Here is a 111,359-nt window from a genome sequence, read left to right on the forward strand (position 1 = left end):
GCTGCACACAAGCAGCGGACCGGCGGTCGTCGTTCGGTGATATACCCTCGAGGCGTGAGTGAAACGCCTTCTGGCGGGGTGGATCCGCGGCAGCGCGACGCTGCTGCGGAGGTGGTGATCCCGTTGGAGCCCACCGGGAGTGGGCAGTCCGATGCGTCGCAGGCGGAAGCCGACGACGCCGGGGCGCGATCCGGTCGGCGGCGCGCCCAGATCTCGTCGAAATTGCAGGCCGCCAACCGTCGCGCCGATGTGATCGGCGCGGTGCGCAAGGCCCGCCATCAGCTCCCCGGTGACCCGGCGTTCGGCGATCCGCTGTCGGTGTCAGGCCCCGGTGGCGCTCGCGCGGTGGCCAGGGCGGCGGACAGGTTCGTCGGCGGCAGCCCGAGCGTGGGCAGGGAGATCGGGTTCGGCGCGCTGCAGGTCTGGCAGGCCGCGCTGGAGCGGATCGGTCGTGGCCGTGGCACCGAGGAGGTGACCATCGTGTTCACCGACCTGGTGTCGTTCTCGAGCTGGTCGCTCGCCGCGGGTGACGAACGCACTCTGGAACTGCTGCGCAAGGTCGCCAAGGCCATCGAGCCGCCGATCGCCGAGCGTGGCGGTCAGGTGGTCAAACGCATGGGCGACGGCCTGATGGCGGTATTTTCGTCCCCCGACCGCGCGGTCCGCGCCGCGATCGCCGCCCGCCGCAATCTGGCCGGGGTCGAGATCGACGGCTACAAGCCCCGCATGCGCGTCGGCCTGCACACCGGCTCCCCCCGCGAGATCGGTGGCGACTGGCTGGGCGTCGACGTCAATATCGCCGCCCGCATGATGGAGGCAGGCGGCAACGGCAACATGATGCTCTCCAGCACCACCCTGGCCGCCCTGCGCCCGGAAACCCTCGCCGAACTGGGCGCCACCGTCAAGCCCTACAAACGCAATTTCTGGGCCGCCCCGCTCAACGGCGTCCCCGAGGACGTCCGGATCTTCAAACTCAGCGTGTAGCCTGCCTCAGCCCCGCTGCTGTTCGCGCTGGTAGGCGCGCCAGGCCTGCTGGGTGGGGGTGGGCCTGGCTGTCAGCGCGGTCCCAGAGCTAACTGCGCTCGCCTTGCCCGGGGCTTTCGAAAACCTTGGCTACTGCAACCAGAGCACCGCGCCGACCGCGGCGAGCACGGCGGCGGCGATCAGGGCGATCGACATCGCGCGGTTGTTCTTCCAGGTCGTGTAGGCGCCGCCGAGCAGGAATCCGGCCAGGGCGAAGAGGAGGACCGATGACATGGGTTCCATCTTGCCTGGTCGATTGCCCGCAATTAACAAGCACGCATGCTTGCTTTTTTTCTGAACCGGTGTGATCCTGGGGTTCATGAGTGCACTCTCGGCGGACCCGGACCTGATCCGGATCGGCAACTGTTCCGGCTTCTACGGCGACCGGCTCAGCGCGATGCGCGAGATGCTGGAGGGCGGGCAGCTCGACGTGCTGACCGGCGACTACCTCGCCGAGCTCACCATGCTGATCCTCGGCCGCGACCGGATGAAGGATCCCAGCCTCGGCTACGCCAAGACGTTCGTGAAGCAGATCGAGGACTGTCTCGCCCTCGCGCTGGAGAAGAACGTCCAGATCGTCACCAACGCGGGTGGCCTGAACCCGGCCGGGCTGGCCGAGCGGCTGCGCAAGGTCGCCGCCGACCTCGGCCTCGACGCCAAGATCGCGCACGTCGAGGGTGACGACCTGGTCGCCCGCGCGGGCGAGCTCGGCCTCGGTCAGCCGCTCACCGCCAACGCCTACCTCGGCGCGTGGGGCATCGTCGAATGCCTGAACTCCGGCGCCGACATCGTCGTCACCGGCCGGGTCACCGACGCCTCGGTGATCGTCGGTCCCGCGGCGGCCCACTTCGGCTGGGGCCGAACCGATTACGACGCTCTGGCGGGCGCCGTCGTCGCGGGTCACGTGATCGAGTGCAGCACCCAGGCCACCGGCGGCAACTTCGCCTTCTTCACCGAACTCGGTGACATCGGCCGCCCCGGCTTCCCGATCGCCGAGATCCGCCGCGACGGGTCGAGCGTCATCACCAAGCACGACGGCACCGGCGGCGCGGTCACCGTCGACACCGTCGAAGCCCAGCTCATGTACGAGATCCAGAGCGCGCGCTACGCGGGCCCCGACGTCACCACCCGCCTGGACAGCATCACCCTCAGCCAGGAGGGCAAGGACCGGGTGCTGATCAGCGGTGTCACCGGTGAGGCGCCGCCGCCGCAGCTCAAGGTCTCGCTCAACACCCTCGGCGGCTTCCGCAACGAGATGGAGTTCATCCTCACCGGACTCGACATCGAGGCCAAAGCCGCACTGGCGCGACGACAGCTGGAAGCCTGGCTGCCCGCCAAGCCCGCCGAGCTGTCCTGGACGCTGGCCCGGCTCGACCGTCCCGACGCCGACACCGAGGAGCAGGCCAGCGCGCTGCTGCGCTGTGTGGTGCGCGATCCCGATCCGAACAAGGTCGGCCGCGGATTCTCCAGTGTCGCCGTGGAATTGGCGCTGGCCAGCTACCCGGGCGCGACCTTCACCACGCTGCCAGGCAACGGCGCGCCCTACGGCGTCTTCACGCCGGGCTTCGTCGACGCGCACGAGGTGCCGCACACCGCGGTCCTGGCCGACGGCACCCGCGTCGCCATCGAGCCCGCGGCGGAAACGGCTGTGCTCGAACCGGTCTCCGAGCCGGAACTGCCCGTCGACCCGCCGCCGTCGGAAACCACCCGCGTCCCGCTCGGCACCATCGCTCTCGCCCGCAGCGGCGACAAGGGTGGCGACGCCAACATCGGCGTCTGGGTGCGCACCGACGAGCAGTGGCGCTGGCTGGTGCACACGCTCACGGTCGAGAAGCTGCGGGAACTGCTGCCCGAGACGGCCGACCTGACCGTCACCCGGCACGTGCTGCCGAACCTGCGGGCCGTCAACTTCATCATTTCCGGCCTGCTCGGCAAGGGCGTCGCCTACCAGGCGCGTTTCGACCCGCAGGCCAAGGGGCTCGGCGAATGGCTGCGCTCCCGCCACATCGATATGCCGACGGAGCTGCTCGCATGATCGGTCAGCGCCCGGAGGCGGCAGCGGAGCGTAACCACGGAGGGCGCCCGATCATGCGACAGGAGACAGCAGCATGACGTCTGTTTGGGACACGCCGGAACGAAAAGAGCTGCGCGCCAGCGTGCGTGGGTTCGTCGAGCGGGAGATCCTGCCCGGCCTCGACACCTGGGAACGCGAGGGGTCGCTGCCCCGCGAGCTGCACAAGAAGGCCGGTGAACTCGGCCTGCTCGGCATCGAGTACCCGGAATCGGCGGGTGGCGAGGGCGGCAGCATCATCGACACCGTCATCGTCGGCGAGGAGATCCACCTCGCCGGCGCCTCCGGCGGGCTGTGGGCGTCGCTGTTCACCTGCGGAATCGCGTTGCCGCACATCATCGCCTCGGGTAACCAGGACCAGATCGAGCGGTGGGCCAAGCCGACATTGCGCGGTGACCTGATCGGCTCGCTGGCCATCACCGAACCCGGCGGCGGCTCCGATGTCGGCCACCTCACCACCACGGCGGTGCGCGACGGCGACGACTTCATCATCAACGGCGCCAAGACCTTCATCACCTCGGGGTGCCGCGCCGACTTCGTCGTCACCGCGGTGCGGACCGGTGGCGCGGGCGCGGCGGGTGTCTCGCTGATCATCGTGCCGACCGATACGCCGGGCTTCACCGTCAGCCGCAAGCTGGAGAAGATGGGCTGGCTGGCCTCCGACACCGCCGAGCTGTCCTACGTCGACGTGCGGGTGCCCGCGGCGAACCTGGTCGGTGGCGAGAACACCGGTTTCGCGCAGATCGCCAACGCGTTCGTCAGCGAGCGGGTCGGCCTCGCGGTGCAGGCGTACGCGCTGGCCCAGCGCGCCCTGGACCTCACCGTGCAGTGGTGCCGCGACCGGGAGACCTTCGGCCGCCCGCTGATCAGCCGCCAGAAGGTGCAGATGACGCTGACCGAGATGGCCCAGCGGGTCGACGTGTCGCGCACCTACACCCGGGCCCTGGTCGAACGCTTCGTCGACGCGTCGCGAGCGACGGGCCCGGAGGAGGCAGCGCGCGTAACCACGCAGGGCACCGGGAGCGGCGCCATCGAACACAGTGATCAGAACCTGATCGCCCAGGTGTGCTTCGCCAAGAACAATGCCGTCGAGACCGCCGAATGGGTCGCCAACCAGGCGGTCCAGCTGCACGGCGGAATGGGCTACATGCGCGAGTCCGAGGTGGAGCGCATCTACCGCGATGTGCGCATCATCGGCATCGGCGGCGGCACCAACGAGATCCTGACCATGCTGGCGTCGAAAGTATTGGGGTACCAGTCGTGACGACCTTCCGTTCCATCATCGACACCGCGTCGCCGGAGTACACCGCGGCCGCCGAGGCGATGGCCACCAAGCTCACCGAGGTCGAGGCCGAGTTCGCCAAGGCGATCGCCGGTGGCGGCCCCGAGAAGGTGGCCCGGCACCACAAGCGCGGCAAGCTCACCGCTCGTGAGCGCATCGAACTGCTGCTCGACGAGGACTCGCCGTTCCTCGAGCTGTGCCCGCTGGCGGCCTGGGGCAGCGACTTCCATGTCGGCGCGTCCACGATCGCCGGTATCGGCATCGTGGAGGGTGTCGAGTGCATGATCGTCGCGCCCGATCCGACCGTGCGCGGTGGCACGTCCAACCCGTGGACGCTGCGCAAGACCCTGCGTATCAACGAGATCGTCAAGCAGAACCGCCTTCCGGTGATCTCGCTGGTCGAGTCCGGCGGCGCGGATCTGCCGACGCAGAAGGAAGTCTTCATCCCGGGTGGCGCGATGTTCCGCGACCTCACCCAGGCCTCGGCGGCCGGAATCCCCACCATCTCCCTGGTTTTCGGCAACTCGACGGCCGGTGGCGCCTATATCCCCGGCATGTCCGACTACGTGGTGATGGTCAAGGAGGGCGCGAAGGTCTTCCTGGCGGGCCCGCCGCTGGTGAAGATGGCCACCGGTGAGGACTCCGACGACGAGACCCTCGGTGGCGCCGAGATGCATGCCCGCACTTCGGGTCTGGCCGACTACATGGCCGCCGACGAGCAGGACGCGATCCGCATCGGCCGCAATATCGTGCGCAGGCTGAACTGGAAGAAGCAGGGGCCCGAGCCGCGCGCGGAGGTCATCTCGCCGCTCTACGATCCCGAGGAACTGCTCGGCATCGTGCCCTCGGATCTGAAGATCCCGTTCGACCCGCGCGAGGTCATTGCCCGCGTCGTCGACGGTTCCGATTTCGACGAGTTCAAGCCGCTCTACGGCTCGAGCCTGGTCACCGGCTGGGCCGAGATCAACGGCTTCCCGATCGGCATCCTGGCCAACGCGCGCGGCGTGCTGTTCTCCGAGGAATCGCAGAAGGCCACCCAGTTCATCCAGCTGGCGAACAAGAAGAACACGCCACTGTTGTTCCTGCACAACACCACCGGCTACATGGTCGGCAAGGAGTACGAGCACGGCGGCATCATCAAGCACGGCGCGATGATGATCAACGCGGTCGCCAACTCCACGGTGCCGCACATCTCGCTGCTGGTCGGCGCCTCCTACGGCGCCGGGCACTACGGCATGTGCGGGCGCGCGTTCAACCCGCGCTTCCTGTTCGCCTGGCCGAGCGCGAAGTCCGCCGTGATGGGCGGCGCGCAGCTGGGCGGTGTGCTCACCATCGTGCAGCGCGGCGCGGCCGAGGCCAAGGGCATGCCCTTCGACGAGGAGGCCGCCGCCGGTCTCGCCGCGATGGTCGAGGCGCAGATCGAGGCCGAGGCGATGCCGATGTTCCTGTCGGGCAGGCTTTTCGACGACGGCATCATCGACCCCCGTGACACCCGCACCGTGCTGGGAATGGCCTTGTCCGCCATTCATTCGGCACCGATCCAAGGCGCCGAGGGCTTCGGCGTCTTCCGAATGTGAGGCGCGACATGGCAATTACGAACGTTCTCGTTGCCAACCGTGGTGAGATCGCGCGCCGCGTGTTCGCCACCTGCCGCCGGATGGGCATCGGCACCACCGCGGTGTACTCCGACGCGGATGCCGCGGCGCCGCACGTGTCCGAGGCCGACGCCGCCATCCGACTGCCCGGCAACACCCCCGCCGAGACCTACCTGCGCGGCGAGCTGATCATCGAGGCGGCGCTGTCGGCCGGTGCCGACGCCATCCACCCGGGCTATGGATTCCTCTCGGAGAACGCCGAATTCGCGCGATCCGTGCTCGACGCGGGCCTCGTGTGGATCGGCCCGCCGGTCGCTGCCATCGAGCAGATGGGCTCGAAGGTCGAGTCGAAGAAGATGATGGACGCCGCCGGTGTCCCCGTCCTCGCCGAGCTCGACCCGGCCGAGGTCACCGAGGCGCACCTGCCGGTGCTGATCAAGGCCTCCGCCGGTGGTGGTGGTCGCGGCATGCGCGTGGTGCGTGAGCTGAGCGAGCTCCAGGATCAGATCGCCGGCGCCCGGCGCGAGGCCGAGTCTGCCTTCGGCGATCCGACCGTGTTCTGCGAGCGCTATCTCGAGACCGGCCGCCACATCGAAGTGCAGGTCATGTCCGATACCTTCGGCAAGACCTGGGCCGTCGGTGAGCGTGAGTGCTCGATCCAGCGGCGTCACCAGAAGGTCGTCGAGGAGGCACCGTCTCCGCTGGTCGAGAAGATCGACGGCATGCGCGATCGGCTGTTCGAGGCGGCCCGGCTGGCCGCCGAGGCGATCGGCTACGAGGGTGCGGGCACCGTCGAGTTCCTGGCCGACGAGAAGGGTGACTTCTTCTTCCTGGAGATGAATACCCGTCTGCAGGTGGAACATCCGGTCACCGAGCAGACCACCGGCCTCGACCTGGTCCGCCTGCAATTGCAGGTGGCCTCGGGCCTGCCGCTGCCCGCCGCCCAGCCCGCCCAGCGCGGTCACTCGATCGAGGTCCGCCTCTACGCCGAGGATCCGGCCCACGATTGGCAGCCGCAGAGCGGTCCGGTGCACAAGATCGAGATCCCGTTCACCACCGGCGAATTCACCGTGCTCGACCAGCCCGGGGTTCGCCTGGACACCGGTGTCGTCGACGATTCCGTGGTCGGCGTGCACTACGACCCGATGCTGGCCAAGGTGATCTCCTACGCCGAAACCCGCGTAGAGGCGGCGCATCTGCTGGCTACCGCGTTGCAGCGGGCCAAGATCCACGGTCTGGTCACCAACCGCGACCTGCTCGTGCGGGTGCTGCGGCACCCGGCGTTCCTGGCCGGTGACACCGACACCGCCTTCTTCGCCACCCACGACCTGGCCGCGCTGTCGGCGCCGCTGGCCTCCGAGGCCGACGAAGCGCTGTCCATCGTGGCCGCGGCCCTTGCCGATTCGGCCGCCAACCACGCCGCGAGCCGCTACACCCGGCTGGCGCCGAGCGGCTGGCGCAACCTGGCCTCGCTGCCGCAGACCAAGTCCTACGAGAGCCGCACCTCCGGCACGCACGAGGTGCGCTACCGCATCACCCGGACCGGCGTCGCGGTGGAGGGCCACGATGGCCTGGAGCTGATCTCGGCGACGCCGCAGCGCGTCGTCCTGGCGGTGCCGGGCGAACGTGGTCCGGTGCGCAGGCAATTCGAGATCGCCCGCTACGGCGACCTCGTCGCGGTGGATTCCCCGCTCGGCCCGGTGGCCGTGCGCAGGCTGCCGCGCTTCACCGATCCTTCCGAGCAGGTCGCGGCCGGTTCGCTGCTCGCGCCGATGCCGGGCAGCGTGATCCGCCTCGGTGCCGCCGAAGGCGATCAGGTGCAGCAGGGTCAGCCCATTCTGTGGCTCGAGGCGATGAAGATGGAACACACCATCGCCGCGCCGGCCACCGGCATTCTCAGTGCACTCAATGTGACCGTCGGCCAGCAGGTCGAGGTCGGAACCGTCCTCGCCGTCGTCGAGGAACAAGAGCAGGAGCAGGAGCAGGCATGAGCTTCATCGAAACCGAAGAGCAGAAGGCGCTGCGCGCGGCGGTCGCCGCGCTGGCGTCGAAGTACAACTACCGCGACTACGTGCTGCCGCTCTCGCGCAAGAACGAGCCGCTCACCGAACTGTGGGACGAGGCGGGCAAGCTCGGCTTCCTCGGCGTGAACCTGCCCGAGGAGTTCGGCGGCGGTGGCGCGGGCATGTACGAGCTGGCGCTGGTGCAGGAGGAGCTGGCGGCGCAGGGCGCCGGGCTGCTGCTGATGGTCGTCTCCCCGGCGATCTGCGGCACCATCATCACCAAGTACGGCACCGACGCGCAGAAGCAGACCTGGCTGACCAAGCTGGCCGACGGCTCGTCGAAGATGGTCTTCGCGATCACCGAGCCCGACGCGGGCTCCAACTCGCACCAGATCACCACCACCGCCCGCCGCGACGGCGGCGACTGGATCCTCAACGGCCGCAAGATCTTCATCTCCGGTGTCGACCAGGCCGAGGCGATCCTGGTGGTCTCGCGCACCGAGGATCACAAGACCGGCAAGCTCAAGCCCGCGCTGTTCATCGTGCCGGTCGACGCGCCCGGCCTGGTGAAGAACGTCCAGGAGATGGACATCGTCGAGCCGGACAACCAGTTCACGCTGTTCTTCGACGATGTGCGCCTGCCCGCCGATGCCCTCGTCGGCTCCGAGGACGCCGCCATCGCGCAGCTGTTCGCCGGCCTGAACCCCGAGCGCATCATGGGCGCGGCCATGGCGGTCGGCCTCGGCCGCTACGCCATCGACCGGGCCGTGGAATACGCCAAGGAGCGCACGGTCTGGAAGTCGGCGATCGGCGCGCACCAGGGCATTTCGCATCCGCTGGCACAGGTCAAGATCGAGCTGGAACTGGCCAAGCTGATGATGCAGAAGGCCGCGACGCTTTACGACGCCGGTGACGAGTTCGGCGCCGCCGAGGCGGCCAATATGGCCAAGTACGCCGCCGCGGAAGCCAGCATCAAGGCGCTCGACCAGTCGATCCAGACCCACGGCGGTTCGGGTCTGACCCGCGAGGTCGGCCTCGCGGCCATGCTGCAGGCCGCGCGCATCTCGCGCATCGCGCCGGTCAGCCGCGAGATGGTGCTGAACTTCGTGGCCCAGCACTCGCTGGGTCTGCCGCGCTCGTACTAGGCACAGCGGTGGTCGCCCCTGTGGTGGGGCGACCACCACACCCCTCTCGGATGAACAGGAGTCCCGATGAGTGACGTGACGGAAGCACCGTTCGTCCGCTACGAGGTCGTCGACGGGTTCGCGACGCTGACCTTCGATTCCCCCCACAACCGCAATGCGTTGTCGTCCAAGCTCGTTCGTGAGCTGCTGGCCGGACTGGACGCGGCGAACGCCGATCCCGCCGTGCGCGGCATCGTGCTCGCGCACACCGGCGACACCTTCTGCGCGGGCGCCGACCTGAAAGAGGCGAGCACCGCCGATCCGGCGACCGCGGCCGATCAGCGCACCCGCGTGATGATCGACGTGCTGCGCGGCATCCTCGCCTCACCCAAGCCTGTCGTCGCGCAGATCGAGGGCAATGTGCGCGCCGGTGGTATGGGCATCATCGGCGCCTGCGATCTCGTCGTCGCCGGACCCGGGAGCAGTTTCGCGCTCACCGAGGTGCGCATCGGGATGGCGCCGTTCATGATCTCGCTCACGCTGGTGCCGCGGCTGGACCAGCGCTCGGCGAGCCGCTACTTCCTCACCGGCGAGAAGTTCGACGCCGCGACCGCGCGGGAGATCGGGCTTGTCACCGTCGCGGCCGCCGATGCCGCCGCCGAGGTGAAACGCCTGTGTGGCGAGCTGCGCAAGGGTTCGCCGCAGGGTCTGGCGGAGTCCAAGAAGCTGGTCAACGCGGTCCTGCTCGCGCGCTTCGACGCCGAGGCCGAGGAGCTCGCGCAGCGCTCGGCAGGCTTCTTCGGCACCCCCGAGGTGATCGAGGGCATGACCGCCTTCTTCCAGAAGCGCCCGCCCAGCTGGGCACAATAGTCCGATGGCGACACCCCACGAACCCAAGCAGGATCGCAGCCGGGCCACCCGGCAGCGGCTGCTCGAGGCGACCATCGACTGCCTGGCCGAGACCGGCTGGGCAGCCGCCACCGTGTCGGTGGTCGCCGAACGGGCCGGGGTGTCGCGCGGTGCGGCCCAGCATCATTTCCCCACCAGAGAAGACCTGATCACCGGCGCGCTCGAGTACATGTTCGACACCAGGATGGATCAGTCGGCCGCCGAGGCCGCCGCCATCAGCGCGGTCGCCGAGGGCGTCGGCCGCACCCGCGCGGTCGTCTCGGGCCTGGTCGAGTCCTACACCTCGCCGCTGTTCAAAGCGGCGCTACAGGTGTGGACCCATGCCGCCGCCGACCCGGCCCTGCGCGAGCGGATCGTCCCGCTCGAGGCCCGGTTCGGCCGGATCGCGCACCGTCGCGCGGTCGAGGCGCTCGGGGTCGACGACTCCGATCCGGTCAACCATCACCTGGTTCAGGCGACCCTCGACCTTGCCCGTGGACTCGGCCTCGCCGATGTCCTCACCGACGACTCCGCACGCCGCAAACTGATCGTCGAACAGTGGGCCGCCACCCTCCACGCGGCCCTCAACGCCTAATTTCAGCACTTGTGACCTGCATGTTCTCGGGTATATAGTCCCCGCATGGGGGAATATATATCGAGGGATTGCGGCATGACCAAACGACTGATCGAGATCGACGACGAACTACTCGAGTCGGCGCAGGACGCCCTCGGGACTTCGGGTGTCTCCGACACGGTTCGGGCGGCGCTGCGGTCGGCGACGGTCGCGGCTGCCCGCGCACGCCACGTCGAATGGTTGATCAACGGCGGCATGGCAGAGATGGCCGACAAGGATCGGCGCAACGAAGTATGGCGATAACGGCGCGGTACCTCGTCGATACCAGCGCGCTTGCGCGGATGCGTCACTCCGAAGTCGCCGCCCAACTCATCCCGCTGATCGAGGCGGGTGTGGTTGCGACCTGCGCCGCCATCGACTCGGAGGTGCTCTACAGTGCACGAAATCCGGTCGAGTACGAACAAGTCAGGGCGGACCGACGGGCGTTGTTCGAGTACCTGCCCACCAACGACGAACATTGGCAGAGTGCCTTCGCCATCCAGCGTGAACTCGCCCGATCGGGTCGCCATCGCGCGGTCGGCATCCACGACCTGCTCGCGTCGGTCCTTGCGATAGAACACCGCGTCGTTCTCTTCCACTACGACGCGGACTTCGAAACTGTCGCCTCGGTCGTCGACCTCAATCACCGCTGGGTAGCGCCACGGGGAAGCCTCGAACAATCCTGATGTCACACTCCGCCACTCCGCTTCGTCGTCTCTGTGAACGCGAAAGAAGCGACGAAGGAGCAGATCATGGGTAAGCAGAAGAAGATCGCGGTGGCGGGTGCGACCGGTCGGCTGGGCAAGCACGTCGTGGACGTGCTGACCGAGCGCGGCCACGAGGTCGTGGCGTTCTCCCGCGCGAACGGCGTCGATATCGAGACCGGCGCGGGCCTCGACGAGGCGCTGACCGGCGTGGACATCGTGATCGACGCCTCCAGCACCCCCTCGGCCGACCAGCAGGTGGCGACGGAGTTCTTCACCGCCTCCGCCCGCAACCTGCACGCCGCCGGCGAGCGGGCGGGAGTGGAGCGCCTGGTCGTGGTCTCCATCATCGGCATCGACGGTTCCCTCGCCGGCTACAACGCCGCCAAGCTCGCCCACGAGCAGGAACTGCTGAAAGGCTCTGTGCCGGTGCAGATTCTGCGCGCCGCTCAGTTCCACGAACTCGTCGAGGTGATGGTGCAGTGGGGTACCCAGGGCCAGATCGCCTACCTGCAAGGGATGCGCACCCAGCTGGTCGCCGCCCGCACGGTAGCCGAGGCGCTGGTCGATCTCGCGACGAATCCGATTCCGGCCGAAGATGTTCCGTTCCCCGAGATCGCGGGCCCGCAGCCGGAGACCATGGCCGCCGCTGCCACCACCCTGCTCGCGGCCCGCGGCGCCGCCATCCAGGTCATCGAGGTCTCCGACAATGCCAACCCCGATCGCGAGCAGTTCGAGAACGGCACCCTCCTGCCCTCCGCCCACGCCACCCTGGCAGGCCCGACCTTCGCCGAATGGGTCGCCGCGACCGTTGCGTCCGGTCGGTGACCGCACCCTCTGCGTGAGAACCGTTGCGTCACAGGGTGACTGCTGGTCCAGCGGCCCGCCAACGCCCGCCGCGCAACTGGCGGGACCAACAGGTACGCCGACTCGGCGACGCGAACAGGCCTGGTGGATCGGGGTGATCCACCAGGCCTGTTCGCTAGCGCCGGGCCGGTCCAGAGCTTCGTGGTGACTACGACTTCGGTTGGGTCAGGTCGTAGAGCGTCACTCCGTCGACCGTGGTCGCGGTGTAGTTCGCCGTCACCCAGGCGGTGATCGCCGAGCTGGTCGATTCGCTGTTCCCGCCGGGTCCGCCCCGGCCGCCCGCTACGAAGTAGTGGATCTTGCCCTCGGCGACATAGGTCTTGAACTGTTCGAGGGTGGGGGACGGATCGCTGCCGTTGAAGCCGCCGATCGGCATTACGGGCAGTTCGGTGGCCAGCTGGTATCCGGCGGCGCTGTTGGAGCCGACCGTCGCGGCGACCCAGGTGTAGTCGCCTCCGTTCTGTTCGAGCAGCGTGACGATCTGCTCGCTGGGGCGTGAGCCACTGAGCAATCCGCCTGCACCGCCCATCCGACCACCCTGCATGGCACCGTCCGGCTGCGACCCGCCTCCCTGACTCGCCGAACCGCCTGACGGCGTGCTGCCGCCGAGCGCGGCAGCACCGTCCGAGGCCGTACCGCCCTGCGCGGTGGTGCCGTTCGGGGGCATGGCACCGCCTGGGATGGTGGAGCCATCCGACGGGGTGGAGCCGCTGCCCGGGGTAGTCGAGCCATTCGGTGGCATGGGGCCGCCCTGTCCGGTGGAGCCGTTCGGCGGTGTGGCGCCGGTTCCGGTGTTGCCGGGCGCTGCGCCCATCCGTCCGTCGCCTCCGTCGGGACGCATGCCGGGTCCACCCATCCCACCCATCCCACCGGCACTCGGTCCGGCGGACGGGATCGCACCGGAATGCGCGGTGGCGATGGTGTCGATCGAATAGGCGACCGGCCCGGCGAGGCCGATGAACGCGGCGGCGATCGCGGCGATCACCGATTGGCTGCGCGCGAGCGGGAAGGCGACCGCGACGGCCGCGAGGACGCCGACCACCAGGATCGTCCAGCGCAGCCCTGGCTGGAAGGAAGCGCTGCGTGACAACAACACCCACGCGGTCGCCGTGGTGAGGCCGATGGCGAGCGCGCAGGTGAGGCGCACCCACAGTCGGTCCCTGGCACCCCACAGATACACGGCGCCGATGCCGACCAGCGCGGCGACGGCGGGGGCGAGGGCCACCGTGTAGTACTGGTGGAAGATCCCCGCCATGTAGCTGAACACCAGGCCGGTGACGAGTAGCCAACCGCCCCACAGGATCAGCGTCGCGCGGCGGCGATCGGTGCGCGGGGCGCGTCCGCGCAGGACGAGTCCTGCGACCAGGGCGACCAGCGCGGCCGGGATCAGCCAGGCGATCTGACCGCCCTGCGCCGGCTCGAACAGCCGGGTGATTCCGGTGCTGCCCCACATCCCGTTGCCGCCCGCGGGGAGTTCACCGCCGGGTCCGACGCTGCCGCGCTCGTTGCCGTTCAACCGGCCGAGCCCGTTGTAACCGAGGGTGAGTTCGATGATCGAATTCTCGTGCGACCCACCGATCCACGGCCGCCGATCGGCAGGCCAGAGTTCCACCGTCAGCAGCCACCAGCCCGCCGCGACGACTATCGCCGCACCGGCGGCGAACAGTTGCGCGATGCGCTTGCCCAGCTTGGGCGGGCCCGCGATCAGATAGGTGAGCGCCAGCGCGGGCACCACCAGCAGCACCTGCAACTGCTTGGCGAGGAAGCCGAAGCCGATCAGCCCGCCGGTGAGCAGCAGCCAGCGCCACCGGCCGTCGGCTACGGCGCGGGTCATCGCCCAGGCCGCCGCGGTCATCAGCAGCACCAGCAGGGCGTCGGGGTTGTTGAACCGGAACATCAGCACCGCGACGGGAGTCACCGCGAGCACGGTGCCCGCGATCAATCCCGCGGCGGGTCCGAACGTCCGCCGCACCGCCGCCCACAGCGCCGCGACCGATGCGACGCCGAGCAGCACCTGCGGTACGAGCATGCTCCAGCTGTTGAGCCCGAACAGCCGCACCGACAGCTCCATCACCCACAGCGAGGCGGGCGGTTTGTCCACGGTGATCGAGTTCGCCGCATCGGAGGAGCCGAAGAAGAACGCCTCCCACGATTGCGAACCCGCTTGCACGGCAGCGGCGTAGAAGTCGTTCGCCCACCCGTTGGCGCTCAGATTGATCAGATAGGCGATGGCGGTGACAACCAGCAACACCGCCAATCCCGGTAATTCCCAGCGTGTTCGAGCCACATCGGTGGCCACAGCGCCGCTGGATACCGGTCGCGCGATCGTGGCAGTCATCGACGTACCTCCAGGTCCGGGCGGTGTGTCGAATCCACGCCAATGGTGGTGGTCGCTGGGCGGTCGGCGGCCGGATTGCCGGTGGTGGTGACACATGCAGCGGGCTCAGTGGCCGAGTGTCGGCAGACCGAGCCGTCAGCGGTGCTCACGGCGCGGTCGGAGCCCGCATGCCGGAAGACCCAGCGCAGGCCGACGAAACGGGCGAGTGTCGCAACGAGATTGGCGGTGACGAGGACGCCGAGTTCCACCGCGACGGGTGCCTCGGGTGCCCAGCGGTGCAGGGCGAACAGCGAACCGCTGGTGATCGCCAGCCCGAACCCGAAGATCGCCAGGCCCTGGAACTGGTGTGACACCGCGTCCCTCCGGCCGCGCACGCCGAACGTGAAGGTCCGGTTGGCCGCGGTATTGCCCACCGCGGTCACCAGCAGCGCCACCAGATTCGCGCCCTGCCCGCCGAACAGCGGTTGCAGCAGCAGGTACAGCACGATGTAGGCCAGTGTCGAGCTCACGCCGACGATCGCGAATCGCACCAGCTGGCCGACCATCCCGAGCGGCACCCCGGCCACCAGCGGTTCCCGGCCGACGGCGGCGCGCAGGTCGTCCAGCGGCAGCGCGCCGGTGGCCAGCGCCCTGGTCAGCCGCCAGATTCCGCGCAGGTCCTTGCGGGCGGTGTCGATGATGTCGACCCGGCTGTCGGGGTCGTCGATCCAGTCGACGGGTACCTCGTGGATGCGCAGCCCGGCGCGCTCGGCCAGGACCAGCAGTTCGGTGTCGAAGAACCATTCGCCGTCGCGCACCAGCGGCAGCAGCTCACGGGCGACCTCGGTGCGCACGGCTTTGAAACCGCACTGGGCGTCGGAGAAGTGCGCGCGCAGTGTGGTTTTCAGCAGCAGGTTGTAGCAGCGGGAGATGATCTCGCGCTTGGGTCCGCGCACCACCCTGGCCGCCGCGTCGAGCCGGGTGCCGATCGCCAGATCAGAATGTCCGGACACCAGCGGCGCGACCAGCGGCAGCAACGCGTCCAGATCGGTCGACAGGTCGACGTCCATGTACGCCACCACCGCCGCGTCCGATCCGGTCCACGCGGTGCGCAGCGCTCGCCCGCGGCCTTTGGCGTCCAAGTGCAGGACCCGGACGCCGTCGAGTTCGGTCGCCAGCAGCTGCGCCACGGCCAGGGTGGCATCGGTGCTGGCGTTGTCGGCGATCGTGATCCGGGCGGTGAACGGGAATCCCGCGCGCAGGTAGGCGTGCAGCCTGCGCACGCACACCCCTAGATCGGTTTCTTCGTTGTAGACGGGAATCACCACGTCGAGCACCGGCGCGCGGGTGCTCTGCGTGGTCTGTGGCTCGGCCTCGATCTGGGTCATGGCACCACCCTCGGCGGCGGCGCTGCCACCGAGCTGGGACCGAGCTGGGAGGTTGCTGGGGATCGGCGGCAGCCGCCGAGCTGGCTAAGCTGGGAGGGTTCGACGACATGCTGGAACAGTGATCGCCTGGAAGCATGGAGGCATTTTCGATGCCAACGATCATCGCGGTGCTGGTCGCCCTCATCGGCGCGTTCGTGCAGATCCGACGCAGGCCGGGCCGCCCGGCGGCCGACATCCACATGGTGTGGTGGATGGTGGCTGTTGTCGGCGTCGCGTCCGTTCTCGGCGCGGCCGCGCACATCTTCGACGGCGCGAATGTCGCCGAACAGATCGGCTACACCCGCGGCGACGGTGGCTTCCAATGGGAGAACGCGATGGGCGACCTGGCCATCGGCGTGGTCGGCATCATGGCCTATTGGTTCCGTGGCCACTTCTGGTTGTGCGTGATCGTCGTCTTGACCATTCAGTACTGGGGCGACGCGGCCGGGCACATCTACTACTGGGTGGCCGAGGACAACACCAAGCCCTACAACATCGGGATCCCGCTGTGGACCGACATCCTGCTGCCGATCGTCATGTGGGTGCTCTACGTGCTGTCTCGACGCAGCGACGGCGACGCGGTGCCGAAAGCCGCGGCGGGCGCCCAGGGTAGCTGACCACCCCCGCTAGCCGCGACGAATGCGCAGCACGCTGTCGGCGCGTTCGCCCTCGACGCCGTCGGGGCTCTTCGACGGGCTGGTGATCAGTCCCGCGGCCTCCACCTCCCACTCGGGGCCGAGGTCGAGCTGCGCGAGCATCTGCTCGATGGTCGGGAAGGAGACGTCGTGCGGCGGGGTGGTCACCCAGGTCGGCCAGTGCGCGTGGCTGCCGATCACCAGCACGCCACCAGGCGCGACGGCGGCCGCGGCCTTGCGCAGGATGGTCGGGCGCTCGTCGGGGCGTTCCACCGGTGAGTGCAGGAACTGCGCGGAGACCAGGTCGAAGGTGCCCGCCGGGAAGCTCGTCTGGAGGTCGTGGCGCTCCCAGGTGATCCGCACGCCCGCGTCGGCCGCGTGCCGGGCGCCGCGTTCCAGCGCCGTCGCGGAGACGTCGACCGCGGTGACCTGCCAGCCCTGCTGAGCCAGCCAGATCGCGTCGCCGCCCTCGCCGCAGCCGAGGTCGAGCGCGGTGCCCGCCGGCAGCCCGGTGACCTCGCTGACCAGGGTCTTGTTGGCGTTGCCGGTCCAGATCTGGTCCCGCTCGCGGTAGAAGTCTTCCCAGAACTGTTCGGGGGTCGGTGCGGTCTCGGTCATCGGGGCTCCTGTCGGTTGGCGGACGCGTAGACGATTCGATGGTGCGGGAGCTCGCGGAAATTCCGCAAGAAAGCTTGCCGGTCCGGCAAATGTTGCCCCGCGCAGCGCACGGGCCGACCGCGCCAATAAGCTGCTGACCGTGACGCGCGGTTACCGGAAGGCAGACGAGCCGGTCCGTCGTGTCGATGCGCGGACCGAGCGGTGGCGCGAACACCGGGTTCAGGTGCGCATCGAATTCGTCGACGCCGCTTTCCGTGCCCTGGATCGGGTCGGACCCGATGTGAGCATGGGCGATATCGCCAAGGAAGCGGGCGCGGCCAAGCCGAAGCTCTACCGGCATTTCGAGGACAAGACCGACCTCTACAACGCGATCGTCGACCGGGTCCGCGACATGCTGTGGGAGCGCATGCTCAGCGGGGTGAATCTCACCGACGATTCCGTCGCCGACCTGGTCCGTCGCGCCGCCGCCGAATACGTCGCGGTGGTCTCGGAACACCCGAATGTCTTCCGGTTCATGCTGCACAGTCATTTCAGCCAGCAGGCCAAGGAAACGGAACGGGCGTTGGTCGCCGCCAGGCAGTCCGCGCGGCGCGCTGCCGAATTCTTCGCCGGTCTGCTGCCGACCGAATCGGTCGACGTGGCCGGGATCGAACTGGTGAACTATTCGATTTTCGGTGCGGTGGCCTCGGCAACGGACTGGTGGCTCGGCGCGAATCAGCGCGAAGTCTCGGCAATGCCGGTCGAGCGATTCGTCGAGTATTTGGCCGAGAGCATCTCGGCGCTGGCACAGGCGCACGCGCGCTTCAACGGAGTCAGGATCGACCCGTCCAAGCCGCTGCGCGACGCGTTCGTCGTCGACTGAACGCTTCTGCTGCCGCGCCCGGCACGAACTCCGTTGTTCTCGCCGGCTACGTCGTTGGAGCCGGTGGGGGTGCGGCGAATTCAGTATGAACCTGCCCACCGACAAGTTCGCGACGCCACGCTAGGCGTCGGTGTGCAACCGCCACAGCGGCGAAACAGGCCCGTGGCCTGCGCCGAGATCATAGGAAGCGGCCAGGCAGCGATAGGTCCACTCCTTGGCGAAGGCGACCGCGTCGGGCACCGAGTACCCGTTGGCGAGTGCGCTGGCGATGGCCGCGGCGAGGGTGTCGCCGCCGCCGTGATCGTTGCCGGTGGCGATGCGCGGCGCGCTGAACTCGCGGAAGGTGTCGCCGTCGTAGAGCAGGTCGGTGCTGTACTCCGAGGCGCGCAGGTGGCCGCCCTTCACGATCGCCCACTGCGCGCCCAGCGCGTGCAGCGCCTCGGCGGCCTTGCGGGCGGTGGCGTCGTCGACGACCTCGACGCCGGTGATCAAGCGGACCTCGTCGAGATTCGGGGTGACCACCGTCGCCAGCGGGATGAGCGTGTTGCGCACCGCGTCGAGTGCCTCGGCGTGCAGCAGCGGATCGCCGTGCATCGACGCGGCGACCGGGTCGACGACGAGCGGAACAGCGGCCTCGCGCCCGATCCCGACCTCGCGGCACACCTCGGCGACGGCCTCGATGATCGCGGTGGAAGCCAGCATGCCGGTCTTGGCCGCGCCGATCCCGATATCGCGGACGACCACCCGCACCTGATCGGCCACGATCTGCGGCGGGATCTCGTGAAATCCGCTGACGCCCACCGTGTTCTGCACGGTCACCGCCGCCACCGCGACGCAGGCGTGCACACCGCACAGCGCCATGGTCCGCGAATCGGCCTGGATGCCAGCGCCGCCACCGGAATCGGTGCCCGCGATGGTGAGCGCGCGGACGGGGGTCTGGCCATCGGGGGTCAGCGGCAACATCTTCACGCCCCAACCCTACGACCGGCCGTCCGGTTCCGAGACCCCACCTACGAACAGCAAATGAAAACCATTACCATTAACTGGTGACCAACTCCGCCGCCACCGCACCCCTGCCCGTCACCGTCCTGTCTGGCTTCCTCGGCGCGGGCAAGACCACCCTGCTCAACCACATCCTCGCCAACCGGGACGGTCGCCGGGTCGCGGTCATCGTCAACGACATGAGCGAGGTCAATATCGACGCCACGCTCGTCGCAGGCCAGGGGCATCTCGACCGCACCGAGGAGAAACTGGTCGAGCTGACCAACGGCTGCATCTGCTGCACGCTGCGCGAGGACCTGATCGAGGCGGTCGCCCGGCTCGCCCGCGACGGCCGGTTCGACCAGCTGGTGATCGAGTCGACCGGCATCTCCGAGCCGATGCCGGTGGCCGCGACCTTCGACTGGGAATTCGAGGACGGCTTCCGCCTCGGCGACCTCGCCCGCCTCGACACCATGGTGACCGTCGTCGACGCCTCGACCTTCCTGGCCGAGCTGGTCAAGGGCCAGGCGCTGGCCGAGCGGGAACTCGAAGCGGGCGAGGGTGATTCGCGCACCATCGCGGATCTGCTGGTGGACCAGGTGGAGTTCGCCGACGTCCTGCTGATCAACAAGACCGATCTGGTGAGCGCGAACGCCGCGGCCACCGTGGAGGCTACGGTGCGGCGGCTCAATCCGCGTGCGCATGTCCTGCGTACCGAGAAGGGCGTCGTCGCGCTGGACGAGGTGCTCGGAACCGGCCGCTACAACCCGGTGGTGGCCGCTGAGGCCGAGGGCTGGGCGGAGGAACTGGCGGGCGGCCACATTCCCGAAACCGAGGAGTACGGGATCAGCAGCCTCACCTATACCGCCGACCGTCCGTTCCATCCGGAGCGGCTCGGTGCCGCGCTGTCCGGATTGCGGGGGATGTTGCGCAGCAAGGGATTCTGCTGGATCGCGAGTCGTACCGAGCTCGCCGCGATCTGGTCGCAGGCCGGTCCGAATCTGACCTTCGAGCCGGGGGCGTGGTGGTCGTCGCTCGGGGTGCCCGCGGGGCAGGAGCTCGTCTTCATCGGGGTGCGTCTCGACAAGGCCGGGGTCCGGCGCGAACTCGATGCCGCGCTGCTCACCGACGCGGAGTTCGCGGCGGGGCCAGTCGCCTGGACCGGCTACGCCGATCCCTTCCCGGCCTGGGGTGACCTGCACGAGCACCACTGATTGCCGCCTTTGGGGCGCGTATCACACTGTGCTGGTGCATGATTCGAATGGGTCGCGACCCACGCACCGATGAGGGGAGCGTGGGCCGCGGCACCGAAGCCGAATCAGGCGAGGCCGGCGAAGAACCGGCGGATATCGCCGACAAGCACCTCGGGCGCCTCGTGCGCGGCATAGTGCCCGGCCGCGTCGTTCGCGCCGCCGGATGCCGCGGCGGTGTCGTAGGAATTCCAGCTCACGATGTTGCTGTGGTCGCGCTCGGCGAACCGGCGGATCGACTGGAAATCGCCGGCGAACATCGCCAGCCCGGTCGGCACGACGGTCGGCTCGGCCGGGTGCTCGGTGGCGTGCGCGTCCTCGTAGTAGAACCGCAGCGAGGAACCCGCGGTCCCGGTGAGCCAGTACAGCGCCACATTCGCGACGATGAACTGCGCGTCGAGCGATTCGCCGAACAGCTGGGAGTTCCAGCCGAGCAGGCCGATCGGGGAGTCGGCGAGGGCGTAGGCCAGGGTCTGCGGCTGCTGGCTGTGCAGGGTGTTGAAGGCCATCTTGTTCTCGTGGAACCACTGAAGGTGCTGCAGCGCGGCCATATCCGCCTCCGAGAGACCCTCGAACTCCGCCGGGTCGCCGGACGGGAACGAGAACAGCTGGGTGACGTGCACGCCGACCACCTTCTCCGGCGCGATCCGGCCGAGCTCGGGCGAGACCATCGAGCCGCCGTCGTTGCCGATGGCGCCGTAGCGCTCGTAGCCGAGGCGCGCCATCAATTCCGCCCAGGCGCGGGCGGTGCGGTAGCGGTTCCAGCCGGTGCTGCGGGTCGGGGCGGAGAACCCGAAGCCGGGCAGCGACGGGATGACCAGGTGGAAGGCGGGATCCTCGGCCGATTCCGGCTCGGTGAGCGGCGCGATGACGTCGACGTATTCCAGGATCGAGCCGGGCCAGCCGTGGGTCAGGATCACCGGCGTCGCGTCCGGGCGCGAGGAGCGGATGTGCAGGAAGTGGATGTCCTCACCCTCGATCTCGGTGGTGAACTGCGGGTACGCGTTCAGCTCGGATTCCAGTGCGCGCCAGTCGAACTGCTCGAGCCAGTACTGGGCGAGGCTGCGGACGCGATCGGCCGGGACGCCGTAGGAATCGCCGACGCCGGGCAGCTCGTCCGGGTACAGCGCGCCGCGCAGGCGGGCGGCGAGGTCGTCGAGACGGGCCTGGGGGACATCGATGCGGAAGGGGGTGATGGTGGCCGTGGTGGTCATGACGACTCCTTCTATTGAAACGGAATGTTTCGTTCTGTTCCAACCGTAGCAGAACGGATCATTCCGTTTCAAGTGGTAGGCTGATATTCATGCCGAAGCAGACCGAAGCCGCAGCTCAGCCCCGCTTACCCGGCCGCAAGGCGCAAGCCGCGCGCAACGACGGGTTGATCCTCGACGCCGCCCGCGCCGTGTTCCTCGACGATCCGAGCGCGCCGATCGCGGCCGTCGCGGAGCGGGCCGGCGTCGGGATCAGCGCGCTCTACCGGCGTTATCCGAGCAAGGAGGTGCTGCTGCGCACGCTGTGTCACGAGGGGCTGCGCCGGTTCAATGCCGAAGCCGATGCGGCACTGGAGGATTCGGACGGCTGGCGCGGATTCGTCGGGTTCCTGGAACGGGTGGTCGATGCCGACGTGCACTCGCTGACGGTGAAGCTCGCCGGCACATTCACCCCCGACGAGTCGATGCTGCCCGACGTGACCCATTCGGGCGAGGCGGCCACGGAGCTGGTGCGCCGGGCCCACGCGAGTGGACGGCTGCGGGCCGATTTCGACGCGCAGGACGTCGGACTGCTGCTGGAAGCCTGCGCCGCCGTCACGATGCCCGATCCGGTGCGGACCTCCGAGCTGCGGCAGCGGGTGCTGGCCCTGCTGATCGACGGCATGACGGCCGAGGGTGACTTGCCAGGCCCACCTCCAGCCGTCGGCGAGTACGCCTGGCGCTGGGAACGCAGGCCGTGAGCAGTCCGTTCGGCCGCGACGAGGCGGGGCTGGTGGCAGACTTGGCGCGACCATCCGACACCGCAGGAGGCACGTCGTGAACTGGACCTTGGAAGTGGTGATCGTCCCGGTGTCCGATATCGATCGGGCCAAGGATTTCTACGCGAATCAGCTCGGCTTCGTCGTCGACCACGACACCGTGATCTCCGACGACGTGCGCATCGTGCAACTCACCCCGCCCGGCTCCGGCTGCTCGATCGTCATCGGCAAGGGCGCGGTACCCGAGATGCCGCCCGGCTCGCTGAAGGGGTTGCAGCTGGTGGTGCCCGATATCGAGCAGGCGCACGCCGAATTGGTGGCGCGCGGCGTCGAGGTCACCGACGTGCAGTCGCTCGGGCAGAACCCGTCGCCGACACCGCATCCGCTCGACAATGTCGGCTTCGTCTTCTTCAGCGATCCCGACGGCAACGGCTGGGCCGTCCAGCAGATCTCCAGCCGAGCCGACAAATCCTCGAGCTGATTCGAACCCTGTCGGCGGACAGGTCCCGGCGGGCACCATGCACGAATGCTGTTGGCGAGCCCCACCGAAACCGACGAGCGACGGACCCCGCTGTACCGTCGCCCGGGCTTCCTGCGCGCGCTCTCGCCGATCGTGCTGCTGCTCGTCTGGCAGATCGGCAGCACCAGCGGCTGGATCCCGGCCAAGAAGCTGCCCGCGCCGTCGGTCGTCTTCGACGCGGGACTGGAGACCTTCCGATCCGGCCAGCTCAGTGAAGCGCTGCTGGTCTCCGGCCAGCGCGCCCTGTACGGCTTCGCGCTCGGCGCGGTGCTCGCGCTGGTGCTCGGAGTCCTGGCCGGGCTGAGCAAGCTCGGCGAATACGCGGTCGACCCGCCGCTGCAGATGATCCGCACCATCCCGCTGTTCGGCCTGATCCCGCTGTTCATCATCTGGTTCGGCATCGGTGAGGAACCGAAGGTCTATCTGATCGCGCTCGGCGTGTTCTTCCCGCTGTACCTCAACACCTTCGCCGGCATCCGCCAGCTCGATCCCACACTGCTCGAGCTCGGCAGCGCCCTGCAACTGGGCCTCGGTGAGCGGCTGCGGCTGCTGATCCTGCCCGGCGCGCTGCCGCAGATCCTGGTCGGTGTCCGGCAGAGTCTCGGCATCGCCTGGCTCTCGCTCATCGTGGCCGAACAGATCAACGCCAGCGCGGGTCTCGGCTTCGTCGTCAACAATGCCCGCGAATTCCTGCGCACCGACATCGTCGTGTTCGGCCTGGTGATCTACAGCCTGCTCGGCCTGCTCACCGACTCGATCGTCCGCCTCCTCGAACGCCGCGCCCTGCGCTGGCGCCCGGCGGTGCACCGCTGATGTCTGTCTTCGTCGCCTCCGCCAACCGGGGACCTACTCCGTCCCGGTTGTCGGCCGACCCCGCCACAAGCCGCCGTTCGATCGCGAGGATCTCGTCATGACCCCGCCACCGCCGGTCTCCGGACCCACCCTGTCCCGGCTATCGGCAGGCCTGCCACCCGCCGCCGCTCGACCGTGAGGATCCCGTCATGACCGCTGCTACCGTCACATCCCTTTCCGCGAGACCCGCCGTCAGCCCAACCGCCGCGCGAATCGCCGGTCTGGGCAAGCGATTCGGTAACCGCACAGTGCTCGACGGCATCGATCTCGAGATCGGTGCGGGCGAGATCGTCGCGCTGGTCGGGCGCAGCGGATCGGGCAAGTCCACCTTGTTGCGGATCATCGGCGGGCTCGATACCGCCAGTCGCGGTGAGGTTTCCGTCGACGGCAGGCCGACAATCGTGTTCCAGGAACCCCGGCTCATTCCGTGGCAGCCGGTGGTGCGCAATGTCGCCCTCGGCAGGCCCAAGCCGCGCAATCGCCGCGCCGGCGAGCAGGCCGCCCGCGACCTGCTCGCCGAGGTCGGCCTCGCCGGTCGCGCGGACGCGTGGCCGCTGACGCTGTCCGGTGGTGAGGCGCAACGCGCGGCACTGGCACGCGCGCTGGTGGCCGAGCCGACGCTGCTGCTGCTCGACGAGCCCTTCGGCGCCCTGGACGCGCTGACCCGCCTGACCATGCACGAACTGCTGCTCGGCCTGCACGCCCAGCGCGCGTTCGGCGTGCTGCTGGTGACCCACGATGTGCTCGAGGCGATCACCCTGGCCGACCGCGTCCTCGTCCTGGACGAGGGGCGCATCGCCGCCGACGTGCCCATCGACCTGCCGCGTCCGCGCACCGCGGGCGCCCCGGAAATCGCCGACTACGCCACGCGGCTGCTCACGCTGCTCGGCGTCACCCACTGACCATCCCCAGCGCGAAAGTTGTTCCCGTGAAACGCACTCCGAAGACCCGCCTGGCCGGGCTCGCCCTCGCCGTCGTCGCCGCGCTCTCGCTGAGCGCCTGCGGTGACGACGCGGCAACCGACGCGGTGGCATCGGGACCCGTCGATCTGAGCACCGTGACGCTGAAAGTCGGGGACCAGAAGGCGATCTCGATCGAGGTGCTGCTCAAGGCATCGGGTCAGCTGGAGAACCTGCCCTACAAGATCGAGTTCTCCACCTTCACCGCGGGCCTGCCACTGGTCGAGGCGGCCAGCGCCGGTGGCATCGACATCGCCCAGACCGGCAACACACCGGTCATCTTCGGGGCGGCGTCCAATGCCGACATCAAGATCGTCGGTGCGCTCTCGGCCACCGGCAAGGGTGACGCGATCCTGGTCGGCAAGGACTCCTCGATCAGCTCCGTCGCTGCGCTGAAGGGCAAGAAGGTCGCCGTCTACAAGGGCAGCTCGGCCAACGCCAATCTGCTGTTGCAGCTGCAGAAGTCGGGTCTGTCGCTCGGCGATGTCGAGCCGGTCTACCTGGCTCCCGCCGACGGCTACACCGCGCTCACCCGCGGTGACGTCGACGCCTGGGCGACCTGGGACCCCTACACCGCCATCGCCGAGAAGGAGATCGGCGCGAAGTCGATCGCCACCGCCGACCAGGCCGCCAACGGCTTCAACTTCTGGGTCGCGGGCAACAAGGCCGTCGGCGACGCGGGCAAGTCCGCCGCCATCGCCGACTTCTTCCAGCGCTACGCCGCCGCCACCAAGTGGTCGTCGGACAATCTCGACACCTGGTCGACCAGGTACGCCGAACTCACCCAGATCAGCGTCGACGCCTCCCGCACCACCTGGACCCGCTCGATCAAGGAACCGATCAAGCTTACCGACCAGGTGATCGCCTCCGAACAGGAGATCGCCGACGCCTTCACCAAGGCCAAGGCCATCCCGGGCAAGGTCGACTTCGAGTCCTTCGTCGACACCAGGTTCGACAAGGCCTAGTACCTTCTCGCTCCCACGGCCGGTCCGGTGCTTCGTCACCGCACCGGCCGTCGGTCATGCCGGACCTGCCGCAGCCATTACCGGGAGGGCCCGGTCGCACTCGGTAGCTTGTCGACAACGGACGTCGACGGCCTAGCGGCCGGTGAGGTGGCCAGCGTGAGCGACACACAGGAGAAGACCTACGGTGCCATCCGGTGGGTGATGCTCGGTGTGCTGTGCGCCAGCCTGTTGCTGGTGGCGATGGATGCCACGATCCTCAATATCGCGCTGCCGTCGCTGATCGACGACCTGCAGGTCGGGCCGCTCGAGCAGCTGTGGATCATCGACATCTACGGTCTGGTGCTCGGCGGGTTGCTCATCACCACGGGCGCGCTCGGTGACCGGGTGGGCCGAAAGCTGTTGTTCATTGTCGGTTTCGTGCTGTTCGGCATCGCCTCGGTGATCGCGGCGACCGCCGGGAGCGCGGCCCAGCTGATCGGCGGCCGCGTGCTGCTCGGCATCGGTGGCGCGATGGTGATGCCGTCGACCCTCTCGCTGATCCGCAATATCTTCACCGATGTGCGCGAGCGCACCATGGCCATCGGGATCTGGGCGGCGGTGGCAGGCGTCGGCGCCACGGTGGGGCCGATCGTCGGCGGGTTTCTGGTCGAGCACTTCGGGTGGTCGTCGGCGTTCTGGCTGAATGTGCCGGTGGTGCTGGTGACGGTGGTGGTCGGGCTGTGGGTGCTGCCGGAATATCGTGCGCCCCAGGCGGGCGGCCTCGACTGGTTCGCCGCGGCGCTCTCGATCGCGGGCATCGTGTGCCTGGCCTGGGGGATCAAGCATCTCGCGAAAGGTGAAGCGAGCGTAGTCGACTGGGCGATCCTGCTGGTCGGTATCGGCGCGCTGGCGTGGTTCACCCGGCGTCAGCTCACCGCCACCGACCCGCTGCTGGACGTGCGGTTGTTCCGCAACGGCGCGTTCACCGCGGCCGCCGTCGCGACCCTGCTGGCCATGATGGCCATCGGCGCGGCGATGTTCCTGATCTCGCTGTGGTTGCAGTACGTCCACGGCTACAGCCCGTCGCAGGCCGGCATCCGGATGCTGCCCGCCGCCCTCACCCTGCTCACCGCCTCGCTGCTGACCCCGATGCTGATGGAGAAGTTCGGTGTCCGCACCGTTCTCGGGGTCGGCCTCGGCGCGGTGTCGCTGGGCTTCCTGTTGTTGGCGGTGAGCCCAGAACCCACGACCTACCCGGTGGTCGCGCTGGTCCTGGTGTCGTTCGGGCTCGGCGACGGCATGGCGGTGACCGCGGCCGCGGCTGTCCTCGTCGGCGCCGTGCCCGCCGATCGCGCGGGCCAGGCGGGGGCGGTCGAGGAGACCAACTACGAGGTCGGTGTGGGTTTCGGTGTCGCGCTGCTCGGCAGTCTGCACGCCAGGATCTTCAGCCAGCACATGGCCAACCTGCCGGTTCCCGCCGACAAGGTGGACCAGGCGAGCGGCTCGGTGGGCGGTGCGGCCGAGGTGGCGACGGAGCTCCCCGAACCAGCCCGCACCCAGCTGGTAGCCGCCGCGAGCCACGCCTTCGACACCGCCCTCACCACCACCGCCTACCTCTCCGCCGCGGTGGTGGGGATCGTCACCGTCGTCACGGTCTGGCTGGTGCCCAGAGGCTTTCGCGTCACCGGTGGCCACTGATTCCGGCGTGACCGTGCAATCCGCCGCCGCTCAGTCAGAAAACTGACTCCCGAGCGTCGTTTTGCACGCTTACGCCGGTTGATCCACAGGCCGCAAACTATCCACAGGGCCCACCTTTTGCGGGGGTTCCCCACCCGCCGGGCACGCAGAATTCCCCCATGGACAGAGTCGTCACCCGGGCGCAGTTGGCCGCGGAGGGTGTTGCTTCGAGCACGATCGGTGACCGGTGCAGGCGAGGTGTCTATCTCAGGTTGCTGCCGGGGGTCTTCTGCGTGGGTGAGCCGACGGCGTTCGCGCGATGTGCCGCGATCATCGAATGGCTGCCCGACGCGTGCCTCAGTCACCGAACCGCGGCGTGGTTGCGGGCGATGCTGCCCGAGCCGGAGTTGTTCGAAGCGACCGTGCCCTCTTCGCGTTACCGCAAGACGCCGCCGTGGCTACGCTTGTATCGACGCGACCTGCCCGAAGACGCGGTCGACCACACTGCCGAGCTGCCGATGACAACAGCGGCGCACACGGTGCTCGACTGGGAGTTCCACAGCGACCGCGTGACCTTCCGCCGTGATCGTCGCAGACAGAACTGGCTGGTTATCCATGGCTGGTTCGTATTGCGGTACTCGGCCCACGATGTCCTGCGCAACCTCGATGAGTGTGTGGACGAGGTCGAACGGGTTGTCCGCCGTCGGCGATTCGGGCGTGGACTGGCGTAATCGTGCAATTCGAGGTCATCCGGTCAGGAAACTGACTGGGAGGGGGCTGATTGCACGATTAGGCCGGAACACCCTTGACGCAACCAGTAAGTTGCAATAACCTAGGTTGCAACCAATCGGTTGCAATAGATGGAGGCGTCATGGGATTCCCTGATCAGATCGTGCGGACAGTCGAGCTCGCGCATCCGCCCGCCACGGTGTGGGCGGCGATCACCACCGCCGAAGGGCTGGCGAGCTGGTTCGGCAATACCGCGGAGATCGACCTGCGGCCCGGTGGGGATATGCGGATGACCTGGAACGAGGGGTTCGCGGCGGATATGCGGGTGGAGCGGGTCGAGGAGCCGACCGTGTTCGGCTACACCTGGCCGATCAACGGCCTGCCCGACGACGATCCGCGGCGCACCTATGTCGAGTTCACCCTCGAGCCGGTCGGGGCGGGCACCCGGCTGACCGTCGTCGAGACCGGGTTCGCCCAGCTGCCCGACGACCTCCACAAGGAGGCGTTCGAGGGCAATGTCGGTGGCTGGAAGAGCGAGCTGGGTGAGCTCGTCGAGTACCTCGATGCGGCCTGAGCTGGAGGCCACCGCCGAACGGGTCTTCGTCGCGCTGGCCGATCCGAGCAGGCGGTCCGTGCTGGCCGCACTCGCCGCACATGGACCGTCCACCGCGACCGACCTCGCCGATCGCCTGCCCATCACGCGTCAGGCGATCGCGAAACACCTTGCCCTGCTGACTGATGCGGGCTTGGTGATCCCGGAACCGGGCGAGCGGCGTCGCGTGCGCTATCGCCTCGACTCCGCGCCGATGCAAGTGGCACAACAATTCCTGGCTGCCCTCTCGCGCGACTGGGACGGCCCCCTCGACGCGCTCCGCCGACATCTGGACGGCTGAGCCGGAAGGAAAAGCAATGAGCGACAACGATTTCACCGCCACTATCACCGTGGGCAAGTCACCCGACGAGGTGTTCGCCGCCATCAACAATGTCTGGGGCTGGTGGTCGGAGACCATCGAGGGCACCACCGGTTCGGTCGGCGACAGCTACCTCTTCGAGGTGCCCGGCATCCATCGCTGCACGATGACGACCACCGAATCCGTCCCCGGCCGCCGCCTGGTCTGGCACGTGAGCGACTCGCACCTCACGTTCGTCGAGGACACCACCGAATGGGAGGACACCGACGTCGTCTTCGACATCACCGAAACCGCGGACGGCACCCAAGTCCGTTTCACCCATGAGGGTTTGGTGCCGGCGGGTGAATGCTACGAGGTGTGCTCCAACGCGTGGGGCGCCTACATCACGACGAGCCTGCGCGGCCTTCTCACCACCGGGGAGGGTGACCCGTTCCGGCGCACCAGCACCGGCGAGTCGGAGCTGCGCAAGCACGGCAATACCGACCTCGTGAACCTGGACGCGCTGCGCTGATCAGCCGCGCGGCGCGATGAGCAGTGTCTGCGTGCTGCGCCCGATCGGCCCGGTCTCGTCGAACAACGCGGACTCGGCGAGGCCGATGCCGTGCGGCTGCGGATGGGTCACCGCGTCCAGGCACACCCACTCACCGACCGGCTGCCGGTGCAGGGTGACGGTCAGGTCGGTATTGATGAACAGGTACTTCGACCAGTCGAGCACCGAACTCACCCCGTTGCCCGAGTCGGCGGCGGCCAGCGTCCGCTCGAGGGGACTCGGGGTGGTGCCCGCGACGATCGGATACTTCAACCGGATCCAGCAGATCGCGGGCCCCGGCCGTCCGAAAGAGCCGGAGGCGAAACGGTATTCGATACCGGTGTGGAAACCGATCCGCTGATCGGAGGGGAACACCTCGGGTTCCGTCGCCGTCGGCAGCGGACGTGTACCACTGGGCAGGAACTCGACCGGCAGATCGAGCGCCGGCTCACTGAGCTTGAGCCGCCACGCATTGGCCTGCATGACCGGGCCGCGCTCCGACGACAACGTCGCCTGGATCAGCTCCACGCTCCGCCCCGACCGCACCACCTCGGCGGTCGCCGTCAACGGCGCCAGCGGCACGGGCCCGAGGATCTCCACCGCGACCCGCCCGACCTGGAACCCCGCCCGCGGCGCACACCGCTCGATCACATGCCCGAGCAGCGCCGAGGGCGGCCCCGCGTGCTGCGCGTCCGGCGACCACGGCCCACGAGTGAGCTCGGTCGACTCGAACCGGTTCGGATCCGCCGGGTCGGGGCGATAGAAGGCTTCGGCCATATCGCCGACGCTACCGCAGGGGACGCGCGGCTACTGCCCACCTCCGGCGGAGCCGCTGGTCAGAGCGGTGAGGAGGTCGAGGAGGGGGCGGATAGGGCAGGGGTTGATGTCGGTCGACGTGCAGCCGAGGGATGCGGAGCCGGAGTCCGCGATGGGGGCGGCCGCCTGGGCAGTGCCGAGCGGAGCGGCGAGGGACAGGGCGGCGGCCACGACGGCACCGGCGACGAAGCGTTTCGTGCGAGCTTGCATGTCAGCACCCTACTGACCGGGGCGTGTGGGGAAAGCCCCCGAAATCCTGGGCTCGCTCAGTGCCCCGCCTCGTGGGCGAGGGTGGCGGCCTGCACCCGATTGGTCAGGCCGAGTCGTGGCAGGATGCCGCTGGCGTGCGGTTACGCCGATACCACGTTGAGCTGGGAGAGGACCCCGTTCGGGTCGCTGAGATAGCGATATCCCTCCACCGGGGGTGAAGCGGTGGTCCGACTCGATGACCACCTCGACGACTACGTCACGCGCGGTCGGCCGATCCGGATCGCCCAGCGTGTCCAGCAGCACCGTGGTGAGAACGGCGCCAGCCAACCCGGGATCCGTACGCCCGTGACCGAAGAACATCTGTGGACGGAGCCGAATGGTGTCCTCGAACGAGCGCACCTCGATCTGCGCGGACGAGTAGCGGTTCGGTTGTGCTGCCACGTCCTCGATCTTCCCAGATCGAGACCGGGACGAGGTCGGTCAGGACGACGGGGTCACGTCGACGAACCAGGTCGAGCCGGTGTCGATACAGCGCGCCGAAATACAGACCGGCCTCGTTCACACCGTCGAGCAGGCAGTCGCGGTCCAGCAGATTCATGCCGACGGTGCCGTAGGACCCGCGCCAGGAATAGCCGGGGGCTTCGGGGTCGGGACAATGCTAGCCCCGGAAACAGCCGGGACCGGCGCGGCAGAGCCGTGCCGGTCCCGGGGATCTGTCGGGTCAGACGACCGGCAGGTACACCTGGCTGCCGTGGTCGGCGAACTCGGCCGACTTCTCGGCCATGCCCGCTTCGATGGCGGCGACGTCGGTGAGCCCCTGCTTCTCGGCGTATTCGCGCACGTCGGCGGAGATGCGCATGGAGCAGAACTTGGGACCGCACATGGAGCAGAAGTGGGCGGTCTTGGCGGGTTCGGCGGGCAGGGTCTCGTCGTGGTATTCGCGGGCGGTGTCCGGGTCGAGCGAAAGCGCGAACTGGTCGTGCCAGCGGAATTCGAAACGCGCCTTGGACAATTCGTTGTCGCGGTCCTGGGCGTGCGGGTGGCCCTTGGCGAGGTCGGCGGCGTGGGCGGCGATCTTGTAGGTGATCACGCCGACCTTGACGTCGTCGCGGTTGGGCAGGCCGAGGTGTTCCTTGGGGGTGACGTAGCAGAGCATCGCGGTGCCCGCCTGGGCGATGATCGCGGCGCCGATGGCCGAGGTGATGTGGTCGTAGGCGGGTGCGATATCGGTGGCGAGCGGGCCCAGGGTGTAGAACGGCGCCTCTTCGCAGAGCTCTTCCTCCAGGCGAACGTTCTCGACGATCTTGTGCATCGGCACGTGGCCGGGACCCTCGATCATCACCTGCACGCCATAGGATTTCGCGATCTTGGTGAGCTCGCCGAGGGTGCGCAGTTCGGCGAACTGGGCCTCGTCGTTGGCGTCGGCGATCGAGCCGGGACGCAGGCCGTCGCCAAGGGAGAAGGTGACGTCGTACTTCGCGAGGATCTCGCAGAGCTCACGGAAGTGCGTGTACAGGAACGATTCCTGATGATGGGCCAGACACCACGCGGCCATGATCGAACCACCGCGCGAGACGATGCCGGTGACGCGCTTGGCGGTCAGCGGGATGTAGCGCAGCAGCACGCCCGCGTGCACGGTCATGTAGTCCACACCCTGCTCGCACTGCTCGATCACGGTGTCGCGGTACATCTCCCAGGTGAGCTTGGTCGGATCACCGTTCACCTTCTCCAGCGCCTGGTAGATCGGCACGGTGCCGATCGGGACGGGGGAGTTGCGCAGGATCCACTCGCGGGTCTCGTGGATGTTCTTGCCGGTCGACAGATCCATGATGGTGTCGGCGCCCCAGCGCGAGGCCCACACCATCTTCTCGACCTCTTCGGCGATCGACGACGACACCGCCGAGTTGCCGATATTCGCGTTGATCTTGACCAGGAACTTCTTGCCGATGATGGTCGGCTCCAGCTCCGGGTGCTTGTGGTTGGCCGGGATCACCGCGCGACCGGCGGCGACCTCGTCACGCACCAGCTCCGGCGAGACGCCCTCGCGAGCGGCGATGAAGCGCATTTCCGAGGTGATGATGCCCTGGCGCGCCCAGGCGAGCTGGGTGGGCGGGCCGTCGACGCCTGGCTTGTCCCACTCGTCGCGCAGCTTCGGCAGACCGGCCTCGAGGTCGATCACCGCGTTGTCGTCGGTGTACGGGCCGGAGGTGTCGAAGACGTCGAAATGGTCGCCGTTGGTGAGGTTGATCCGGCGCACCGGAATGCGCAGGCCGTCGACCTCCTGGTAGTGCTTGACGCTGCCCTGGATCGGCCCGGTGGTGACGGTGTCGACCGGAGCGGTGCTCCCGTTCGAAGGCGTGGCTGTGCCCATGATGTTCCTCCCTACGCCGGCATTACCCGGTCAGGTTCATACGGTCGACGGCCCTGAGCGCCCTGTGCGAATGGGCTAGCCGTCCTCTCAGCCCGCTGGTGCGAGCCCCCGTTGGCGTGTGAAATTTTTCGAGGCCGACCATACCTGCCGTGGTTCGCGACCCGCCCGGGAAGTCCGGGGCGGGCCGCGAACAGCTCAGACCGAGACCGGTGCCGGCACGGGCTGCTCGACCTTGCCGGTCTCCGGCTCGTCCGCCTCGTGCAGCCCGAACCTGTTGTGCAGCTTGACCAGTGGCTTGGGCGACCACCAGTTCCAGGTGCCCATCATCCGCATCAGCGCGGGCGCGAGCAGCCCGCGGATGACGGTGGCGTCGCTGATCACGGCCAGCGCGCAGCCGAGGCCGAACAGCTTCATCATCGACACGCCGGAGGTCGCCACGCCGAGGAACACGATGCTCATCAGCAGCGCGGCGGCGGTGAAGATGCGGCCGGTGCGGGCCACGCCCATGGCGACGGCCTCGGTATTGCCCTCGGTGGTCTTGGGTCCGGCCAGCCATTCCTCGCGAATCCGGGAGAGCAGGAACACCTCGTAGTCCATGGAGGCGCCGAAGGCCAGGCTGAACATGAGGATGGGCATGGCCAGGTTGAGCGTGCCGGTGGAGGTGAAGCCGAGCAGCCCCGACAGGTTCCCCTCCTGGAAGATCCACACCATCGCGCCGAACGTCGCGGCCAGCGACAGGATGTTCAGCGCCAGCGCCTTCACCGGCAGCACCACACTGCCGGTGAACAGGAACAGCAGCACCAGCGTGGTGATCGCGATCAGCGCGCCCGCCAGCGGCAGCTTGCCGGTGATCGCGGTGACCGAGTCCTGATTGAGGGCGGCCGGGCCGGTGACCAGCGCATCGGACGGAGCCGGGACGGCGCGCATAGCGTCGAGCTGGGTGCGGCCCGCCTCGGAGTACGGGTCGAGCGTGGTCGCGACCGACAGGTACGCGCCCGCCGACGGGTCCGACATCTCCGGCACGCCGGCGGCCACCCGCAAACCGTTGCGGTAGACGGCGGAGCTGCTGAGCACGGCAGGCACATCGGGCACCGTGGACAGCTCGCGGGCGTAGGCGTCCAGGTCGGCGGGGGTGCCCCGGAACTCGGGCAGCACGATGGTCGCGCTCGACGCCATGTCGGCGTCGAACTCGGTGCGCAGCACGTCACCGACCTCGCGACTGGCCACGCCGGTGGGCAGCGAGCGGTCGTCGGGGTAGCCGAACTGGACCCCGAGGAACGGCGAGCCGAGCAACAGCAGGAACGCGGTGGTCGCCAGCGCGATCGGCAGCGGCCGCTTCATCACGGCGGTGACCAGGCGGTACCAGAACGTCTGCTGCGGCTGCTTCTCCGCGCGCGGCGCCAGCCGGAACAGCTTGCGCAGCGGTGCGCGCAGATCGATCGCATCGATCCGGTGTCCGACCAGGATGAGCAGCGCGGGCAGCACGATCACGGCCGCGGCGGTGGCGGCCGCGACGACCGCGATGCCCGCGTAGGCGAACGACTTGAAGAAGTACTGCGGGAACACCAGCAGCGCCGACAGTGACAGCGCGACGACCAGCGCCGAGTAGACCACCGTCCGGCCCGCGGTGCGGATCGACCGGATCACCGCATCGGTGGGGGTGGCGCCCGCGGTCAGTTCCTCGCGATACCGGCTGACGATGAACAGGCTGTAGTCGATCGCCAGCGCGAGGCCGAGCGCGGTGGTCATGTTCAGCGCGAAGATCGACACATCGGTGACCGCGGTCAGCACCCGCAGGATGCCCAGCGCCGCCGCGATCGCGAACAGGCCGATCGCGATGGGCAGCGCCGCGGCCACGACACTGCCGAACACCAGCGCCAGCAGCAGACCGGTCACCGGGATGGCGACGGCCTCGGCGATCACCAGATCCTTGCTGATCTGGGTGTTGATATCGGAGAACGACGCGGCGAGACCGCCCGCCTCGATCGTCACCGGCCCGCCCGCGACCCGCACTTGTTCGCTGAGCTCGGCCGCGCGCAGCGGCAGCTCCGCGTCGTCGCCCTCGATGGTGGCCAGGATGAGCGCTCGCTTGCCGTCCTTGCTGCGCAGGGCCTGCTTCAGATCGGGGCGCGAGGTCCAGTACGACTGCACACCGCTGACGATCTCGGGATCTTTCCGCAGCTGGGCGATCGCGGTATCGGCGGCGGCGCGGGCCGCGGGCGAATCGGCGCCGTCCTCGGCGGTCACGAGCAGGACGTAGTTCGGCTCTGAGCCGGGGAAGTGCTCGCTCAGGTACTGGCTCGCCTGCACCGAATCAAGATCCTCGGTGACGAATCCGCCCGATTTCATATGCGAGTGCACGGTGGCGCCGATCGCGCCACACAGGATCATCAGCAACAGTGCGACCGTGACCACCAGTCGTGGTCGGCCCACGGCGGCGCGGGCGATTCTCGTCAACATCGTCGGGGGGCTCTCTGCTAGGGATCGTCGAAAGTCACCGTATCCCGCAATGAATTTTGCCCGATACCACCCCAAGGTGGAGGATGGACCACTACCATCTCCGCCCCTGGGCGGTTGCCGAGTGGATTCCGCTGCTCGCTACGGCGTGGACGAACCGCCGAACAGGGCCTGCCGCAGCAGGGCGAAGACGTCCGAGATCTGCTCCGAGGAACTGGGTGCGCAGGGCACGGGATAGGGACCGCATGTTGCCGCTGCCGCCGGCGCCGCCAACGGCAGCTGAACGAGGCCGATGAGGGCGAGACCTGCCACGGCGGTGATGGTGGATTTCATGGATGTACCTCCGGATGCGTTGTTCGGACGCGGTCACGGTATCGATAGGTGCGGTGGCCGCGGCAGACCCGAGTTCCGGTGGCATCAAGTGTTGCGGGCGGGCAGGATTCGTCCACTGACGTGGCCGAGGCCGATGCGGCGGCCCGCCGTGCCGGGGGCGGTGGCGGTGATCGTCACCTCGTCACCGTCGGCCAGGAAGGTACGGGATTCGCCGCGCACGGTGACGGGTTGCGTTCCGCCCCAGGACAGCTCGATGAACGAACCCCGCTGGGTGGGTTCGGGGCCGGAGATGGTGCCGGAGGCGTAGAGATCGCCGGGGCGGATCGAGGCGCCGTTGGCGGTGAGGTGGGCGAGCATCTGCGCTGGGGACCAGTACATGCGCGAATAGGGCGGGTGCGCAACGACTTCGCCGTTCCAGCTGACGGTCAGATTGATGTCGAGGCCGTGGTTTTCGGTGCCGCGCAGGTAGGGGAGTGGTTCCGGCGACTGCGCGGGCAGGGGAATCCGGGCGTCGGCCAGCGCGGCGAGCGGGGTGATCCAGGCGGAGATCGAGGTGCTGAACGACTTGCCGAGGAACGGGCCGAGCGGCTGGTACTCCCAGGCCTGGATGTCGCGGGCCGACCAGTCGTTGACCAGGGCGACACCGAAGACGTGCTCGGCGAACTCGTCGACACCCACCGGAACACCGAGCGGCGAGCCGGTGCCGACCACGAAACCCAGCTCGGCTTCGATATCGAGCCGTTGCGAAGGCCCGAATTCCGGTGCGCCGGAATCGGTGCGGCGCTGTCCCCGGGGCCGGACCACCGGTGTCTCCGACACGACGACCGTCCCCGCGCGGCCGTGATATCCCACGGGCAGATGCCGCCAATTAGGCAGCAGCGGTTCGCTATCCGGCCGGAAGAGCCTGCCCAGGTTCGTGGCGTGGTCGATACTGGCGTAGAAGTCGACGTAGTCGCCGATCCGTACCGGCAGCGCCAGGTCGACCGCGTCGACGGGATGTAGCGCGTCGACCGGCAGTTCGGTCTCGGCGAGCTCGCGCAAGCGGTCACGCACCGTGCGCCAGCGGGCGGGCCCGGCGGCGAGGAAGGCATTGAGATCCGGTCGGGCGAAGATCGGATCACCGAGCAGCACAACCAGATCCAGCACGGTATTGCCCAGTCTGACCCCGACCCGGAACTCACCTTCCGGCGGCGCGAAGACCCCGTACGGCATGTTCTCCGGCCCGAACAGCGAGTCCGGGTGCACGTCGACGCGCAGCAGCCGGGCGCTCATCGCAGCCCCGGCCCTCGCCCGGACCAGGTCCAGGCATACGCGGGATCCTCGCAGGCCAGCGCGCCCTCCCCGAGTTGCAGCGGCCGGAAGGTATCGACCATCACCGCCAGCTCGTCGAAGAATTCCGCGCCGATACTGCGCTCGTAGGCGCCCGGCTGCGGGCCGTGCGCATAGCCGCCCGGATGCACCGACACCGAACCCTGGGTGATCCCGGAACCCCTGCGCGCCTCGTAGTTTCCGCCGCAATAGAACATGATCTCGTCGGAATCCACATTGGAGTGGTAGTACGGCACCGGAATCGACAGCGGGTGGTAGTCCACCTTGCGCGGCACGAAATTGCAGACGACGAAGTTGATGCCCTCGAACGCCTGATGCGCCGGCGGCGGCTGATGGACCCGGCCGGTGATCGGTTCGAAGTCGGCGATATCGAAGGTGTACGGGTACAGGCAGCCGTCCCAGCCGACCACATCGAACGGGTGCGTGGCATAGGTCAGCCTGGTGCCGACCACTTCGGTTCCAGGCCGGTGCTTGACCAGCACCTCCACCTCGGTGCCCTCGGCGAGCAGTGGTTCGGACGGGCCGTGCAGGTCCCGCTCGCAGTACGGCGAATTCTCCAGCAGCTGACCGAATTTCGAGAGATACCGCTTGGGCGGCGTGATGTGGCTCGACGCCTCGATCACATACGCGCGCAACGGTTCCTCACCCGTCGGCAGCCAGCGATGGGTGGTCGCGCGCGGCATGATCACCTGATCGCCTTGCTTGACCGGCACGGCGCCGAACACGCTCTCCACCACGGCCGCACCGGATTCCACGTACACCAGCTCGTCGCCGATGGCATTGCGGTACAGCGGGGACGCCCCCTTGGCGACCACATACGAGATCCGCACATCGGCATTGCCGAGCAGCAGCCTGCGGCCGGTCACCGGGTCGGTCGTGGCGGGCATATCACCGGGGAAGAGATCGGGAAGACGCAGGTGCCGATGGCGCAGTGGATGATTCGGCGTCAGTGACTGATCGGGCAGTTCCCACACAGCCGCATCGACGATCGCGGGTGGCAGGCCACGGTGGTAGAGCAGCGAGGAGTCACCGGAGAACCCCTCCTCGCCCATCAGCTCCTCGTAATAGAGGTTGCCGCGCTCGTCCCGATGCTGCGTATGCCGCTTCGGTGGCACCGCGCCGATCTGCCGATAAAACGCCACAAGCACACCTCCCGCTACGTCGCAGGCCGGATGGTCCTGTCATCCACGGTACCGCTCACGGCGCGGGAGCCGGGTCAGTCGGTGAACTCCGCGATGACCGGGGCGTGGTCGCTGGCGCCCTTGCCCTTGCGCTCGTCCCGGTCGACCGAGGCGTCCTTGACCGTGTCGGCGAGGGCGGGGGAGGCGAGGATGAAGTCGATGCGCATGCCCTCCTTGCGGGGGAAACGCAGCTGGGTGTAGTCCCAGTAGGTGTAGACGCCGGGTCCCGGGGCGAACGGGCGCATCACATCGCGGAAGCCGGTGTCGAGCATGCTCTGGAACGCGGCGCGCTCGGGCTCCGAGGTGTGGGTCTTGCCTTCGAAGAACTCCGGCGACCACACATCGTCGTCGGTCGGCGCGATATTCCAGTCGCCGACCAGGGCGATCTTCGCCGCCGGATCGTCGGCCAGCCAGCCGGTCGCCTGCTCACGCAAGGTCGACAGCCAGTTCAGTTTGTAGGCGTAGTGCGGGTCGGCGAGCGCGCGGCCGTTGGGCACGTACAGGCTCCACACCCGCACTCCGCCGCAGGTCGCGCCGATCGCCCTCGCCTCGACCACCGGCGACTCGATCAGCGAGTCGCCCGCGTTCTTGTCGAAACCGGGCTGGTGCGGGAACGCCACCTCGACGTCGGTGAGGCCGACCCTGGACACGATGGCGACACCGTTCCACTGATTGAGCCCGACGTGGGCGACCTCGTAGCCCGCCGCGTCGAACTGCTCGTAGGGGAACTGGTCGTCGCGGCACTTGGTTTCCTGGATCGCCAGCACGTCGATGTCGTTGCGGTCGAGGAAGGCGGTCACCCGATCGACGCGGGAGCGGACCGAGTTGACGTTCCAGGTGGCGAGACGCACTGTCGCGTTCCTTTCCTACGTGGCGCTGGGCGGCGCGGCGTAGCGGTAGCTGTGGTGTTCGAGGAAGCCGAGCTCGCGGTAGAGCGCGAGTCCGGCAGAATTACCCATTTCGACCTGCACGTAAGCGTGGGTGGCACCGTGCTCGGCGCCCCAGCGGATCAGTTCGGCGCACAGCAGCGCGGCGAGTCCGTTGCGGCGGTGCGCGGTCGCGACGGCGACACAGGTCAGGCCGACCCAGCGCCTGCCGTCGGGTGCGGTCGTCACCGCGCCGCGGCCGATGGCCAGCGGCTCCGGCATGCCGAGCGAGGCGAAGCCGAGCGCGCCGTCGAGGACCGAGGTGAGCACGGTCCGCTCCGGTGCGCGCACGGCGGGATCGAGCGGGATCTCGCCGCGGTAGCGGTGCACCGCCAGCCAGCCGTCGTCGGGTTCGGCGGCGATCCGCACCATCGACGGGCCTTGCGGCAGGACGAAATTCGCGATGTCGAGACCGAGGACGACGGTCTCGCTCCAGGTGTTCCACCCCGGCGGAACCGGGGCCAGCCGATCGGGCAGCTGCAACAGCAGCGGCAGCCCGTTGGCGGTGTACCAGTCCGCGATCCGGTGCATGGTGTCGATCGACAGCACCGCCGGAATGCCGGATTCACCGAGCGGCACAGCGGAATTCGCGCGCCCGGTGTAGCCGTTGCCTGCGCGGACGAGCCAGCCGTCGATCCACAGGTGACTGTTGCCTGGCCACGCCGCGGCCGCGGCGGTCTCCAGCGACCGGATCTCCTTGGTGCGAATCGGCCTGGGCCCCAGGGCTTTCAGCGCGACGACCCGATCGGCCGCGACGGAGACCAGCTCACCCTCGGCGGTGCGCACCGACGGCGGGTTCAGCGACACCAGTTCGCCGATCACATCGGTGAGCGGCTGTGGATAGCCCTCCGGCAGCTGGTACCGCATCACCACGCGGCGGCCGAGGGGGATCTCAGTCGTCATGACCGAACGGGTCGGGCACCGTGCCGGGGATCCAGCTCAGACCCGGTGTGCCCCAGCCGTTGCGCTTGATGGCCTTCTTCGCCGCGCGGGCGTTGCGGCCGATCAGCACGTCGACGTAGAGGAAGCCGTCGAGATGGCCCACCTCGTGCTGGAGCATCCTGGCGAAGAAGCCGGTGCCCTCGATGTCGACCGGCTCGCCCTTCTCGTCGGTGCCGGTGACCCTGGCCCAATCGGCGCGGCCGGTCGGAAACTGCTCGCCCGGCACGGACAGGCAGCCCTCTTCGTCGTCGTCGGGATCGGGCATGGTCTCCGGGATCGCGGAGGTCTCCAGCACCGGGTTGATCACCACGCCCTTGCGGCGGATCGGCTGGCCCGCCGCGTCGAAGTCGGGGCAGTCGTAGACGAACAGCCGCTTGCCGACGCCGACCTGGTTGGCCGCCAGGCCGACACCCTTGGATTCCTCCAGGGTGTCGTACATGTCCGCGATCAGGTCGGCCAGCTCGGCCGGCGCCTCCGTCACCGGTGCGGTGGGGTTGTGGAGGACGGGGTCACCGACGATCACGATCGGGAGAATTGCCATGGCCGCCATTATCGCCGTTCGCGCGGCTCGCCGAGCGGCGACCCCTGTGGCTTGCGCCACCACGCGAAGCGCGCACACCCCTACTGGCCCGTAGTCAACACGCCGGGACATCGCTCGGACGATCCGGCCGCTACATGGTTGAATGATCCGCGACGTGCAAGCGTCATTTTCATCTCGTGATACTCGGCGAGGGAGCAAGATGGACGGCGCAGCGGCTCGCAACATCATCGACGAAGGCAGTGGTCTGAGTCGCCGTGAGCTCGACATCCTCGATTTCGAACGCAAATGGTGGAAGTACGCCGGCGCCAAGGAAGACGCGATCCGCGAACTGTTCTCCATGTCGGCGACCAGGTATTACCAGGTCCTCAACGCCGTCGTCGACAAGGAAGAAGCGCTGGTGGCCGACCCGATGCTGGTCAAGCGTCTGCGCAGGCTGCGGGCGAGCAGGCAGAAAGCGCGTGCAGCGCGCCGACTCGGTTTCCAGGTCTGACTGTGTACACGGCGCCGCTCACAGGCCCTGCGTGGTTACGCACGCTGCCGCCTCCGGGCCGTGAGTTCGCGTCGCGGAAGGCCACAAAGCCGTCGTTGCGACTAGGGTTGCGCGGGTGAGCAACCCTACTCCCACCCCCGGCGGCCCACCGCTGCGCGCGCTGGCGATGGTGTTGATCGCGCTGGCCATCGTCTTCGCCGGTCTGGGTGCGATGTCGTTGTCGAACTCCGGTGCCGAGGTATCCGATTCGGCCGAGCAGACCGAGACGACGACCTCCAGCGTGGTCGCGCAGGCGCCCGCGACCACGGCCGCCGCGACGACCACCAGTGCGACCGCCGCCCCGACCACGACGGCTGTCGCGCCGACGACCACCACGGCGTCCACCACAACGGCACCCACCACCACGGCACCCACCACAACGGCACCCGCCGCGCCCGCGGCCACCGTCGATCAGAGTGTGCCGGTTCGGGTGCTGAACAACAGCCTGGTCGCCGGTCTGGCAGCCCGGACCGCGAGCGAACTGACCTCGGCGGGCTGGAGCAATGTCAGCACCGGCAACTACAACGGCGAGAACCTGACCACCACGACGGTGTTCTACGGCAGCGGCGCGGGTGACAAGGCCGCGGCCACCGAGATCGCCGCGGAGATCGGCGGAACGGTCGCGGCGAAGTCCGGTGACACCTCGCCGGGCGTCGTGGTCGTGCTGACCGGTCGCTGAACGAGGCACGGCACGCGGTGCCGGGGGCTGTGCCTGCGCTGTGGCATCATCTTGAGCGGTACAGCCCTGTCCACCCAGCTTTACTCGTTAAACTCGGTACTCGTAAAGGAGTTCCCTGATGGCCACGTCGACAACTCGTCGCCCGTCCTGGCGCATTGTGACCCCGGTGCTGGCGGTTGCCGTGTTCGGTCTCACTGCTTGCACCAACAGCCAAGAGTCGAGTGACGTCAAGGGAACCACGCCGCCGGTGTGGACCAGCTCGCCCGCGCCCGCGGGTACCGGCGATGCGCACGGCGGCGGCCACGCCGCGCCGACCACCGCCGACAGCCACGGCGGCGGCGATCACGGCGCCCCGGCGGCCGGTGGTCTGAAGGCCGACCTGAAGAACAGCTCCGGCGCGAACGTCGGCACCGCGACCATCGTCGCCGAGGGCAACCACCTGGTCGTCACCGTCGAGGCGCAGGGTCTGACCCCCGGCTTCCACGGCCTGCACTTCCACCAGAACGGCACCTGTGAGGGCGACTTCGCCTCCGCGGGCGGTCACCTCCAGGTCGGCGCGGCCAACGCGCACCCGGCCAGCGGCGATCTGACCTCGCTGCAGGTCAACGCCGACGGCACCGCGAAGCTGGTCACCCGGACCGACACGGTCACCCTGGACAACGTCAAGGGCAAGGCCCTGATCGTGCACTCCGGCGCCGACAACTTCGGCAACATCCCGACCCGGTACTCCCGCGAGGGTGGCACCGGTCCCGACGAGACCACGCTGTCCACGGGTGACGCTGGAACCCGGGTCGCCTGCGGCGTGGTCGGTTAGCGAGACGCACATGGCCGGGGCAATCCAGTCGGTACCGTTCCCTGGTTCGCCCCGGCCGACCATCGGCATCGAGTGGGAGATCGCGCTCGTCGACAAGGTGACGCGTGATCTGTCCAACACCGCCTCGGCGGTGTTCGACGCCGTCGGCGATCTGCGCGCCTATGACGGCACGCCGCAGGTCACCAAGGAATTGCTGCGCAACACGGTCGAATTGGTGACCGGCGTGCACGACACGGTCGGCGGCGCGGTCGACGATCTGCGCGGCACCATGGACGCGGTGCGCCGCGCGGCCGATCCACTCGGTGTCGACCTGTTCTGCGCGGGTACCCATCCGTTCGCGCAGTGGTCGGCCCAGCAGCTCACCCGCTCACCGCATTACGACGAGCTGATCGAGCGTACCCAGTGGTGGGGCCGCCAGATGCTGATCTGGGGCGTGCACGTGCACGTGGGAGTCTCGCACCGGGACAAGGTCTTTCCGATCCTGAACTCGCTGCTGCTGTCGTATCCGCATCTGCTCGCGCTCTCGGCGTCCTCGCCGATGTGGTCCGGCGACGACACCGGCTACGCCAGCAATCGCGCGCTGATGTTCCAGCAGCTGCCGACCGCCGGTCTGCCGTTCCAGTTCGAGAACTGGCCGCAGTTCGAGGGTTTCGTGCACGACCAGCTCAAAACCGGTGTGTTCGAACAGCTCGGCGGTATGCACTGGGACATCCGGCCCGCGCCCAAGTGGGGCACGATCGAGATCCGGGTCTGCGACGGGCTGTCCAGCCGGGCCGAGCTGGCCTCGGTGGCCGCGCTGATCCACTGCCTGGTAGTCGATCTGGAGCGCAGGCTCGACGCGGGCGAGGACCTGCCGACGCTGCCGCCGTGGCATGTGCAGGAGAACAAGTGGCGGGCCGCGCGGTACGGGCTCGACGCCATCGTGATCGTCGACGACGCCAGTAATGAGCGTTTGGTCACAGACGATCTGATGGATCTGCTGAACAAATTGGAGCCGACCGCGAAGCGGCTCGGCTGCGCCGACGAGCTGGCCGCCGTCGCCGACATTCCCCGCCACGGTGCCTCCTACCAGCGGCAACGTCGCGTCGCCGCGCAATCGCAGGGTGATCTTGTCGCGGTCGTCGATTCGCTGGTGCGCGAGCTGGATCAGTAGCGTTCAGCTTCTCGGCGGGGTGGTGTTAACCCGCCGTTTACGATGTCGGAATGCTTGTCGAACATCCGCGTGGCGCTGCGGGGGGTGCCGTCCTCCGGAACCGTCTCCGTGAGCCACGCACACTCGCCGTCGTCGGGATGTCGTCGGTGCTCGTACTTCTCGTCGGATTGCAGATCGCCGCGTTCGTCAACGGTTTCGACGGACCGCTGGCGAGTCTGGCCCGTGACTACATCGGCACACCGAAATCGATGTCGGTGCCGTGGGCCGGGCTGGTGCTCGCGCTGGTCGGGGTCAACGCGCGCAGGCGGGTGTTCGCGGTGTTCGCTGCGGTCGGGATCGACGCCGTGTGCGCCGCGCTGCGGCTGCTCGACGGCAAGCCGTTCACGGTCGGCAACGGGCCGACGATCGTCTTGACCGTGCTCGCGATCGTCGCTGCGGTGAGCTGGAGCGGTCGCGAACGCACGGACGCGTTGAAGGCGGCGACACTGGGTGCGCTGCTCGTGCTCGCCACCAAGGTCGGTGACGTGTGGTTGCACGTCACCTCGGCGGTGCGGCCCGCGGTGCTCGACGAATACCTCCTGCTCGCCGATCACGCGCTCGGTGATCCGTCGTGGGTCCTCGGCCGGGTACTGGATGTGCTCGGGCCCGAGGTGTACGCGGTGCTGCACTGGGTGTACATCGAGCTGCCGGTGGCGGCGATCGTGGTCGCGGTGTGGCAGTTGCGCAAGGTCGTCCCGACCGGGGAATGGCCGTCGCACTACCTGGTTCGGACGTTCCTGGTGCTCGGGCTGGTCGGGCCGCTGTTCTATGTGCTGTTTCCCGTCGTCGGGCCGATGTTCGCGTTCGGCGCGGACGGGCACGGTTTCCAGGTGGGCAATTTCTGGCCGACGGCGCTGCCGCCGATCGACCGCAGCCCGGCGGCGTTGCCGTTCGACGCGTTCACCCCGCGCAACTGCATGCCGTCGATGCACACCGCGTGGGCGCTGTCGCTGTTCATCCACACCCGTCGTGATGTCGACGGGTCACGCGCGCCCGCCTGGCTGCGCTGGGGTGGAGCGTTCTGGCTGGGCGCGACCGTGGCCGCGACGCTCGGATTCGGTTACCACTACGGCGTCGACCTGGTGGCGGGCGCGGTGCTGTGCCTGACCGTCGAGTCGGCATTGCGGGCGCCCGAACGTGGCTGGGGTGCGTTCCGGGTGCGGATGGTCGGCTTCGGCGCTGCGGTGTTCGCCGGGCTGCTGCTGTCCTACCGGTACCTGGCGGTGCCGATGGCGGAGCACCCGGTGCTCGCGGGCGCGATCGTCATCGGGTCGCTGGCCGCGGTGGCCGCCGCGTTCCATGCCACCTGGTTCGCCACGGCGCCCCAACCTGCGATGGAGCCGGTGCGGGTGGGCGGTTAGTCGTCGGCCGCGTTGCCCAGTTCGTTGATCCGCAGCAGGCCGTCGCGGTGGCGCTGTTCGCGGTAGGCGGTGCGGCCGATGAGATGGGCGATGACGGGTGCGGTGATGATGGTGAACAGGCCGGTCAGCACCAGCATCCACACATTGACGTCGTTCCTGATGTCGATCCCGGTGCCGACGAGGACCAAGACCAAGCCGACCACCTGGGGCTTGGTCGCGGCGTGCATGCGGGTGAGGGTGTCTGGGAACCGCACGATGCCGATGGACGCGGTGAACGCGAGCGCGCAGCCGGTCAGGATCAGCACGGCCGAGACCCATTCCCATGCCGTCATCGGTCGTCCCTGACGCGGAAGCGCGACACCGCGGCCGAGCCGAGGAATCCGACCAGGGCCAGCGCGACGATCGCCGGGATCACCGTGGTGTCGTTGCTGTAGGCGGCCCAGACCGCGAGTCCGGCGGCGGCGATGGCCATCAGCGAGTCGATCCCGACGACCCGGTCGAGGGTGCTCGGGCCCGCCAGCACCCGGTAGCTGGTGATCACCGCCGCCGCGGTGAGCAGGATGCCTGCGATGACGGCGACGACGGTCACGGGCGCTCCTCCGGATCGAGGCGCAGGCGTTCGCTCGGCCGTTCGAAGGCGTTGATCAGCAGATGCTCCAATCGCCGGGTGGTGCTGTAGAACTTCACCACCGACTTCTCACTGCCCACGTCGAGCACGTGGACATAGACCACACACCGCGCCCGGTCCAGCTCGAGCACCATGGTGCCGGGGATCAGGTTGAGCAGGTCGGTCGCCATCACCAGGACCAGATCGGACTGGATGCCCAGGTGCACCCGCAGCACGCCGGACACGGGCGGCCCGGCGGGCCGAATCGCGAACCAGGCCACTTGCAGGCTCGATTCGAGCGCGTAATAGACGCTCACCACGATCAATTCGAGGAACGACAGCGGGTGAAAGCGCCCGGTCACCGGTACGAGCGGCAGCGGCAGCGCGAAGACGACGATCAGCGCGACCACGAAACCGGCGATGACATTGGCCGCGCTGAGGTCACCCCACAGCGCGACCCACACCCAGGTCAACCACGCGAGCACGCCGACCCGCAGCACGTTGTCGCGGTTGATCAACATCCCGAGCGTATTCATCGCGCCTCCGGCCCGAGCACCGAGTCGATGTAGACCGACGGGTCGTTCAGGTCGGCGGCCGCGCGTTCGGCGATGCCGAGAATCGGCCCAGCGAGCACCGTCAACGCGAGTCCGGCGGTGATGAGACCGGCGGTCGCGAGCACCATGAGCACCGGCATCCGGCCGGGGTCGGTGCGGTCCTCGTAGTGCACGTCGGTCGTATCCTCCACCAGGGTCGGTGGTTTCGCGGCGGTGAGATGGCCCTCCGGCGCTTCCTCGCGCGGCCGCCAGAAGGCCTTGCTCCATACCCTGGCCACCGCGTACAGCGTCAGCAGGCTGGTGACGACCGAGCCCGCGACGAGCACCCAGGCCAGCGCACTGCCGTCGGCGGCGCCCGCTTCCAACAGGGCGACCTTGCCGATGAATCCCGAGAACGGCGGAATACCACCGAGATTCAGCGCGGGCACCAGGAAGAGAACGGCCAGCAGCGGACTCGCGGTGGCCAGCCCGCCGAGCCGGCGCAGCGACACCGAGCCCGCCTGGCGCTCGATGAGGCCGACCGCGAGGAACAGTCCGGTCTGCACCAGGATGTGGTGGGCGACGTAGAAGACCGCGCCGGTCAGGCCCGCCGTGGTGGCGAGCCCGATACCGAATATCATGTAGCCGATGTGACTGACCAGGGTGAACGAGAGCAGTCGCCGGATGTCGGTCTGCGCGATCGCGCCGAGGACGCCGACCAGCATCGTCGCCAGCCCGCACACCAGCAGGATGTCGTCGAACGCGCCGTCGGGGAACCACAGGGTGTGGGTGCGGATGATCGCGTACACACCGACTTTGGTGAGCAGACCGGCGAAGACAGCGGTCACGGGCGCCGGGGCGGTGGGGTAGGAGTCGGGCAGCCAGCTCGACAGCGGGAATACCGCCGCCTTGATCCCGAACGACACCAGCAGCACCGCGTAGCAGGCGGTGCGCACACCGCTCGGCGCTGCTTCCAGCCGAACGGCCAGCTGCGCGAGATTCAGTGTCCCCGTGGCGGCGTAGGTGATGCCGATGCCGATCAGGAAGATCAGCGACGACACCATCGACACCATCACATAGGCGATGCCGGTGCGGATGCGCGCCTCGGTGGCGCCGACGGTCAGCAGCACGAACGATGCCGCGAGCAGGATCTCGAAGCCGACGAACAGGTTGAACAGGTCGCCGGCCAGGAACGCCGTCGACACCCCCGCGGTCAGCACCAGGTAGGTGGGCCGGTAGATCGAGGTCGGCTGATTTTCGTCGCCGTCGGAGATGTTCTGTCCCGCACCGTAGATCGACACCGCCAGCAGCACGAACGCCGACACCAGGAGCATCGCGGCAGAGAGCCGGTCGACCACCAGGGTGATGCCGATCGGGGTCGGCCAGCCGCCCACCTGGACCGCGGTGGTGCCGTCGCGGTCGGCCAGGTACAGCAGCAGCGCGCTGACCACCAGCACGCACGACAGCGCGCTCAGCGAGATCATCGCCTGCAGCCGGGGGCGGCGGCCGAACACCAGCGTCGCCGCGGCACCGAGCAGCGGGATCAGCACCGGCAGTGCGGCGATGGCGGGCAGCAGCTCCGGGGACAGGGTCACTGTTCGGGATCCTCCTGTTCCCGCCGGGCGGCGATCTGGGCGTCCTCGGGGTCGTTGCGCACGTCCTCGGTGGTGGTCAGCGTGTAGGAGCGGTAGGCGAGGGCTAGCACGAACGCGGCCAGCCCCATGGTGATCACGATCGAGGTGAGCACCATCGCCTGGGCCAGCGGGTCGGCCATGCCGTCGTGCGCGGTGTCGGCGCTGCCGAGGATCGGCGGTTTCCCGTCCGGGCCACCCATGGTGAGGATCAGCAGGTTGACCGCGTTGCCGAGCAGGATCATGCCGAGCAGCATCTTCGAGACGATCCGCTCGAGCAGCAGGTAGACACCGCACGCGGTGAGCGCGCCGATGGTGATCAGCAGAATCAGGTTGGCGCTCATATTAGTTCCTTGTCCAGGCGGGCGCCGAGGCTGCGCAGCACGTCGAGTGCCAGCCCGACAACGACCAGGTAGACGCCGAGGTCGAAGAACAGCGCGGTGACCAGTTTGATGTGGCCGAGCACCGGCAAGGTCACCTCGACGATCGCCGAGGACAACGGTGGCGCGCCGAGCAGCAGCGACGCGGTCGCGGTGCCAGCGGCCAGGGTGAGACCGGCGCCGAGCAGGTGCCCGGCGTCCACCGGCAGCGCCTCGCCGAGTTCGTAGCGTCCGCCCGCCAGATAACGCAGCGTCAGGGCGAGTCCGGCGATCAGGCCGCCGGCGAAGCCGCCGCCGGGGGCGTTGTGGCCGGAGAAGAAGAAGTACACCGACAGCACCATGATGGTGGGGAAGATCAGGCGGGTGGTGATCTGCAGGACCATCGAGCGTTCGCGCCGGTCGACCAGCCGGGCCGCGGGCAGCCAGCTCACCGCGTCGGGGTCGTAGTGGGGTGAGTCGGCGGCGCGCGGCGCGCTGCCGAAGCGGCGGCTGCGGAACACCAGCGAGGCGACGCCGGTCGCGGCGACGACGAGCACCGAGATCTCGCCGAGGGTGTCCCAGGCGCGGATGTCGACCAGCAGCACATTGACCGCGTTCTTGCCGCCGCCGATCCGGTAGGCCGCGTCGGGAATGGCCTGCCAGATCGGTTCGCTGCGCCGGGCCGCGGTGGCGAAGGCGGCCAGGACCGCGACGGTGACCCCGACGCCGATCGCCAGCAGCGCCCGCCTGACCTTGAACGCGGTGGCCTGGTCTTCGGCGATCTCGGCGGGAAACGCCCGCAGTACCAGCACGAAGATCACCAAAGTCAGTGTCTCGACCAGGAATTGGGTCAGCGCCAGATCGGGTGCGCCGTGCAGGGCGAAGATGACGCCGCAGCCGTAGCCGGTGACCCCGACGACGAGCACGCTGGCCAAACGGTTGCGCAGCACCGTCGCCGCCAGCGCCATCGCGATCATGATCGCCCCGATCGCCGCCTGCAACGGCGAATCCCACAGGCGCAGTTGCACTCCCGTGCGGGTGCCGAGGGCGAGCAGGATCGTCGGCAACACGATCAGGGTGCCGAGGATGGCGGCCTGGCTGGCTGGCAGCGAACCGGACTGCACGGTACCGGTGATGCGCAGCGAGAGCCGGTCCATCGCGCGCAGGGCCGCGTCGTAGTTGCGGTCGGCATTGCCCAGCCGTGGGTGCGCCGGTTCGCCGATCCGGCCCCGGATCAGGAACAGCGCGAGACCGGCCGCGACGATCAGCACCGTCAGCGCGAGCGGTCCGGTGAAGTCGTGCCACAGCGCGAGGTGGGTGTCCAGGACACCGGGCAGTGACGTGGCGTAGGGACTCAGCCAGCGGTCGACGGCCGGGGTGTCGAGACCGCCCGCGAGCCCGGCCACCGCGAGCACCGCCGGCGGGCCGAGCAGCAGCGGACCCGGCGCGTGCCAGGTCACCACGCGCTCGGGATTGGCGGTGACACCGAAAGCGCCCCACACGAATCGGATGCTGTAGGCCACCGTGAACGCCGACCCGACGGCAACGCCGGCCAGCAGTGCCACCCTCGCCGGTGCGCTCAGCACCTCGGTCGACCACAGCGCGCTCAGCGCCGACTCCTTGCCGACGAACCCGAGCAACGGCGGCAGCCCCGCCATGCTGAACGCCGCGAGCACCGCGACCGCGCACAGCCACGGCGCCCGCCTGCCGAGCCCGGACAACCGGCGCAGGTCCCGCGTGCCCGCGCCGTGGTCGATGATGCCGACCACCATGAACAGGCTCGCCTTGAACAGGGCGTGCGCCACCAGCAGCGTGATGGCGGCCAGCGCCGCGTCCGGCGTGCCGATCGCCGTCATCGTGATCAGCAGACCCAGCTGGCTGACGGTGCCGAACGCCAGCACCAGCTTCAGATCGTGCACCTGGATCGCCCGCCAGCCCGCCAGTAACATCGTGGCGATGCCGAGCGGCAGGAGCAGCACATGCCACGGCGCCGTCTGCGCGAACGCGGGCGCTAGCCGGGCCACCAGATAGACGCCCGCCTTCACCATCGCGGCGGCGTGCAGATAGGCGCTCACCGGGGTCGGCGCCGCCATCGCGCCGGGGAGCCAGAAGTGCAGCGGCACGATCGCCGATTTACTGATCGCGCCGATCAACACGAGCGCGATCCCCACCGAGACCGCGGTCCCGGCGGGCGGTGCGGTCGCGAGCAGATCGGAGAGCAGGAAGCTGCCGTAGCGCGTCCCGAGGATGACGATCCCGACCAGCATCGCCAGCCCGCCGGCACCGGTCACCAGCAGCGCCTGGATCGCCGCCCGGCGGCTGACAGCGCGTTCGGCGTAATGCCCGACGAGCAGGAACGACAGCACCGTCGTGATTTCCCAGAACACGTAGAGCAGCAGCATGTTGTCGCTGGTGACCAGGCCGAACATGGCGCCGGCGAAACCGATGAGCTCGGCGGCGAATACGCCGAGCCTGGCTTCGTCGCGCTCGAAATAGCGGCCACAGTAGGCCAGGATCAGCGCGCCGATGCCGAGCACGAGCACACACATCACCGCGGCGAGCGAGTCGAAGCGCAGGTCGATGTCCATCGAGATCTGCGGCGCCCATTGGGTATGCGTGCGCACCGTCGTTCCCCAGTGCGCGATCACCCAGCCGAGGCTGCCGAGCGGGACAAGGGCCAGCGGGTAGAAAGCGTTGCGGCCCAGCACTCGTACGCACAGCGGTGCCACCAGTGCGGCCAGCGCGTGGACGAGCAGTACGGCGAGCAACTCTCCTCCGTCGGGTCGGTAGCGGTCGAGTAGCTCGCTCCGATCCTACGGGCGATGCCGGGATGTGTGCCGGTACCGCGGATGTCGCGTCGGCCATGTCGGGTGGGGCTCGGCTATGGCACGGCCGCTTCTTCCGATGCGGCGGGACGGATCCGGTACAGCAGGGCCAAGCTCGCCGCGGCGCCGACGGTGATGGCGAGCGCGACCCTGGCCGGCGTGCTCTCGTCGGCGACAGTCGTGCTGGTCGGCCACTGCCGTTCCCCGGTGGGAATGGACCACAGGATCGACGGCAGGTACAGCGCGCCGAGTCCGAGCACGGCGCTCGGCAGGTAGCTGACCCGGATCGAGCCGACCGCGAAACCGGCGACGCAGGTCAGCAGGACGGTCCCGGCCGTCCAGGTGTGCGACCACGGGATCCGTTGTGCCACCGAGGCGAACACGCAGATCACGGCGGCGCCGAGCAGGACACCCCACGATGTCCCCCAGCGCAGACCGGCCAGGACGGCGGCCGTGCCGATCACAAGGACGAGCACGAGATGCCAGCCGAGACGGCTGCCGTCACCGAGCGCGTCGGCCGCCGCGGCCACGCTGACCGCGATCAGGACACCGGCGCCGTCGCGGCCGGGCAGCAGGGTCGCCGTGACGAACGCGGCCACGATGGTGATCGCCACGGCGGTGGCGATCTGCCAGAAGTTCCCGCGGCGACCGTCGAACTCACGGCCGAGCCATTCGGTGGCGACCAGCAGCGACAACGACAGGATGGTGGCGGCCACGATCGGGCTGATCGGCAGATCGGCGGCAATGCGCGGCACCGCGGGCAGCATGACGCCGTGCCGATGGCGCACGGTGTTCACCGCGAGCAGCACGACCGCGGCGCCGGTCAGCCAGGCCTGGATGCCCACCGACTTGTCCACCGTCGCCGCGGAGTTCGCGGTGAACAGGGCGACGACCTCGCCGTAGATGAACACCACCACCACGCCGAGCGCGAAACCGGTCGCGGGCCAGCGCATCCGCCACGCGCAGATGCCCAGCGCGCCGAACAACACGCCGCCGCACAGCGAGTCGATGTAGTTCTGGGTGGTGAGCACGTCGGCCGAGACCATCGTCCGCCCGACGAAGTAGTTGACCGCCAGCGCCGCCGCCCCGGCCGTCGCGGTGAGCCAGATCAGCCCGGGCCGGTTGATCGGCCTGGCCAGCACGGCGACGACGACGGCCACGATGAGCCCGAGCGCGGCCGCGCGCGGCACGCTGTTGATCAGGCTGGTGACGTGGTAGGGCGAATTGTCCTCGGCGCCTGACCCGAAGGTGAACGGCAGGAACAGCGACATTCCGGCCGCCGCGGACCCGGCGAAGGCCGTGACCGCGTCCAGACCATCCCCGATCTTGGGCACCGTTCGACGATACCGGCGCGCACCCCGCTCACCTGGGATGTCGCGATCAGCGGGCGGCGCGCCCCGGGAGCCGGGATCACGCCCTGTCCCGCCGGGTACGGCTATGGCGTGACCGCGGGCGTCGGCTCGGCGGATCGGATCCGGTACAGCAGCAGCAGCGCGGCCGCGCCGCCGATCGTGATGGCCAGCGCGGCCCGGCCTGCCGTGGCTTCGGGCATCGGATCCGCGCCGGTCGGCCAGTTCCGCAGACCGGTGGGAATCGACCACAGGATCGACGGCAGGTACACCGCGCCGAGTCCGAGCACGGCGCTTGGCCCGTAGCCGACCCGGATCGAGCCGAACGCATACCCGGCGACCACGGCCAGAACCAGCGTGCCGACCGTCCAGACGAAGGTCCACGGCAGGCGTTCGGAGAACGTGACGAACACGCAGATCGCGGCGGCGCCGCACAGGACGGCCCACGGCGAGGCCCAGCGCATGCCTGCCAGGATGCCAACCGCCGCCGCGCCGAGCACGAGCACGATCCGCCAGCCCAGGCTCGGGCCATCGATGACCGAGTCGCCCGCGGCGGCCAGGCTGACGGCGACCAGCACAGCCGTCCCGTCGCGGCCGGGCAGCAGCGTGGCCGCGACGAACGCGGCGACGACCGTGACCGCCACCGCGAGCGCGATGGGCCAGAAGCCCCGATGGAGCTCGGCGAACTCACGCTGGAGCCATTCGGTGGCCAGCAGCACCGACAGCGCGAGGACCGTCGCGGACACGATCGGGACCATCGGCAGATCGGCGGTGAGCGGCGGCCCGGCGGGCGGCTTGATGGTGTGCCGGTGCCGGACGGAGTTCACGGCGAGCAGCACGACAGCGGCGATGATCAGCCCCGAGGGACTGTGCACGGCCTGGTCCGTCGTGGTCAACATGTTGTCGGCGACCAGCGCGATCACTTCGCCGTACACGAACACCGCCACCGAGCCGAGTGCGAAACCGGCTGCGGCCCAGCGCAGCTGCAGCGAACAGAGGCACAGGGCGCCGAAGATCACGCCGCCGAACAGCGCGTTCACATAGTTCTGGGTGGTGAGCACCTCGGCCGAGTCCATGGTGTGGCCGACAAAATAGTTGAGCCCCAGCGCCGCGGCGGCACCGGCGGCGACGAGCCAGTCGAGTCCCGGCCGGATCAGCACGGCCACGACGACGGCGACGATCAGCCCGAGGGTCGTCGCGCGGGGAATGCTGTTTGCCCAGCTGGCCATCTGATAGGGGGTGTCGATCACCGAGCTGGAGCGGGAGGTGACCGGCACGAACAGTGCGATTCCCGCGATCGCGGCGCCCGCGAACGCCGAGACCGCATCCACACCGTCCCCGAACGTGGCCACAGCTTGACGATACTCGCCGAAACACCCTTCTAGCTGCGACGTCGTCGATGACGCTGGGTGGTCGTCAAGCCCGGCTCTCGGCGTACCGGCGCAGCGACTCGACCTGATCGGGATCCAGCGACGGCCGGACGGTGCGGCGCGCGGTGGCCACGTCGTCGGCGGTGACGTCGGCGGCCGCCATATCGCGGCGCAGGGCCGACAGCGCGGCCTCGCGCAGCAGGGCGGCGCAGTCGGCGGCGGAGTAGCCGTCGAGGTCGGCGGCCAGGGCGGACAGGTCCACATCGTCGGCCAGCGGCACCGACCGGCCCGCGGTGCGCAGGATGTCGAACCGGGCGGCCGCGTCCGGCGGCGGCACGAACACCAGCCGGTCCAGCCGACCGGGGCGCAGCAGTGCCGGGTCGATCAGCTCGGGCCGGTTCGTCGCGGCGACGACCACCACGTCACGCAGCGGTTCGACGCCGTCGAGCTCGGTGAGCAGCGCGGCGACCACCCGGTCCGAGACACCGGAGTCGCTGCTCTGGCCACGGCGCGCGGCGAGCGCGTCGACTTCGTCGAGGAAGATCAGCGACGGCGCGGAATCGCGGGCGCGCTGGAACAATTCGCGGACAGCGCGCTCGGAGGAGCCGACCCATTTGTCCATCAGCTCCGCGCCCTTCACCACGTGCACGCTCAGCTGACCGGTGCCTGCCAGCGCGCGCACCAGGAATGTCTTGCCGCAGCCGGGCGGGCCGTAGAGCAGCACACCACGCGGCGGGTCGATGCCGAGCCGGGCGAACGAATCGGGGTGGCGCAGCGGCCACAGCACCGCCTCGGTGAGCGCCTGCTTGGTCTCCACCATGTCGCCGACGTCGTCGAGGTTGAGCGAGCCGATCGCCAATTCCTCTGTCCCCGAACGCGACAGCGGCCGGATGACATCCAGCGCGCCGACCAGATCGTCCTGGGTGAGCTCCGGCTCGGCCTGGTCGCGGCTGGCCCGCCCCGCCGCCCTGACCGCCGCTTCCCGGCACAGTGCCGCCAGATCGGCGACCACGAAACCCGGTGTCCGCGAAGCGATCATGTCGTAGTCGAGTGTCTCGGCAGGCACCTTGCGCAACAGCTGCTCCAGCAGCGCGCGCCGGACCACCGCGGTCGGCAGCGGCAGTGCCAGTTCGCGATCGCACAGATCCGGCGCGCGCAACCGCGAATCCACCTGTGCGGGATGGGCGGTCGTGGCCAGCAGGGCGACGCACGGCGCGCGCATCGCGGCCCGCAGCTGGTCGAGGATGAGGGTGGCGACCGGTTCGGCGTCGGCGGGCAGCAGCGCGTCGATATCGGTGACGAGCAGGATCCCGCCCCGCCCTGCGGCGACGTCGCCGACGGCCTCGGCGACCTCGCGCAACCGGGTGCCGCTCTCCATCGCGCCGACACTGGGCCCGTCGAGCTCGACGAGGCGGCGCGGCGCCGCGACCGCCCTGGCCAGCGTCGCCTTGCCGACCCCGGCCGGGCCGGTGACCAGCACGCCGAGATGAGCGGGTGCGCCGAGTGTCTTCAGCAGTTCGGGTTCGTCGAGCGCCAGGCTCAGCCACTCGGCCAGCTTGGCCGCCTGCCCCTGCACCCCCGCCAGATCCTCGACCTGGATCGGCGCGCTCCCCGAACTCACCGACACCATATCGGCCGGTATCCCGTTCTGGTCGGCGTCGGAGTCGCGCTCCATCGCGTGCATGATCGCGGCCGCGCCGCGACCCCAGCCGACGGCCGAATTGGGTTGCACGCTCACCGGTCCCGGCATCGGCTCGATCGCGGTGACGGTGAGCAGTTCGGTGGTCCAGGCGATGCCGAACGCGCGCGAGAGCGCCTGCGTGGCCGCCGCCGAGCTGATATCGGGCCCGAGATCGCGCGGCAGCAGCGACACCGTGTCGCCGACCGTCACCACCTTGCCGAGCAGCGCCTGCCGCAGGGTGGCCGCCGGAATACTGGCCGTCGCATGCGTCGACCCGCTCAGCGAGATCTGCTTGGCGCCGTAAACCGTCACCGGCGCGACGGTGACCGCCGCGTTCTCCCGCAGCCCCACATTCGACAGCGTCACGTCGTCGAGCAGCGCCACCCCCGGCGGGGTGCCCGCAGGGGCCTTGGCGACCACCGCCGCGGTCCGGCGCGCGCCGGTCAGCGCGATGCCGTCCCATTCGCGCAGGCCGAGTGCGGTGAGCGTCTCGGGATGCAGACGCACCACGCCGCGCCTTGCGTCGGCTGCCGAGGGGTTGAGCCGGGCGGTGAGCGATAGTTCAGCCACTGCCCCATTCTGCCGCGTTCCGGCGATTCCGCCCGGACGATCAGGGATCGTTTGGCAGACCGCAAGGTCGAGGGCCGAAAGTGGCTGACATGACGAACCACCGCAACCAGCCGGTAGGCTCCACCGGACGCGCCGGAGGTGCCGGCGCAACGACCCACCGGGGAAAGCTGCAGATGAATCGAATCTCCCTCGTCGTCCTGGCTGCTGGGGCGCTGTGCCTGACGGTGGCCGGATGCGGTTCCGACGACGCCGCCGACGCGAACGGGCTGCGCAAGGGCACGCCGACCTCCAGCGCGAGTGCCACCACCACCAAGCCCGCCTCCGCGACGGGCGCGCCCGCCGCGGGTGCCGCCGTCACCTGCGCGCAGTTCAACGAGCTCGACAGCGACGGCGAGAAGCAGGCGATCGAGCAGATCCTGGCCGCCCACCCCGGCGGCCCCTTCGAGGGCAGCCCGAATGTGGCGCTCGGTACCGCGAAGCTGGTTTGCCTCGCGCCGGGCAACGCCGACAAGACCGTCGCCGAGGCCGCCGGGATCAAGCTCAGCTAGCGCAGCGGGCGCAGCCGGCGCCAGACCTGCGCACGGCCGGAGCGAAGCGGAGATACGCCTGAGCGCTGCTCAGTGGACCAGTGACTGCCAGTTCGCGGGCACCCGGTCGGCCGGTCCCGGCGCGGGCTGATCGATCGGGTGACTGGTCGGCGCAGCGAGTTCGGGCCCGCCGCTGTACATCTCGCTGGTGGTGAAGTTGTAGAACCAGTCCTCGCCGGGCTCGTAGCTCTGCATGAACGAGTGCCCGGTCGAGGCGAAATGCTTCGACGCGTGCTGACTCGGCGAGCTGTCACAGCAGCCGACGTGCCCGCATTTCGCGCAGCGCCGCAGATGCACCCACCAGCCGCCCGCGGCGTCGCACTCCGCGCAACCGGCCCCGCTGGGCGGCACGTTCGGGTCGATTCCTTCGAACTCTTCAGACATCACTGATCTCCTGTGTTCGACGGTGTGCTGTCGTTGTCCGCCTGCGGATCGAGCGGCAGGCGGACGATGAAACGGGTGCTGCCCGGTTCGGATTCGACCCGGATATCGCCATTGTGCTTGTTGACCACGATCCGGAACGAGATGTCGAGGCCGAGTCCGGTGCCGTCGCCGACGGGTTTGGTGGTGAAGAACGGCTCGAAGATCCGGCTCCTGACCTCGGGCGCGATGCCAGGCCCGGTGTCGCCGATCTCGACGGCGGCGCAGTCGTTCTCCTTGTAGGTGCGCACGGTCAGCGTGCCGGTGCCGCCCATCGCGTAGACCGCGTTGTCGATGAGGTTGGTCCACACCTGGTTGAGTTCGGCCGCGAAGCACGGGATCGGCGGCAGCGCCCGGTCGTAGTCCTTGACCACCCGCACGCCGTCGCCGAGTTTGCGGTTGAGCATCACCAGCGTGGAGTCGAGCAGCTCGTGCAGGTCGACCACCTGGTAGGGCGCGCGGTCCATCTGCGAGTACTGCTTGGCCGCGCCGACCAGGGTGGAGATGCGGGTCGTCGAGTCGGCGATCTCGTTCATCAGCAGTTCGGTCTCGATCGTGTAGTTCAGCCAGCGGATCGCGCCCTCGAACACCTGCGCCTGGCAGGCCTCGAGGGTCGCGTGCACGCCTTCGAGCCAGTCGATGTCGAGACCGGCTTGCACGAAGGTCGGCGCGAGGTTCCAGCCGTCGGCGATGCCGTGCTCGTCGAACCAGTCGGCCAGGCCGTCCTCGCGGTCGGCCGCCTCCAGCGGGGCCAGCTCGGGCGCCTTGGCGACCTGCTCGGCGGCCTGCTCCTGCAGTTCGACCAGCTTCACGAACGCCTCGGGCGTGAACTTGCCCTCGGCCATCATCTTGAGCTTGTGCCGCATGCCCGCGACGCGTTCGCGCAGCCCGGCGGTGGCGCGCACGGCGGCGGCGGCCGGATTGTTGAGCTCGTGGGTCAGCCCCGCCGACAGCGAACCCAGCGCCAGCAGCCGCTCCCGTTCCGCGATCCGCTGACCCGTCTTCTGCCCGCCGAAGAACGCGCCCTCGAGCAGGTGCACCGCCATCGGGAACCAGTCGGTGACCATGCGCGCGAAGTCGGCGGCGTCCAGCACGAGGAACCGGGAGCTCCGCAGGACATACATCGAGCCCGCGTAGTCCTGGCTCACCTTGTCGCCGAGGTAGGCCATCCACGCGCCCGCGTATACGCCGCGGTGGTCGGTGCGGTTGATCTCGATCTCGGTGCCGCCGGACAGCTTCGTCAGCCGCACCTCACCGTCGATCAGCACGTAGAAGCAGGTGGCGGGCTCGCCCTCGCGGTACACCGGTCCCGGGTCGATGTACTCGATCCGGCCTGCGGCGCACAGCTGCGCCAGCTGGTCGTCGTCGAGCTTCTCGAACAGGAACAGCGTGCGCAGTTCGTTCGGATCGCAGATCAAGGTCATTCCCGCTCCTAAGCCAGGTACCGATGCACGAGCATGACCGCCATCGCGCCCTCACCGACCGCGGAGGCCACCCGCTTGGCGGATTCGGCGTGCACGTCGCCTGCGACGAACACGCCGGGCACGCTGGTCTCGAGGTGGTGCGGTGGCCGTGGCAGTTCCCAGCCCGGCGGGCGGGCGCCGTCGATCATCAGGTCGGGGCCCGCGAGCACGTAGCCCGCCTCGTCCCTGGTGACGACGCCGTCGAGCCAGCCGGTCTGCGGCGCGGCGCCGATGAACAGGAACAACCGCTGCGCGTCGACCTTGTCCTCGGTGCCGGTCCGGTTGTCGCGCAGGATGATCCGCTCGAGGTGATCGTCACCGTCGACGCCGACCACCTCGGTCTCGGTGTGCACCACGATGTTCGGGATCTGCGCGATCTGCTGGATCAGATAGTGCGACATCGACTTCTCCAGCGCGTCGCCACGGACCACGATGTGCACGCGACGGGCGTTGCGGGACAGGAACACCGCCGCCTGCCCGGCCGAGTTGGCACCGCCGACGATGTAGACGTCCTGTTCGGCGCATTCGGCGGCTTCGGTCATCGCCGAGCCGTAATACACACCGCGCCCGGTGAATTCGTCCACACCGGGCGCCGGGTGCCGCCGGTAGTCGACGCCGGTCGCGATGAGTACCGTGTGCGCGCACAGCTTGCCGCCGTCGGCGAAGCGCACCGTGCGCGCCGATCCGTTGACCTCGAGCCCGACGACATCGCGGGTGGTGATGACCTCCGCGCCGAACTTGGCCGCCTGCCTGCGCGCCCGGTCGGCCAGCTGCGCACCGGACAAGCCGTCGGGGAAGCCGAGGTAGTTCTCGATCCGCGAACTCTGCCCGGCCTGCCCACCGGTGGCGGTGCGCTCGACCAGCACCGTGCGCAGACCCTCCGACGCGCCGTACACGGCGGCGCCGAGCCCGGCCGGTCCGCCGCCGACGACGATCAGGTCGTAGAAATCGCCGCTGGGTTCGACGGTGAGCCCGACGTTTTCGGCGAGCTCGCTGTCACTGGGCTGGATCAGCGCGGTGCCGCCCGCGGTGATCACCACCGGACAGGTCAGCGGATCGGCGCCCGCCGCCTCGAGCAGCCGGGCGCCCTCCGGCTCGTCAAGGGGGTACCAGCGGTACGGCAACTGATTGCGCGCCAAGAACTCTCGCACCTGCGAGGACCGTGGTGACCACCGATCGCCGACGACTTTCGTCTCGTGCACCGGCCGCTGTTCGGCGCTGCGCCAGGCATCGAGCAGTCCGTCGAGGACCGGGTAGAGCTTCTCCTCCGGCGGGTCCCACGGCTTGAGCAGATAGTGGTCGAGATCGATGACATTGATCGCGTCGATCGCGGCATTGGTGTCGGCGTAGGCGGTCAGCAGGACCCGGCGGGCATAGGGATGCAGGTCCATCGCCTGCTCCAGGAATTCGATGCCGTCCATGCCGGGCATCCGGTAGTCGGCGATCAGCACCGCGACCGGCTGGCCGCGCAGTTTCATCTCCCGCAGCGCCTCGAGCGCCTGCGGTCCCGATTCGGCCCGCAGAATCCGGTAGTCCGCGCCGTAGCGGCGGCGCAGATCGCGCACCACCGCCCGGGAGACACCGGGGTCGTCGTCAACGCTCAGAATGGCCGGTTTGGTTACCGCTGGAGTGCTCACCCGTAGAAGTATCCTCCTCGCCCGCGGTACCGCGGTGGTCAGAGCTGGTGATGCAGCACCAGCTCGAGTTCGCTGGGGGTGAGCAGGCGTTCGAGGCGTTCGTCGCGTTTGCGTCGGGTGAACGCGGCGCGCAGCGCGAAGCTGTCGTCCGGCTCGATGGTCGGCAGCAGGGGGACGTCGTTGGTGTGCCTGCGTGGCAGGAATGAGCGCAGTTTCACGGCCGATCACCTCGGGTTGACGACGGGAACGCTGGGAGCTGAGCATCGTCGATCAGCAGCGGTGGTAGCGAAAAGTTTGCCAGCATGTCCGGGTTGGTGCAAGTGGGACAGGGTGGACATGGCGAGCCCACCGCTCGGTGGCCTGCGGGAAGGCAGACCACCGCGGCGGTGGGCGTAGTTGCTGGTCGGTTATTGCCAGACAGGCAGCGTGACAACCTGTGCGGCGTAGGACAGTCCGGCGCCGAAGGCGATCAGCAGGGCCGTATCGCCCGGCTTCGACTCGCCCTTGCGTAGTAGGGCCTCCATGGCCAGCGGGATCGATGCTGCCGAGGTGTTGCCGGATTCCTCGATGTCGTTGGCCAGCGCGCAGTCCTCGGGCAGCTTGAGCACCCTGGCCATGATCTCGATGATCCGGCCGTTGGCCTGGTGCGGGATCATCGCGTCGAGCTGGTCGGTGGTCAGGCCCGCGCGGTCGATCGCGTCGCGGCAGACCTTCTCCAGTGAGTGCGCCGCCCAGCGGAACACCGCGGTGCCCTCCATCGCGAGGTAGGGACGCACCGCGTCGGTGCCCTTCTCCTCGATCTCGGCGAAGAACTCCATCCAGTCCTTGTTCTGGCGGATGGCGTGATGCTGGGTGCCGTCCGAGCCCCAGACGGTCGGGCCGATGCCCTGCTCCTCGGCCGGGCCGACGATGACGGCACCCGCGCCGTCGGCGAACAGGAACGCCGTCGCGCGGTCGGTGAAATCGACGGTGTTGGTCAGCTTCTCGACCCCGATCACCAGCACGTTCTTCGCCGTGCCAGCGCGCACGAGATCCGAGGCCATCGCCAGGGCGTGACAGAAGCCGGCGCAGCCGGCGGAGATGTCGAACGCGGCCGCGCCGGTCATGCCGAGATCGGTGGCGATCTGCGGCCCGATGGCGGGGGTGAGTAGGAGATGGGTCGAGGTCGCGACCATGACGCAGTCGACCTGATCGGCGGCCACACAGGATGAAGCCAACGCGTCCTTCGCGGCGGCGACACTCATGCTCTGGATGGTTTCCTCGGCGGAGGCGAAACGCCTGGTTCTGATTCCCGATCTGGTGCGGATCCACTCGTCACTCGAGTCGATCGGGCCCGCGACCTCGTCGTTTGTGACCACCCGGACGGGGCGATAGACGCCCAAACCGAGAATCGCGGTGTGCTCAGCTCCAGTCGTCTGGGCGATTCGAGCAGCCATTATGCGTCTCCTCTGTACCTGTCAACCTGCGGTTGCACCGCTGGGTGTACCCGAAGCATCGAAATCCGTCGCTCATCGCCCATGACCCGCGCATGGACAACATGTGAACGTGCAGACATGAGGCGTCCTCATATTAACGGCTTCGGTCCGCGAAGTCGTGTCATATGTCACAACCGTTACAGGTACCTTGGAGGCAAGGCGATTGCTCGCCGACCCATCGAGGGAACGAGGACACCATGCTCGGACTCGGGATTATCAGCTGGATCATCATCGGCGGCCTCGCCGGTTGGATTGCGAGCAAGTTCATGAAGACCGACGCGCAGCAGGGGATCCTGCTCAATATCGTCGTCGGAATCGTCGGTGGCCTGCTCGGCGGTTTCGTGCTCAGCCTCTTCGGCGTCGACGTCGAGGGCGCTGGCTGGATCTTCAGTTTCTTCACCTGTCTGGCGGGCGCCTGCGTCCTGCTGTTCCTGGTGAAGCTGTTCACAGGACGTAGAGCGGCACACTGACCACGGGTGGAAGCGGTGGGGTTCCCGTAAGGTGTGAACGCTTGCGTTGTCGTCACATCACGAAAGAGGGAGCCCGTGGCACGCCGCCCCACCCCGCCCGGCACGCCCGACACCACCGCCGTCGGCCACATGGTCGACCTGGTGCGGGCCGCTGTACCTCCACTGCACCCCGCCGGCCTCCCGTTTGTCGCGGTGCCGCTGGCGGTCGCGGTCGTCGGCGGACGGAACAAATGGGTGCGCCGGGCAGGTCTGTCCGCCGCTGCCGCCTGTGCCGCCTTCTTCCGGCACCCGCACCGGGTGCCGCCGAACCGGCCGGGCATCGTCGTCGCGCCCGCCGACGGTGAGGTCGCGCTCGTCGATACCGCGGTGCCGCCCGCCGAGCTCGGACTCGGCGATCAGCCGCTGCCGCGCGTCAGCATCTTCCTGTCCGTTCTCGATGTGCACGTGCAGCGCGTTCCCGTGTCCGGGACCGTGCGCGAGGTGCTGCATCAGCCGGGCAAGTTCCTCTCGGCCGATCTGCCCGAGGCCAGCGACGCCAACGAGCGCAACAGCATGCTCATCGACACCGACGGCGGCAAGCAGGTCGTCGTCGTGCAGATCGCCGGTCTGCTGGCGCGCCGCATCGTCTGTGACGCGCGCGTCGGCGATGTGCTCACCATCGGCGACACCTACGGCTTGATCCGGTTCGGCTCCCGTGTCGACACCTATTTCCCGGTCGGCACCGAACTGCTGGTCGCCCCCGGCCAGCGCACGATCGGGGCCGAAACCGTCCTGGCTGTGCTGGGATGATCGAACAGGCCGCACGCCGAAAGCACCGGCGCTCGGTGCGGTTGCTGCCGAGTGTCGTCACCATCCTCGCGCTGTGTGCGGGCCTGTCCGCGGTGAAGTTCGGGCTCGACGGCGAGCTGGACGTGGCGCTGGCCATGGTCGGCGCCGCCGCCGTGCTCGACACCCTCGACGGCCGCCTGGCCAGGATGCTCGACGCCACGAGCAAGATGGGCGCCGAACTGGACTCGCTCTCGGACGCGATCTCCTTCGGCGTCGCGCCCGCGCTCGTCCTCTACGTCACCCTGCTCGACGGCTACAGCGCGGGCTGGATCGTCGCCCTGCTGTACGCGGTGAGCCTGGTGCTGCGCCTGGCTCGCTTCAACACCCTGCTCGACGACGATTCCCGCCCGAACTGGGCGCGGGAGTACTTCGTCGGCGTGCCCGCCCCGGCGGGCGCGTTGATCGCGCTGGTCCCGATCGCGCTGAAGGTGCAGTTCGGCGACGGCTGGTGGGACAGCTTCGCCTTCGTCGCCGCCTGGACGATCTTCGCCGCGCTGCTGTGCGTGAGCACCATCCCGACCCTGGCGATGAAGTCGGTGTCGGTCGCTCCCCAGGCGGCCGCGGGCCTGCTGGTGCTGACGGCCCTGGCCGCCGCCCTGCTGGTGACCTACCCGATCGTCCTGCTGCTCATCCTGGTCGCCCTCTACCTGGCGCACATCCCGTTCGCCTGGCGCTCGGCGCGCTGGGTGGCGGCGCGGCCGGAGACCTGGCAGCACAAACCGGCCGAACGCCGGGCCCAGCGGCGCGCCCAGAGCCGGATCCCGCAGATCCGCCGCCCGGCGATCCGTGGGTCCGCCCGGCTGCGGCTGCGTCGTCCGCGGGACTGAGTTTCGGCGGCCGACGGGCCGCGGGATTCGACTGTCGGCCCGGTATCCGGGAAGCGGGATATCCGGCCGACAGCGTCGCGCCGAACGGGCGGGTCAGGGTGTAGATCGGTTTCGCCGTAACGCCGCGACGAGTCTGCCTGTCCAGGGGGCAACGGCGATCAGCACGAGCACGATCGACCACGGCACCCGCCACCACCAGCGCAGGCCGTCCTCGCCGGTCGGCGGTTCCCCGGTAAGCAGCCGAGCCGTCGACGACCACACCACAAACGCGTCCCCGATCGGCGACACCCCGAACGCATACCGCTTGGACCCGGGCAGACTGACCGGCAGACCGAGCAGCTCACCTTCGGCGCCGATCGCGGCGGCCAGCTCGCTGTCGCCGTTCACCCGGGCAGCCCCGAGCCCGACCACGGTGGCGGACAAGCTGATTCCGGCTACCAGCGGCCCCGAATCCACGTCGCCGACACCGTCGACACCCTTGGGGTATTCGCGCAGAGCAGGCCCGAAACCGCCTGGATAGGACAGGTACTGCTCGCGATACAGGGCGTACTGACTGCGCGCGAAGGCCGGATCGATCTCCGGCAGGAACCGGTGGATCACCGATTGCGAGGTCGCCCGCGCACCGTCGAGCTGTGACCCGTCCGGCGACACCTCGTGCGGCATCAGCCCGGTGGCGGGATCGAGCCGGCTCTGCACCGCCCCGAGCCACCGTGCCGTCACCGCCCCGAACTTGTCGTCGAACAATTGGTCGTGCAATTGCAGCGAGGCCACGGCCACAGTGGAATCGACCGGCCAGGCTTGTCCGTGATAGGCCTGCAAGAACGGCGTCTCCGATGCGGCGAAAGCCTGCGCGATCTCCGCACTGTGCGCGGAAAACCGCTGCACCTCAGCGGAATCAGACGCATCGAGCGACAGGATCGCCCCACGCAACCAGTTGGTCCACCCGGCCCAGAACACCCCATACGCAGGCTGCAACGTCGGACTGAACACGGCCCGACCCTCCTCGGACTCCAATCGATCCAGCGCCCACCGGGATTCGCGCAGCGCGTCCTCGCGAAGACCCGGATCGGTGTGCGCCGCCTGCACCCACGAGAGGCCGTAGAGCGCGTTCAGAAAGAAGTGCCCCTCCGGAAACTGCGCCTGCGCAGCGACATCCGCCCCATCGTCGAGCGCGTCCCGGACGAACGCCAGCTGCCGCTCGGTCGACTCGGGCTGGTCATCGATTCCCGGCTGCGGCCACAGGAACCTGCCCATGCCGACCACGCAGGCCAGCGTCACGACAATCCCCACGATGCGCAATCCCCACCGGGCCGAGCGCCGAAATCTCCCCATGCCGACACTCTGCCACCGATTGGTCGTCAACTAACGATTGACGATCAGGAATCGTCAACCTAGAGTTGACGCATGAGCACACCGAATTTCCGCCTCGACGATCTGATCGACGGCATCAAGAAGGCCCGCCCCGACAACGTCCTCGACCAGCTCACCGACGCCGTGGTGGTCGCAGGCAACCTCGGCGAGACCGCCGATCACCTGATCGGCCACTTCGTCGACCAGGCCCGCCGCTCCGGCGCCTCCTGGACCGATATCGGCGCGAGCATGGGTGTCAGCAAGCAGGCCGCGCAGAAGCGCTTCGTCCCCAAGCAGCCCGGCGACGCCGCGGCCATGGACCCGCAGGCCGGGTTCGCCAAGTTCACCGAACGCGCCCGGCAGGTGGTCGTCGGCTCCCAGGAGGCTGCCCGCGAGGCCGGCAACGGTCAGATCGTGATCGGGCATCTGATCCTCGGCCTGATCCGCCAGTCCGAGGGATTGGCCGCCAAGGAGATCATCGCCCGTGGCGTCACCCCGGAGTCGGTCCAGGCGGCGGCCACCGCGTCGCTGCCGCCGGCGGGCGGGGAGATCCCCGCGCTCATCCCGTTCGACGGTGAGACGAAGAAGGTCCTCGAACTCACCTTTCGCGAGGCGCTGCGCCTCGGTCACAACTACATCGGCACCGAACACATCCTGCTCGCGCTGCTCGAACAGGAGAACGGCACTGGCGTGCTCAGCGACCTCGGCCTGGACAAGGCTGTTGTAGAAGCCGAACTCGTCGAGCTGCTGAATCAGTTCCTGGCGGCGTCACAGGACGAGTCCTGACGCGGGGCGCGCCCGGTGTGTTCCTCCGCGCCGGGCGCGACCTTGCACTCTCACCACCCGAGTGCTAAAAATGCTTTGGCACTCGCGTCTGTTGAGTGCCAGGTCGGGACGGTGAGGCCGGGTTCCATCGACACCCTCGGTCGTCCGTCGCGGGCACCGCACCTGGCCAGCGTACTTTGGGGCGATCCAACCTGTGGTCGTCTCGTGTGTCAGCCATAGACATGTGGAGGATCTCAACGCAATGGCCAAGACAATTGCGTACGACGAAGAGGCCCGTCGCGGTCTCGAGCGGGGTCTGAACGCCCTCGCCGACGCTGTCAAGGTGACGCTGGGCCCGAAGGGTCGCAACGTCGTGCTCGAGAAGAAGTGGGGCGCCCCCACGATCACCAACGATGGTGTGTCCATCGCCAAGGAGATCGACCTCGAGGACCCGTACGAGAAGATCGGCGCCGAGCTGGTCAAGGAAGTCGCCAAGAAGACGGACGACGTCGCGGGCGACGGCACCACCACCGCCACCGTGCTCGCCCAGGCGCTCGTGCGTGAGGGCCTGCGCAACGTCGCGGCCGGCGCCAACCCGCTGGGCCTGAAGCGCGGCATCGAGAAGGCCGTCGAGGCCGTCACCGCCAAGCTGCTCGACACCGCCAAGGAGGTCGAGACCAAGGAGCAGATCGCTGCCACCGCCGGTATCTCGGCAGGCGACTCGTCCATCGGTGAGCTCATCGCCGAGGCCATGGACAAGGTCGGCAAGGAAGGCGTCATCACCGTCGAGGAGAGCAACACCTTCGGTCTCCAGCTGGAGCTCACCGAGGGCATGCGCTTCGACAAGGGCTACATCTCCGGTTACTTCGTGACCGACCCCGAGCGTCAGGAAGCGGTCCTCGAGGACCCGTACATCCTGCTGGTGTCGGCCAAGATCTCGACCGTCAAGGACCTGCTGCCGCTGCTGGAGAAGGTCATCCAGGCCGGCAAGCCGCTGCTGATCATCGCCGAGGACGTCGAGGGCGAGGCCCTGTCGACCCTGGTCGTGAACAAGATCCGTGGCACCTTCAAGTCCGTCGCCGTCAAGGCGCCCGGCTTCGGTGACCGCCGCAAGGCGCAGCTCGCCGACATCGCCATCCTCACCGGTGGCGAGGTCATCAGCGAAGAGGTCGGCCTCTCCCTGGAGACCGCCGGTCTGGAGCTGCTCGGCCAGGCCCGCAAGGTCGTCGTCACCAAGGACGAGACCACCATCGTCGAGGGCGCTGGCGACGCGGAGGCCATCAAGGGCCGCGTTGCGCAGATCCGCACCGAGATCGAGAACTCGGACTCGGACTACGACCGTGAGAAGCTGCAGGAGCGTCTGGCCAAGCTGGCCGGCGGTGTCGCGGTGATCAAGGCCGGTGCCGCCACCGAGGTCGAGCTCAAGGAGCGCAAGCACCGCATCGAAGATGCCGTGCGCAACGCCAAGGCTGCCGTCGAAGAGGGCATCGTCGCCGGTGGTGGCGTGGCCCTGCTCCAGGCCGCCCCCGCGCTGGACGGCTTCAGCGGCCTGTCGGCCGACGAGGCCACCGGTGTCAACATCGTGCGCGTCGCGCTGTCGGCCCCGCTGAAGCAGATCGCCTTCAACGCCGGCCTCGAGCCCGGCGTCGTCGCCGAGAAGGTCTCCAACCTCCCCGAGGGCGAAGGCCTGAACGCCGACTCCGGCGTCTACGAGAACCTGCTGGCCGCCGGCGTTGCCGACCCGGTCAAGGTCACCCGTTCGGCCCTGCAGAACGCGGCCTCCATCGCGGCCCTGTTCCTCACCACCGAGGCCGTCGTCGCCGACAAGCCGGAGAAGGCCGCCCCCGCGGGCGACCCCACCGGCGGCATGGGCGGCATGGACTTCTGATCCCCCCGGATCACTAGTTCTCGCGAAGTCACGAAGGCCGGTCCACTCCCGAGTGGACCGGCCTTCGGTCTGTCCGGCGAAGAAGGAACTCGCGCCGCCATCCGGCGAGTAGACCGTTCGCTGTCGCCGGCGTAACCCGGTGTCGCGGAAGCTGTCTCACCCCACCGGCGTCAGCCGCAACCTCTCCGCCAGTTCGTTGAAGATGTAGAAATTGGGGATGGTGCCGACCGGGGCCAGGGAGCGCCAGGTGCCGGTGAGCTTGAGGCGGATGTGGCCGCTGCGGGCGTCGATGAGCTGGATGTTCTCCCAGGGGAAGGATTCGCCCTGGAAGTGGAGGGCGTCGAGGGAGAGGCCGATGTCGCCGAAGGACACGGTGTCGCCGTTGTCGATGGCGTCGACGGCGGCGGGGAGTTGCGTTGCGGTGACCGCGGATTGGATGGCGCGGGCCCAGTCGCGGGCGCGGGCGAAGCCTTCTTCGTCGATGCTGGCTTCGACACCGCCGGGGCCGGTGAGCGCGAGGTAATAGGACACCGCCGTGGTGTCGTGGAAGGGGATCATCTGCTGGCGCACTTCGGTACTGTCCCAGCGGAATCCGGCGACGCGCTGGCCCGAACGGTAGACGGTGACGCCGTGGTCGAAAAGGTCGATGCGCGCGGCGCGGTTCTGCCGGTTGAGGATTCCGCGACGGAATGCCAAGAGAACAGGGAGCGCGGCGATCACGAGTAGCGCGACGCCACCCTGCCAGGCGCCGACGGCGGCGCAGATGACGCCTATGGTGGCTGTGGTGCCCGCCACGATGCCGCAGCCACGGACGAATGTGTCGTCGGCGGGGGTCGCGAGGTAGGTATCACGGTGCGCGCCGAGCTGCTGATACTCCGCCATCAGGTGTATCAGCTGGGTCAACGGCGCCCTGTGCCGGACTTCGGCTACGTCCTCCGGCCTGTTCGGAGTGATCAATCGTCCCTCCATGAGGCGTTTTCATCCGCGGCGAAGCGTATTCGACGAGGCCGATTACCGCCACTGGTGGGCCGACAATGCGGTAAACCCAGCTGGACATGCGACTGTTCAGCGTTGCGGATCGAGCAGCCGGGAGACCACCGCGTCCACCAGTTCGTCGGTGGCGGGCAGGGTCTGCGGCGCGATCCTGGCCAGCTGATTGAACCCGTGATAGATGCTGACGGCCACGCTCGCGCGGGTGTAGGCCTGCGGATCGGGCACCCCGAGCAGCCGCAATTGCGCGGCGACATAGTCGATCCGGCGTTCGGCGACCCGGCTCATCGCGGCGGCGACGGCGGGCTGATCCACCGAGGCGAGCAGCGCGAGATCCTCCCTGCCGTGCGCGGCGTACTCGATGACGTGGGTGAAGAGTTGCCGCAATCGTTGTGCGGGCCCTGGCAATTGATCGAGCTCGTCGATGACGTCCTGCGTGCCGCGCTGCTCCCACCGCGCGAGCACGGCCTCGACCAGTGCGGCGCGATCCTTGAAATGCCAGTAGAAGCTGCCCTTGGTCGCACCGAGTCGTTTGGCCAGCGGTTCGACCGCCACCGCGGCCAGCCCGCCTTCGCCGAGGGCGTCCAACGCGGCCTGCGCCCAGTCGTCGGCGGTCAACCTGCGCGCGGCCGACCTCACGTTCTCCTCCTGCGGCATCCCCATACGCTACCGTATGGTCGTTGGTGCGTACTCGATAGTCTGGACAGGTGCTGTTTCTGGACGAAGGCTCGCGCACCGGCCCGGTGATCGTGTTCGTGCACGGCATCCCCGGCTCGGTCGACTGGTTCGCGGCGGTCGCCGAACGGCTGGCCGGCGACTACCGGGTGATCAGGGTGGATGTCCGCGATCAAGGCGCGGAATCCGGTGATTTCACGGCCGCGGCCCGGACCGCCCCGATCCTCGCACTGCTCGGCGAGCTCGACCTGTCGCAGGTCACGGTGGTCGGACATTCGTTCGGCGCCGAGATCGCCCTCGAGCTGGCTGCGGTGTCGCCGCGGGTGGCCCGCGTGGTGGTGATCGGCCAGGCGCCGGACTACCACGCCGCCAGCATCCCGACCGCCGCCAAATGGGTGGTCCGCCCGTGGACGGTGCGGCTGGCGCAGCGCTGGACACCAAGCCTGGTGATCCGCCTGGCCAACCGGACCGTGTTCGCGCCTCGCTTCCGCTACGACTCCGCGCCCGGCCTTGCCGACGCGATGGTCCGCGATTTCCGCGCCGCCGTCCCCGCCGGCCTCGCCTACGCCGTCGGTGCACGGGCCGACGACTTCGCCGCGCGCCCGCTCGACGAGCGGGTGGCCGCACTCGACCTGCCGGTCCTGGCCGTCCACGGCAGACACGACCTCCTCTACGACAGCGCGGCCACCCTGGACAGATACGCCGCGGCGGGCGCGCGCACCCACCTCGTCGAGCACGCAGGCCACTCGCCGCAGGTCGAGCAGCCGGACGAATTCGTCGCCGTCCTCAGGGAATTCGTCGGCGAGGCCTGACTCAGAACCCGTCGACGGCCGACACCACGAACGTTCCCGGCGCGCCCGCATCGCCCATCGGCCCGCCCTTGTCGAACTGTGACGACACGATCAGCGCCCGATCGCCCGAGTGCACCATCGTCGTGGGGATATTCAGTGCGGGATCATGGAATTCGCGATCACGCGTCGCCGCGTCGCCGCGGTCGCTGACGGTCCAGCGGCTGATGGTGTTCTCGGTGTTGTGGACCACCCACAGGGTGTTGTCGCGCAGTTCCATGCCGTCGCCGTGGCGCACGTCGCCGCCGGTCAGCGCGACCTTGCGGATCGGCTCGGCGCCGGTCAGGTCGATCCGGTACAGCTCGCCCGCCGACATCGCGACGACGAGCAGATACGTCCCTGCCGGATCGGCGACGATGCCGTTCAGTTCGAAGGTCTTCGCGTCGCGCGGTCCGAGCACCGGACCCAGGTCGTAAGCGACCCCCAATTCGCCACGGCCCGTGGCCACTTGGTCCGGGGTGACCCGATAGACGACATTGCGGACACTGTCGGTCAGATAGGCGCTCCCGTCGGCCCCGAAGTCGAGATCGTTGACGAAACGCGGAGCGGCGCCCGCCACCTCGAACCGGGCCAGCAGCGCGCGGGAGCCGATGTCGTACACCGCGACTCCCACACCCGAATCGATCACCCACAGCCTGCCGTCCCGGTCGACCCGCACGCCGTTGGTGGTCTTACGGCCGTCCGCGCCGGCGGGCAGGAACACTTCCGCGCGCTCGGCTCCCGCGGCCGCCCGATAGACCGTGCCGTCGGCGAACGAGCCGACGTAGCTGTCACCGGAGCGGGCGTCAAGCGCGATGCCCTCGGGGTACACAGCGTTGCCGGGCAGCTCGAAGGCGGTGCGAAACGTGGGCGTGGCGTCGGTTCCGCACGCCGTCGCGGACAGACAGGCGACGGCCATGGCGATGGTGGCGCTGGACCTGATCATGATGAAGCCTCTCAGTGATGTAATGCCAGACATCAAACGATGGGCAGAAATGTAGATTAGAGTTCTAATGATCGTCAAGGGCATTACGTGATGACGGGCGGATACCATGCACGCATGACGTCCATGCCCGCCGCCGAGAGGCTCGGCACGTATATCAAGCGCGCCGAGCAGGCCCTGATCGCGGCGAAGACCGCCGCGCTGAAGCCGGCCGGGCTGACGGTCCCGCAGTACAGCGCCCTGCTGCACCTCGCGGAGAACCCCGGCATCTCCGCCGCGGCGCTGGCCAGACTGGCGGGGGTGACGCCGCCGACCATGAACACCGTCCTGACCAACCTCCAGGACCGTGGCCTGGTCGAGCGCACGCCGCACGAGTGGCACAAGAACGTGCTGGAGACCCGGCTGACCGAGGCAGGCCGGGAGGTGACCGCCGCGGGGGACGTGAACGCGGTCGCGGTGGAGCGTGACCTCGCGGCCCGGTTCACCGCCGAGGAGCTCGCGACGGTGACGGCTCTGCTCACGCGCACGGCGGAGGCTCTGGAGGAGATCAGGCAAGACCTGCCGTGACCCCGAAACGACGAGAGCCCGCCGGAAGATCCGGCGGGCTCTCGAGGTGTGTGCGGGTCAGCGCTCCGCGACAGCCTTGACCTTGCTGAGGGTTTCGTGCATGCCCGCGACCAGGTCGGCCTCGAACTTCTCCTCGCCGCCGAGGGCGACCTTGATCGTCCCGCGCAGCCACGCGGGCACGCCCTTGACGGGGTCGACGGTGCGGGTCTCGACAACGCGGGTGCCGGTAGCGGTCGGTTCGAGCTCGTAGCGCCACACCGTGCGGTTCTCGTTCATCCGGAACGCGATGGACTTGTTGGGCTCGTAGCTCACGATGCGCGAGGTGGTCGGGTACACCTTCCAGCCGACCTTGTTCAGATTGACGGTGTAGGCGCCGTCGCGGACCCCACCGACGGCGATCATCTTCAGCGTGGTCGGGCTGAGCTCGGGCATGCGGCGCAGGTCGGCCAGGATCGACCACACCTTCTCCGGCGCTGCGGCGATGTCGATGCTGGCTTCGAGATTGTTCGGCAACGGTGCCTCCGGGATGGGTGTGACGGACTGTCACGCACAGCATAGGCATCGTCGACCAGGGGATCTTCCGCCTGTGGTCGGATTTTTCGCAGCGTGGTCGCAACACTGTTCAAAAGGTTTGCGGCCGAATAATTTTCGTTCGACGGTCACGAGTTCCAGCTTCGAGCCCCGGCTTGCTGGGCGGCAACCCTCCATCGGCGGCGGGGTGCTCCGGGTGACGACCGGATGGCGGGGGAGTTCCCACCCGCCATAAGCGTCCTTCTGAAGGGTTCATCCATGTCTGTTGTCCAACTCGACTCCACCACCCGTGCCCCGGAAACGGTGGCGACCACGTTCGTCGTGGTGGCCGACCGGTTTCTCGGTATCTCCGCGGACGACCGGGTGCACACCGTGTCGGGCCTCGTCGCCCTGTTGCGCAGCGGCCGCCTGGCCGATCGGGAGTTGACGGTGCACTTGGGGCAGGGCATCACCCGGCACGATCTCGACTACCTCGACCATGTCGCGCAGACCGCGGGGGCCGGGTTGCGGGTGGTCGGGGAGATCGCCGAGCCCGCCCGCCGCCATCACGTGCACAAGTACCAGCACTCCAATGTGCTGCTGGCCGGGCTGACCAGGGAAGCCGAGAACCTCTTCCGCGCCGATCTGCGCCTCGACAGCGACAACGAACTGCTGCTCGACCATCAGACCGGCGAGCACGTGCAGGGCATCGTGGTGATCGAGGCGGTGCGCCAGCTGTTCCTGGCCGCGTTCGAACTCGAGTACGGCGTGCGCAGGCCGCAGGAGCACTTCTACATCGTGTGGAACAACGTGGACCTGCGGTTCACCTCGTTCCTGTTCCCGCTGCCCGCGACCCTGCACGCCCGGCTCACACCGGTCTCGGTGGACGACCCTGGCAAGCTGCAGTTCGTCATCGAGACCGAGGTGCGCCAATTCGGCAAGACCGTGGCCGACTCGCGCGTCGAGTTCACCGCGCTGCCCAACGAGCGCATCGCGCAGATCGAGCGGGCCAAGGCGGCCAAGGCTGTCACCGCGCACCTGGCGGAGTCGGCATGAGCGAGCGGCGAGCAGGCGCCGGCGCGGCGTTCTTCGATGTCGACGAAACACTGATCACCGTCAAGAGCATGTTCGCGTTCCTGCGGCACTGGCTCGCCGAGAACGGTGACGACGGCGGCGAGTACGCGCGCATCACCGACGAGATCAAGGAGCGCGCGGCGGCGGGAACCCCGCGCGAGGAGATCAACCGCCACTACTACCGGGTCTATCGCGGAGTCGAGTACGCCGCGCTCGCGGAATCGGGGAAGCGCTGGTTCGGCGCCTTCGCCGCCGACGGTGCGCCGTTCTATCTCGACACCCTGGAAGCTCTGCGCGCACATCATGATTCGGGTGTGCGCACGGTGCTGCTATCCGGGTCGTTCGCGCCGGCGATCGCCCCGGTGGCGGACGCGGTGGGCGCCGATCACATCATCGCCACCGAACCGGTGCTCGACGAACATGGCGTGCTGACCGGCGAGGTGCACCGCCCGATGATCGGCGAGGCCAAAGGCGAAGCGGTGGTGGCCTACCTCCGCGAACACGGCATCAGCCCCGACGACACCTGGGGTTACGGCGATCACAGCACGGACCTGCCGTTCCTGTGGATCGTCGCGCACCCCTTCCACCGCGGCGACGACCCGCACCTGCTTGCCGCCGCGACCGCAGCCTGGCGCAGGCTCGGTGACCGGGTCGGCGACGCGAACGGCACCGAAATCGCCGACGATCGAAAGGTGGTGTCCGCATGGTGAAACGACTCTACGACCTGACGCCGACCACGCAGGGCCCGCTGTATCCGCCCAGTGAAATCGTGGACGCCGATGGCAATTTCCTCGTCGTCGGTTTCCTCAACGAAGCGGGCCCAGACGGCACGGTGACGCGTCGATGGGGACGTGCCGTCGTCGCGGCCGACACCCCACTGCCCGCGTTCGGCGAGAACCTGCCGTACCGGGTGATTCGTGAACTGCCCGAGCAGCTTTCAGCGGACGACGCGAACGTGGTCCTGCACACGCTCCCGTTGCCACTGCCCGCGCACAACTACCCGATGGTCTTCGCTCCGGACCAGTTCCCGAACGCAGGGGAGGTGGTGCGACCCAGCTATCCCTTCCACGAGGTGCCGATCCCTGATCTGCGCCCCGAGGACGGTCGCAAACTCACCGAGCCGGTCACGCTCGGCCGCTGGCTGGAAGCACGTGGCACGGTAGAGGTCTCCGTCAGCGACGACGAACGGCACGGCGAATTCCGTTTCGAGCTCAGTGGATTGATCCCCGATTCGCTCTACACGATCATGTCCCTGCGCTCGGGCGACCTGAATCCGGCCGCACCCACCCGCCCCGGCCCACTCGGTGTCCCCAATGTCTTCATCACGGCCGCCGATGGCACCGCCACCTACCGGGCCACCCTCCCCAACCCGTTCCCCGACCCGACTACCCCCGGCGCGAACCGCATCATCAGCGTGGTCGTCCTCTGGCAGAGCTATCAGCAGAACTACGGCGGCGCGATCGGCCACTTCGGCCTCGGCGGCGACATCCACGCCCAGCTCAAACTCCCCACCCCGACCTTCGAGGAGTTCCACACCCGCCCCTGACCGAACGCGTCGGCCCCGGCGCCCTCACCCTCGCTCTGTCACCCAGGCCGGCAGCGCTTCCCGCGCTGCCAGCCATTCCTCCGGCACACCGCCCGGCGTCCCGATTCCCGTGCGCGCGGCCACGATTCCGCCGACTATCGCCGCGGTGGTGTCCGCATCCCCACCAGCCTCGACACACGCGGTGATCGCGGCGGGATAGTCGTCGAGGAAGCTCGCCGCCGCCCACAGCGTGAATGGCACCGTGTCCTGCGCGCTGACCTGCGCACCATTACCCAGTTCATAGGAAGCTTCGGCCACCGATCGCCCGAGGAGCTTCTTGGCGCGCCGCACCCCACTCGCCGTCCGCCCGTCGATCAGATACGGCTCCACCGCGTCCAGTAGTTCCTGTGGCGCACAGTCCTTTCCACGGCTGATGGCCGCCCAGCTAGCAGCCACCGCGACAATCATCGCCCCTACGATCGCCTCCGGATGCCGATGTGTCACCTCGGCAGCCGACGCCGCCTCCGCCGCGGCCCGATCGAACTCCCCGGCGAAATACGCCCCGAGCGGCGCCACCCGCATCGCCGCACCGTTCCCCCACGAGCCCTGGCCGTCGAACAAGGCCCCGGCAGCCTCAGCCCACGGCCGCCCATCCCGAATCTGGTGCAGCACGACAACGGTCCCACCGCTGTACCCGCGATACGGCTCGCACCGATCGGCAAAGGTGGCCGCCAGCGCATCCCGCTCGATACGCCCTCGTTCCCGCACCTCGGTGAACACCGAGCACGCCATCTCGGTGTCATCGGTCCACTCCCAAGGACCGGCGGGCGGCCGCCCGGCGAGAAGATCGGAAACTGATCGCCCAGGTACGAAGAACTGGGCTCCTAACGCATCGCCTACCGACAGCCCATCCAGGCTGTCCCGAGCTGTCTCGAATCGGTCCATCATGTGCGAACCATCCTGCCAACCAATAGTGGTCGATGCAACCAGAACCGGTGCAGCGTTGCCATCCGCCGTGGAATTGGTGTTGCTACGCGTCGTGAGGGTTTGTGATGATCACCCGCATGGTCATGGGGCGGGACAAGGCATTGGTCGAGTTGCACCGGTCGCTGGGCGCGCGGTACCGGCCTGAGGTTGTGGCCCAGCTCGTGTGGCACTGCCTGAAGGGTGATCTGCGGAGGGCTGAGCGAAGCAAGCTGGCCGGAGTCGCGGAGGAAGCGGGCCGCTGGGACGGGTTGAGTTCCATGTCCGAGGATTTCGCACGGCCGGTCGGCGGCGCGCACCAAGTCGCGGCTACCAGCCGGCTGTTCGATGTCGCCGCGAGGGTCGATGCCGACGCCCCCACCTCGCTCATGGCGTTCGCCCAGTCGGTCGGCGCGGAGATCCGTTTCGACCCCGAACACGCGGACTTCCTCGCCGATCGACTGAACCGGCAGCAGCGCACGTCCGCGGGCATGGACATCTCGAAGCGCCAGTACAACCGCAGGTTCCGGGCATTGCGCCGGTTGACGGCCAAAGCGGACAAGCTGGCGGGTGAGCAGAACAAGCGGCAGCTCACGGTGCAGGCGCGCGCCGGCTTCGCCGCAGAGCTCACCCTCGAACGATTCCGGGCGGACCCGAACGCGGCGTGCTTCGTGGCCTACTACACGGCCAAGCGCAAGCTCCGCCGCGAGTTCACGCTGTCCGGGCGCGACAATCCCTTCGACGAGATCGCCGAACTTCTCTTCGCGCGGTGCCGCGAGAAGGGAAACACCGACTGGTGGATGATCGCCCAGGTCTACGCGACTCCGGAGGTTCTCGACCGCCTCACCGACGAACAACGCGGCCTGCTCCTGGGCCGGTGGTTCGCCGTGCTGCGCGCTACGGCGGAGATGCTGGAAAAGGTGTGGGCTGCCGGCGAATTCGATCGCGAGCGCATGGTCGTGCGCCGGGGCAATGACTCCTCGACCTGGAACCTGCTGTGCGGGGCGTACAACACGGCACGAGCAGCGTGGCTGTCTTGTCTGACGGCAAGCGGGGCGAGCGACCTGCTGGACACGGTGTGCCCCGGCAAGGCGATGATGCTGATCGCCGGTGACCTGGTGGCCTGGCACTCCGTGTCCGGCTCGGGCTTGCACCCGGACACCCGGGTCTGGGCGGCCTTGCCGCTGCCGTGGGAAGTACTCGCCGGACGCGAGGACTGCACCGCGTCCGAGGTGGCCGTGGCCTGTGAATCGGTCGGCGTCGACCCTGTCCGTAATGGCTGGACCGCGCCGAAACCGCCGGGGCCGGTCGGCACGTTCCGCCCGACTCCCGAACTCGTGCACGGCGTCTCGGTCGCGGACCCGTTGTGGGCCATGCTCCTTCGCAGTGCGGGAGCCTTCAGTGGCACACCGATCAAGGCTGGCTACGTCGCCGAACTGTCGGCGGAATCCGGTGGACACCCGCCCTCGTGATGAGGCACGATCGCGGGGTTGTCGTAGCTCAGTGGTAGAGCGCCCGGCTCTTAACCGGGTGGACGCCGGTTCGAGCCCGGCCGACAGCACCGGCGGATGTCTTGTCGTAGCTCAGCGGTAGAGCGCCCGGCTCTGGCCCGGGTGGACGCCGGTTCGAGCCCGGTCGACCAGACATCCGCCCCTCACTCCACCGATCCGTCGCTCTCGGACTCGTCTGGGTAGGCGAAGTCTTCGATGGTCCAGGGATCGGTCGGTTGGTCGCGCCAGGCCAGTTTGCCGGGTGGCAGGGCTGCCAGTTCGGTGACGGCGGAGTCGGCGTCCACCACGTGCTGGATGTGGAGGAGGGTCGCGGTGTCGGGGTCGAGCGGGTCGTCGGAGCCGTCGCCGATGATCCAGTCACCCTCGGGGTCGTGGACCACGACCAGCGCGGGGCGTTCGCCGGACGCGACGGTGTTGTAGACGCAGGCAGCGAGATCGTCGGGGAAGGCGAGACCGTAGGACTCGGGCGGCGGGTCGCTGGGATTGCGATCGGGAAGCGCGGGGGTGGCGGTGCGCCACTGCTCGGTCACCGAACCGAGGTCGTAGAACCACAGCCCGTCGGCATGTCCCTGCGCGAGAGTGGCTTTGGTTTCCTCGATGTCGCTGCTCGCCGGGACATTCAGCGCGACAAGGCCGGTGCGGCTGCCCTCCCCGTCGACCCCGAGCGGTTCGAAGGCGTCGAGTACCGCCTGGCGAACTTCCGCACGCAGACATCCGTCGGCCGGGATGACCCGGATCGTGCAGTTCCCGGACGATTCGAGCACCTCTCCCGCCCACAGCACGCCGTCGTCGCCGGCCTCGACCGCGATGACATCGCCGCACGCGACATCGCGTGCGTGAAAAGGGATGTTGTCCAGCCGAACCCGAGTTTCGTCGACCCGCACCGCCCACATCCGCTCCGTGGCGAACGAATGCCACCCCGCCGGATCGTCCGGCAGCCGAAACACCACCCGGACATAGTCGACCCCGTCACCCGCACCCACCGTCATACCGGAGAGCATGCCAGGGGATACGGCCGACGAATCAGGCGACATTCCACGTTCGGTCGCCCAGCCGGACGACGACGTCCACTGATCCGCCGAGCGCGGCGACATACGAGCGGATGGCATCGATCCCGGAGATCTCGCCCCGCTCGATCTTCGACACCCTGGCTTGGGTGACGCCCAAGGTATCGGCGAGTGCGACCTGAGTGATCCCCATCGCCTTTCTGATCTCGGCCAGCTGATGCCCGCGAAGGTACGACTCGTGACGTTCGTCTGCTTTGCGCGAACCTGCCGCACGCTCGGCAGACGACCGTGGATCCTGCTGCCGCGCCCTTGTTTTGACGTCTTTCCACTTGCTGAATTCCGTACTCATGGCTGCCGCTCCTTCAACGCTTCCAAGTGCTCGGCGAAGCGCTTGTCGGCCAGCGGTATCGCCCCGCTGTACCAACCCTGCCAGTTATTGGATTTGTCGCCGGCCACCAACATCACCGCTTCGCGGGCCGGGTCGAAGGCGAACAGTATCCGCACCTCTGTAGTGCCGGTCGAGGCAGGCCGTAGCTCCTTCATATTGTGATATCGGCTGCCCTTGATGCGATCGACCAGCGGCCGGCCCACACACGGGCCCTCTGACATCAGGTGATCGATTGCCCGCTCGATCAGGTCACCCGTTTCCGGGTCTCCATCGCAGATGGCCAAGAACCATGACTCCACCTCCGGATGCAGGACAATCTCCCAGGTCACCAGCCTCAGTATAACCAAATTGTCATATCCGGTCCATGGCTGACAGCCGGGCGTGATCCATTAGGGCTCGAGCGGCCCGATCACCTGGTACGCAGTTTGGTTGATGCGAAAGCCAGGGTGGACCCGGTGAATCCGAGGGCGGCGATGACCAGTGCCACGGCGGTGAAACCGTTGCCTGCGACCAGGTTGGTCAGCTGGGGGCCTGTGGCGGCGCCGAGGAACAGGGCGAAGGTGTAGAGGGCGGTGGCCGCGCCTCTGGCTTCGCCTGCCCGGGCGGCGATCGCCTGGACGGCTGCGGGAGCGGCGATGGCGACCGAGGCGACAAAGACGAAAAGCCAGGCGGCGACCCAGAGGCCGCCCAAGGGGACGGCAGTGATGCCTGCGGCCGCGCCTGCCGCGGCGAGTGCGCTGATCAGGCGCAGTTCCGGATTGATCGCCGCCAATCTGGTGGCCAGCAGGGGGATCGCGATCATGGCCGGGATCGCGCTGGCTCGCAGTGCGAGCAGTGCGGCACCGCCGGCACCGGCGCCGGCAGGCGGCGCCAGCTGGACGCCGGTGTAGATGCCGACGAAGGAGCCGAGGACGGCGAGGCAGCTCAGGTAGAGCAGGGTCAGGCGCGGGGTGCGCAGCAGGGTGGCGAACGCGGTGAACACTGTGCCCGCCGATGCCGCGGCCCGGCGCTTGCCCGGCTCGAGGACGGCGTGCAGCACCACGGCCGACACCGTGAAACTCAGTGCACCGGTGACGAATACCGCCCGCCACCCGAACACGTCGTCGATGACCTGGGCCAGCACCTGCGCGATCACGCCCGCACCGAGGAAAGAGCTGGTCAGGCAGGTCAGGGCGAAGACGCGTCGGGCGGGAGCGATGCGCTCGGCGAGGTAGGCGAAGGCCGCGGGGGCGAAGAAGGACGCGGTGAGTCCTTGCAGAATCCGGGCGGCGAGTCCGGCGCCGAGGTTCGGTGCGGTGATCACCACCAGCGTGGACACCGCGGTCGCGGCGAGGCCGGTCACGATCACGGGCCTGCGCCCCCACCGGTCCGACAGCGGCCCGGTCACCAGGAATCCGGCGCCGTAGGCCAGCCCGAACGCGGTGGTCGTCCAGGTCGCCGCGGCGCGGGAGGTGCCCCACGCCGCGGCCAGATCGCCCAGGACCGGAAGCACCACGTACAACTGCCCGACGACGAGAATGCCGACGGCGCAGATCGTCGCGACGGTGCGCCCGGTCGGCGCCCACGTCTCAGTAGTCGCCGGCGAGCTCACGCGCACGTTCCTTGGCCGCGGCGAAGCCGACCTGCGGGTCCTCGGTGAGCACGGTCGGGGCGAAGCGGATCTCGGCGACGTCCTTCACGCCGATGAATCGCAGCCAGTCCTGCACGAACGGGGTGGCGAAGTCGTTGCCGAACTGGATCGGCACGCCCGGCTGGTGCACACCGCTGGTGTACACGGTGACGGCCCGCTTGCCGTCGAGCAGGCCGGTGTAGCCGACCTCGGGATCGAAGCCGAACGCCCACCCGGGCTGGGTGACGATGTCGACGTACTGCTTGAGGATGTAGGGCACCCCGTGGTTCCAGATCGGGATGTTGACGACATACAGATCGGCGGCGGCGAACCGGTCGAACACGGCGCGTGCCTGCTCCCAGGCGGCGACCTGTTCCGGCGTCTGCTCCGACCCGGTGAACACGGCCAGTTTGGCCGCGGCCGCATCGGTGCCGAATTCGGGCAGTCCCGCGTCGAACAGGTCGAGCGTGTCGACCTGCAAGCCGGAATCCTTCGCGGCGAGCGTTTCGATGAAAGTCTGTGCAATGGCGCGAGATTGACTGAATTCGCCGCGTGCGGAGGCATTGATGTGCAGCAGAGTGGTCATGGGGAATAGCAGTACCGAGCCCGCGGACCCGCGACAATGATTTGTCGCACGCTGCGCTGATCCCCGCCGTGATTCCCGACCGCCCGGCGCGGCCTTTTGTCTCGAGCTGATCGCAAACCCGCGGCGCGCCGATGCCGCAGCTAGGGCTGTATCCGGCTGTCCCGGAACGGTATCGAACACGATCGTGGCGCCCGGACCTGCTGCTACATTTCCTCCCACGGTCACGAGTATCAGCAATTTCGAGCCCCGGCTCGCTGATCGGCAACCCTCGCTTGGCGGTGGGGTGCCCCGGGTGACGACCAGGCGCTCTCGAAAAAGAGAGCGCAAGCGCTGAATGCCCGGGGTTCCCTGGCGTCCGGATTCGAAGGAAATCATCAATGAGCAAGTTCTCGATCGGCTCGCGCCGTCGTTTCAAGATTGTGGCGGGTGCGCTGGCCGCGGTGAGTGTGGCGGCCGCGGTGGTCGGTTGCAGCGACGCGGGCGGCGGTGGTTCCGCGGACGGCCCGGTGTATTTCGGCGTCTCCGGTCCGCGCACCGGTCCGTCCGCCGAGTACGGCCGGTTGTGGCAGCAGGGCTTCGACCTCGCCCTCGACGAGATCAACGCCGCGGGCGGCATCAACGGCCGCAAGGTCGAATTGAAGTGGGAGGACTCGCAATCCGACCCCAAGCAGACGGTGCCGATCGCCACCAAGTTCGTCGACGACTCCTCGATCATCGCCGAGCTGGGCGACTTCTCCTCCCCGGCGTCGATCGCCGCGTCGCCGATCTACAACCGCGGCAAGCTCGTCCAGTACGGCTTCACCAACTCCGCGGTGGACTTCACCAAGGCCGGTGCCTACTCGTGGAGCCCGTCGATCACCCTCGACGTGTTCCAGGAGCGCAATGCCGAGTGGGTGAGCAAGAAGGCCAAGAAGGTCTCGGTGGTCTACCTCGAAACCGACTGGGGCAAGCAGGCATTCCAGTTCTTCGAGAAGTTCGCCAAGCAGAAGGGCGTGGAGATCGTCTACTCCTCGCCGATTCTGCCCGACTCCACCGATGTGAAGCCGATCCTGATCAAGGGCCGCGAGGCGAACCCGGAGGCGTTCGTGCACCTGGGCTACGGACCCGACGGCGCGCTGGTGGTCAAGCAGCTGCGTGACGTCGGCTTCACCGGTCAGTTCTTCGGTGGTCAGAACACCCCGCAGTTCATCTCGCTGGCGGGCGCGGCGGCCGAGGGCGACATCGTCAACGGCATCTTCAGCCCCGCCGACCCCGACCCGAAGGTGCAGGATTTCGTCACCAAGTTCCGCGCGAAGTTCAACACCGACCCCGGTGACTTCAATGTCTACGCCTACGACGCCCTGAATGTGGTGGTGCAGGCGGCCAAGAAGGGCGGGGCCACTCGCGAAGGCGTCCTGGACGGCCTGAAGACCGAAACCCGGTTCACCGGAATCGGTCTCGGCACCTTCGCGTTCGATCAGGAGACCCGCCGCCCGAAGGGCGTGAGCCCGCGCGAACTGGTGCTGACGGGCGGTAAGTTCGTCCCGACCGGCAATCGCTGATGTTCGACACCCTCGTCGCCGGTGTGGTCCACGGCAACGCGTACGCGCTGCTCGCCGTGGGCATCACCCTCATCTTCGGCGTCACCAATGTCATCAATTTCGCGCACGGCGCCGTCTTCGCGCTCGGGTCGATCCTTGGCTGGTGGCTGATCGCCGAACAGGGCTTCCCCCTGTGGCTGACCATCGTGTCGGTGGTCGCGATCACCGCGGTGGTCGGCGTCCTCATCGACGTCCTGGCCGTGCACCCGCTGCGCAAGGCGCCCGCCATCGCGGCATTGCTGGCGACGGTCGCGGCCGGGTTGATCATCGAGAACCTGACCCAGATCGTGTTCGGCCCGGACACGCGCCCGTTCCCACAGGTGCTGCCCACCAACAACTTCCAGCTCGGCGGTGTCCGCTTCGGCACCTCCGATCTGGTGATGTTCGCGATCACCCTGGCGGTCATGGCCGGGCTGGCCGGGTTCCTCCGGTTCAGCCGGTACGGCCTGGCCATCCGCGCCACCGCCCAGGACCCGGACGCGGCAGCCCAGATGGGCATCGGGGTGTCGCGCATCCAGGTGCTCGCCTTCGCGATCGCCTCCGGGCTCGGTGGGCTCGCGGGAATCTTCGTCGGCCTGTACAACTCGAACATCTCGCCGACCAGCGGCACTCTCGCCGGGCTCACCGGCTTCGTCGCCGCCACCATCGGCGGTCTCGGCTCGATTCCCGGAGCGGTGATCGGCGGCTTCGCGCTCGGCATTCTCGAGGCGTTCGGGATCTATGTCTTCGGCGACGGCTACCGCGATCTGATCACCTTCGGCGTCCTCGTGGCGTTCCTGGTCCTGCGGCCCGGTGGGTTGCTGGCGAAGGCGCCCGCCATCAGCGCCGAACCGCTCACCGGCACGTTCCTCGGTGTCGGCAGGCAGCTCAGGGTGCGATGGTGGCACGCGGTCGGGGCGTTCGCGGTGGCGGCGCTGATCGTGCCGCTGGTCGCGAACAACTACGCCATCGTGGTGGGCACCCAGATCCTGGCCTACGCCATCATCGCGGTCTCGATGACGCTGGTGGCCGGCTCGGCAGGGCAACTGGTGATCGGACAGGCAGGGCCGATCGCGATCGGCGCGTACACCTCGGCCATCCTGACGGTGAACCACGACTGGCCGTTCCTCGCCGCGGCGCTGGCAGGCGGTGTGCTTGCCGCGGTGATCTCCTCGATCCTGGCCGCGCCGCTGTGGAATCTGAACGGGCACTACGTCGCGATCGCCACCCTCGGGATCGGCATCGTGATCGTCGCGGTGATCCGCAACTGGGAGTCGCTGACCAGGGGCAGCTACGGCATCTTCGGCATTCCGGTGCCGAGCATCCTCGGCCACGAGTTCACCGAGAACACCGAGGTGTTCTGGCTGGAGCTGGTGTTCCTGGCGATCACCCTCGCGGTGGTCGTCGGTGTGCAGCGGTCCCGGCTCGGTACCGCCTTGCGGGCGGTGGGCGCCGACGAGGTCGCGGCCAGGTCATCCGGTATCCCGGTGCGCGACTACAAGGCGCTCGCCTTCGCGATCAGCGCCCTGTTCTCCGGGATCGCGGGCGCGCTGCTCGCCCATCAGTACAGCTACATCGACCCGACCGTGTTCAACCTGCCCATGTCCCTGCTGATCGTCACCGTGCTCGTGCTCGGCGGCACCGGATCGCCGTACGGCGCGGTGCTCGGCGCCGCGGTGCTGATCGGTGTCCCCGAGGCGCTGCGGCTGGCACCGGAGGCACGCATCCTGCTCTACGGCGTGGTGCTGCTGCTGATCATCCGGTTCCGTCCGCAGGGTGTTCTGGTGAGGAGTGAACGTGTCCCCGTCCCCGCATGAGCCCGTGCTCGCGGTCACCGGCCTGCGCAAGTCCTTCGGCGGCGTCCGCGCGGTCGACGGCATCGAATTGAACGTCGCCCCCGGTGAATTCGTGTCGATCATCGGACCCAACGGCTCCGGTAAGACGACCACGGTCAACCTCATCTCGGGCGTGCTGCGCCCGGACGAGGGTCGCGTCGAGGTGGCAGGCACTCGGCTGCGGCCCGGCTCGCAGGAGGCCGCGGCGCGGGCAGGCATCGCCAGGACCTTCCAGAACGGCAGGGTGTTCGGCAACCTGACCGTGCGCGAGAACGTCGAGATCGGCCTGCATACGACGGTCACCGCGGCCAGGCCGTGGCAGTCGCTGGCCCGGATCCCGGTGCTGCGCTGGATTCCGCTGCTGGCCGAGACGGTGCTGTCCCTGGTGCCGACCCCGGCGGTCCGCGCCGAACGCCGCGCGACGACCGCCCTCGTCGACACCCAGCTGGCCCGGTTCGCCGAACGGCTCGAACCCCGCGCCGAGCACAACGCCTACACCCTGTCCTACGCCAATCGCCGCCGCACCGAGATCGCCAGGGCACTGGCCCTGCGGCCCACGGTGCTGCTGCTCGACGAGCCAGCGGCGGGCATGAACCAGACCGAGACCGCCGAGGTCGGGCAGCAACTCGCCGAGCTGAAAGCCGCAGGCCAGACCATCGTGCTCGTCGAGCACAAACTGGAACTGGTGAACGCCCTGTCGGACCGGGTGATCGTGCTCGACGAGGGCCGGATCATCGCCGAGGGCAGCCCGGAACAGATCCAGCGGGACGAACGGGTGATCGAGGCCTACCTGGGGCGGCGCAGGGCGCGTGCCTCCGCCGCGAACGAGACAGCAGCAGAGAAGGTGACTGTCGGTGCCGAATGACGAGAACACCACGCCGATCCTGGAATTCGACGAGGTCACCGTGCACTACGGACCATCGCGCGCCCTGGACAAGGTATCGCTGACGGTGCGTGCGGGCGAGATCGTCTCGCTGCTCGGCGGCAATGCCTCCGGCAAGTCGACGACGATGAAGACCGCGCTCGGCCTGCTACGCCCGAGTTCCGGCACCGTGCGCATCGACGGTGTCGACGTGAGCACCAGCTCGCCCGCGACCCGTATCGAAGCCGGTCTCGCCTCGGTACCGGAGGCCAGGCGCGTGTTCCCGGCGATGACGGTGGAGGAGAACCTCTACGTCGGCGGCTACATCCGCAAGGAGCGGCGCTCGGTGCTGGCCGCCAGGGCCACCGAACTGTACGAGCACTTCCCGCGCCTGCGCGAGCGTCGCGCCCAGCAGGCGGGCACGCTGTCCGGCGGCGAACAGCAGATGCTCGCCTTCGCCAGAGCGCTGATGAGCAAACCCAGACTGATCTGCATGGACGAACCGACCATGGGCCTGTCCCCGCTGTTCGTCGACCGGGTACTCGACGAGATCGCCCGCCTCAATACCGAATTGGGGCTGGCCATCTTGATCGTGGAACAGCAGGCCGAACTCGCGCTGTCGATCGCGCACACCGGCAATGTGCTCAGCGGCGGCCGGATCGTCTTGCGTGGCACCGCGACCGAACTGCTCGACGATCCGGCGATCCGCGACGCCTACCTGGGGAAGGTGCCTGCATGACCGAAGGTAAGCGGCTTGGGCTGTTCACCCGGCTGGTTCGCTACGACGACGAGCAGAGCGCGTCCCAGGTCTATGCCGACGCGCTCGAGCAGATCGGCCTGGCCGAACGGCTCGGCTACGACACGGCCTGGGTCGCACAGCATCACGTCGACCCGGCCGAGGGCGGGCTGCCTTCGCCCCTGGTGTTCCTCGCCAACGCCGCTGCCCGCTTCGACCGGATCAGGCTCGGCACCGCCATCGTGACTCTCGGCCTCGAGGACCCGATCCGGGTGGCCGAGGACGCGGCGGTGCTCGACACCCTGTCCGGCGGACGGCTCGAATTGGGTTTCGGCAGTGGCGGTTCCAAGAGCTCCTTCGCGCTGTTCGACATCGCGCCCGAGGACAAGCAGCGGGTGTACGCCGAGAAGCTGGCGGCGATCACCGCGGCGCTCGACGGCGCGGACCTGGTGGCGGGCAGACCGTTGCACCCGCCGGTGACGACCTTGCGCCACCGCGTGTGGCACGCCAGTTTCTCCGTGGCCGGTGCCGCGCGCGCCGGTGCGGCGGGTGCCGGGCTGTTGCTCTCGCGCACCCAGCCGCGCGACGAAGGGGTCCGGCTCGACAAGCTCCAAGACCAGCTGATCAGCGCTTACCGGCAGGCTCTGCCCGACGGCGCGACACCCCGAATAGGCGCCTCCCGCAGCATTTTCGTCGCCGACGACCGCGAAGACGCCCAGCGGTGGGCCCGGCGCGGGGCCCTGCGTTTCCTGGATCACCTGCGCACAGCGGGCATTTCGGAGATGGCGTCCACCGTCGAGGAGGTGCTGCGCGATTCCTACATCGGCACACCCGCCGACATCGCCGCGCGACTGGCCGCCGACACCGCGGTCGTCGCGGCCACCGATCTCATCGTCCAGATCCATCCGATCGATCCCGACCAGCGCGCCGCGCTGCGATCGATCGAACTCCTCGCCACCGAAGTCGCCCCGCGACTCGGCAGACCGGTCAGTAAAGGGGGTTCGGCATGAGCGCCGAAACCGATGTCATCGATGCGGTGCTCGGCGCCGAGGCGGCGGCGCGGGTCGCCGTCGTGCGCAGAAGCAGGCCCGCTGTCGTCGAACACACTCAGGGCGTGCATGATTCGCTGTTCGCCGGTCCCGGTGGTGTCGGCTTCGGCCCTGAGCGGCTGGCTCTCATCGCGACGCACGTCGCCGCCCTCGGCGAGGCGGCCGAGCTCGCGGCGCACTACGCCCGCCGCGCGGGAAGCGCTGGCGCCGAACAGGATTCGGCGCACGATGCCAAGCTGACGGCTGCGCTGCATCACGCGACCAGGCTCACCACCGCCCCGTCTACCAGTACCCGCGCCCACATCGACGCGCTGCTGGCCGCCGGACTGACCGAGACCGACATCGTCACCGTCTCCCAGTTGGTCGGCTTCGTGAACTACCAGGTCCGCCTGCTGGCCGGCCTCGCACTGATCGGAGCGACCCGATGACCGAGGTGCGTACCGTCGAGACAGCCCATCGCCCACCAGGTTTCACCCAGGACCAGCTCGACTGGGTGCCCTGGGCGGAACCGATCGCACTGGCCGACGCCGACGAACGGCAGCGGCCACTGCTGGAGGGTCGACGCGGCGAGAGCCCGTACTTCCGGCTGCTGGCCCGAAACGCCGAGGTGCTGGCCCATCGCAGCGCCAACGACAAGGACATCTTCTACAGCAGGGAAGGCCTGACCCGGGCCGAACGAGAACTCGCCGCGACGGTTACTTCGCGGTACAACGGCTGCGAGTACTGCACTTCGGTACACTCTCGTTTCACATCTCAGTTGTCCAAGCGCGCAGCGGATGTGCAGCGGCTGCTGGACGACGGGGTGACGGTACGGATCGACGAACGATGGGACGCGATCATCGATTTCACCGCCGCGTTGGCCGCGCAACCGCCACGGCCCGCGCACGCGGAACTGGCACGCCTGCGGCTGCTGGGTTTCGATGACGCCGACATTCACGATCTGGTGCTGTCGACCGCCTCGTTCTCGTGGGCGAATCGGCTCATGTTGAGCCTTGGCGAGCCGGAAGTTCTTGGGGCTTGTGCGGAGTGACAAAAAAGTTCTAGAAAATTCCTCTAAAACACTCCCTGTTCAGATTTGGCTCGGTATCGTCCGAGACGGCAAATGGCCAGTGACAACGTAGTCACAAAGCATCAACTTGGAGTGACACATGCTTTACAACATCACCGATGACAGCTCTGACGGCAACATTCTGACCCTCCTGCTCGGCCTGCTCACCAGCTCGCTCAGCAGTGGTTCTGCGCAGGCCTCGGGCAACTGAGCGGACTATAGCCAACTTTCGGCTAACGCGCGGTAAGCCGGAAGGGCGGCCGAAGGGCCCGATCCATGACGAGGGGATCGGGCCCTTCGGTATTGTCAGCGACAATGTCACAGGATGCGAATACGGGACGAATGTATGCCGGGCAACCCGTAGAGGACCGGCAACGCCAGCGGCGTGCGCGTTTTCTGGAGTCAGGCCTGACGGTCTTCGCGCGCGACGGGTACGCCAACAGTTCGGTCGGTGCCATCTGTAAGGACGCGGGGCTCTCGTCCCGTCAGTTCTACGAGGAGTTCACCGGCCGCGAGTCGCTGCTGTTGGAACTGTACGAGCAGATCGATCGGCAATCGCGCGAAGCGGTCGCCGTCGCTCTCGAAGCGAAGACCGACGCACCGGTGCTCGAGCAGATCGAGACCGCCGTTCGCGCCTATGTCGAGGCGATCGGGGCCGATCCGCGCAAGGCGCGGGTGGCGCTGGTCGAAGTGGTCGGCGCGGGGCCCAAGGTCGAGAAGTTCCGGCTGGAGCTGCGGCGGGTGTGGGGGTCGCTGCTGGCCAGCGCCGCCGAGGACGCCGCCATGCACGGCGAGATCCCGCCCGGCGACTACGAGTTGCGCGTGCTGGCGATCATCGGCGCGGTCAACTACGTCGTCGACGGTTGGAGCGGCTCGGATCCCAGGCCGCCGCTGGACGACGTGATCCAGGTGCTGAGTCGGGTGATTCTCGGTGCGGTAGGGGCCTGATGCCCCGGGTCGAGGTCGTCCCGATCCAGGTTCCCGACGGAACCACACTGCCCGTGCGGCTCATTCCGGCGCGCGGCTCGCACCGGCATCCGGTCACGCCGGACGCGCCGCGGCCCGTTGTCGTCATCGTGCCCGGCCTCGCCGTGCCGGGAGAGTTCTACGAGTACTTCGGCGACCGCCTGGCCCAGCGCGGTTTCGACGTGGCCATCGGCGAACTGCGCGGCAACGGCGACAGCACCCACCGGCCCGATGCCGACAGTGCCTACGGCTACCACGAATTGGCCTCGGTCGACTTCCCGGCGATGCTGCAGGCGGTGCGCGGCCGCTTCCCCGACAGCACCCCGTACTTGCTCGGGCACAGCATGGGCGGGCAGCTCTCCGTCATGTACGCGGCCAGGGCGCGTGGCCGGATCGCGGGGCTGATCCTGGTCGCCTCGGGCACACCGTATTTCCGCGGGTATCGCGGCGTGCTCGGGCCCGGGATGCTGGTCGGCACGGCCGCGGTGGCGGTCGCGTCGAATCTGGCCGGGTTCTGGCCGGGCGACATGCTCGGCCGCCGTGCCTACGGCAGGCAGTCCAAGGTGCTCATGTCGGATTGGGCCCGGCTGGCCCGCACCGGACGGTTCGTGCCCGTCGGCGCCGACATCGACTACGAGGAACGGATCTCGCGGTTGAAGTTCCCCGTCCTGTCGATCACCATCGCCGGTGACGACCTGGCGCCGCAGACCTCCGCCGACCACCTGCTGAGCAAACTGCCCGCCGCGCAGGTCACCCGGTGGTTCCAGCCGGAGGCACTGGGGCACAACGGCTGGATCACCAATCCGGACTCCACCGTCGACGTCGTCGAGAAGTGGCTGCGCGACCGCTGAGGCCTACGCCGAGCGACGGTCCTCGATCAGCATCTGCGTGAAGAACTCGTAGACCAGGGTGCTCAGGAACGCCTGCTGCTTGTTGTCGGCCGCGCCGCCGTGCCCGCCCTCGATGTTCTCGTAGTACCAGACGGTGCGGTCCTGGGATTCCAGCAGCGCCGCCATCTTTCGCGCGTGTCCGGGGTGCACGCGGTCGTCGCGGGTGGAGGTGGCGAGCAGGATCGGCGGGTACTGCTTGTCGGTGTCGGTGTTCTGATACGGCGAGTACTCGCTGATGTAGGCCCATTCCTCCGGCTTGTCCGGGTCGCCGTACTCGGCCACCCAGGACGCGCCCGCCAGCAGCAGGTGATAGCGCCGCATGTCCAGCAGTGGCACCTGGCAGACGATCGCACCGAACAGTTCCGGGTAGCGGGTGAGCATGACGCCCATCAGCAGGCCGCCGTTGCTGCCGCCGATCGCGCCGAGCCGGTCGGGGGTGGTGATGCCACGGGTCACCAGGTCGCGGGCGACCGCGGCGAAGTCCTCGAAGGCGCGGTGCCGGTGTTCCTTCAGTGCCGCGGTATGCCATTCGGGGCCGTATTCGCCGCCGCCGCGGATATTGGCCATCACATAGGTGCCGCCGCGCTCCAGCCACCCCATACCGGCGGAGCCGAGATACAGCGGGGTCCTGGAGACCTCGAATCCGCCGTAGCCGTTCATGATGGTCGGGCCCGGTGTTCCGCGACGGTCACGGTGACGAATCACGAAGTAGGGGACGGCGGTTCCGTCGTCGGAGGTCGCGAAGAACTGCTCGGTCTCGATGCCGGTGGCGTCGAAATAGGCGGGCGCCTGCTTGAGCACGGTGGCTGACTCGCCGACGGCGCTGCCGAGCAGGGTGGTCGGCGTGGTGAATCCGGTGGTGGTGAGCATGAATTCGTCGCCGCCGTCGAGCGGGTCGAGGTTGTTCACCGAGGTGCTGGACATCGCGGGTGAATCGGCGAGTTCGGCCTCGGTCCAGCCGTCGGGTCCGGGAGTGAGCACGCGTAGCCCGGTCTGCACATCGCGCAGGGTCGTGAGGATCAGGTGGTTCTCGGTCCAGCCGAACGATTCCAGCGAGGTGTGCGGGTCGGGGGTGAACAACACCTCGAATTCGCGTGCGCCGGCGAGGAAGTCGTTCAGATTCGTGACCAGGAGGCTGCCGGGAAGGTAGGTGGTCTCGCCCGGCGTCCACGCGGTCTTCAGGCGCACCAGCAGCCAGTCGCGGTACCAGTCGACATCGGCGTCGGTCGGCGTTTCGATCAGGCGCCACGCGCCGTCGTCGAGCAGGGATACCTCGCTGTTGAAGAAGTCCGTCGACCGGTGCAGATAGTGCCGCTCGTAGCCGGGGTGGCGATCGTAGCCCGCGCCGATCGAGACATCGCCCGGCTTTCCCTCGTACACCGTTTCCGCGACGGCCAACTCGGTGCCGCGCCGCCAGCGCTTGGCGATGCGCGGGTATCCGGAATCGGTGAGCGAGCCGGGGCCGAAATCGGTTCCGACATAGACGGTATCGGCATCGATCCAGCCGATCCGGGACTTGGCCTCCGGCAGGGAGAACCCGCCGTCCTCCGGGGCGATGAATGCCCTTGTGGTCAGGTCGAATTCACGCTCGACGGTCGCATCGGCGCCACCTCGGGACAGGTGGATGATGGCGCGCTCCTGGCTGGGCCGCAGGACCGCCGCACCCGACCACACCCAGTTCTCCCCGTCGGCCTCGGCGAGGGCGTCGACGTCGATCAGCACATCCCACTCGGGGTCGTCGGTGGCGTAGGACTCGAAGGTGGTCCGCCGCCACAGCCCGCGCTGGTGCTCGGCGTCGCGCCAGAAGTTGTAGAGCCACGGCCCGCGCCGGCCGGGGTAGGCGATCTTGGTGTCGTCGTCGAGCATGGCGAGCACGCGCCGCTCCAGCTCGGCGAACCGATCCGTCGCCGCGAACCGCTGCTGCACCACCTCGTTGCGGGCGCGCGCCCAGTCCAGCGCGGCCTCGTCGGTCACTTCCTCGAGCCAGAGATAGGGATCTGTCACGTCCTGCTCAACGCCACTCATCCCCACATTGTTGCCGATGTGGCCGATCACATCCCGGGGCGGCCGGTGAGCGTCACCAGTAGTGGGCGACGTCGATCACCACGCGTGCGGGGTTCTCGAGGGTGAGGACCCGGAACGGGAGGCGGGCGCGTACGCCGAGGCCGAGGGTGGTCTGGCCCTCGAACGACCCGGCCCAGGACGCCTGGCGGAAGGACGGGTAGCCGCGCACGTCGACGAGTTCGGTGCGGTCGGCGGGGCGGTAGGTGCTGGTGCCCGCGGAGTCGTAAGCGGGGGCCTGAACCACCACCTGGAGGAACGCGCCGCCGCGCAGCGGGACCGTCGCGCCGGAGCCGTCCATGGTGACGGTGTCGACGTAGCCGACGCGGTAGCCGGCGAGCGGGCCGGACAGGTCGACCACGAGGCGGTCGAAGCATTCGTGGCGGCCTGCCCTGACATCGGCGACGGCGGCCGTCGAATAGTTCGAGCTCGACTTGTCGAGTGAGCCCCAGGTCAGTCCGCAGTAGGACGGGGTGGCTGCGGCCGGAATGGTCCATAGGCCCGCGCAGGACGCGAGTGTGGCGAGGAATACGAGGAAGCGACGCATGTCGCACCGCCTTCGGGGCAGTGGGAGGAAAGTACTGATTAATCGGACTAATCAGACATAGCGTTAGCGTCGGTCCGGTTCCGGGTGTGTTGCGAAACGTAGGATCGCAGGTCACGACTCATGAACCGGAGGTGAAGCGTGCCGCCCTTCCTGTGGGAGCAGCATTGCTGTCTGCCGTTGCATCACGCGGCGCGGATCGGCGAACTCGCCCGGTATCCGCTGGGGTCGTATCTGTCGGTCAATGTGGGCTATTCGCCGCAGACCACCGAGGATTCGCTGGTACTGCTGCATCGGTTCCGGGAACAGGCGGCGGCCGATCCACGGTTTCGGCTGGTGGCGAGCCTGGACGATATCGTCGACGACGCGATCGCCCTCGCCTTCGACCTGGAGGACTCCGGCCCGCTCGGCGGCGATCTGGACAACGTCGAGATGTTCTACCGGCTCGGGGTGCGCTCGCTGCTGCCCACCTACAACCATGCCAACGCGGCGGGCTGTGGGTGTCTCGACACCGAGGACACCGGCCTCACCGGCTATGGAAAAGACCTGGTGCGCAAGCTCAACGAGGTCGGCATGTTCGCCGACGGTTCACACTGTTCGCGGCGCACCGGTCTCGACATCGCCACGCACACGGCCGTGCCGATGATCTACAGCCACTCCAATTTCGCCGCGCTGTGGGAACACCCGCGCAATATCACCGACGAGCAGGCTCGCGCGTGCGCCGCTACCGGTGGGGTGATCGGCATCAACGGCGTGGGAATCTTCCTGGGGCACAACGAGCCTGATGCGCGGGCCGAACGGGTGGCGGCGATGGCGGATCAGATTCGCTACGGTGTCGACCTGCTCGGGATCGAGCACATCGGGGTCAGCTCGGACTATTCGTTCGACGGCCAGGAATTCAACGACGAGATCCGCGACAACCCCGGCGCGTTCTCGGAGTCCTACACCGCGTGGGGTCCGCTGCAATGGACACCGCCCGAGGATCTGCTCGGAGAATCCGAGGTGCCAGGCCTGGACGATCTCCTCGCCGACCGTGGGTTCAACGCCGGCGAGCGCGCGGCCATCTTCGGTGGCAATTTCGCGCGCGTCGCGGGTCAGGTCTGGCGGGACTGACGTCGGACGGCCTTCGGCCCCGCCGGACCGAGGTGTTCGGTGTGGCGGGGCCTTCGGGTCAGCCCAGGTGGACGAGCATCTTGCCGGTGTTGGCGCCGGTGAGGACGCCGAGGAAGGCGGCGGGGGCCTGGTCGAGGCCTTCATAGACGGTTTCGGTGGTGCGCAGGGTGCCGTCGGCGAGCCAGCCAGCCGCCTTGGCGATGTACTCGCCGAAGATCGGGAAGTAGCTGGTCACCAGCATGCCGCGCAGGGTGGCTTCCTTCGTCGCCGCGAGGTAGAGGTCCGGTGTCTGCTCCGCGGTGGCGCCGTTGTAGCCGCTGATCGCGCCGACCAGGGCGATCCGGCCGTGCTGCTCGAGTGCCTCGATGGCGACCTTCAGGTGTTCGCCGCCGACGCTGTCGAGGTAGACGTCGACGCCGTCGGGAGCGGCGGCCGCGAGCTGTCCGGCGAGATCGCCGGCGCGGTAGTCGATGGCGGCGTCGAAGCCGAACTCCTCGAGCAGCTTTCGGGTCTTGGCGGGTCCGCCCGCCGAGCCGATCACGCGCTTCGCGCCGAGCGCCTTGGCGATCTGGCCCGCCACGCTGCCGACCGCGCCGGCGGCGGCCGAGATGAACACGGTGTCGCCGGGCTTGACCTGGGCGACGTCGGTCAGTGCCGCGTAGGCGGTGAGGCCGGTGGTGCCGAGCACGCTCAGGAAGTGCTGCGGCGCGGCCAGTTCCGTGTCGATCGGGGTCGCGGTGGCGGCGTCGACGACGGCGTGTTCGCGCCAGCCCGCGAAGTGCGAGACCGTGGTGCCGACCGCGATATCGGTGGCGCGGGAGGCGATCACCTCGCCGATGGCCGAACCATCCAGTGCCGCACCGAGTTCGAACGGCGGGATGTAGGACTCTTTGTCGTCCATCCGGCCACGCATGTACGGGTCGACCGACATCCAGGTGTTGCGGACGAGGATCTGGCCGTCTTCCAGGGCGGGCAGCTCGCGCTCGACGAGGGCGAAATCGGTCGCCACCGGAGCGCCGTTCGGCCGGGCGGCCAGGTGGATCTCGCGGGTGTAGGTCGGCAGCGCTGCGGTGGTCGTGTTCGACATGATCGAGCCTTCTTTCGAGGTCAGCCGGTGTTTTTCTCCGGTGCTGACTACGTTATGGCGGCCGGGTCCGCGCTCCCAGGTCCGCTGACGCCACCACCCGGTCCGTTCACGACACGGTCGCCGCGTGCCGGACGCTCGACATGTCAGCGGCGCCCCGGCGCGTGGAGATGTCGTACCGCCGGGCCGCGTGGGCTCACCGTGCGCGTGCTGCGGTCGGCGCGGCGCCGGTCCATCGGTGGAACGCCTTGCGCAGGGCGCGGTCATCGGTGAAGGCGAGTCGCTGCGCCACCGTCGAGGTGCTGTGACCCTGGCGCAGAAGGTCTTTCGCGCGCTCGTGACGGAGCAGGTCGAGTTCGTCGCGCCAGGAGGTCCCGTGTTCGGCCAGGTGGCGTTGCAGGGTGCGCTCGCTCATGGCGAGACTCTTCGCGACGCGGGGCAGAGCTGGGTCGCCCGCGTCCAGGGCTGCGCCGAGGGCGATGCGAAAAGCGTCGAGGGGGTCGGCGATCGGGCGGGCGGAGGCCAGGACCAGGTCGGCGTGGCTGCGCATCAGGTCGGACAGCATCGGGTCGGCGCGGGCGAGTGGTGCGGTGGCGTCGTCGGCGTGGAAGGTGATCGCATCCGCCTCGGCGTCGAATTCGATGTCGGCGGTGCCGAATACGGCGATCAGCCCGGTGCGGTCGGCGGGCGCGGAGTGGCCGAAGCTCACCCGGGCAGGGACGAGCGGTCGGCCGATCGCTTCGCGCGCGCGGCGCAGGTAGTAGGCGAGCACGTACTCGTTGACCACCGAGGCCACCGCCGGATCGCCGGCCGAGGTCCGGTAGCCGATGGTGAGGTCGCCGTCGCCGGACAGATCGAAGCCCTCGGTGGCCGCGGTGACCAGGCGGTGATACGGCTGGGCCGCGCGCAGCGAATCCGCCAGTGTCGCACCGGTGGTCACCAGATAGTCCCAGGTGTTGAGTGAGCCGAGCGGTGCGGCGGCGGCGATCGCGGCCCCCGATCCGGCGCCGGGTCGCGCGTGCGCGATCAACTCCCACAACCGCAGCAATGAACTCATCGGGATCCGGTTGAGCTCCCCGCGCAGGGTCACCTCATCGGTGCCGGGGACGCGTGCCAGCTGGTCCTGCGCCGCGCCCGCCGCCCTCGCGGCCTGGACGAGCAGCCGGACGAGATGGGTGGACGCTGTGCCGTCGAGACGGCTACCGATCCCGTCCGCCGACGTAGCACCACTCACCTCCTCGACCCTAGTGCGTCAACCCCCGAGAGCCCGGCGCGCGGCGACCGGCCACCGTGGCGATGCCAGGTGGCCGGGGCGGCGGCCGTGTGGTCAGACCGAGGTTTCGATCGTCAGGCCGGCGTCGGCCCAGTCCTGGATGCCCTCGCGGTACTTGCGGACGTGGGTATAGCCGAGCGCTTCCAGCTTGCTCGCTACGGCCTGGCTGTTGCCGCAGGCCGCGTTCGAGCAGTAGGTCACGATGGCCGCGTCGCGGTCGGGGAGCAGGTCGGGGGCGCGGTCGGCGACCTCGTCCTCGATCAGGTTGAGGGCGCCGGGCAGGTGCGCCTTGGCGTAGTACTCGGGGCCGAGGGCGTCGAGCACGGTCACGGTGTTCGCCGCGATTTCCTTCGCCAGTTCGTCGCGGGTGATGAGTGCGGTCATGGGGTCCACCTCAGTCGTCGAAAGAATTTATGTGCGTGCACACGCTACTATTTGTGTGCGCACGCACGCAAGTGGTTTATGGTGGTGTGGTGCTGAACGAACAGCCGTCCCGTCGTCCCGCGGTCGCCGCGTGGGCCGCGTTGCTGCAGGTGCACGCCGCCCTCGTCCCCGAGCTCGACGCCGAACTGCGCAAAGCCTGTGGACTACCGCTGACCTGGTACGACGTTCTCCTCGAGCTCGATGCCGCCGGGCCGATGCGGATGAGCGACCTCGGCGAGAAGGTCGTCCTCAGCCGTACCCGGGTGAGTCGCCTTGTCGCGGAACTGGAATCGAACGGCCTGCTGTCTCGCGAGACCAACCCCGACGACGGCAGATCCGCGCTCGTTGCCATCTCCGACCTCGGACGGCAGCGGTTCCGCGAGGCGGCCCCGCACTACCTCGACGGCATCGAACGCCGCCTCGGCGCCCAGGCGGAACCCGGCGAACTCGAGGCCATGGCCGCCACGCTGCGCAAGGTGCTCGGCGCGACCGATCTGGCCCCGCCACGGCCGCGCCGTCGGTGACCAGCCGCCGGTCACGCGCACATCTCACCTATGTGGGGGACGGGTGGGTGAACTCCCCGAAACAGAGTTAGGCTCGGGGTCGTGACTTCCCACTACGATGTCGTCGTTCTCGGCGCTGGTCCCGGCGGATACGTCGCCGCGATCCGTGCCGCTCAACTCGGCCTGCGAACAGCGATTGTCGAGCAGAAATACTGGGGTGGCGTGTGCCTGAACGTGGGCTGCATCCCGTCCAAGGCACTGCTGCGCAACGCCGAACTGGCCCATATCTTCCACAAGGAAGCCAAGACCTTCGGCATCTCCGGTGAGGTCAGCTTCGACTTCGGCGCCGCCTTCGATCGCAGCCGCAAGGTGGCGGACGGGCGCGTCAAGGGCGTGCACTTCCTGATGAAGAAGAACAAGATCGACGAGTTCGACGGCCTCGGTTCCTTCACCGGCCCGAACTCGCTCGATGTCGCCCTCACCAAGGGCGGCACCGAGTCGATCACGTTCGACAACGTCATCATCGCCACCGGCACCACCACCAAGCTGCTGCCGGGCACCCAGCTCTCCGAGAACGTGGTCACCTACGAGGAGCAGATCCTCACCCGCGACCTGCCCGGCTCGATCCTGATCGTCGGCGCGGGCGCGATCGGCATGGAGTTCGCCTACGTCCTGAAGAACTACGGCGTCGACGTGCGGATCGTGGAGTTCCTCGATCGCGCGCTGCCGAACGAGGACGAGGACGTCTCCAAGGAGATCACCAAGCAGTACAAGAAGCTCGGCATCACCATCACCACCGGTGCGGCCGTGCAGACGATCGACGACGACGGCTCCAAGGTCACCGTCCAGATCAAGGACAACAAGTCCGGCGCGGTCGAGACCGTCACCGTCGACAAGGTGCTGCAGGCCGTCGGCTTCGCGCCGCGGGTCGACGGCTACGGCCTGGAGACCACCGGTGTCGCCCTCGAACGCGGCGCCATCGCGATCGACGACAACATGCGCACCAACGTGCCGCACATCTACGCGATCGGTGACGTCACCGCCAAGCTGCAGCTCGCGCACGTCGCCGAGGCGCAGGGTGTGGTCGCCGCCGAGACCATCGCGGGCGCCGAGACCATGACCCTCGGTGACTACCGGATGATGCCGCGTGCCACCTTCTGTCAGCCGCAGGTCGCCAGCTTCGGTCTCACCGAGGCCCAGGCCCGCGACGAGGGCTACGACGTGAAGGTCGCGACCTTCCCGTTCACCGCCAACGGCAAGGCGCACGGCCTGGCCGACCCGACCGGTTTCGTGAAGCTCATCGCCGACAAGACCCACGGCGAACTCATCGGCGGCCACCTCATCGGCCCCGACGTCTCCGAGCTGCTGCCCGAGCTGACCCTGGCCCAGAAGTGGGACCTCACCGTCAACGAGCTCGCGCGCAACGTGCACACCCACCCGACGCTCAGCGAAGCGCTGCAGGAAGCGATCCACGGCCTCGCCGGCCACATGATCAACTTCTGATCGGTCGAAGACACGAGGGGCGGTCGCCGAGCGGCCGCCCCTCAGTCATGTCCGCGACACGAATCGCGTGTATTTCTTTTCGGCAAATATCCGGGCGGCGATTTGGCGGATTCGGGTGCCGTCCACGATGATCCGTGTAGTTCTTCGTTCGCTTGTTAGTCGCTACACCTGATCTCGTGAGTACATGGGTAACTCGCCGGGCACGCCCACAAGCTGACTTCCTCGTGACCGCCAGCCCGGCACCGTGCTGTTGGCGTCCCCTACGACCGGCAGAAGGCGCGGGGAGGCGGGCAGAGAGGCAACGGATGTGAAGCGAATTCTCGGTTGGGTAGTACGTTCTGCAGCGTTGCTGGCAGTGGCCGGATTCGGCACGATGGCACCCGCGATGGCCGAACCACTGTTTCCCGGTGGCCCCGATATTCCCGGCGTTCCCTCGATCATTCCGACCGCGTCGCCGTGCCCGGTGGTCGAGGCAAGGGCGTGCATGCGGCTGTCGACGAACGAGGCGTGGCTGGTCGACAACGGCCGTGTCATCTTCGGCCCGACACCGATTTCGCACGGCATGGCCGGTTACGAAACTCCGCCAGCGGTGACCAAGATTTCCTTCAAGCGGGAATTCCACTGGAGCACGATGCACAATGCGCCGATGCGCTGGGCCACCTTCTTCAACGGTGACATGGCATTCCATGTCGGCCCGGTCAATTCGCAGTCGCACGGATGTGTGCGCATGACCGAGGACGGCGCCCACCGCTTCTTCGACTACTTGAACCCAGGCGACATCACCCAGGTCATCGTGTAAGCGACGCCCGAAAAACGAACGAACATGGGTAACTCACCGGGCACGGGCTGACCTGACCCGGTGAGTTTCCACCGCCCGCCAACGCTGACGCAGCCCCGCGCATTAGTCTGGCTTGAATACTCGGGGAGGCGGAACAGACATTGCGTCGGTGGTTGGTTGGTGGGGCTGCGGGGGTTGTTGTAGTGCTGGCGGTCGTCGCCGGAGTGTATGTGTTGATGAACTCGCGGACCTATCAGCTGACGGGCACCCTGGTCGATCGGGTCGACACCGACGAGAAGCTGGTTGCGCTGACCTTCGACGACGGGCCGACCGATCGCACGCCCGAGATTCTCCGCATGCTCGCCGAACTGCGGGTTCCCGCCACCTTCTACCTGGTCGGCGAGGATCTGGCCGCCCACCCCGAATACGGTGCGGCGATCGCGGCCGCGGGCCACGAGATCGGCAACCACTCGTACTCCCACCGCCGGATGGTCCTGATCTCCGGCGACACCGTGCGCGACGAGATCGAACGCACCGACGCCGAGATCCGCCGCACCGGTTACCAGGGCCCGATCACCTTCCGTCCGCCCTACGGCAAGAAACTCTGGTCTCTCCCGAACTACCTCGCCGACCACGATCGCACCACGGTGACCTGGGATGTCGAACCCGACTCGGCGGGTGGCGCCACCCGCGAAGCGATCGTCACCGACACCCTGGCGCAGACCGAGCCGGGCTCGATCGTGCTGCTGCACGTCATGCACGGCGGCGAATCGGCCACCGCGGTCCCCGATATCGTCACCGGCCTGCGCGCGCAGGGCTACCGGTTCGTCACCGTCTCGGACCTGCTCGCGCGCTGACTCAGCGGTGATAGTTCTCCTGGGCTTCGCGGATGGTGTCCATATTGGACTCGAGGACCACGACCAGTGACTCCAACCGCTCGGCCACCTGCGCGCCGAGCTCGGTGAGCGTGTACTCCACCCGCGGTGGAATGGCTTCGAGCACTTCGCGATGAACCATGCCGTCGCGTTCGAGTGTTTGCAGGGTCTGCGACAGCATTCGTTCGCTCACGCCGTCGACCCGTCGGCGCAGCGCGCTGAACCGGTACGGGCCCTCGCGTAGGGCCACCAGTGCCAGCACACCCCACCGGCTGGCGACATTCTGCAGTACGGGCCGCGACGTGCAGTTACGGGCGAAGACGTCGGCTTCCAGCGCCTGATCGTCGTCGGTCGACGTGGGCTGCGTGCTCATGGGGCGATCGTACCGCCCTTGACCAGATCGCTTGCGGAATGGATAGTGCTTACGAATAGTTAGTACCTGAAAATCAGTGCGAAACCTGGAGGAAGATCATGACCGTTGCGGTGACCGGAGCGAGTGGACAGCTGGGCAGGCTTGTCGTCGAGGCCCTGCTGGCGGCGGGGGAGCAGCCGGTGGCGATCGTGCGCGATCCCGCCAAGGTGGCCGACCTCGCCGCACGTGGCGCGCAGCTACGCCAGGCCGCCTACGACGACCCGGCCGCTCTCGACGCCGCGCTCGCGGGTGTCGACCGGGTGCTGCTGATCTCGGGCAACGAGTTCGGCGCCAGGGTCGCCCAGCACACCAATGTCATCCGGGCCGCCGAGCGCGCGGGTGTGCGGCTGCTCGCCTACACGAGCATCCCGGTCGCGCCGGACAACCGGATGATCCTCGCGCAGGAACATCGCGGCACCGAGGAAGTTCTCGCGACCGCGACGGTGCCGACGGTCTTGCTGCGCAACAGCTGGTACTGGGAGAACTACGCCGCCGGCGCCGCGCACGCCGCCCAGACCGGCGTGCTCGCGGGCGCATCGGGTGACGGCAAGGTCTCCGGCGCCGCGCGCGCCGACTACGCCGAGGCGGCGGCGGCCGTGCTCACCACCGACGGCCACGAGGGCCGCGTCTACGAACTCGGCGGCGACACCGCGCTGACCGGCGCGGACATCGCCGCCGCGATCACCGAGGTCATCGGCACGCCGGTGCGCTACGAGAATCTGGCCGAAGCCGACTACGCCGCTGTCCTCGGCCAGGCGGGTCTGCCCGAGCCGGTGGCGACGGCGCTGGCCGACGCCGACGCCGGTATCGCCGAAGGACTGCTCGAGGTCCGCACCGGTGATCTGGCCAAGCTCCTCGGCCGCCCGGTGACCCCGGCTGTCGAGGCGTTCCGGGCGATTCTGGGCTGAGATCAGGGGTGGGCGGACGGGGAGCCGTGTGGCAGAGTTCGGGTGTGGCTACCGAAACTCCCCGTCGACGCACGCACTCCTATCTGAGCGGGCTGCTGTTCGTGGTGGGTGTCCTGCACTTCGTCGCGCCGAAGCCCTTCGACGGCATCGTGCCGCCGAAGCTGCCCGGCAACCCGCGGAACTACACCTACGCGTCCGGGGTCGCCGAGCTCGGCGTGGCGACGGCACTCGCGGTGCCGCGCACTCGTCGCCTCGGCGGCTGGCTGGCCGCGGCGCTGTTCGTCGGCGTCTTCCCGGCCAACGTCCAGATGGCCGTCGACGTGGTCGGCAACCCGAAGGCGTCCGGCGCGTTCAAGGCCGGTGTGCTGGCGCGCCTGCCGCTGCAGATCCCGATGATCGTGGCCGCGCTGCGGGTCGCGCGCCGCTGATCACACCCACTGCACGAGCTGGATGACGATCCCGTTCGGGTCGGTCATCTGGAAGTAGCGCTCGCCCCACTCCTCGGTCTCGATGGCCGTCTCGATCGGGACGCCCTCGCCGCGCAGGCGTTCGTACTCGGTGTCGATGTCGTCGACGACGAACACCACGAGGGTGCCGTCGCCCGCGCTGCCCGCGATCCGCGCCGGCTTGAACGTGCTCAGCCCGGTGCGCAGGTAGATGACGTTCATTCCGGCGTCGGCGCGTTGCAGGGAGACGAACCCGTCCGTGGCCATCTGCTCGGTGAACCCGAGGTGGTCGATCAGGAACCGGGCCGATGCCTGCGGGTCGGCGACATTGAGCGAGATGGCTGAGCCGGTGATCTGCATGCGGTTCTCCTCGGTGCGATGAACTCCGTACTTTGTACGCCTTAACGATGGCGAGGAGAGTGCGGGTTCCGCTCTATGACCTGGGTCACAGTTCTAGAAGGTATCGCGATCGATCCGCAGGGTGGTGATGGTGGCGGCCAGGCCCTCGTACTGGTTGATCAGCAGCACGATCTCGATCAGCAGCCGTTCGTCGTAGTGCGCGGCGAGCTCCGCCCAGGCCGCGTCGTCCACATTCCGGGTGGTCACGAGCTGATCGGTGACGGTGAGCAGGGCCCGCTGGCGCGGTGTCCAGCCCTCGGCATCGGCGCCGGTGCCGACCCGGTCGATCTCGACGGCGGTCAGGCCCGCTTTGCGGCCGAGGCGGCGATGGTGGTCGGTCTCGTAGGCGCACTCGCGCAGATGCGCGACGCGCAGGATGACCAGCTCGGCCTCGGCGCGGGGCAGCCGCCCGCCCGGCATGAGCTTGCCGGAGAAATGCAGCCAGCCGCGGAACAATCCGCCGGTGCGCCCGAGTGTGCTGAAAAGATGCGCGTCGTCGGTGCCCGAGGCGCGGGAAAGCACTTGCCAGACAACCCAGTTGATCGGTCCGAGCTCGCCGAATCGTCCCGGCGAAACCCGAGGTCGGGGTGCTGCGGCCATCTGGTGTCCACCTGCCTTCTCGACGTCGCCTGGTCGAGTCGGAGCGTACTCGCCGGTATCGAATTTCGGTGCCGACTGTGCGAGAGTCCCGGTTTTCTTTGGTTTCCAGTGGTTTTCGCAACAGTTGCGCGTCATGATCGGTGGGTACCGCAGCGCCCAGCGGCGGTGTGAGGTCGCAGCACTGGTAGGGGAACATCGGAATGCTGGTTCGGATCAGACCGGGTGCGGAGCTATCCGGTGCCGAGCGGGAGTTCGTCGAATGCCTGCGCGCCTATCCGAGCACGGGGCTCGCGCTGGTCGATTGCCAGGTGGGCGATCGCAGGCTGGGCGCGGTGATCGTGACGCCGCGGGGGATCACGGTCGTCGAGGTGAAGGGGTTCCGGCGACGGCAGAGCGGCCTGCTCGCGGTGTCGGCGGGCACCTGGACGATCAGTGACAGTCCGCTGGATCTGGATACCGAGCAGTCGGCGGGCCTGACCGATCGGGTCGAGCACGGCGTGCACGCGGTACGGGTGGCGCTGGAGCAGGCGTTGCAGGACAGCAGGCACGTGTCCGGCGCGGTGGTGATGGTGCCCTATCGGGGCGTGGTGGTGCGACCGGCGCGCACCGCGCTGCGACCAGGACTGGATGTGCTCGTCGCGAACACCATCGATGCCCATGAGCTGCGGGTCTATCTGGAGGGGTTCTCCGCGGGACCTCGCGAATGGACCATCGACCGGGTACTCACCACGTGCACCGCGCTGGGCGTCGGTGACCTGGCACCCTCGCGTGCCGACCTCGCCGCCGACGGTTTCGACGGCACCCGTCCGACGCAGCAGCCGATCCCGCCGCAGCCACGCAGATTCACCGAACCGGTCCAGGCGCCGCCACCGGCGGACCCGACCCGGCGGGGAAAGCTGGCGGGGCTGATCGTGTTCGCGGCCGCCCTGATCGGCGTATTCGTCGTGTTCCTTGTGGTCGGGTCAGCCCTGCTGAACGATCCGCCGAACCCGCGGACGACCTCGGACACCACCCAGACCACGACCAGGGCGCCCAGCACGCCTGCCGGCAGGGAGTCGACGGTGTGCTGGCCCTTCCAGAACGACTGCTGAGTCTCAATCCCGCACGGCACGACCGAGTTTGGTGAAGGCGATCGCCTGCTCGGTGCGCACCCGGACATGGGCGCGGGAGGAAGAGATATGGGTGGTGAGGGTGTGCAGGGCCTGGTCCAGCTCGCCCGCCAGCACCTGCTCGGCGATGGTGATGTGGTCGGCGGTCATCGCCGCGACCCGTTCGGCGTTCGGCACATCCATGGTGCGGACCGGGCGCACTCGCAAGTACACCGCTGTCAGCGCCTCGGCGAGCGCCGAATTGCCCGCTGCCCGAAGCAGTTCGGTGTGGAATCGCTCGTCCGCCGCCACCAGCTCGGGCCCCGGTTCCGGTGGGGTGTCCCGGTATTCACGCCAGCGATCCAGTTCGGCGCGCACGGCTGGCAGGTCGTGCGCGCCGGGACTGTGCGGCTGGACCGAGTCGGTGGCGTCGATCCGCTGAAAACCGCGCGCTTCCAGCACGATCCGCAGCTCATAGAGCTCGTCCAGCTCCGCCAGGCGCAGGCGGTACGGATAGAGGCCGTCGGTGTGGCGCTGCACCAGCCCGTCGGCCTGCAGCCTGGCCAGCGCCTCGCGCACCGGGGTGCGCGAGACGCCGTACCGCTGGGCCAGCCGTTCGGCGCGGAGTCGTTCGGTGGGCTGGAGCGCGCCGGTCGCGAGGTCGTCCCGCAGCGCCACATAGACGCGCTCGGCCAGCGGCACCCGGATGCCCTCGCCTGAGCCGCTGCGTCCCATGCGCGGGCCTGCGTTCAGATCGCCATCGCCGCGCGGACCGCGGATTCCGCACCGGCCCCACCCTCGCCCGACGAGCCGAGATGGCCCGAATGCAGCACGTAATAGTGCTGGGCGGCTTGCAGAGCGAAGCCGATGTGCTGCTCGACCAGCAGCACACTGAGCCCACCGCGCTGGGTGAGGTCGATGATGGTGCGCTCGATCTCGGCGACCACCGACGGCTGGATACCCTCGGTCGGCTCGTCGAGGATGAGCAGCCTGGGCTCGGTGATCAGGGCCCGCGCGATGGCCAGCTGCTGCCGCTGACCGCCGGAGAGCAGCCCGGCCTTGCGGGTCAGTAGCTCACGCAGCGCGGGGAACAGCGCGAGCGATTCCTCGATCAGCGCCTTGCCGCGCTTGCGCCCGTCCGCGACGACCTGCAGGTTCTCGGCGGTGGTCAGCTGGGGAAAACTCTGCTGCCCCTGCGGCACGTAGGCGATGCCACGCTTGACCCGTTGTGACGGGGAGAGCTTGGTGATCTTCTCGCCGTCGAAGGTGATCGTTCCCGACTTGGTCGGCAGCAGGCCGACGGCCGTGCGCAGCAGGGTGGTCTTGCCTGCGCCGTTGTGGCCCATGATGGCGACCACGCTGTCGTCGGGCACCGTCAGGCTGACGCCATGGATCACCTCGGTGCGCCCGTATCCCGAGTGGATGTCGTGTAGTTCAAGCATCGGCCGACTCCTTGTTCGTCTCGTCCTCGGCGAGTGATGCGGTGCCGAGGTAGACCTCCTGCACCTTCGGATCGGTCTGCACCTCTTCGACGCTGCCCTCGCTGAGCACCTTGCCGCCCGCGAGGACGGTGACCGAGGTGGCGAAGGACCGCATGAAGTCCATGTCGTGCTCGACGACGACGACCACGCGGTCACCGCCGATGCGGCGCAACAGGTTTCCGGTCTCCTCGCGCTCCTCGGCGCTCATGCCTGCCACCGGCTCGTCGAGCAGCAGCACCGAGGCGTTCTGCACCAGCAGCATGCCGATCTCGAGCCACTGCTTCTGGCCGTGCGCGAGCACACCGGCGGGCTTGTCCCGCAGCGCGGTGAGACCCGTTGTCTCCAAGGCCTCTTCGATGCTGGGCAGCACCGATGTGCGCGCGCGCAGCAGCGACAGCGGCGAACGGCCTGCGCCCGCCGCGATGTCGAGGTTCTGCAGCACGCTGAGCTGTTCGAACACGCTCGCCGTCTGGAAGGTGCGGCCGACGCCGAGGCGGGCGATCTGGTGCACCTTCTTGCCGAGCAGTTCGGTGCCCGACTTCTGCGCCGAGCCGGTCGCCGGGACCAGGCCGGTGATGGCGTCGATGAGGGTGGTCTTGCCCGCGCCGTTGGGGCCGATCAGGAACCGCAGGTCGCCTTGCAGCACCGTCAGGTCGACATCGGTGACCGCCTTGAAGCCGTCGAAACTCACCGAGAGACCGCGGATTTCGAGATAGTCGCTGTGCATGCCCGCGTTGCCGCCCGCTTTGGGCTCGTGTGTGGTCATCGCGCTTGCACCTTCTCCTCGGTGACGACGGCGGCGGGCTCGGCGGGCACCGGGGTCGGCTCCGGTTTCCGGCTCTGCCACCAGCCCTTGAACAGCGGCCACAGCCCGGCCAGGCCGGCGGGGATGAACCCGACGACCACGATGAACAGCACGCCCTGCAGGTAGGTCCAGCCAGACGGGAACGACTCCGACAGCGAGGTCTGCGCCCAGGCGACGCCGATCGCGCCGAGGACCGGGCCGAGCAGCGTGGTGCGGCCACCGATCGCGACACCGATGAGGAAGGCGATCGACGGGACGACACCGATGTCGGCGGGGGAGATGATGCCGACGATCGGGGTGAACAGCGCACCCGCGATGCCTGCCAGGAACGCCGCAACCACATAGGCGACGATCTTGATGTTGGCGGGGTCGTAGCCGAGGAAGCGCACCCGCTCCTCCGCGTCACGCACCGCGACCAGCAGTTCGCCGTAGCGGCTGCGGTTGAGCTGGCGGATCAGCGCGACGACCAGCAGCAGCGTGCCGGCGGCGATGAAGAACAGCATCTGGCGGTTGACGGGGTCGGAGAGCCGGAATCCGAAGAAGGAGCGGAAGTCCGACAGGCCGGTGAAGCCGCCGATGGCCTGCTGGCCGGTGAGCAGGATCGCCAGCGCCGCGGCCAGCGCCTGGCTCAGGATGGCGAAGTACGCGCCACGCACCCGGCGCTTGAACACGCCGCAGCCGAGCACGGCGGCCACCAGCGCGGGCAGCACCAGGATGGCGAGGATGGCCATCGGCGCTGAGGCGAACGGCTGCCAGAACCCGGGCAGTTCGCTGATGCCGGAGATCTCCATGAACTCCGGGACGTCGTTGCCGAGGCGAGCGGCGTCGGCGAGCTGCATGTGCATGGCCATGATGTAGGCGCCGATGCCGAAGAACACGCCCTGGCCCAGGGTGAGCATTCCGCCACGGCCCCACGCCAATCCGATGCCCGCCGCCACGATGGCGAAGCAGAGGAACTTGGCGAGCAGGTTCAGCCGGAAGTCGCTCAGGACCGCCGGGGCCACCGCGAACAGCAGGAAGGCGGCGATGGCGAAGCCGGCGAGCGGGGTCAGCCGGGGGTACGCCCTGAGGCGTTCGGTGAGTGCGGTCATGACTGCGTCCTTTCTGGCATGACCGGGCGGCCTGCGTGGTTACACTGCGCTGCCGCCTCCGGCCGCTGACCGTTCATGCCAGGCTCCTCGTCCGCACGGTGAACAGACCCTGCGGGCGGACCTGCAGGAAGATGACGATCAGCACGAACACGATCACCTTCGCGATGGACGCGGTGGTCGAGTATTCGATGAACGAGTTGAGCAGGCCGAGCGCGAACGCCGCGATCACCGTGCCCTTGATCTGGCCGAGGCCACCGATCACGACCACCAGGAACGCGTCGATCAGATAGCTCTGACCGATGGTCGGGCTCGTCGAGCCGATCAGGGTGAGCGCCACGCCGGCGACGCCGGCGAGCCCGGAGCCGATGAAGAACGTGCTGACATCGGTGAATCTGCTGGATATACCGCTGGTTTCGGCCAGTCCACGGTTCTGCACGACGGCGCGAATACGCCTGCCCATCGGGGTGGCCTTGAGGACGGCGGCCAGCGCGGTCACCGCGACGATCGCCAGTACCAGGATGAAGATGCGGGTCTTGGGCACCACGGCACCGGCGATAGTGATTCCGCCGCTGAGCCATTCGGGCACGAGCACGTTCTTGGCGGGTGCGCCGAAGATGTCCCGCGCGGCCTGCTGGAGTACCAGCCCGACACCGAAGGTGACCAGCAGTGTGTCCAGCGGACGGTCGTACATGTAGCGGATCAGGCCCATTTCCAGCGCGGCGCCGAGCAGGCCGCCGATGAGGAAGCCGAGCAACAGCGACACGACCAGCGAGACGCCCGCCGACGAGAAGACCTGCTGCACAACGTAGGTGGTGTAGCAGCCGGCCATGATGAACTCGCCATGCGCCATATTGATGACGCCCATCTGACCGAAGGTCAGCGCGAGGCCGAGTGCGGCGAGCAGAAGAATGGATCCCAGGCTCAACCCCGTGAAGAGCTGGCCGATCAGCACGTCCATTGCAGCGGACTCCTTGGAAAGACGGGCGGTGTGGGACGCGCCGTCGACGCCGCGTCCCACACCTTCGGGCTGCTTACTTGAGGCCCTTGGCCCAGTCGTAGGAATTCAGGTACGGGTCCGGGGTGATCGCCTTGCCGGAATCCCACACCGTGTAGATCAGGCCGTCAGGGCGGATCTCGCCGATCCGGGCGGTCTTGGTGATGTGGTGGTTGGAGCCGTCGATGGTGACGGTGCCCTCCGGCGCTTCGAAGCTGACGCCGTCGGCGGCGGCCTGCACGTCGGCCACGCCGAACGACTTGGCCTTCTCGACGGTGTTCTTCCACAGGAAGACCGAGGCGTAGGCGGCCTCCATCGGGTCCGAGGTGGGCTTGTCGGCGCCGAAGGCGGCCTTGTAGTCGGCGACGAACTTCTTGTTCACCGGGGAGTCGACGGTCTGGTAGTAGTTCCAGGCGGTCAGCTGGCCCGCGATGTTCTGCGCGCCGATACCGGCGACCTCTTCCTCGGCGATCGACACCGAAACCACCGGCATCTCAGCGGCTTTCAGGCCCGCGTTCGTGTACTCCCGGAAGAACGCGACATTGGAGTCGCCGTTGAGGGTGTTGAACACCGCGCCCGCCTTGGCGCTGCGGACCTTGTTGACGATGGTGGAGAAGTCGGTCGAGCCGAGCGGGGTGTAGTCCTCGCCCTTGATCTCGATGCCGTTGGCCGCGGCGTAGGCCTTGATCTCGCGGTTGGCGGTCTGCGGGAAGACGTAGTCCGAGCCGACCAGGTAGAGGGACTTGATGCCCTTCTGCTTCAGGTAGTCCAGCGCGGGGATGATCTGCTGGTTGGTGGTGGCGCCGGTGTAGAAGATGTTCTTGCTGTCTTCCAGGCCCTCGTACTGCACGGGGTAGTAGAGCAGCGAGTTCAGGTTCTCGAACTTGGGCTTCATGGCCTTGCGGCTCGACGAGGTCCAGCCGCCGAACACCGCCGCGACACAGTCGGAGCTGATCAGCTTCTCGGCCTTCTCGGCGAAGGTCTTCGGGTCCGATGCGCCGTCCTCGAGGACGATCTCGATCTTCTTGCCGAGCACGCCGCCTGCGGCGTTGATCTGGTCGATCGCCAGCTTGGTCGAATTGGCCACGGTGACTTCGGAAATGGCCATGGTGCCCGACAGTGAGTGCAGCGAACCGACCTTGATCGTGTCCTTGGTGGTGTCGACGCAGGACACGGCGTTCGAGCCGGTGGACGCGTCGTCACGCGCACCGCAGCCGGTGAGCAACAGGCCTGCGACGGCCACCGCGGCGGGCACCGTGAGTGCCTTGACCAAACGGGAATCAGACATGGGCGGTTCTCCTCATCGCCACCGCTGCCCCGGATAACGGATGTACACCGAGTTGTATACAGCGGCTGTATTCGTGAGCGGAACGGTAGATGGAACATGTTGCACCGGAATATCTCTCGGTCACGTGTCCGTTTCGTCTGTTTCATCCGTGTGAACAAATCATCAGGGCGGTGGCGTGCCTACGGTTGCGTAGGGATGCCACGGTGCGGCACGCTTCGAATTCGTAGACGTCGAACAGCCGAATCACGCGGCTATCGGGCCGTGTGTGGTCAGTCGAGGAGGCTCGATGGGGCACTACAAGGCGAACCTACGTGATATCGAGTTCAACCTCTTCGAGGTGCTGAATCTCGACAAACTCCTCGATACCGGCGCCTACGGCGACCTGGACTCCGATACGGCGCGGCAGATCCTCGACGAGGTGAAGCGCCTGGCCGAGGGCCCGATCGCGGATTCGTTCGCCGATGCCGACCGGCATCCGGTGGTCTATCACCCCGAGACCTTCGAGATCACGGTGCCCGAGTCGCTGCGCAAGACGGTCGACGCGGTGCACGAAGCGGGCTGGTACCGGCTCGGCATGCCGGAGGGCATGGACGGCACCCCCGCGCCGAGCGTGCTGATGTGGGCCATCAACGAGCTCGTCATCTGCGCCAATCCCTCGGCCAGCTTCTTCAACATGGGTCCGCTGATGGGCTCGGTGCTCTACGGGATCGGCACCGAGCAGCAGAAACGCTGGGCGCGTTGTGGTTTCGAGCGCGGCTGGCAGGGGACCATGGTGCTCACCGAGCCCGATGCCGGGTCCGATGTGGGCGCGGGCCGCGCCAAGGCCGTGCCGCAGCCCGACGGGTCGTGGCATATCGAGGGGGTGAAGCGGTTCATCTCCGGTGGTGACGTCGGTGACGTGGCCGAGAATATGTTCCACCTCGTGCTCGCCAGGCCCGAAGGCGCCGGATCGGGCACCAAGGGGCTGTCGCTGTTCTATGTGCCGAAGTTCCTCTTCGATCCCGAGACGCTGGAACTCGGCGAGCGCAACGGTGTGTATGTGACCGGCATCGAGCACAAGATGGGGATCAAGTCCTCGCCGACCTGCGAGCTCACCTTCGGTGGCACCTCGGTGCCCGCCAAGGGCTGGCTGGTCGGTGACGTGCACAACGGCATCGCGCAGATGTTCAAGGTGATCGAGAACGCGCGGATGACGGTGGGCGTGAAGTCGTCGGGGACGCTGTCGACCGGGTATCTGAACGCGCTCGAGTACGCCAAGACCCGGGTGCAGGGCGCGGATCTGACGCAGATGTCGGACAAGGCCGCGCCGCGGGTGACCATCACCCATCACCCCGATGTGCGGCGGTCGCTGGCCATGCAGAAGGCGTACGCGGAGGGATTGCGCGCGGTGTATCTGTATACCGCCGCGCATCAGAACGAGGATGTGGCGCAGCTGGTCTCGGGCGCCGAGCCGGAGCTCGCGCATCGCGTCGACGATCTGCTGCTGCCGATCGTCAAGGGCGTCGGTTCCGAGCGCGCCTACCAATTGCTCACCGAGTCACTGCAAACCCTCGGCGGCTCCGGTTATCTGCAGGACTATCCGATCGAGCAGTACATCCGCGACGCCAAGATCGACTCCCTCTACGAGGGCACCACCGCGATCCAGGCCCAGGACTTCTTCTTCCGCAAGATCATTCGCGATCGTGGCGCCGCTCTGGCCCACGTGAACGCCAAGATCACCGCCTACCTGGACAACGACTCCGGCCGCTTCGGCACCGAACGCGCCCTGCTGCGCACCGCCCAGGCCGACATCGCCGCCATGGGCGCCACCCTCACCGGCTACGCCATGGCGGGCCAGACCGACCCCACCGAGCTCTACAAGGTAGGCCTCGGCTCTGTCCGCTTCCTGATGTCGGTCGGCGACC

At 68.4% G+C, this 111,359-nt stretch carries 114 protein-coding genes, 2 tRNA genes and 3 riboswitches (1 of these 119 running past the window's edge); of the genes, 61 read left to right on the top strand and 55 right to left on the bottom strand.

What is annotated here, in order from left to right; genetic code table 11:
- The first annotated feature begins 222 nt into the window (after positions 1-222).
- A complete protein-coding gene (locus ACFWF2_RS03600) occupies positions 223-984 on the top strand; it encodes an adenylate/guanylate cyclase domain-containing protein (protein WP_379304532.1) in 762 nt (253 codons plus the stop codon).
- Positions 985-1,113: 129 nt separating this feature from the next.
- Here the strand turns inward: ACFWF2_RS03600 and ACFWF2_RS03605 are convergent, their stop codons facing one another.
- Positions 1,114-1,257, bottom strand: coding sequence for a hypothetical protein (locus ACFWF2_RS03605; RefSeq protein ID WP_189027590.1), 144 nt, complete (start codon positions 1,255-1,257; stop codon positions 1,114-1,116).
- Positions 1,258-1,342: 85 nt separating this feature from the next.
- Between ACFWF2_RS03605 and ACFWF2_RS03610 the strand changes: the two genes are divergently transcribed.
- The 10 genes from ACFWF2_RS03610 (at position 1,343) to ACFWF2_RS03655 (ending at position 12,131) form a co-directional block, all read left to right on the top strand.
- Positions 1,343-3,058 (top strand): acyclic terpene utilization AtuA family protein, encoded by a 1,716-nt coding sequence (locus tag ACFWF2_RS03610; RefSeq protein WP_379304232.1) that lies wholly within the window; start codon positions 1,343-1,345, stop codon positions 3,056-3,058.
- Positions 3,059-3,131: 73 nt separating this feature from the next.
- A complete protein-coding gene (locus ACFWF2_RS03615) occupies positions 3,132-4,358 on the top strand; it encodes an acyl-CoA dehydrogenase family protein (RefSeq protein ID WP_379304234.1) in 1,227 nt (408 codons plus the stop codon).
- Entirely contained in the window at positions 4,355-5,953 is a 1,599-nt protein-coding gene (locus tag ACFWF2_RS03620; protein WP_379304236.1) for an acyl-CoA carboxylase subunit beta, read from the top strand. Before ACFWF2_RS03615 ends, ACFWF2_RS03620 begins: the two co-directional genes overlap by 4 nt.
- Before the next feature lie 8 nt (positions 5,954-5,961).
- Positions 5,962-7,962: an acetyl/propionyl/methylcrotonyl-CoA carboxylase subunit alpha gene (locus ACFWF2_RS03625; protein ID WP_379304238.1), complete on the top strand. Its 2,001-nt coding sequence runs from the start codon at positions 5,962-5,964 to the stop codon at positions 7,960-7,962.
- Positions 7,959-9,119, top strand: a complete 1,161-nt coding sequence (locus tag ACFWF2_RS03630; protein ID WP_379304240.1) for an acyl-CoA dehydrogenase family protein — start codon at positions 7,959-7,961, stop codon at positions 9,117-9,119. The genes ACFWF2_RS03625 and ACFWF2_RS03630 overlap by 4 nt, the downstream gene beginning before the upstream one ends.
- 66 nt (positions 9,120-9,185) lie before the next feature.
- Positions 9,186-9,968 (top strand): enoyl-CoA hydratase family protein, encoded by a 783-nt coding sequence (locus tag ACFWF2_RS03635; protein WP_379304242.1) that lies wholly within the window; start codon positions 9,186-9,188, stop codon positions 9,966-9,968.
- 4 nt (positions 9,969-9,972) lie between these two features.
- Positions 9,973-10,581 (top strand): TetR/AcrR family transcriptional regulator, encoded by a 609-nt coding sequence (locus tag ACFWF2_RS03640; RefSeq protein WP_379304244.1) that lies wholly within the window; start codon positions 9,973-9,975, stop codon positions 10,579-10,581.
- Positions 10,582-10,656: 75 nt separating this feature from the next.
- Positions 10,657-10,863, top strand: coding sequence for a DUF2191 domain-containing protein (locus ACFWF2_RS03645; RefSeq protein WP_378845476.1), 207 nt, complete (start codon positions 10,657-10,659; stop codon positions 10,861-10,863).
- Complete coding sequence (locus ACFWF2_RS03650; RefSeq protein ID WP_379304246.1) at positions 10,854-11,285, top strand: PIN domain-containing protein; 432 nt, start codon at positions 10,854-10,856, stop codon at positions 11,283-11,285. Before ACFWF2_RS03645 ends, ACFWF2_RS03650 begins: the two co-directional genes overlap by 10 nt.
- A 66-nt stretch (positions 11,286-11,351) precedes the next feature.
- Positions 11,352-12,131, top strand: coding sequence for an SDR family oxidoreductase (locus tag ACFWF2_RS03655; protein ID WP_379304248.1), 780 nt, complete (start codon positions 11,352-11,354; stop codon positions 12,129-12,131).
- A 187-nt stretch (positions 12,132-12,318) separates the two neighbouring features.
- Here ACFWF2_RS03655 and ACFWF2_RS03660 read toward each other — a convergent pair whose 3' ends face one another.
- Together ACFWF2_RS03660 and ACFWF2_RS03665 are read right to left on the bottom strand one after the other, a co-directional pair.
- Complete coding sequence (locus ACFWF2_RS03660; protein ID WP_379304250.1) at positions 12,319-14,508, bottom strand: glycosyltransferase family 39 protein; 2,190 nt, start codon at positions 14,506-14,508, stop codon at positions 12,319-12,321.
- Positions 14,505-15,875, bottom strand: a complete 1,371-nt coding sequence (locus ACFWF2_RS03665; RefSeq protein ID WP_379304252.1) for a glycosyltransferase — start codon at positions 15,873-15,875, stop codon at positions 14,505-14,507. The genes ACFWF2_RS03660 and ACFWF2_RS03665 overlap by 4 nt, the downstream gene beginning before the upstream one ends.
- Positions 15,876-16,024: 149 nt before the next feature.
- Here ACFWF2_RS03665 and ACFWF2_RS03670 point away from each other — a divergent pair, with 149 nt between their 5' ends.
- The gene (locus ACFWF2_RS03670; RefSeq protein WP_379304254.1) at positions 16,025-16,531 is read left to right on the top strand and encodes a DUF6790 family protein; all 507 of its coding nucleotides are present in this window, start codon (positions 16,025-16,027) and stop codon (positions 16,529-16,531) included.
- A gap of 9 nt (positions 16,532-16,540) precedes the next feature.
- Here ACFWF2_RS03670 and ACFWF2_RS03675 read toward each other — a convergent pair whose 3' ends face one another.
- A complete protein-coding gene (locus ACFWF2_RS03675) occupies positions 16,541-17,167 on the bottom strand; it encodes a class I SAM-dependent methyltransferase (RefSeq protein ID WP_379304256.1) in 627 nt (208 codons plus the stop codon).
- Positions 17,168-17,306: 139 nt separating this feature from the next.
- On the opposite strand from ACFWF2_RS03675, the gene ACFWF2_RS03680 reads away from it, so the two are divergent.
- Positions 17,307-18,029, top strand: a complete 723-nt coding sequence (locus ACFWF2_RS03680) for a TetR/AcrR family transcriptional regulator (RefSeq protein ID WP_379304258.1) — start codon at positions 17,307-17,309, stop codon at positions 18,027-18,029.
- A 120-nt stretch (positions 18,030-18,149) separates the two neighbouring features.
- Here the strand turns inward: ACFWF2_RS03680 and thiD are convergent, their stop codons facing one another.
- A complete protein-coding gene (thiD, locus tag ACFWF2_RS03685; RefSeq protein WP_379304260.1) occupies positions 18,150-18,998 on the bottom strand; it encodes a bifunctional hydroxymethylpyrimidine kinase/phosphomethylpyrimidine kinase in 849 nt (282 codons plus the stop codon).
- Positions 18,999-19,075: 77 nt separating this feature from the next.
- Here thiD and ACFWF2_RS03690 point away from each other — a divergent pair, with 77 nt between their 5' ends.
- Positions 19,076-20,224, top strand: coding sequence for a GTP-binding protein (locus ACFWF2_RS03690; protein WP_379304262.1), 1,149 nt, complete (start codon positions 19,076-19,078; stop codon positions 20,222-20,224).
- Between the two features lie 104 nt (positions 20,225-20,328).
- Here ACFWF2_RS03690 and ACFWF2_RS03695 read toward each other — a convergent pair whose 3' ends face one another.
- Positions 20,329-21,474 (bottom strand): epoxide hydrolase family protein, encoded by a 1,146-nt coding sequence (locus tag ACFWF2_RS03695; protein WP_379304264.1) that lies wholly within the window; start codon positions 21,472-21,474, stop codon positions 20,329-20,331.
- 89 nt (positions 21,475-21,563) lie between these two features.
- On the opposite strand from ACFWF2_RS03695, the gene ACFWF2_RS03700 reads away from it, so the two are divergent.
- The 10 genes from ACFWF2_RS03700 (at position 21,564) to ACFWF2_RS03745 (ending at position 29,332) form a co-directional block, all read left to right on the top strand.
- Positions 21,564-22,211 carry a TetR/AcrR family transcriptional regulator gene (locus ACFWF2_RS03700; RefSeq protein ID WP_379304266.1) on the top strand — a complete coding sequence of 216 codons (648 nt, stop codon included), beginning with the start codon at positions 21,564-21,566 and terminating at the stop codon, positions 22,209-22,211.
- A 76-nt stretch (positions 22,212-22,287) separates the two neighbouring features.
- Positions 22,288-22,710, top strand: coding sequence for a VOC family protein (locus ACFWF2_RS03705; RefSeq protein WP_379304268.1), 423 nt, complete (start codon positions 22,288-22,290; stop codon positions 22,708-22,710).
- Positions 22,711-22,755: 45 nt separating this feature from the next.
- Positions 22,756-23,562 (top strand): ABC transporter permease, encoded by an 807-nt coding sequence (locus tag ACFWF2_RS03710; RefSeq protein WP_379304270.1) that lies wholly within the window; start codon positions 22,756-22,758, stop codon positions 23,560-23,562.
- A gap of 188 nt (positions 23,563-23,750) precedes the next feature.
- Positions 23,751-24,503, top strand: a complete 753-nt coding sequence (locus ACFWF2_RS03715; RefSeq protein ID WP_379304272.1) for an ABC transporter ATP-binding protein — start codon at positions 23,751-23,753, stop codon at positions 24,501-24,503.
- Positions 24,504-24,529: 26 nt separating this feature from the next.
- Complete coding sequence (locus ACFWF2_RS03720) at positions 24,530-25,525, top strand: ABC transporter substrate-binding protein (protein WP_379304274.1); 996 nt, start codon at positions 24,530-24,532, stop codon at positions 25,523-25,525.
- Between the two features lie 156 nt (positions 25,526-25,681).
- Positions 25,682-27,202, top strand: a complete 1,521-nt coding sequence (locus ACFWF2_RS03725) for an MFS transporter (RefSeq protein WP_379304276.1) — start codon at positions 25,682-25,684, stop codon at positions 27,200-27,202.
- 158 nt (positions 27,203-27,360) lie between these two features.
- Complete coding sequence (locus tag ACFWF2_RS03730) at positions 27,361-27,912, top strand: DUF559 domain-containing protein (protein WP_379304278.1); 552 nt, start codon at positions 27,361-27,363, stop codon at positions 27,910-27,912.
- Between the two features lie 140 nt (positions 27,913-28,052).
- Positions 28,053-28,484, top strand: coding sequence for an SRPBCC domain-containing protein (locus ACFWF2_RS03735; protein WP_379304280.1), 432 nt, complete (start codon positions 28,053-28,055; stop codon positions 28,482-28,484).
- Positions 28,474-28,803 carry an ArsR/SmtB family transcription factor gene (locus tag ACFWF2_RS03740; protein ID WP_379304282.1) on the top strand — a complete coding sequence of 110 codons (330 nt, stop codon included), beginning with the start codon at positions 28,474-28,476 and terminating at the stop codon, positions 28,801-28,803. Before ACFWF2_RS03735 ends, ACFWF2_RS03740 begins: the two co-directional genes overlap by 11 nt.
- 16 nt (positions 28,804-28,819) lie before the next feature.
- Entirely contained in the window at positions 28,820-29,332 is a 513-nt protein-coding gene (locus ACFWF2_RS03745; protein WP_379304284.1) for an SRPBCC domain-containing protein, read from the top strand.
- Here the strand turns inward: ACFWF2_RS03745 and ACFWF2_RS03750 are convergent, their stop codons facing one another.
- The 10 genes from ACFWF2_RS03750 to ACFWF2_RS03795 form a co-directional block, all read right to left on the bottom strand.
- Entirely contained in the window at positions 29,333-30,127 is a 795-nt protein-coding gene (locus ACFWF2_RS03750) for a thioesterase family protein (protein ID WP_379304286.1), read from the bottom strand.
- A 30-nt stretch (positions 30,128-30,157) separates the two neighbouring features.
- Positions 30,158-30,376, bottom strand: coding sequence for a hypothetical protein (locus ACFWF2_RS03755; protein ID WP_379304288.1), 219 nt, complete (start codon positions 30,374-30,376; stop codon positions 30,158-30,160).
- A 721-nt stretch (positions 30,377-31,097) separates the two neighbouring features.
- The gene (gene thiC / locus ACFWF2_RS03760) at positions 31,098-32,747 is read right to left on the bottom strand and encodes a phosphomethylpyrimidine synthase ThiC (RefSeq protein ID WP_379304290.1); all 1,650 of its coding nucleotides are present in this window, start codon (positions 32,745-32,747) and stop codon (positions 31,098-31,100) included.
- Positions 32,739-32,869, bottom strand: a riboswitch (TPP riboswitch). It overlaps the preceding gene by 9 nt.
- Before the next feature lie 73 nt (positions 32,870-32,942).
- Positions 32,943-35,207: an MMPL family transporter gene (locus ACFWF2_RS03765; RefSeq protein WP_379304292.1), complete on the bottom strand. Its 2,265-nt coding sequence runs from the start codon at positions 35,205-35,207 to the stop codon at positions 32,943-32,945.
- A 138-nt stretch (positions 35,208-35,345) separates the two neighbouring features.
- Positions 35,346-35,537 (bottom strand): hypothetical protein, encoded by a 192-nt coding sequence (locus tag ACFWF2_RS03770; protein ID WP_379304294.1) that lies wholly within the window; start codon positions 35,535-35,537, stop codon positions 35,346-35,348.
- An 84-nt stretch (positions 35,538-35,621) separates the two neighbouring features.
- Entirely contained in the window at positions 35,622-36,809 is a 1,188-nt protein-coding gene (gene fahA / locus ACFWF2_RS03775; RefSeq protein WP_379304296.1) for a fumarylacetoacetase, read from the bottom strand.
- Positions 36,806-38,008: a homogentisate 1,2-dioxygenase gene (locus ACFWF2_RS03780; protein WP_379304298.1), complete on the bottom strand. Its 1,203-nt coding sequence runs from the start codon at positions 38,006-38,008 to the stop codon at positions 36,806-36,808. Before ACFWF2_RS03780 ends, fahA begins: the two co-directional genes overlap by 4 nt.
- A 74-nt stretch (positions 38,009-38,082) precedes the next feature.
- Positions 38,083-38,898, bottom strand: a complete 816-nt coding sequence (locus ACFWF2_RS03785) for an exodeoxyribonuclease III (RefSeq protein WP_379304300.1) — start codon at positions 38,896-38,898, stop codon at positions 38,083-38,085.
- Between the two features lie 15 nt (positions 38,899-38,913).
- Positions 38,914-39,876, bottom strand: a complete 963-nt coding sequence (locus tag ACFWF2_RS03790; protein ID WP_379304302.1) for a GNAT family N-acetyltransferase — start codon at positions 39,874-39,876, stop codon at positions 38,914-38,916.
- Positions 39,866-40,456, bottom strand: a complete 591-nt coding sequence (locus ACFWF2_RS03795; RefSeq protein ID WP_379304304.1) for a peptide deformylase — start codon at positions 40,454-40,456, stop codon at positions 39,866-39,868. Before ACFWF2_RS03795 ends, ACFWF2_RS03790 begins: the two co-directional genes overlap by 11 nt.
- A gap of 199 nt (positions 40,457-40,655) precedes the next feature.
- Between ACFWF2_RS03795 and ACFWF2_RS03800 the strand changes: the two genes are divergently transcribed.
- The 5 genes from ACFWF2_RS03800 (at position 40,656) to ACFWF2_RS03820 (ending at position 45,031) form a co-directional block, all read left to right on the top strand.
- Positions 40,656-40,946 carry a DUF3263 domain-containing protein gene (locus ACFWF2_RS03800; RefSeq protein ID WP_379304306.1) on the top strand — a complete coding sequence of 97 codons (291 nt, stop codon included), beginning with the start codon at positions 40,656-40,658 and terminating at the stop codon, positions 40,944-40,946.
- A 115-nt stretch (positions 40,947-41,061) separates the two neighbouring features.
- Positions 41,062-41,664, top strand: a complete 603-nt coding sequence (locus tag ACFWF2_RS03805; protein ID WP_379304308.1) for a LytR C-terminal domain-containing protein — start codon at positions 41,062-41,064, stop codon at positions 41,662-41,664.
- Positions 41,665-41,782: 118 nt separating this feature from the next.
- The gene (locus ACFWF2_RS03810) at positions 41,783-42,478 is read left to right on the top strand and encodes a superoxide dismutase family protein (protein WP_379304310.1); all 696 of its coding nucleotides are present in this window, start codon (positions 41,783-41,785) and stop codon (positions 42,476-42,478) included.
- 10 nt (positions 42,479-42,488) lie between these two features.
- A complete protein-coding gene (locus tag ACFWF2_RS03815) occupies positions 42,489-43,631 on the top strand; it encodes a glutamate--cysteine ligase (RefSeq protein WP_379304312.1) in 1,143 nt (380 codons plus the stop codon).
- Positions 43,632-43,768: 137 nt separating this feature from the next.
- Complete coding sequence (locus tag ACFWF2_RS03820; protein ID WP_379304534.1) at positions 43,769-45,031, top strand: DUF5933 domain-containing protein; 1,263 nt, start codon at positions 43,769-43,771, stop codon at positions 45,029-45,031.
- Here ACFWF2_RS03820 and mnhG read toward each other — a convergent pair.
- The 9 genes from mnhG to ACFWF2_RS03865 all read right to left on the bottom strand — a co-directional run bounded on the left by mnhG (position 45,028) and on the right by ACFWF2_RS03865 (position 55,956).
- Entirely contained in the window at positions 45,028-45,363 is a 336-nt protein-coding gene (gene mnhG, locus ACFWF2_RS03825; protein WP_379304314.1) for a monovalent cation/H(+) antiporter subunit G, read from the bottom strand. The two genes, ACFWF2_RS03820 and mnhG, sit on opposite strands and share 4 nt — an antisense overlap.
- The gene (locus tag ACFWF2_RS03830; RefSeq protein WP_379304316.1) at positions 45,360-45,620 is read right to left on the bottom strand and encodes a monovalent cation/H+ antiporter complex subunit F; all 261 of its coding nucleotides are present in this window, start codon (positions 45,618-45,620) and stop codon (positions 45,360-45,362) included. The genes mnhG and ACFWF2_RS03830 overlap by 4 nt, the downstream gene beginning before the upstream one ends.
- A complete protein-coding gene (locus ACFWF2_RS03835; RefSeq protein ID WP_379304318.1) occupies positions 45,617-46,174 on the bottom strand; it encodes a Na+/H+ antiporter subunit E in 558 nt (185 codons plus the stop codon). Before ACFWF2_RS03835 ends, ACFWF2_RS03830 begins: the two co-directional genes overlap by 4 nt.
- Positions 46,171-47,766, bottom strand: a complete 1,596-nt coding sequence (locus tag ACFWF2_RS03840; protein WP_379304320.1) for a Na+/H+ antiporter subunit D — start codon at positions 47,764-47,766, stop codon at positions 46,171-46,173. The genes ACFWF2_RS03835 and ACFWF2_RS03840 overlap by 4 nt, the downstream gene beginning before the upstream one ends.
- Positions 47,763-48,146, bottom strand: a complete 384-nt coding sequence (locus ACFWF2_RS03845; protein ID WP_379304322.1) for a Na(+)/H(+) antiporter subunit C — start codon at positions 48,144-48,146, stop codon at positions 47,763-47,765. The genes ACFWF2_RS03840 and ACFWF2_RS03845 overlap by 4 nt, the downstream gene beginning before the upstream one ends.
- Complete coding sequence (locus ACFWF2_RS03850) at positions 48,143-50,929, bottom strand: Na+/H+ antiporter subunit A (protein WP_379304324.1); 2,787 nt, start codon at positions 50,927-50,929, stop codon at positions 48,143-48,145. Before ACFWF2_RS03850 ends, ACFWF2_RS03845 begins: the two co-directional genes overlap by 4 nt.
- Positions 50,930-51,042: 113 nt before the next feature.
- Positions 51,043-52,320, bottom strand: coding sequence for a hypothetical protein (locus ACFWF2_RS03855; RefSeq protein ID WP_379304326.1), 1,278 nt, complete (start codon positions 52,318-52,320; stop codon positions 51,043-51,045).
- A gap of 101 nt (positions 52,321-52,421) precedes the next feature.
- Complete coding sequence (locus ACFWF2_RS03860) at positions 52,422-53,687, bottom strand: hypothetical protein (protein ID WP_379304328.1); 1,266 nt, start codon at positions 53,685-53,687, stop codon at positions 52,422-52,424.
- Positions 53,688-53,751: 64 nt separating this feature from the next.
- On the bottom strand, positions 53,752-55,956 hold the full coding sequence (locus ACFWF2_RS03865) for an AAA family ATPase (RefSeq protein WP_379304330.1): 2,205 nt from the start codon (positions 55,954-55,956) through the stop codon (positions 53,752-53,754).
- A 173-nt stretch (positions 55,957-56,129) separates the two neighbouring features.
- Here ACFWF2_RS03865 and ACFWF2_RS03870 point away from each other — a divergent pair, with 173 nt between their 5' ends.
- Positions 56,130-56,504 carry a hypothetical protein gene (locus tag ACFWF2_RS03870; RefSeq protein WP_379304332.1) on the top strand — a complete coding sequence of 125 codons (375 nt, stop codon included), beginning with the start codon at positions 56,130-56,132 and terminating at the stop codon, positions 56,502-56,504.
- Positions 56,505-56,573: 69 nt separating this feature from the next.
- Here the strand turns inward: ACFWF2_RS03870 and ACFWF2_RS03875 are convergent, their stop codons facing one another.
- The 5 genes from ACFWF2_RS03875 to ACFWF2_RS03895 all read right to left on the bottom strand — a co-directional run bounded on the left by ACFWF2_RS03875 (position 56,574) and on the right by ACFWF2_RS03895 (position 61,499).
- Positions 56,574-56,927 carry a UBP-type zinc finger domain-containing protein gene (locus tag ACFWF2_RS03875; RefSeq protein ID WP_379304334.1) on the bottom strand — a complete coding sequence of 118 codons (354 nt, stop codon included), beginning with the start codon at positions 56,925-56,927 and terminating at the stop codon, positions 56,574-56,576.
- Positions 56,927-58,387, bottom strand: a complete 1,461-nt coding sequence (locus ACFWF2_RS03880; RefSeq protein WP_379304336.1) for an ATP-binding protein — start codon at positions 58,385-58,387, stop codon at positions 56,927-56,929. The genes ACFWF2_RS03875 and ACFWF2_RS03880 overlap by 1 nt, the downstream gene beginning before the upstream one ends.
- A gap of 8 nt (positions 58,388-58,395) precedes the next feature.
- Positions 58,396-60,063, bottom strand: coding sequence for an FAD-dependent oxidoreductase (locus tag ACFWF2_RS03885; protein ID WP_379304338.1), 1,668 nt, complete (start codon positions 60,061-60,063; stop codon positions 58,396-58,398).
- A gap of 38 nt (positions 60,064-60,101) precedes the next feature.
- Positions 60,102-60,281 carry a hypothetical protein gene (locus ACFWF2_RS03890; RefSeq protein ID WP_379304340.1) on the bottom strand — a complete coding sequence of 60 codons (180 nt, stop codon included), beginning with the start codon at positions 60,279-60,281 and terminating at the stop codon, positions 60,102-60,104.
- Between the two features lie 189 nt (positions 60,282-60,470).
- Entirely contained in the window at positions 60,471-61,499 is a 1,029-nt protein-coding gene (locus ACFWF2_RS03895) for a beta-ketoacyl-ACP synthase III (RefSeq protein ID WP_379304342.1), read from the bottom strand.
- 236 nt (positions 61,500-61,735) lie between these two features.
- Between ACFWF2_RS03895 and ACFWF2_RS03900 the strand changes: the two genes are divergently transcribed.
- From ACFWF2_RS03900 to ACFWF2_RS03910, 3 genes are all read left to right on the top strand, one after another.
- Positions 61,736-62,008 (top strand): GlsB/YeaQ/YmgE family stress response membrane protein, encoded by a 273-nt coding sequence (locus tag ACFWF2_RS03900; RefSeq protein WP_379304344.1) that lies wholly within the window; start codon positions 61,736-61,738, stop codon positions 62,006-62,008.
- 75 nt (positions 62,009-62,083) lie between these two features.
- Positions 62,084-62,797: a phosphatidylserine decarboxylase gene (locus ACFWF2_RS03905; protein ID WP_379304346.1), complete on the top strand. Its 714-nt coding sequence runs from the start codon at positions 62,084-62,086 to the stop codon at positions 62,795-62,797.
- Positions 62,794-63,663, top strand: coding sequence for a CDP-alcohol phosphatidyltransferase family protein (locus tag ACFWF2_RS03910; RefSeq protein ID WP_379304348.1), 870 nt, complete (start codon positions 62,794-62,796; stop codon positions 63,661-63,663). The genes ACFWF2_RS03905 and ACFWF2_RS03910 overlap by 4 nt, the downstream gene beginning before the upstream one ends.
- Positions 63,664-63,756: 93 nt before the next feature.
- Here the strand turns inward: ACFWF2_RS03910 and ACFWF2_RS03915 are convergent, their stop codons facing one another.
- Positions 63,757-64,953 (bottom strand): hypothetical protein, encoded by a 1,197-nt coding sequence (locus ACFWF2_RS03915; RefSeq protein WP_379304350.1) that lies wholly within the window; start codon positions 64,951-64,953, stop codon positions 63,757-63,759.
- Between the two features lie 114 nt (positions 64,954-65,067).
- Here ACFWF2_RS03915 and ACFWF2_RS03920 point away from each other — a divergent pair, with 114 nt between their 5' ends.
- Complete coding sequence (locus tag ACFWF2_RS03920) at positions 65,068-65,799, top strand: Clp protease N-terminal domain-containing protein (protein ID WP_379304352.1); 732 nt, start codon at positions 65,068-65,070, stop codon at positions 65,797-65,799.
- Between the two features lie 241 nt (positions 65,800-66,040).
- Complete coding sequence (gene groL, locus ACFWF2_RS03925; RefSeq protein ID WP_379304354.1) at positions 66,041-67,666, top strand: chaperonin GroEL; 1,626 nt, start codon at positions 66,041-66,043, stop codon at positions 67,664-67,666.
- 156 nt (positions 67,667-67,822) lie between these two features.
- Here groL and ACFWF2_RS03930 read toward each other — a convergent pair whose 3' ends face one another.
- Positions 67,823-68,623: a DUF6585 family protein gene (locus tag ACFWF2_RS03930; protein ID WP_379304356.1), complete on the bottom strand. Its 801-nt coding sequence runs from the start codon at positions 68,621-68,623 to the stop codon at positions 67,823-67,825.
- A gap of 108 nt (positions 68,624-68,731) precedes the next feature.
- Positions 68,732-69,313, bottom strand: coding sequence for a TetR/AcrR family transcriptional regulator (locus ACFWF2_RS03935; protein ID WP_379304358.1), 582 nt, complete (start codon positions 69,311-69,313; stop codon positions 68,732-68,734).
- Between the two features lie 50 nt (positions 69,314-69,363).
- Between ACFWF2_RS03935 and ACFWF2_RS03940 the strand changes: the two genes are divergently transcribed.
- Positions 69,364-70,143 carry an alpha/beta fold hydrolase gene (locus tag ACFWF2_RS03940; RefSeq protein WP_379304360.1) on the top strand — a complete coding sequence of 260 codons (780 nt, stop codon included), beginning with the start codon at positions 69,364-69,366 and terminating at the stop codon, positions 70,141-70,143.
- Position 70,144: 1 nt separating this feature from the next.
- On the opposite strand, the gene ACFWF2_RS03945 is transcribed toward ACFWF2_RS03940, so the two are convergent.
- Positions 70,145-71,104 (bottom strand): SMP-30/gluconolactonase/LRE family protein, encoded by a 960-nt coding sequence (locus tag ACFWF2_RS03945; RefSeq protein ID WP_379304362.1) that lies wholly within the window; start codon positions 71,102-71,104, stop codon positions 70,145-70,147.
- 114 nt (positions 71,105-71,218) lie between these two features.
- Here ACFWF2_RS03945 and ACFWF2_RS03950 point away from each other — a divergent pair, with 114 nt between their 5' ends.
- Positions 71,219-71,668: a MarR family winged helix-turn-helix transcriptional regulator gene (locus tag ACFWF2_RS03950; protein ID WP_379304364.1), complete on the top strand. Its 450-nt coding sequence runs from the start codon at positions 71,219-71,221 to the stop codon at positions 71,666-71,668.
- Positions 71,669-71,725: 57 nt separating this feature from the next.
- Here ACFWF2_RS03950 and ACFWF2_RS03955 read toward each other — a convergent pair whose 3' ends face one another.
- A complete protein-coding gene (locus ACFWF2_RS03955; protein ID WP_379304366.1) occupies positions 71,726-72,181 on the bottom strand; it encodes an SRPBCC family protein in 456 nt (151 codons plus the stop codon).
- Between the two features lie 144 nt (positions 72,182-72,325).
- Positions 72,326-72,443: riboswitch (SAM riboswitch) on the top strand.
- Between the two features lie 14 nt (positions 72,444-72,457).
- On the opposite strand from ACFWF2_RS03955, the gene ACFWF2_RS03960 reads away from it, so the two are divergent.
- The 3 genes from ACFWF2_RS03960 to ACFWF2_RS03970 are packed head-to-tail and all read left to right on the top strand — an operon-like array spanning position 72,458 to position 74,798.
- Complete coding sequence (locus ACFWF2_RS03960) at positions 72,458-73,234, top strand: AfsA-related hotdog domain-containing protein (RefSeq protein WP_379304368.1); 777 nt, start codon at positions 72,458-72,460, stop codon at positions 73,232-73,234.
- Positions 73,231-73,962 carry an HAD family hydrolase gene (locus ACFWF2_RS03965; protein WP_379304370.1) on the top strand — a complete coding sequence of 244 codons (732 nt, stop codon included), beginning with the start codon at positions 73,231-73,233 and terminating at the stop codon, positions 73,960-73,962. The genes ACFWF2_RS03960 and ACFWF2_RS03965 overlap by 4 nt, the downstream gene beginning before the upstream one ends.
- Positions 73,956-74,798 (top strand): hypothetical protein, encoded by an 843-nt coding sequence (locus ACFWF2_RS03970; RefSeq protein WP_379304372.1) that lies wholly within the window; start codon positions 73,956-73,958, stop codon positions 74,796-74,798. The genes ACFWF2_RS03965 and ACFWF2_RS03970 overlap by 7 nt, the downstream gene beginning before the upstream one ends.
- 24 nt (positions 74,799-74,822) lie before the next feature.
- On the opposite strand, the gene ACFWF2_RS03975 is transcribed toward ACFWF2_RS03970, so the two are convergent.
- Complete coding sequence (locus ACFWF2_RS03975; protein WP_379304374.1) at positions 74,823-75,725, bottom strand: ADP-ribosylglycohydrolase family protein; 903 nt, start codon at positions 75,723-75,725, stop codon at positions 74,823-74,825.
- A gap of 104 nt (positions 75,726-75,829) precedes the next feature.
- Between ACFWF2_RS03975 and ACFWF2_RS03980 the strand changes: the two genes are divergently transcribed.
- The 3 genes from ACFWF2_RS03980 (at position 75,830) to ACFWF2_RS03990 (ending at position 77,384) form a co-directional block, all read left to right on the top strand.
- Positions 75,830-77,212, top strand: coding sequence for a hypothetical protein (locus ACFWF2_RS03980; protein ID WP_379304376.1), 1,383 nt, complete (start codon positions 75,830-75,832; stop codon positions 77,210-77,212).
- Between the two features lie 17 nt (positions 77,213-77,229).
- Positions 77,230-77,301: transfer RNA gene (locus ACFWF2_RS03985), tRNA-Lys, on the top strand.
- Positions 77,302-77,312: 11 nt separating this feature from the next.
- Positions 77,313-77,384, top strand: a tRNA-Gln gene (locus tag ACFWF2_RS03990).
- 10 nt (positions 77,385-77,394) lie between these two features.
- Here ACFWF2_RS03990 and ACFWF2_RS03995 read toward each other — a convergent pair.
- From ACFWF2_RS03995 to ACFWF2_RS04015, 5 genes are all read right to left on the bottom strand, one after another.
- Complete coding sequence (locus ACFWF2_RS03995) at positions 77,395-78,240, bottom strand: DUF4265 domain-containing protein (RefSeq protein WP_379304378.1); 846 nt, start codon at positions 78,238-78,240, stop codon at positions 77,395-77,397.
- Between the two features lie 34 nt (positions 78,241-78,274).
- Complete coding sequence (locus ACFWF2_RS04000) at positions 78,275-78,607, bottom strand: helix-turn-helix domain-containing protein (protein ID WP_379304380.1); 333 nt, start codon at positions 78,605-78,607, stop codon at positions 78,275-78,277.
- On the bottom strand, positions 78,604-78,975 hold the full coding sequence (locus ACFWF2_RS04005; RefSeq protein ID WP_379078057.1) for a type II toxin-antitoxin system RelE/ParE family toxin: 372 nt from the start codon (positions 78,973-78,975) through the stop codon (positions 78,604-78,606). Before ACFWF2_RS04005 ends, ACFWF2_RS04000 begins: the two co-directional genes overlap by 4 nt.
- Before the next feature lie 80 nt (positions 78,976-79,055).
- Positions 79,056-80,237, bottom strand: coding sequence for an MFS transporter (locus tag ACFWF2_RS04010; RefSeq protein ID WP_379304383.1), 1,182 nt, complete (start codon positions 80,235-80,237; stop codon positions 79,056-79,058).
- Positions 80,215-80,841: an FMN-dependent NADH-azoreductase gene (locus tag ACFWF2_RS04015; RefSeq protein WP_379304385.1), complete on the bottom strand. Its 627-nt coding sequence runs from the start codon at positions 80,839-80,841 to the stop codon at positions 80,215-80,217. The genes ACFWF2_RS04010 and ACFWF2_RS04015 overlap by 23 nt, the downstream gene beginning before the upstream one ends.
- Before the next feature lie 219 nt (positions 80,842-81,060).
- A riboswitch (SAM riboswitch) is annotated at positions 81,061-81,177 on the top strand.
- A 41-nt stretch (positions 81,178-81,218) separates the two neighbouring features.
- Between ACFWF2_RS04015 and ACFWF2_RS04020 the strand changes: the two genes are divergently transcribed.
- The 9 genes from ACFWF2_RS04020 to ACFWF2_RS04060 all read left to right on the top strand — a co-directional run bounded on the left by ACFWF2_RS04020 (position 81,219) and on the right by ACFWF2_RS04060 (position 89,747).
- On the top strand, positions 81,219-82,382 hold the full coding sequence (locus ACFWF2_RS04020) for an ABC transporter substrate-binding protein (protein WP_379304387.1): 1,164 nt from the start codon (positions 81,219-81,221) through the stop codon (positions 82,380-82,382).
- Positions 82,382-84,217, top strand: coding sequence for an ABC transporter permease (locus ACFWF2_RS04025; protein WP_379304389.1), 1,836 nt, complete (start codon positions 82,382-82,384; stop codon positions 84,215-84,217). The genes ACFWF2_RS04020 and ACFWF2_RS04025 overlap by 1 nt, the downstream gene beginning before the upstream one ends.
- Positions 84,198-85,100: an ABC transporter ATP-binding protein gene (locus ACFWF2_RS04030; protein ID WP_379304391.1), complete on the top strand. Its 903-nt coding sequence runs from the start codon at positions 84,198-84,200 to the stop codon at positions 85,098-85,100. Before ACFWF2_RS04025 ends, ACFWF2_RS04030 begins: the two co-directional genes overlap by 20 nt.
- Positions 85,090-85,836 carry an ABC transporter ATP-binding protein gene (locus ACFWF2_RS04035; protein WP_379304393.1) on the top strand — a complete coding sequence of 249 codons (747 nt, stop codon included), beginning with the start codon at positions 85,090-85,092 and terminating at the stop codon, positions 85,834-85,836. The genes ACFWF2_RS04030 and ACFWF2_RS04035 overlap by 11 nt, the downstream gene beginning before the upstream one ends.
- Entirely contained in the window at positions 85,833-86,843 is a 1,011-nt protein-coding gene (locus ACFWF2_RS04040; RefSeq protein WP_379304395.1) for an LLM class flavin-dependent oxidoreductase, read from the top strand. The genes ACFWF2_RS04035 and ACFWF2_RS04040 overlap by 4 nt, the downstream gene beginning before the upstream one ends.
- Complete coding sequence (locus tag ACFWF2_RS04045; RefSeq protein ID WP_379304397.1) at positions 86,840-87,310, top strand: hypothetical protein; 471 nt, start codon at positions 86,840-86,842, stop codon at positions 87,308-87,310. The genes ACFWF2_RS04040 and ACFWF2_RS04045 overlap by 4 nt, the downstream gene beginning before the upstream one ends.
- Positions 87,307-87,912 carry a peroxidase-related enzyme gene (locus tag ACFWF2_RS04050; protein ID WP_379304399.1) on the top strand — a complete coding sequence of 202 codons (606 nt, stop codon included), beginning with the start codon at positions 87,307-87,309 and terminating at the stop codon, positions 87,910-87,912. Before ACFWF2_RS04045 ends, ACFWF2_RS04050 begins: the two co-directional genes overlap by 4 nt.
- A gap of 333 nt (positions 87,913-88,245) precedes the next feature.
- Entirely contained in the window at positions 88,246-88,878 is a 633-nt protein-coding gene (locus ACFWF2_RS04055; RefSeq protein ID WP_229739626.1) for a TetR/AcrR family transcriptional regulator, read from the top strand.
- Positions 88,878-89,747, top strand: a complete 870-nt coding sequence (locus ACFWF2_RS04060; RefSeq protein WP_379304401.1) for an alpha/beta fold hydrolase — start codon at positions 88,878-88,880, stop codon at positions 89,745-89,747. The genes ACFWF2_RS04055 and ACFWF2_RS04060 overlap by 1 nt, the downstream gene beginning before the upstream one ends.
- A gap of 3 nt (positions 89,748-89,750) precedes the next feature.
- On the opposite strand, the gene ACFWF2_RS04065 is transcribed toward ACFWF2_RS04060, so the two are convergent.
- Both ACFWF2_RS04065 and ACFWF2_RS04070 read right to left on the bottom strand, forming a co-directional pair.
- Positions 89,751-91,811: a prolyl oligopeptidase family protein gene (locus ACFWF2_RS04065; protein WP_379304403.1), complete on the bottom strand. Its 2,061-nt coding sequence runs from the start codon at positions 91,809-91,811 to the stop codon at positions 89,751-89,753.
- 52 nt (positions 91,812-91,863) lie between these two features.
- Positions 91,864-92,394 (bottom strand): hypothetical protein, encoded by a 531-nt coding sequence (locus ACFWF2_RS04070; RefSeq protein ID WP_379304405.1) that lies wholly within the window; start codon positions 92,392-92,394, stop codon positions 91,864-91,866.
- Between the two features lie 138 nt (positions 92,395-92,532).
- On the opposite strand from ACFWF2_RS04070, the gene ACFWF2_RS04075 reads away from it, so the two are divergent.
- On the top strand, positions 92,533-93,504 hold the full coding sequence (locus tag ACFWF2_RS04075; RefSeq protein WP_379304407.1) for a dipeptidase: 972 nt from the start codon (positions 92,533-92,535) through the stop codon (positions 93,502-93,504).
- Between the two features lie 58 nt (positions 93,505-93,562).
- Here ACFWF2_RS04075 and ACFWF2_RS04080 read toward each other — a convergent pair whose 3' ends face one another.
- From ACFWF2_RS04080 to ACFWF2_RS04090, 3 genes are all read right to left on the bottom strand, one after another.
- On the bottom strand, positions 93,563-94,591 hold the full coding sequence (locus tag ACFWF2_RS04080; protein WP_379304409.1) for an NADP-dependent oxidoreductase: 1,029 nt from the start codon (positions 94,589-94,591) through the stop codon (positions 93,563-93,565).
- 193 nt (positions 94,592-94,784) lie between these two features.
- Positions 94,785-95,822, bottom strand: coding sequence for an AraC family transcriptional regulator ligand-binding domain-containing protein (locus ACFWF2_RS04085; protein WP_379304411.1), 1,038 nt, complete (start codon positions 95,820-95,822; stop codon positions 94,785-94,787).
- A 93-nt stretch (positions 95,823-95,915) separates the two neighbouring features.
- Positions 95,916-96,245, bottom strand: a complete 330-nt coding sequence (locus ACFWF2_RS04090) for a rhodanese-like domain-containing protein (protein ID WP_379304413.1) — start codon at positions 96,243-96,245, stop codon at positions 95,916-95,918.
- 89 nt (positions 96,246-96,334) lie between these two features.
- On the opposite strand from ACFWF2_RS04090, the gene ACFWF2_RS04095 reads away from it, so the two are divergent.
- The 4 genes from ACFWF2_RS04095 (at position 96,335) to ACFWF2_RS04110 (ending at position 99,925) form a co-directional block, all read left to right on the top strand.
- Positions 96,335-96,808: a MarR family winged helix-turn-helix transcriptional regulator gene (locus ACFWF2_RS04095; RefSeq protein ID WP_379304415.1), complete on the top strand. Its 474-nt coding sequence runs from the start codon at positions 96,335-96,337 to the stop codon at positions 96,806-96,808.
- Between the two features lie 81 nt (positions 96,809-96,889).
- Positions 96,890-98,290, top strand: a complete 1,401-nt coding sequence (gene lpdA / locus ACFWF2_RS04100) for a dihydrolipoyl dehydrogenase (RefSeq protein ID WP_379304417.1) — start codon at positions 96,890-96,892, stop codon at positions 98,288-98,290.
- A 244-nt stretch (positions 98,291-98,534) separates the two neighbouring features.
- The gene (locus ACFWF2_RS04105; protein ID WP_379304419.1) at positions 98,535-99,089 is read left to right on the top strand and encodes a L,D-transpeptidase; all 555 of its coding nucleotides are present in this window, start codon (positions 98,535-98,537) and stop codon (positions 99,087-99,089) included.
- Between the two features lie 215 nt (positions 99,090-99,304).
- Complete coding sequence (locus tag ACFWF2_RS04110; RefSeq protein ID WP_379304421.1) at positions 99,305-99,925, top strand: polysaccharide deacetylase family protein; 621 nt, start codon at positions 99,305-99,307, stop codon at positions 99,923-99,925.
- A gap of 1 nt (position 99,926) precedes the next feature.
- Here ACFWF2_RS04110 and ACFWF2_RS04115 read toward each other — a convergent pair whose 3' ends face one another.
- Positions 99,927-100,316, bottom strand: a complete 390-nt coding sequence (locus tag ACFWF2_RS04115) for a winged helix-turn-helix transcriptional regulator (RefSeq protein ID WP_379304423.1) — start codon at positions 100,314-100,316, stop codon at positions 99,927-99,929.
- A 98-nt stretch (positions 100,317-100,414) separates the two neighbouring features.
- On the opposite strand from ACFWF2_RS04115, the gene ACFWF2_RS04120 reads away from it, so the two are divergent.
- Together ACFWF2_RS04120 and ACFWF2_RS04125 are read left to right on the top strand one after the other, a co-directional pair.
- A complete protein-coding gene (locus tag ACFWF2_RS04120) occupies positions 100,415-101,263 on the top strand; it encodes an NmrA family NAD(P)-binding protein (RefSeq protein WP_379304425.1) in 849 nt (282 codons plus the stop codon).
- Positions 101,264-101,307: 44 nt separating this feature from the next.
- Complete coding sequence (locus tag ACFWF2_RS04125; RefSeq protein WP_379304427.1) at positions 101,308-101,691, top strand: hypothetical protein; 384 nt, start codon at positions 101,308-101,310, stop codon at positions 101,689-101,691.
- Here ACFWF2_RS04125 and ACFWF2_RS04130 read toward each other — a convergent pair whose 3' ends face one another.
- Together ACFWF2_RS04130 and ACFWF2_RS04135 are read right to left on the bottom strand one after the other, a co-directional pair.
- Complete coding sequence (locus tag ACFWF2_RS04130) at positions 101,692-102,069, bottom strand: VOC family protein (protein ID WP_379304429.1); 378 nt, start codon at positions 102,067-102,069, stop codon at positions 101,692-101,694.
- A gap of 93 nt (positions 102,070-102,162) precedes the next feature.
- Complete coding sequence (locus ACFWF2_RS04135; protein ID WP_379304431.1) at positions 102,163-102,708, bottom strand: carboxymuconolactone decarboxylase family protein; 546 nt, start codon at positions 102,706-102,708, stop codon at positions 102,163-102,165.
- Positions 102,709-102,908: 200 nt separating this feature from the next.
- Between ACFWF2_RS04135 and ACFWF2_RS04140 the strand changes: the two genes are divergently transcribed.
- Positions 102,909-103,799: an NERD domain-containing protein gene (locus ACFWF2_RS04140; RefSeq protein ID WP_379304433.1), complete on the top strand. Its 891-nt coding sequence runs from the start codon at positions 102,909-102,911 to the stop codon at positions 103,797-103,799.
- Positions 103,800-103,802: 3 nt separating this feature from the next.
- On the opposite strand, the gene ACFWF2_RS04145 is transcribed toward ACFWF2_RS04140, so the two are convergent.
- The 6 genes from ACFWF2_RS04145 to urtA all read right to left on the bottom strand — a co-directional run bounded on the left by ACFWF2_RS04145 (position 103,803) and on the right by urtA (position 109,455).
- Positions 103,803-104,531, bottom strand: a complete 729-nt coding sequence (locus ACFWF2_RS04145; RefSeq protein WP_379304435.1) for a GntR family transcriptional regulator — start codon at positions 104,529-104,531, stop codon at positions 103,803-103,805.
- Positions 104,532-104,545: 14 nt separating this feature from the next.
- A complete protein-coding gene (gene urtE, locus ACFWF2_RS04150; RefSeq protein ID WP_379304437.1) occupies positions 104,546-105,238 on the bottom strand; it encodes an urea ABC transporter ATP-binding subunit UrtE in 693 nt (230 codons plus the stop codon).
- Positions 105,231-106,043: an urea ABC transporter ATP-binding protein UrtD gene (urtD, locus tag ACFWF2_RS04155; RefSeq protein WP_379304439.1), complete on the bottom strand. Its 813-nt coding sequence runs from the start codon at positions 106,041-106,043 to the stop codon at positions 105,231-105,233. Before urtD ends, urtE begins: the two co-directional genes overlap by 8 nt.
- Positions 106,040-107,173 carry an urea ABC transporter permease subunit UrtC gene (gene urtC / locus ACFWF2_RS04160; protein ID WP_379304441.1) on the bottom strand — a complete coding sequence of 378 codons (1,134 nt, stop codon included), beginning with the start codon at positions 107,171-107,173 and terminating at the stop codon, positions 106,040-106,042. Before urtC ends, urtD begins: the two co-directional genes overlap by 4 nt.
- A gap of 73 nt (positions 107,174-107,246) precedes the next feature.
- Positions 107,247-108,131, bottom strand: coding sequence for an urea ABC transporter permease subunit UrtB (gene urtB / locus ACFWF2_RS04165; protein WP_379304443.1), 885 nt, complete (start codon positions 108,129-108,131; stop codon positions 107,247-107,249).
- A 73-nt stretch (positions 108,132-108,204) separates the two neighbouring features.
- Positions 108,205-109,455: an urea ABC transporter substrate-binding protein gene (gene urtA / locus ACFWF2_RS04170; protein ID WP_379304445.1), complete on the bottom strand. Its 1,251-nt coding sequence runs from the start codon at positions 109,453-109,455 to the stop codon at positions 108,205-108,207.
- Between the two features lie 286 nt (positions 109,456-109,741).
- On the opposite strand from urtA, the gene ACFWF2_RS04175 reads away from it, so the two are divergent.
- Positions 109,742-111,359, top strand: the 5' portion of a protein-coding gene (locus ACFWF2_RS04175; protein ID WP_379304447.1) for an acyl-CoA dehydrogenase. The gene runs 212 nt beyond the window's last position; only the first 1,618 of its 1,830 coding nucleotides appear in the window; its start codon is at positions 109,742-109,744; its stop codon lies beyond the right edge, outside the window.

This window comes from Nocardia sp. NPDC060259 (assembly GCF_042728775.1).
Taxonomy (GTDB): Bacteria; Actinomycetota; Actinomycetes; order Mycobacteriales; family Mycobacteriaceae; genus Nocardia.

Coding starts and splice junctions, on each gene's coding strand:
- ACFWF2_RS03605 (WP_189027590.1), bottom strand. CDS start 1,257: ATGTCATCGGTCCTCCTCTTCGCCCTGGCCGGATTCCTGCTCGGCGGC.
- ACFWF2_RS03610 (WP_379304232.1), top strand. CDS start 1,343: ATGAGTGCACTCTCGGCGGACCCGGACCTGATCCGGATCGGCAACTGT.
- ACFWF2_RS03615 (WP_379304234.1), top strand. CDS start 3,132: ATGACGTCTGTTTGGGACACGCCGGAACGAAAAGAGCTGCGCGCCAGC.
- ACFWF2_RS03625 (WP_379304238.1), top strand. CDS start 5,962: ATGGCAATTACGAACGTTCTCGTTGCCAACCGTGGTGAGATCGCGCGC.
- ACFWF2_RS03630 (WP_379304240.1), top strand. CDS start 7,959: ATGAGCTTCATCGAAACCGAAGAGCAGAAGGCGCTGCGCGCGGCGGTC.
- ACFWF2_RS03635 (WP_379304242.1), top strand. CDS start 9,186: ATGAGTGACGTGACGGAAGCACCGTTCGTCCGCTACGAGGTCGTCGAC.
- ACFWF2_RS03640 (WP_379304244.1), top strand. CDS start 9,973: ATGGCGACACCCCACGAACCCAAGCAGGATCGCAGCCGGGCCACCCGG.
- ACFWF2_RS03645 (WP_378845476.1), top strand. CDS start 10,657: ATGACCAAACGACTGATCGAGATCGACGACGAACTACTCGAGTCGGCG.
- ACFWF2_RS03650 (WP_379304246.1), top strand. CDS start 10,854: ATGGCGATAACGGCGCGGTACCTCGTCGATACCAGCGCGCTTGCGCGG.
- ACFWF2_RS03655 (WP_379304248.1), top strand. CDS start 11,352: ATGGGTAAGCAGAAGAAGATCGCGGTGGCGGGTGCGACCGGTCGGCTG.
- ACFWF2_RS03660 (WP_379304250.1), bottom strand. CDS start 14,508: ATGACTGCCACGATCGCGCGACCGGTATCCAGCGGCGCTGTGGCCACC.
- ACFWF2_RS03665 (WP_379304252.1), bottom strand. CDS start 15,875: ATGACCCAGATCGAGGCCGAGCCACAGACCACGCAGAGCACCCGCGCG.
- ACFWF2_RS03670 (WP_379304254.1), top strand. CDS start 16,025: ATGCCAACGATCATCGCGGTGCTGGTCGCCCTCATCGGCGCGTTCGTG.
- ACFWF2_RS03675 (WP_379304256.1), bottom strand. CDS start 17,167: ATGACCGAGACCGCACCGACCCCCGAACAGTTCTGGGAAGACTTCTAC.
- ACFWF2_RS03695 (WP_379304264.1), bottom strand. CDS start 21,474: ATGACCACCACGGCCACCATCACCCCCTTCCGCATCGATGTCCCCCAG.
- ACFWF2_RS03700 (WP_379304266.1), top strand. CDS start 21,564: ATGCCGAAGCAGACCGAAGCCGCAGCTCAGCCCCGCTTACCCGGCCGC.
- ACFWF2_RS03710 (WP_379304270.1), top strand. CDS start 22,756: ATGCTGTTGGCGAGCCCCACCGAAACCGACGAGCGACGGACCCCGCTG.
- ACFWF2_RS03715 (WP_379304272.1), top strand. CDS start 23,751: ATGACCGCTGCTACCGTCACATCCCTTTCCGCGAGACCCGCCGTCAGC.
- ACFWF2_RS03730 (WP_379304278.1), top strand. CDS start 27,361: ATGGACAGAGTCGTCACCCGGGCGCAGTTGGCCGCGGAGGGTGTTGCT.
- ACFWF2_RS03735 (WP_379304280.1), top strand. CDS start 28,053: ATGGGATTCCCTGATCAGATCGTGCGGACAGTCGAGCTCGCGCATCCG.
- ACFWF2_RS03740 (WP_379304282.1), top strand. CDS start 28,474: ATGCGGCCTGAGCTGGAGGCCACCGCCGAACGGGTCTTCGTCGCGCTG.
- ACFWF2_RS03745 (WP_379304284.1), top strand. CDS start 28,820: ATGAGCGACAACGATTTCACCGCCACTATCACCGTGGGCAAGTCACCC.
- ACFWF2_RS03750 (WP_379304286.1), bottom strand. CDS start 30,127: ATGGCCGAAGCCTTCTATCGCCCCGACCCGGCGGATCCGAACCGGTTC.
- ACFWF2_RS03755 (WP_379304288.1), bottom strand. CDS start 30,376: ATGCAAGCTCGCACGAAACGCTTCGTCGCCGGTGCCGTCGTGGCCGCC.
- thiC (WP_379304290.1), bottom strand. CDS start 32,747: ATGGGCACAGCCACGCCTTCGAACGGGAGCACCGCTCCGGTCGACACC.
- ACFWF2_RS03765 (WP_379304292.1), bottom strand. CDS start 35,207: ATGTTGACGAGAATCGCCCGCGCCGCCGTGGGCCGACCACGACTGGTG.
- ACFWF2_RS03770 (WP_379304294.1), bottom strand. CDS start 35,537: ATGAAATCCACCATCACCGCCGTGGCAGGTCTCGCCCTCATCGGCCTC.
- fahA (WP_379304296.1), bottom strand. CDS start 36,809: ATGAGCGCCCGGCTGCTGCGCGTCGACGTGCACCCGGACTCGCTGTTC.
- ACFWF2_RS03790 (WP_379304302.1), bottom strand. CDS start 39,876: ATGACGACTGAGATCCCCCTCGGCCGCCGCGTGGTGATGCGGTACCAG.
- ACFWF2_RS03795 (WP_379304304.1), bottom strand. CDS start 40,456: ATGGCAATTCTCCCGATCGTGATCGTCGGTGACCCCGTCCTCCACAAC.
- ACFWF2_RS03800 (WP_379304306.1), top strand. CDS start 40,656: ATGGACGGCGCAGCGGCTCGCAACATCATCGACGAAGGCAGTGGTCTG.
- ACFWF2_RS03810 (WP_379304310.1), top strand. CDS start 41,783: ATGGCCACGTCGACAACTCGTCGCCCGTCCTGGCGCATTGTGACCCCG.
- ACFWF2_RS03815 (WP_379304312.1), top strand. CDS start 42,489: ATGGCCGGGGCAATCCAGTCGGTACCGTTCCCTGGTTCGCCCCGGCCG.
- ACFWF2_RS03820 (WP_379304534.1), top strand. CDS start 43,769: ATGTCGTCGGTGCTCGTACTTCTCGTCGGATTGCAGATCGCCGCGTTC.
- mnhG (WP_379304314.1), bottom strand. CDS start 45,363: ATGACGGCATGGGAATGGGTCTCGGCCGTGCTGATCCTGACCGGCTGC.
- ACFWF2_RS03835 (WP_379304318.1), bottom strand. CDS start 46,174: ATGAATACGCTCGGGATGTTGATCAACCGCGACAACGTGCTGCGGGTC.
- ACFWF2_RS03845 (WP_379304322.1), bottom strand. CDS start 48,146: ATGAGCGCCAACCTGATTCTGCTGATCACCATCGGCGCGCTCACCGCG.
- ACFWF2_RS03870 (WP_379304332.1), top strand. CDS start 56,130: ATGAATCGAATCTCCCTCGTCGTCCTGGCTGCTGGGGCGCTGTGCCTG.
- ACFWF2_RS03875 (WP_379304334.1), bottom strand. CDS start 56,927: ATGTCTGAAGAGTTCGAAGGAATCGACCCGAACGTGCCGCCCAGCGGG.
- ACFWF2_RS03880 (WP_379304336.1), bottom strand. CDS start 58,387: ATGACCTTGATCTGCGATCCGAACGAACTGCGCACGCTGTTCCTGTTC.
- ACFWF2_RS03895 (WP_379304342.1), bottom strand. CDS start 61,499: ATGGCTGCTCGAATCGCCCAGACGACTGGAGCTGAGCACACCGCGATT.
- ACFWF2_RS03900 (WP_379304344.1), top strand. CDS start 61,736: ATGCTCGGACTCGGGATTATCAGCTGGATCATCATCGGCGGCCTCGCC.
- ACFWF2_RS03910 (WP_379304348.1), top strand. CDS start 62,794: ATGATCGAACAGGCCGCACGCCGAAAGCACCGGCGCTCGGTGCGGTTG.
- ACFWF2_RS03920 (WP_379304352.1), top strand. CDS start 65,068: ATGAGCACACCGAATTTCCGCCTCGACGATCTGATCGACGGCATCAAG.
- groL (WP_379304354.1), top strand. CDS start 66,041: ATGGCCAAGACAATTGCGTACGACGAAGAGGCCCGTCGCGGTCTCGAG.
- ACFWF2_RS03935 (WP_379304358.1), bottom strand. CDS start 69,313: ATGCCGCAGGAGGAGAACGTGAGGTCGGCCGCGCGCAGGTTGACCGCC.
- ACFWF2_RS03945 (WP_379304362.1), bottom strand. CDS start 71,104: ATGATCAGGTCCAGCGCCACCATCGCCATGGCCGTCGCCTGTCTGTCC.
- ACFWF2_RS03950 (WP_379304364.1), top strand. CDS start 71,219: ATGACGTCCATGCCCGCCGCCGAGAGGCTCGGCACGTATATCAAGCGC.
- ACFWF2_RS03960 (WP_379304368.1), top strand. CDS start 72,458: ATGTCTGTTGTCCAACTCGACTCCACCACCCGTGCCCCGGAAACGGTG.
- ACFWF2_RS03965 (WP_379304370.1), top strand. CDS start 73,231: ATGAGCGAGCGGCGAGCAGGCGCCGGCGCGGCGTTCTTCGATGTCGAC.
- ACFWF2_RS03970 (WP_379304372.1), top strand. CDS start 73,956: ATGGTGAAACGACTCTACGACCTGACGCCGACCACGCAGGGCCCGCTG.
- ACFWF2_RS03975 (WP_379304374.1), bottom strand. CDS start 75,725: ATGATGGACCGATTCGAGACAGCTCGGGACAGCCTGGATGGGCTGTCG.
- ACFWF2_RS03980 (WP_379304376.1), top strand. CDS start 75,830: ATGATCACCCGCATGGTCATGGGGCGGGACAAGGCATTGGTCGAGTTG.
- ACFWF2_RS03995 (WP_379304378.1), bottom strand. CDS start 78,240: ATGACGGTGGGTGCGGGTGACGGGGTCGACTATGTCCGGGTGGTGTTT.
- ACFWF2_RS04000 (WP_379304380.1), bottom strand. CDS start 78,607: ATGAGTACGGAATTCAGCAAGTGGAAAGACGTCAAAACAAGGGCGCGG.
- ACFWF2_RS04015 (WP_379304385.1), bottom strand. CDS start 80,841: ATGACCACTCTGCTGCACATCAATGCCTCCGCACGCGGCGAATTCAGT.
- ACFWF2_RS04020 (WP_379304387.1), top strand. CDS start 81,219: ATGAGCAAGTTCTCGATCGGCTCGCGCCGTCGTTTCAAGATTGTGGCG.
- ACFWF2_RS04025 (WP_379304389.1), top strand. CDS start 82,382: ATGTTCGACACCCTCGTCGCCGGTGTGGTCCACGGCAACGCGTACGCG.
- ACFWF2_RS04040 (WP_379304395.1), top strand. CDS start 85,833: ATGACCGAAGGTAAGCGGCTTGGGCTGTTCACCCGGCTGGTTCGCTAC.
- ACFWF2_RS04045 (WP_379304397.1), top strand. CDS start 86,840: ATGAGCGCCGAAACCGATGTCATCGATGCGGTGCTCGGCGCCGAGGCG.
- ACFWF2_RS04050 (WP_379304399.1), top strand. CDS start 87,307: ATGACCGAGGTGCGTACCGTCGAGACAGCCCATCGCCCACCAGGTTTC.
- ACFWF2_RS04055 (WP_229739626.1), top strand. CDS start 88,246: ATGTCACAGGATGCGAATACGGGACGAATGTATGCCGGGCAACCCGTA.
- ACFWF2_RS04060 (WP_379304401.1), top strand. CDS start 88,878: ATGCCCCGGGTCGAGGTCGTCCCGATCCAGGTTCCCGACGGAACCACA.
- ACFWF2_RS04065 (WP_379304403.1), bottom strand. CDS start 91,811: ATGAGTGGCGTTGAGCAGGACGTGACAGATCCCTATCTCTGGCTCGAG.
- ACFWF2_RS04070 (WP_379304405.1), bottom strand. CDS start 92,394: ATGCGTCGCTTCCTCGTATTCCTCGCCACACTCGCGTCCTGCGCGGGC.
- ACFWF2_RS04080 (WP_379304409.1), bottom strand. CDS start 94,591: ATGTCGAACACGACCACCGCAGCGCTGCCGACCTACACCCGCGAGATC.
- ACFWF2_RS04090 (WP_379304413.1), bottom strand. CDS start 96,245: ATGACCGCACTCATCACCCGCGACGAACTGGCGAAGGAAATCGCGGCG.
- ACFWF2_RS04110 (WP_379304421.1), top strand. CDS start 99,305: ATGAACTCGCGGACCTATCAGCTGACGGGCACCCTGGTCGATCGGGTC.
- ACFWF2_RS04115 (WP_379304423.1), bottom strand. CDS start 100,316: ATGAGCACGCAGCCCACGTCGACCGACGACGATCAGGCGCTGGAAGCC.
- ACFWF2_RS04120 (WP_379304425.1), top strand. CDS start 100,415: ATGACCGTTGCGGTGACCGGAGCGAGTGGACAGCTGGGCAGGCTTGTC.
- ACFWF2_RS04130 (WP_379304429.1), bottom strand. CDS start 102,069: ATGCAGATCACCGGCTCAGCCATCTCGCTCAATGTCGCCGACCCGCAG.
- ACFWF2_RS04135 (WP_379304431.1), bottom strand. CDS start 102,708: ATGGCCGCAGCACCCCGACCTCGGGTTTCGCCGGGACGATTCGGCGAG.
- ACFWF2_RS04140 (WP_379304433.1), top strand. CDS start 102,909: ATGCTGGTTCGGATCAGACCGGGTGCGGAGCTATCCGGTGCCGAGCGG.
- ACFWF2_RS04145 (WP_379304435.1), bottom strand. CDS start 104,531: ATGGGACGCAGCGGCTCAGGCGAGGGCATCCGGGTGCCGCTGGCCGAG.
- urtE (WP_379304437.1), bottom strand. CDS start 105,238: ATGCTTGAACTACACGACATCCACTCGGGATACGGGCGCACCGAGGTG.
- urtD (WP_379304439.1), bottom strand. CDS start 106,043: ATGACCACACACGAGCCCAAAGCGGGCGGCAACGCGGGCATGCACAGC.
- urtC (WP_379304441.1), bottom strand. CDS start 107,173: ATGACCGCACTCACCGAACGCCTCAGGGCGTACCCCCGGCTGACCCCG.
- urtB (WP_379304443.1), bottom strand. CDS start 108,131: ATGGACGTGCTGATCGGCCAGCTCTTCACGGGGTTGAGCCTGGGATCC.
- urtA (WP_379304445.1), bottom strand. CDS start 109,455: ATGTCTGATTCCCGTTTGGTCAAGGCACTCACGGTGCCCGCCGCGGTG.